98 protein-coding genes and 1 tRNA gene (2 of these 99 running past the window's edge) are annotated in these 115343 nt (G+C 71.3%); 32 read left to right on the top strand and 67 right to left on the bottom strand.

The features are described from left to right. From ABZ857_RS25155 to ABZ857_RS25140, 4 genes are all read right to left on the bottom strand, one after another. A protein-coding gene (locus tag ABZ857_RS25155) for an ABC transporter permease (RefSeq protein ID WP_139575104.1) crosses the window boundary here: on the bottom strand, positions 1 to 91 show its 5' end (the start). It extends 860 nt beyond the left edge of the window; only the first 91 of its 951 coding nucleotides appear in the window; it begins with the start codon at positions 89 to 91; its stop codon lies off the left edge, out of view. Next, complete coding sequence (locus tag ABZ857_RS25150; RefSeq protein WP_357046770.1) at positions 84 to 1613, bottom strand: sugar ABC transporter ATP-binding protein; 1530 nt, start codon at positions 1611 to 1613, stop codon at positions 84 to 86. Before ABZ857_RS25150 ends, ABZ857_RS25155 begins: the two co-directional genes overlap by 8 nt. A 119-nt stretch (positions 1614 to 1732) precedes the next feature. Then, positions 1733 to 2806 (bottom strand): ABC transporter substrate-binding protein, encoded by a 1074-nt coding sequence (locus tag ABZ857_RS25145; RefSeq protein ID WP_357046768.1) that lies wholly within the window; start codon positions 2804 to 2806, stop codon positions 1733 to 1735. A 117-nt stretch (positions 2807 to 2923) separates the two neighbouring features. Then, positions 2924 to 5473, bottom strand: a complete 2550-nt coding sequence (locus tag ABZ857_RS25140; protein ID WP_357046766.1) for a PA14 domain-containing protein — start codon at positions 5471 to 5473, stop codon at positions 2924 to 2926. Between the two features lie 352 nt (positions 5474 to 5825). On the opposite strand from ABZ857_RS25140, the gene ABZ857_RS25135 reads away from it, so the two are divergent. Beyond that, complete coding sequence (locus tag ABZ857_RS25135; RefSeq protein WP_357046764.1) at positions 5826 to 6626, top strand: DeoR/GlpR family DNA-binding transcription regulator; 801 nt, start codon at positions 5826 to 5828, stop codon at positions 6624 to 6626. A gap of 66 nt (positions 6627 to 6692) precedes the next feature. Next, complete coding sequence (locus ABZ857_RS25130; protein WP_357046762.1) at positions 6693 to 8186, top strand: sugar ABC transporter ATP-binding protein; 1494 nt, start codon at positions 6693 to 6695, stop codon at positions 8184 to 8186. A gap of 86 nt (positions 8187 to 8272) precedes the next feature. Here the strand turns inward: ABZ857_RS25130 and ABZ857_RS25125 are convergent, their stop codons facing one another. The 12 genes from ABZ857_RS25125 to ABZ857_RS25070 form a co-directional block, all read right to left on the bottom strand. Next, entirely contained in the window at positions 8273 to 9427 is a 1155-nt protein-coding gene (locus ABZ857_RS25125) for a sulfotransferase (RefSeq protein WP_357046760.1), read from the bottom strand. A gap of 19 nt (positions 9428 to 9446) precedes the next feature. Further along, positions 9447 to 10223, bottom strand: coding sequence for an SDR family oxidoreductase (locus tag ABZ857_RS25120; RefSeq protein ID WP_357046758.1), 777 nt, complete (start codon positions 10221 to 10223; stop codon positions 9447 to 9449). Beyond that, positions 10223 to 11461: a hypothetical protein gene (locus ABZ857_RS25115; RefSeq protein WP_357046756.1), complete on the bottom strand. Its 1239-nt coding sequence runs from the start codon at positions 11459 to 11461 to the stop codon at positions 10223 to 10225. The genes ABZ857_RS25120 and ABZ857_RS25115 overlap by 1 nt, the downstream gene beginning before the upstream one ends. Positions 11462 to 11605: 144 nt before the next feature. Beyond that, on the bottom strand, positions 11606 to 12079 hold the full coding sequence (locus tag ABZ857_RS25110; protein WP_357046754.1) for a nuclear transport factor 2 family protein: 474 nt from the start codon (positions 12077 to 12079) through the stop codon (positions 11606 to 11608). A 133-nt stretch (positions 12080 to 12212) separates the two neighbouring features. Continuing rightward, positions 12213 to 13088 (bottom strand): TIGR03619 family F420-dependent LLM class oxidoreductase, encoded by an 876-nt coding sequence (locus tag ABZ857_RS25105; RefSeq protein WP_357046752.1) that lies wholly within the window; start codon positions 13086 to 13088, stop codon positions 12213 to 12215. A 56-nt stretch (positions 13089 to 13144) separates the two neighbouring features. Next, positions 13145 to 13420, bottom strand: a complete 276-nt coding sequence (locus ABZ857_RS25100) for a DUF6343 family protein (protein ID WP_357046750.1) — start codon at positions 13418 to 13420, stop codon at positions 13145 to 13147. A 78-nt stretch (positions 13421 to 13498) separates the two neighbouring features. Next, on the bottom strand, positions 13499 to 14344 hold the full coding sequence (locus tag ABZ857_RS25095) for an SAM-dependent methyltransferase (protein WP_357046748.1): 846 nt from the start codon (positions 14342 to 14344) through the stop codon (positions 13499 to 13501). 396 nt (positions 14345 to 14740) lie between these two features. Next, complete coding sequence (locus ABZ857_RS25090) at positions 14741 to 15988, bottom strand: ROK family transcriptional regulator (protein ID WP_357046746.1); 1248 nt, start codon at positions 15986 to 15988, stop codon at positions 14741 to 14743. Positions 15989 to 16112: 124 nt separating this feature from the next. Next, positions 16113 to 17195: a hypothetical protein gene (locus ABZ857_RS25085; RefSeq protein ID WP_357046744.1), complete on the bottom strand. Its 1083-nt coding sequence runs from the start codon at positions 17193 to 17195 to the stop codon at positions 16113 to 16115. Between the two features lie 150 nt (positions 17196 to 17345). Further along, a complete protein-coding gene (locus ABZ857_RS25080) occupies positions 17346 to 17933 on the bottom strand; it encodes a hypothetical protein (RefSeq protein WP_357046742.1) in 588 nt (195 codons plus the stop codon). Positions 17934 to 18117: 184 nt separating this feature from the next. Beyond that, entirely contained in the window at positions 18118 to 18453 is a 336-nt protein-coding gene (locus ABZ857_RS25075; protein WP_357046740.1) for a hypothetical protein, read from the bottom strand. A 351-nt stretch (positions 18454 to 18804) separates the two neighbouring features. Next, a complete protein-coding gene (locus ABZ857_RS25070; RefSeq protein WP_357046738.1) occupies positions 18805 to 19218 on the bottom strand; it encodes a YchJ family metal-binding protein in 414 nt (137 codons plus the stop codon). Between the two features lie 419 nt (positions 19219 to 19637). On the opposite strand from ABZ857_RS25070, the gene ABZ857_RS25065 reads away from it, so the two are divergent. Together ABZ857_RS25065 and ABZ857_RS25060 are read left to right on the top strand one after the other, a co-directional pair. Continuing rightward, a complete protein-coding gene (locus tag ABZ857_RS25065; protein WP_357046736.1) occupies positions 19638 to 20201 on the top strand; it encodes a carbohydrate-binding module family 20 domain-containing protein in 564 nt (187 codons plus the stop codon). Positions 20202 to 20289: 88 nt separating this feature from the next. Next, positions 20290 to 22356, top strand: coding sequence for a S8 family serine peptidase (locus ABZ857_RS25060; protein ID WP_357046734.1), 2067 nt, complete (start codon positions 20290 to 20292; stop codon positions 22354 to 22356). Between the two features lie 187 nt (positions 22357 to 22543). Here the strand turns inward: ABZ857_RS25060 and ABZ857_RS25055 are convergent, their stop codons facing one another. The 5 genes from ABZ857_RS25055 to ABZ857_RS25035 are packed head-to-tail and all read right to left on the bottom strand — an operon-like array spanning position 22544 to position 28428. Then, a complete protein-coding gene (locus ABZ857_RS25055; protein WP_357046732.1) occupies positions 22544 to 23587 on the bottom strand; it encodes a LacI family DNA-binding transcriptional regulator in 1044 nt (347 codons plus the stop codon). Continuing rightward, positions 23587 to 25188: a glycoside hydrolase family 13 protein gene (locus ABZ857_RS25050; RefSeq protein WP_357046730.1), complete on the bottom strand. Its 1602-nt coding sequence runs from the start codon at positions 25186 to 25188 to the stop codon at positions 23587 to 23589. The genes ABZ857_RS25055 and ABZ857_RS25050 overlap by 1 nt, the downstream gene beginning before the upstream one ends. 50 nt (positions 25189 to 25238) lie before the next feature. Beyond that, complete coding sequence (locus ABZ857_RS25045) at positions 25239 to 26120, bottom strand: carbohydrate ABC transporter permease (RefSeq protein ID WP_357046728.1); 882 nt, start codon at positions 26118 to 26120, stop codon at positions 25239 to 25241. Beyond that, a complete protein-coding gene (locus tag ABZ857_RS25040) occupies positions 26117 to 27127 on the bottom strand; it encodes a sugar ABC transporter permease (RefSeq protein WP_357046726.1) in 1011 nt (336 codons plus the stop codon). The genes ABZ857_RS25045 and ABZ857_RS25040 overlap by 4 nt, the downstream gene beginning before the upstream one ends. Before the next feature lie 2 nt (positions 27128 to 27129). Next, a complete protein-coding gene (locus tag ABZ857_RS25035) occupies positions 27130 to 28428 on the bottom strand; it encodes an extracellular solute-binding protein (protein WP_357046724.1) in 1299 nt (432 codons plus the stop codon). A 620-nt stretch (positions 28429 to 29048) separates the two neighbouring features. Here ABZ857_RS25035 and ABZ857_RS25030 point away from each other — a divergent pair. Together ABZ857_RS25030 and ABZ857_RS25025 are read left to right on the top strand one after the other, a co-directional pair. Next, positions 29049 to 31079, top strand: a complete 2031-nt coding sequence (locus ABZ857_RS25030) for a carbohydrate binding domain-containing protein (RefSeq protein ID WP_357046722.1) — start codon at positions 29049 to 29051, stop codon at positions 31077 to 31079. Positions 31080 to 31144: 65 nt separating this feature from the next. After that, positions 31145 to 34183, top strand: a complete 3039-nt coding sequence (locus ABZ857_RS25025; RefSeq protein ID WP_357046721.1) for a carbohydrate binding domain-containing protein — start codon at positions 31145 to 31147, stop codon at positions 34181 to 34183. A gap of 85 nt (positions 34184 to 34268) precedes the next feature. On the opposite strand, the gene ABZ857_RS25020 is transcribed toward ABZ857_RS25025, so the two are convergent. Both ABZ857_RS25020 and ABZ857_RS25015 read right to left on the bottom strand, forming a co-directional pair. Beyond that, on the bottom strand, positions 34269 to 35297 hold the full coding sequence (locus ABZ857_RS25020; RefSeq protein ID WP_357046719.1) for a LacI family DNA-binding transcriptional regulator: 1029 nt from the start codon (positions 35295 to 35297) through the stop codon (positions 34269 to 34271). A gap of 201 nt (positions 35298 to 35498) precedes the next feature. Next, on the bottom strand, positions 35499 to 36515 hold the full coding sequence (locus ABZ857_RS25015) for a LacI family DNA-binding transcriptional regulator (RefSeq protein ID WP_357046717.1): 1017 nt from the start codon (positions 36513 to 36515) through the stop codon (positions 35499 to 35501). A gap of 168 nt (positions 36516 to 36683) precedes the next feature. Here ABZ857_RS25015 and ABZ857_RS25010 point away from each other — a divergent pair, with 168 nt between their 5' ends. Genes ABZ857_RS25010 through ABZ857_RS24995 form a run of 4 tightly spaced genes read left to right on the top strand, consistent with a single transcriptional unit; the run spans position 36684 to position 42222 of the window. Continuing rightward, the gene (locus ABZ857_RS25010) at positions 36684 to 37961 is read left to right on the top strand and encodes a maltose ABC transporter substrate-binding protein (RefSeq protein ID WP_357046715.1); all 1278 of its coding nucleotides are present in this window, start codon (positions 36684 to 36686) and stop codon (positions 37959 to 37961) included. Then, positions 37958 to 39589: an ABC transporter permease subunit gene (locus ABZ857_RS25005; protein WP_357046713.1), complete on the top strand. Its 1632-nt coding sequence runs from the start codon at positions 37958 to 37960 to the stop codon at positions 39587 to 39589. Before ABZ857_RS25010 ends, ABZ857_RS25005 begins: the two co-directional genes overlap by 4 nt. Continuing rightward, positions 39589 to 40422, top strand: coding sequence for a sugar ABC transporter permease (locus tag ABZ857_RS25000; protein WP_357046711.1), 834 nt, complete (start codon positions 39589 to 39591; stop codon positions 40420 to 40422). The genes ABZ857_RS25005 and ABZ857_RS25000 overlap by 1 nt, the downstream gene beginning before the upstream one ends. 3 nt (positions 40423 to 40425) lie before the next feature. Next, entirely contained in the window at positions 40426 to 42222 is a 1797-nt protein-coding gene (locus ABZ857_RS24995; RefSeq protein ID WP_357046709.1) for an alpha-amylase family glycosyl hydrolase, read from the top strand. 89 nt (positions 42223 to 42311) lie between these two features. Here the strand turns inward: ABZ857_RS24995 and ABZ857_RS24990 are convergent, their stop codons facing one another. The 11 genes from ABZ857_RS24990 to ABZ857_RS24940 form a co-directional block, all read right to left on the bottom strand. Continuing rightward, positions 42312 to 42794 (bottom strand): hypothetical protein, encoded by a 483-nt coding sequence (locus ABZ857_RS24990; RefSeq protein WP_357046707.1) that lies wholly within the window; start codon positions 42792 to 42794, stop codon positions 42312 to 42314. 315 nt (positions 42795 to 43109) lie between these two features. Further along, on the bottom strand, positions 43110 to 43580 hold the full coding sequence (locus tag ABZ857_RS24985; RefSeq protein ID WP_357046705.1) for a lamin tail domain-containing protein: 471 nt from the start codon (positions 43578 to 43580) through the stop codon (positions 43110 to 43112). Between the two features lie 124 nt (positions 43581 to 43704). After that, positions 43705 to 44898, bottom strand: a complete 1194-nt coding sequence (locus ABZ857_RS24980) for a hypothetical protein (protein ID WP_357046703.1) — start codon at positions 44896 to 44898, stop codon at positions 43705 to 43707. Positions 44899 to 45084: 186 nt separating this feature from the next. Beyond that, positions 45085 to 45291 carry a hypothetical protein gene (locus ABZ857_RS24975; RefSeq protein WP_357046701.1) on the bottom strand — a complete coding sequence of 69 codons (207 nt, stop codon included), beginning with the start codon at positions 45289 to 45291 and terminating at the stop codon, positions 45085 to 45087. Between the two features lie 70 nt (positions 45292 to 45361). Further along, the gene (locus ABZ857_RS24970; protein ID WP_357046699.1) at positions 45362 to 46303 is read right to left on the bottom strand and encodes a ribokinase; all 942 of its coding nucleotides are present in this window, start codon (positions 46301 to 46303) and stop codon (positions 45362 to 45364) included. 142 nt (positions 46304 to 46445) lie between these two features. Beyond that, on the bottom strand, positions 46446 to 47387 hold the full coding sequence (locus ABZ857_RS24965) for a nucleoside hydrolase (protein ID WP_357046697.1): 942 nt from the start codon (positions 47385 to 47387) through the stop codon (positions 46446 to 46448). 1 nt (position 47388) lies between these two features. Next, a complete protein-coding gene (locus tag ABZ857_RS24960) occupies positions 47389 to 48138 on the bottom strand; it encodes a glutamine amidotransferase (protein WP_357046695.1) in 750 nt (249 codons plus the stop codon). A gap of 32 nt (positions 48139 to 48170) precedes the next feature. Continuing rightward, entirely contained in the window at positions 48171 to 49232 is a 1062-nt protein-coding gene (locus ABZ857_RS24955) for a phosphotriesterase-related protein (protein ID WP_357046694.1), read from the bottom strand. A gap of 23 nt (positions 49233 to 49255) precedes the next feature. After that, entirely contained in the window at positions 49256 to 50281 is a 1026-nt protein-coding gene (locus tag ABZ857_RS24950) for an ABC transporter permease (protein ID WP_357046692.1), read from the bottom strand. After that, the gene (locus ABZ857_RS24945) at positions 50278 to 51057 is read right to left on the bottom strand and encodes an ATP-binding cassette domain-containing protein (protein WP_357046690.1); all 780 of its coding nucleotides are present in this window, start codon (positions 51055 to 51057) and stop codon (positions 50278 to 50280) included. The genes ABZ857_RS24950 and ABZ857_RS24945 overlap by 4 nt, the downstream gene beginning before the upstream one ends. A gap of 17 nt (positions 51058 to 51074) precedes the next feature. Beyond that, positions 51075 to 52055, bottom strand: coding sequence for a substrate-binding domain-containing protein (locus ABZ857_RS24940; protein ID WP_357046688.1), 981 nt, complete (start codon positions 52053 to 52055; stop codon positions 51075 to 51077). Positions 52056 to 52261: 206 nt separating this feature from the next. On the opposite strand from ABZ857_RS24940, the gene ABZ857_RS24935 reads away from it, so the two are divergent. From ABZ857_RS24935 to ABZ857_RS24920, 4 genes are all read left to right on the top strand, one after another. Then, on the top strand, positions 52262 to 53302 hold the full coding sequence (locus ABZ857_RS24935) for a LacI family DNA-binding transcriptional regulator (protein WP_357046686.1): 1041 nt from the start codon (positions 52262 to 52264) through the stop codon (positions 53300 to 53302). After that, entirely contained in the window at positions 53299 to 54399 is a 1101-nt protein-coding gene (locus tag ABZ857_RS24930) for a M20 family metallopeptidase (RefSeq protein WP_357046684.1), read from the top strand. The genes ABZ857_RS24935 and ABZ857_RS24930 overlap by 4 nt, the downstream gene beginning before the upstream one ends. Before the next feature lie 170 nt (positions 54400 to 54569). Next, a complete protein-coding gene (locus ABZ857_RS24925; RefSeq protein WP_357046682.1) occupies positions 54570 to 55751 on the top strand; it encodes a cytochrome P450 in 1182 nt (393 codons plus the stop codon). Positions 55752 to 55958: 207 nt separating this feature from the next. Next, complete coding sequence (locus ABZ857_RS24920; RefSeq protein WP_357046680.1) at positions 55959 to 57803, top strand: PQQ-binding-like beta-propeller repeat protein; 1845 nt, start codon at positions 55959 to 55961, stop codon at positions 57801 to 57803. An 8-nt stretch (positions 57804 to 57811) separates the two neighbouring features. Here the strand turns inward: ABZ857_RS24920 and ABZ857_RS24915 are convergent, their stop codons facing one another. Beyond that, entirely contained in the window at positions 57812 to 60076 is a 2265-nt protein-coding gene (locus ABZ857_RS24915) for a hypothetical protein (protein WP_357046678.1), read from the bottom strand. Positions 60077 to 60235: 159 nt separating this feature from the next. Between ABZ857_RS24915 and ABZ857_RS24910 the strand changes: the two genes are divergently transcribed. From ABZ857_RS24910 to ABZ857_RS24900, 3 genes are read left to right on the top strand one after another with little or no spacing between them, the layout of a single operon-like run. Beyond that, positions 60236 to 62125: a right-handed parallel beta-helix repeat-containing protein gene (locus tag ABZ857_RS24910; protein WP_357046676.1), complete on the top strand. Its 1890-nt coding sequence runs from the start codon at positions 60236 to 60238 to the stop codon at positions 62123 to 62125. A gap of 39 nt (positions 62126 to 62164) precedes the next feature. After that, the gene (locus ABZ857_RS24905) at positions 62165 to 62917 is read left to right on the top strand and encodes an amidohydrolase family protein (protein WP_357046675.1); all 753 of its coding nucleotides are present in this window, start codon (positions 62165 to 62167) and stop codon (positions 62915 to 62917) included. Then, positions 62914 to 63702, top strand: coding sequence for an amidohydrolase family protein (locus tag ABZ857_RS24900; RefSeq protein WP_357046673.1), 789 nt, complete (start codon positions 62914 to 62916; stop codon positions 63700 to 63702). The genes ABZ857_RS24905 and ABZ857_RS24900 overlap by 4 nt, the downstream gene beginning before the upstream one ends. Positions 63703 to 63851: 149 nt before the next feature. Here ABZ857_RS24900 and ABZ857_RS24895 read toward each other — a convergent pair whose 3' ends face one another. From ABZ857_RS24895 to ABZ857_RS24860, 8 genes are all read right to left on the bottom strand, one after another. Next, positions 63852 to 65696, bottom strand: coding sequence for a hypothetical protein (locus tag ABZ857_RS24895; protein ID WP_357046671.1), 1845 nt, complete (start codon positions 65694 to 65696; stop codon positions 63852 to 63854). An 81-nt stretch (positions 65697 to 65777) separates the two neighbouring features. Continuing rightward, positions 65778 to 66533 (bottom strand): transglutaminase family protein, encoded by a 756-nt coding sequence (locus tag ABZ857_RS24890; protein WP_357046669.1) that lies wholly within the window; start codon positions 66531 to 66533, stop codon positions 65778 to 65780. Then, complete coding sequence (locus tag ABZ857_RS24885; RefSeq protein WP_357046667.1) at positions 66524 to 67477, bottom strand: Gfo/Idh/MocA family oxidoreductase; 954 nt, start codon at positions 67475 to 67477, stop codon at positions 66524 to 66526. Before ABZ857_RS24885 ends, ABZ857_RS24890 begins: the two co-directional genes overlap by 10 nt. A gap of 62 nt (positions 67478 to 67539) precedes the next feature. Further along, positions 67540 to 68406 (bottom strand): carbohydrate ABC transporter permease, encoded by an 867-nt coding sequence (locus tag ABZ857_RS24880; protein WP_357046665.1) that lies wholly within the window; start codon positions 68404 to 68406, stop codon positions 67540 to 67542. Positions 68407 to 68421: 15 nt separating this feature from the next. Beyond that, entirely contained in the window at positions 68422 to 69375 is a 954-nt protein-coding gene (locus ABZ857_RS24875; RefSeq protein WP_357046663.1) for a sugar ABC transporter permease, read from the bottom strand. 76 nt (positions 69376 to 69451) lie between these two features. Further along, positions 69452 to 70789, bottom strand: coding sequence for an ABC transporter substrate-binding protein (locus ABZ857_RS24870; protein WP_357046661.1), 1338 nt, complete (start codon positions 70787 to 70789; stop codon positions 69452 to 69454). A 415-nt stretch (positions 70790 to 71204) separates the two neighbouring features. After that, positions 71205 to 72395 carry a DegT/DnrJ/EryC1/StrS family aminotransferase gene (locus ABZ857_RS24865; protein WP_357046659.1) on the bottom strand — a complete coding sequence of 397 codons (1191 nt, stop codon included), beginning with the start codon at positions 72393 to 72395 and terminating at the stop codon, positions 71205 to 71207. Between the two features lie 523 nt (positions 72396 to 72918). Then, complete coding sequence (locus tag ABZ857_RS24860; RefSeq protein WP_357046657.1) at positions 72919 to 73890, bottom strand: dihydrodipicolinate synthase family protein; 972 nt, start codon at positions 73888 to 73890, stop codon at positions 72919 to 72921. Positions 73891 to 74082: 192 nt separating this feature from the next. On the opposite strand from ABZ857_RS24860, the gene ABZ857_RS24855 reads away from it, so the two are divergent. After that, positions 74083 to 75288 carry a hypothetical protein gene (locus ABZ857_RS24855; RefSeq protein ID WP_357046655.1) on the top strand — a complete coding sequence of 402 codons (1206 nt, stop codon included), beginning with the start codon at positions 74083 to 74085 and terminating at the stop codon, positions 75286 to 75288. A 285-nt stretch (positions 75289 to 75573) separates the two neighbouring features. Here the strand turns inward: ABZ857_RS24855 and ABZ857_RS24850 are convergent, their stop codons facing one another. From ABZ857_RS24850 to ABZ857_RS24840, 3 genes are all read right to left on the bottom strand, one after another. Then, a complete protein-coding gene (locus ABZ857_RS24850) occupies positions 75574 to 76629 on the bottom strand; it encodes a dihydrodipicolinate synthase family protein (RefSeq protein WP_357046653.1) in 1056 nt (351 codons plus the stop codon). A 42-nt stretch (positions 76630 to 76671) separates the two neighbouring features. Continuing rightward, complete coding sequence (locus ABZ857_RS24845; RefSeq protein WP_357046651.1) at positions 76672 to 77688, bottom strand: NAD-dependent epimerase/dehydratase family protein; 1017 nt, start codon at positions 77686 to 77688, stop codon at positions 76672 to 76674. Positions 77689 to 77797: 109 nt separating this feature from the next. Further along, positions 77798 to 78694, bottom strand: coding sequence for a Gfo/Idh/MocA family oxidoreductase (locus ABZ857_RS24840; protein WP_357046649.1), 897 nt, complete (start codon positions 78692 to 78694; stop codon positions 77798 to 77800). Positions 78695 to 79409: 715 nt separating this feature from the next. On the opposite strand from ABZ857_RS24840, the gene ABZ857_RS24835 reads away from it, so the two are divergent. Then, a complete protein-coding gene (locus ABZ857_RS24835; protein ID WP_357046647.1) occupies positions 79410 to 80540 on the top strand; it encodes a cellulose-binding domain-containing protein in 1131 nt (376 codons plus the stop codon). A 230-nt stretch (positions 80541 to 80770) separates the two neighbouring features. Beyond that, entirely contained in the window at positions 80771 to 82060 is a 1290-nt protein-coding gene (locus ABZ857_RS24830) for a cellulose-binding domain-containing protein (protein ID WP_357046645.1), read from the top strand. 296 nt (positions 82061 to 82356) lie between these two features. On the opposite strand, the gene ABZ857_RS24825 is transcribed toward ABZ857_RS24830, so the two are convergent. Next, positions 82357 to 82836 carry a MarR family transcriptional regulator gene (locus ABZ857_RS24825; RefSeq protein WP_357046643.1) on the bottom strand — a complete coding sequence of 160 codons (480 nt, stop codon included), beginning with the start codon at positions 82834 to 82836 and terminating at the stop codon, positions 82357 to 82359. 84 nt (positions 82837 to 82920) lie between these two features. Here ABZ857_RS24825 and ABZ857_RS24820 point away from each other — a divergent pair, with 84 nt between their 5' ends. Both ABZ857_RS24820 and ABZ857_RS24815 read left to right on the top strand, forming a co-directional pair. Next, positions 82921 to 83808, top strand: coding sequence for an alpha/beta hydrolase (locus ABZ857_RS24820; RefSeq protein ID WP_357046641.1), 888 nt, complete (start codon positions 82921 to 82923; stop codon positions 83806 to 83808). A 219-nt stretch (positions 83809 to 84027) separates the two neighbouring features. Next, the gene (locus tag ABZ857_RS24815) at positions 84028 to 84300 is read left to right on the top strand and encodes a GlsB/YeaQ/YmgE family stress response membrane protein (protein ID WP_357046639.1); all 273 of its coding nucleotides are present in this window, start codon (positions 84028 to 84030) and stop codon (positions 84298 to 84300) included. Between the two features lie 276 nt (positions 84301 to 84576). Here ABZ857_RS24815 and ABZ857_RS24810 read toward each other — a convergent pair whose 3' ends face one another. The 5 genes from ABZ857_RS24810 to ABZ857_RS24790 are packed head-to-tail and all read right to left on the bottom strand — an operon-like array spanning position 84577 to position 89596. Continuing rightward, complete coding sequence (locus tag ABZ857_RS24810) at positions 84577 to 85485, bottom strand: BadF/BadG/BcrA/BcrD ATPase family protein (RefSeq protein ID WP_357046637.1); 909 nt, start codon at positions 85483 to 85485, stop codon at positions 84577 to 84579. Then, positions 85482 to 86483 carry a hypothetical protein gene (locus tag ABZ857_RS24805; RefSeq protein ID WP_357046636.1) on the bottom strand — a complete coding sequence of 334 codons (1002 nt, stop codon included), beginning with the start codon at positions 86481 to 86483 and terminating at the stop codon, positions 85482 to 85484. Before ABZ857_RS24805 ends, ABZ857_RS24810 begins: the two co-directional genes overlap by 4 nt. A 24-nt stretch (positions 86484 to 86507) precedes the next feature. Continuing rightward, positions 86508 to 87353 carry a carbohydrate ABC transporter permease gene (locus ABZ857_RS24800; RefSeq protein WP_357046634.1) on the bottom strand — a complete coding sequence of 282 codons (846 nt, stop codon included), beginning with the start codon at positions 87351 to 87353 and terminating at the stop codon, positions 86508 to 86510. After that, on the bottom strand, positions 87350 to 88297 hold the full coding sequence (locus tag ABZ857_RS24795) for a sugar ABC transporter permease (protein ID WP_357046632.1): 948 nt from the start codon (positions 88295 to 88297) through the stop codon (positions 87350 to 87352). The genes ABZ857_RS24800 and ABZ857_RS24795 overlap by 4 nt, the downstream gene beginning before the upstream one ends. A 3-nt stretch (positions 88298 to 88300) precedes the next feature. Further along, positions 88301 to 89596, bottom strand: coding sequence for a sugar ABC transporter substrate-binding protein (locus tag ABZ857_RS24790; RefSeq protein ID WP_357046630.1), 1296 nt, complete (start codon positions 89594 to 89596; stop codon positions 88301 to 88303). 105 nt (positions 89597 to 89701) lie between these two features. On the opposite strand from ABZ857_RS24790, the gene ABZ857_RS24785 reads away from it, so the two are divergent. Next, the gene (locus ABZ857_RS24785; protein ID WP_357046628.1) at positions 89702 to 90862 is read left to right on the top strand and encodes an ROK family transcriptional regulator; all 1161 of its coding nucleotides are present in this window, start codon (positions 89702 to 89704) and stop codon (positions 90860 to 90862) included. Between the two features lie 23 nt (positions 90863 to 90885). On the opposite strand, the gene ABZ857_RS24780 is transcribed toward ABZ857_RS24785, so the two are convergent. After that, a complete protein-coding gene (locus tag ABZ857_RS24780) occupies positions 90886 to 92235 on the bottom strand; it encodes an ammonium transporter (RefSeq protein WP_357046626.1) in 1350 nt (449 codons plus the stop codon). 288 nt (positions 92236 to 92523) lie between these two features. Beyond that, on the bottom strand, positions 92524 to 94785 hold the full coding sequence (locus ABZ857_RS24775) for a catalase (RefSeq protein ID WP_357046624.1): 2262 nt from the start codon (positions 94783 to 94785) through the stop codon (positions 92524 to 92526). Between the two features lie 226 nt (positions 94786 to 95011). On the opposite strand from ABZ857_RS24775, the gene ABZ857_RS24770 reads away from it, so the two are divergent. After that, on the top strand, positions 95012 to 95653 hold the full coding sequence (locus tag ABZ857_RS24770; RefSeq protein ID WP_357046622.1) for a hypothetical protein: 642 nt from the start codon (positions 95012 to 95014) through the stop codon (positions 95651 to 95653). Positions 95654 to 95715: 62 nt separating this feature from the next. Next, the gene (locus ABZ857_RS24765) at positions 95716 to 95853 is read left to right on the top strand and encodes a hypothetical protein (RefSeq protein ID WP_357046620.1); all 138 of its coding nucleotides are present in this window, start codon (positions 95716 to 95718) and stop codon (positions 95851 to 95853) included. A 12-nt stretch (positions 95854 to 95865) separates the two neighbouring features. Here ABZ857_RS24765 and atzF read toward each other — a convergent pair whose 3' ends face one another. The 4 genes from atzF to ABZ857_RS24745 are packed head-to-tail and all read right to left on the bottom strand — an operon-like array spanning position 95866 to position 102647. Continuing rightward, the gene (atzF, locus tag ABZ857_RS24760) at positions 95866 to 97554 is read right to left on the bottom strand and encodes an allophanate hydrolase (RefSeq protein WP_357046618.1); all 1689 of its coding nucleotides are present in this window, start codon (positions 97552 to 97554) and stop codon (positions 95866 to 95868) included. Then, positions 97547 to 101182 carry a 5-oxoprolinase/urea amidolyase family protein gene (locus ABZ857_RS24755; RefSeq protein ID WP_357046616.1) on the bottom strand — a complete coding sequence of 1212 codons (3636 nt, stop codon included), beginning with the start codon at positions 101180 to 101182 and terminating at the stop codon, positions 97547 to 97549. Before ABZ857_RS24755 ends, atzF begins: the two co-directional genes overlap by 8 nt. Next, complete coding sequence (locus ABZ857_RS24750; protein WP_357046614.1) at positions 101179 to 101835, bottom strand: urea amidolyase associated protein UAAP2; 657 nt, start codon at positions 101833 to 101835, stop codon at positions 101179 to 101181. The genes ABZ857_RS24755 and ABZ857_RS24750 overlap by 4 nt, the downstream gene beginning before the upstream one ends. Beyond that, a complete protein-coding gene (locus ABZ857_RS24745) occupies positions 101832 to 102647 on the bottom strand; it encodes an urea amidolyase associated protein UAAP1 (protein ID WP_357046612.1) in 816 nt (271 codons plus the stop codon). Before ABZ857_RS24745 ends, ABZ857_RS24750 begins: the two co-directional genes overlap by 4 nt. Positions 102648 to 102793: 146 nt before the next feature. Between ABZ857_RS24745 and ABZ857_RS24740 the strand changes: the two genes are divergently transcribed. Beyond that, positions 102794 to 103543, top strand: a complete 750-nt coding sequence (locus ABZ857_RS24740; RefSeq protein WP_357046610.1) for a helix-turn-helix domain-containing protein — start codon at positions 102794 to 102796, stop codon at positions 103541 to 103543. Here ABZ857_RS24740 and ABZ857_RS24735 read toward each other — a convergent pair. Next, a complete protein-coding gene (locus ABZ857_RS24735) occupies positions 103475 to 105022 on the bottom strand; it encodes an amino acid permease (protein WP_357046608.1) in 1548 nt (515 codons plus the stop codon). The two genes, ABZ857_RS24740 and ABZ857_RS24735, sit on opposite strands and share 69 nt — an antisense overlap. A 670-nt stretch (positions 105023 to 105692) precedes the next feature. On the opposite strand from ABZ857_RS24735, the gene ABZ857_RS24730 reads away from it, so the two are divergent. Further along, positions 105693 to 106304: a hypothetical protein gene (locus ABZ857_RS24730; protein ID WP_357046606.1), complete on the top strand. Its 612-nt coding sequence runs from the start codon at positions 105693 to 105695 to the stop codon at positions 106302 to 106304. A 282-nt stretch (positions 106305 to 106586) separates the two neighbouring features. Beyond that, complete coding sequence (locus ABZ857_RS24725; RefSeq protein ID WP_357046604.1) at positions 106587 to 106814, top strand: PASTA domain-containing protein; 228 nt, start codon at positions 106587 to 106589, stop codon at positions 106812 to 106814. Between the two features lie 158 nt (positions 106815 to 106972). Here the strand turns inward: ABZ857_RS24725 and ABZ857_RS24720 are convergent, their stop codons facing one another. The 3 genes from ABZ857_RS24720 to ABZ857_RS24710 form a co-directional block, all read right to left on the bottom strand. Next, positions 106973 to 107203, bottom strand: a complete 231-nt coding sequence (locus ABZ857_RS24720; RefSeq protein WP_357046602.1) for a hypothetical protein — start codon at positions 107201 to 107203, stop codon at positions 106973 to 106975. A 164-nt stretch (positions 107204 to 107367) separates the two neighbouring features. Then, the gene (locus ABZ857_RS24715) at positions 107368 to 107601 is read right to left on the bottom strand and encodes a hypothetical protein (RefSeq protein ID WP_357046600.1); all 234 of its coding nucleotides are present in this window, start codon (positions 107599 to 107601) and stop codon (positions 107368 to 107370) included. An 8-nt stretch (positions 107602 to 107609) separates the two neighbouring features. Next, on the bottom strand, positions 107610 to 107900 hold the full coding sequence (locus ABZ857_RS24710) for a DUF6247 family protein (protein WP_357046599.1): 291 nt from the start codon (positions 107898 to 107900) through the stop codon (positions 107610 to 107612). Between the two features lie 84 nt (positions 107901 to 107984). On the opposite strand from ABZ857_RS24710, the gene ABZ857_RS24705 reads away from it, so the two are divergent. Continuing rightward, positions 107985 to 108593 (top strand): hypothetical protein, encoded by a 609-nt coding sequence (locus ABZ857_RS24705; protein ID WP_357046597.1) that lies wholly within the window; start codon positions 107985 to 107987, stop codon positions 108591 to 108593. A 108-nt stretch (positions 108594 to 108701) separates the two neighbouring features. Here the strand turns inward: ABZ857_RS24705 and ABZ857_RS24700 are convergent. Then, positions 108702 to 108776, bottom strand: a tRNA-Val gene (locus ABZ857_RS24700). Between the two features lie 465 nt (positions 108777 to 109241). On the opposite strand from ABZ857_RS24700, the gene ABZ857_RS24695 reads away from it, so the two are divergent. Then, entirely contained in the window at positions 109242 to 109658 is a 417-nt protein-coding gene (locus ABZ857_RS24695; protein ID WP_036329836.1) for an SsgA family sporulation/cell division regulator, read from the top strand. A 3-nt stretch (positions 109659 to 109661) separates the two neighbouring features. On the opposite strand, the gene ABZ857_RS24690 is transcribed toward ABZ857_RS24695, so the two are convergent. Beyond that, positions 109662 to 110342: a DUF305 domain-containing protein gene (locus tag ABZ857_RS24690; RefSeq protein ID WP_357046596.1), complete on the bottom strand. Its 681-nt coding sequence runs from the start codon at positions 110340 to 110342 to the stop codon at positions 109662 to 109664. A gap of 83 nt (positions 110343 to 110425) precedes the next feature. On the opposite strand from ABZ857_RS24690, the gene ABZ857_RS24685 reads away from it, so the two are divergent. Then, the gene (locus tag ABZ857_RS24685) at positions 110426 to 111817 is read left to right on the top strand and encodes a hypothetical protein (protein WP_357046594.1); all 1392 of its coding nucleotides are present in this window, start codon (positions 110426 to 110428) and stop codon (positions 111815 to 111817) included. 3 nt (positions 111818 to 111820) lie between these two features. Here the strand turns inward: ABZ857_RS24685 and ABZ857_RS24680 are convergent, their stop codons facing one another. Genes ABZ857_RS24680 through ABZ857_RS24670 form a run of 3 tightly spaced genes read right to left on the bottom strand, consistent with a single transcriptional unit; the run spans position 111821 to position 114634 of the window. After that, positions 111821 to 112651 carry an aminotransferase class IV gene (locus ABZ857_RS24680; RefSeq protein WP_357046592.1) on the bottom strand — a complete coding sequence of 277 codons (831 nt, stop codon included), beginning with the start codon at positions 112649 to 112651 and terminating at the stop codon, positions 111821 to 111823. Positions 112652 to 112666: 15 nt separating this feature from the next. Next, a complete protein-coding gene (locus ABZ857_RS24675; RefSeq protein WP_357046590.1) occupies positions 112667 to 113692 on the bottom strand; it encodes a chorismate-binding protein in 1026 nt (341 codons plus the stop codon). Between the two features lie 36 nt (positions 113693 to 113728). After that, positions 113729 to 114634 (bottom strand): LysR family transcriptional regulator, encoded by a 906-nt coding sequence (locus tag ABZ857_RS24670; RefSeq protein ID WP_357046588.1) that lies wholly within the window; start codon positions 114632 to 114634, stop codon positions 113729 to 113731. A gap of 100 nt (positions 114635 to 114734) precedes the next feature. Here ABZ857_RS24670 and ABZ857_RS24665 point away from each other — a divergent pair, with 100 nt between their 5' ends. Further along, positions 114735 to 115343, top strand: the 5' end (the start) of a protein-coding gene (locus ABZ857_RS24665) for an NAD(P)-binding domain-containing protein (RefSeq protein ID WP_357046586.1). It continues 612 nt past the right edge of the window; only the first 609 of its 1221 coding nucleotides appear in the window; it begins with the start codon at positions 114735 to 114737; its stop codon lies off the right edge, out of view.

Genomic DNA, 115343 nt, shown 5'->3' with positions numbered 1-115343 from the left:
ACAGCAGCAGGACGCCGACCGCGGCGTAGACGCCGTACTCCTGGGCCCAGGCGAGCACCCGCCGCCCGGGCGGTGCGACCGCTTCAGCCATCGGACTCCGCTCCTCGTTCGGCGATGGACGCCATGATCTTGTCCTCCGTGACGTCGTCGCCGGACAGCTCGCCGACGACGGCGCCCTCGCGCAGCACCAGGATCCGGTCGGCGCCCTCCACCAGCTCCTCCAGGTCAGACGAGATCAGTAACACGCCCAGGCCCTCCTCGGCCAGCTCGTCCACGAGGGCCTGCACCTCGGCCTTGGCGCCCACGTCGATGCCGCGGGTGGGCTCGTCCAGCAGCAGGATCTTCGGCCGGATGGCGAGCCACCGGGCGAGCAGGACCTTCTGCTGGTTGCCGCCGGACAGCTCCTGCACCGGCTGGTGCGGCGAGGCCGCCTTGATCCTGAGCCGGCGCATGAAGACCTCGACGACCTTGTCGATCCTGGCGTCGGAGACGACTCCGGCCCGCGACAGCGACGGCAGGGCGGCGAGCGCGATGTTCTCCCTGACCGACAGCGCCGGGATGATGCCCTCGGCCTTGCGGTCCTCCGGCAGCAGGCTGACCCCGGCCCTGATCGCCGCCGTGGTCGAGCCGGTGCGCAGGGGCAGGCCGGCGACGAGCACCCGGCCCGCGTCCAGCCGGAGCGCGCCGACGATGCCCTTGGCCGTCTCGCTGCGGCCCGCTCCCAGCAGCCCGCCGAGGCCGACGACCTCCCCGGGCCACACCGAGACGTCCACCCCGCGCAGCACCTGCCGCCGGGTCAGTCCCTCGGCCCGTACGGCGGGCTCGGCACCGTCCCGCCCCCGGGCCCCACGGCGGTCGCGGGAGAACCTGGTCAGCCCGCCGGTCCTGACCTCGTCGAGGTCGCGGCCCAGCATCAGGGCGATGAGCTTCAGCCGTTCGAGCTCGGCCAGCGGGCCCGTGTGCGCGACCCGGCCGTCACGCAGCACGGTCACCCGGTCGCACACCTCGTACAGCTCGTCGAGGCGATGGCTCACGTAGACGACGGCGATGCCGTCGTCCCTGAGCTTCCTGATCACCGAGAACAGCGTCTCGACCTCGCGCGGCTCCAGGGACGAGGTGGGCTCGTCCATGATGACCACGCGGGCGTCGATCGCCACGGCCCTGGCCAGGGCGACCATCTGCTGGACGCCCATTCCGAGGGTGCGCAGCGGGCGGCGCACGTCGGTGACGACGCCGTATCCGGCGAGGATCCGCTCCGCCTCGCCGTACATCCTGGCGGTGTCGATGACGCCCAGGCGGCCGCGCGGCTCGCGCCCCAGCATCAGGTTGCGGGCCACGCTCATCATCGGGACGAGGTTGACCTCCTGGTAGATGGTCGAGATCCCGGCGCGCTGCGCGTCGAGCGGCGTCCCGAAGGCCACCGGCGAACCGTTGTAGATCAGCTCACCGCCGTCCGGGCGGTGGACCCCGGTGAAGACCTTGATCAGCGTGGACTTGCCCGCGCCGTTCTCGCCCACGAGGGCGTGCACCTCGCCGGGGAGGAGGGCGAGGGACACGCCGTCGAGGGCCACCACGCCGGGAAAGCGCTTGCTGATCTGCCTGGCCTCGAGCACCGGTGCAGCGGACTGGCTCAATGAGTTCCCTTCCTCGCGCGGGCCTCCGCGCGCGCGTCCGCGCGGAGGCCCGGGACGCACGCGTGCTTCCGCGGGCGTCCGTGACGGGCTTCGGCGGGTCAGTAGGCCTCGCCGAGGGACGCCTCGGCGTTGGAGCCGTCGTATTCGCGGTCGGAGATGATGACCTTGTCCGGGATCGACTGGCCGTCCAGGAACTTCTGCGCCGTCTCGAAGGCGAGCGGCCCGAACCTGGGGTTGGACTCGACGACCGCGTGCAGCCAGCCGTCGGCGATGGCCTGGACGGCGCTGCGGGTGCCGTCGACCGAGACGATCTTTATGGCGCCCGGATCCTTGCCCGCGCCCTTCAGGGCGGTCACCGCGCCCAGCGCCATCTCGTCGTTCTCGGCGTAGATGCCGTTGATGTCGGGGTTGGACTGGATGAGCTGCTCGGTGACCTGCTGGCCCTTCTCCCGGGCGAACTCGCCGGTCTGCTCGAAGGAGATCTGGATGTCGGGCGCCTTCTCCTTGATCCGGTCCTTGAACCCGTTGGTGCGCTCGGTGGTGACGTTGTTGCCCGGCGCGCCGAGCAGGATCGCCACCTTGCCCTTGCCGCCGAGCGCCGTGATCATCTGGTCCGCGGCTCGCTTGCCCTGCTCGTAGAAGTCCGAGCCGATGAACGTCAGGTAGTCGCTGCACGGCTTGGCGTTGATCTTGCGGTCGACCGTGATGATCGGGATCTTCTTGGCGGCGGCCTGCTGGAGCACCGGCTCCCAGCCGTCGGAGTTCAGCGGCGCGATGACGAGCAGCTTCACGCCCTGGGCGATGAGCTGCTGCACGTCGGTGATCTGCTTGGAGAACTGCGACTGCGCGTTGGTGACCTTGAGGTCGGCGATGCCGAGCTTGGCCGCCTCGTCCTTGATGGACTTGGTCTCCGCGATGCGGAACGGGTTGGCCTCCTTCTCCGACTGGGAGAAGCCGACCGTGGCGGTCTTCAGGTCGAACTTCGTGCCGCCGAACTGGTCCAGCGTGCAGGTCGGGCCGGCCGAGCCCGCCGGGGTCTGCACCACCTGCTGCTGGGCCGACGCCGCGGCGCTGGGGCCCGCCGCGGCCGGGGTCTCCTCCGTCTTGGCGCAGCCGGCCGCGCCGATCAGCACGGCGAGGGCGAGCACCGCCGTACGGGGGTATGGCTTCATGATGATCCTTCCGATGGGGGGGTGACACGGCGCGTCCGGCAGGCCGGAGGACGACACGCCGTGGGCGGTTCCGGGGCGGCCCGGACGTGTCGTCCGGGCCGCCGAAGGCCGTGCGGGTCAGGCGCAGGCGGGGAGGATCTCCGCGGTGAGGGCCGTGTTGGCGTCGTGGACGCGCTTGACGTCCGGCTTGGTCACGGCCCTGTCGTAGGTCATCAGGCCGTTGATCTCGGTCTCCACGTCGGTCGTCTGGGTGTAGACGGCCGCGCTCAGGCCGTTGCAGGCGTGCAGCTTGCGCAGGGCGTCGTCCATCTCCAGGAAGCGCTTGGTCAGCGCCTCGGAGTCGGGCTCGACCGCGTAGCCCCAGCCGCCGCCGGTCCAGGTGTGGCCGACCACCGGCAGGGCGAGCCCGCCGTACTCGCCGAGCACCGACGCCCGGAAGAAGCCGGGCTTACCGGGGCTGCCGGGTCCGGGGTAGATGTGGTAGTCCATCACGTCGCCGTTGCCGCCGTCCTGGGCGCCGCAGCAGTTGATGCCGCTCATGTTGTCCACGAGCCGGGAGGGGTCCAGGCTCTCCACGTAGTCGGCGATCCTGGAGATGTCGTACTGGCCCCAGCTCTCGTTGAACGGCACCCACATCACGATCGACGGGCTGCTGCGGTGCTCGTCCACGATCTCCTTCAGCTCGCTTTCGAACTGCGCCTTGTCGGCCGCGCTCGCCGCGCCGAACATCGACGGCATGTCCTGCCAGACGAGCAGGCCGAGCTTGTCGGCGTACGCGTACCAGCGGTCGGACTCGACCTTCATGTGCTTGCGCACCATGTTGAAGCCGAGCGCCTTGGTCTGCTCCAGGTCGTACCGCAGCGCCTCGTCGGTCGGCGCGGTGTAGATGCCGTCCGGCCAGTAGCCCTGGTCGAGCGGGCCGAACTGGAAGACCGGCTTGCCGTTGAGCAGGACCCGGGTCGTGCCGTTCACCCGGCCGACGGAGATGGAGCGCATGCCGAAGTAGCTCTCCACCTTGTCGCCGCCCTTGAGCTCGACCGTGAGGTCGTACAGGTACGGGTCGTCGGGCGTCCAGAGGTGGGGGTTGGGGATCGGCACGGCCAGCTCGGTGCCGGCCGGGCCGGAGACCTTGCCGATGACGCGCTTGCCGGCGCGGGCGGTGACGACGGCGGTGGCGTCGCCGCTCGCCCGGACGTTCACGCGCAGGGACTGGCCGAGCACCTCGGGGATCGTGTCCACGGCCTCGATGTACGTCTTGTCGACGGGCTCCATCCAGACCGTCTGCCAGATGCCGGAGGCCGGGGTGTACCAGATGCCGCCCGGGTTGAGCCGCTGCTTGCCGATGGGCTGGCGACCCTTGTCGGTCGGGTCGGTCACGCCGACGACCAGCTCCTGCGGGCCCTTGCGGGTGAGCGCGTCGGTCACGTCCACGGTGATCCTGTCGTAGCCGCCCTTGTGGGTGCCGACCTGCTTGCCGTTGACGTAGACGACCGACTCGTGGTCCACGGCGTCGAGGTGGAGCAGGACGCGGTCCTTCCTCCACGGGGCCGGCACCTCGAACGTGCGCCGATACCACATGCGGTCCTCGTGGCGGCCGATGCCGGACAGGCTCGACTCCACCGGGTACGGCACGACGATCCGCTCACCGAGGTCGCGGCCGAAGGGCGGCGCCTCGCCCTCCTTCGCGGCGGCGAACTGCCAGGTGCCGTTGAGGTTCTGCCAGCGGTCGCGGACGAGCTGCGGGCGGGGATACTCGGGCAGCGGGTTGTTCGCGTCCACGTCGCCGGACCAGCGGGTCTTCAGCACGTACGTGGAGCCGTTGGACACCGGGACCCAGGTGAACGCCTCGATCGCGGTGCCGTCCGCCCTGGCGAGGCCGCCCTTGCCGTCGTAGGAGGCCCGGATGTCGGCGGCGAGACGGGGGATGGGGAAGCCGAGCTTCAGCTTGACCTTCGTGGTCCCGTCGAGGGCGGCCGACGCGACCTGCCACTTCGTGCCGGCCACCGTCAGGCCGAAGTGCTCGGCGGCGGTCGCGGGAAGCGCCGCGAGCGCGGTGTCGCCGAAGTCGAGGGTGGCGGTGTCGCCCGCCGCGTCGACGGCGGCGCTGTCCGGCCCCGGCGGGTCGAAGCCCTCGGGCAGGTAGAACGCATCCGCCGGCACGGCCTGCTTGGGCTGGCTGGCGCTCTGCCAGCGCAGGTGGAGGTTGGCGCCGCCGAAGTGCTCGAAATACTCGACCTTGATGTCATACTTCTGGCCGGCCTGCAGGGTGATCGGGGTGCCGATCTGCTCCTTGTCCCAGTCGTCCACCCAGTGGTCGATGACGAGCGTGTTGTTCACCCAGAGCCGGAAGCCGTTGTCCCCGATGATCGAGAAGGTGTACGCCTCGGAGTACGCGGGCTGGATGCGGCCCGTCCACCGCACGGTGACGTCGTCCTCCCGCCCGGTCAGCGAGGTGAAGACCGGGTTGAGGTCGGGCAGTTCGAGATCCGGGTCGATCACGGTGGCCTTGAGCTGGGCGAAGTCGAACTTCCCTGCTGCCGAGGACAGGTAGTAATCGCCGCGCAGGCCGTGCCGCTCGGCGCCGGCGGCGGTCGCGGGGACCTGCCCCGCGACCTGCCAGACGGCGCCGAGAACGACGGCCAGGAGTAAGAGGATGGGCTTTCTCACAGGGATCCTTTCCTGCGGGCAGGGTCGGGCGGACGCGCCGTACGGCGTGGCCGCGTCCGGCCGGCGCGACGGGGGGTGCTCCGCACGAAGGCGGCTCGGCACGCCGATGACCTGCCATGACGTGGGGGGAGGGTCGAGATCGGGAGCCGCGGACGCCGGGCACGCGGGGAACGCACCCTTCGAACGGGACCGATCAGATTCGGACAGGATCGAGTCGGTTATGGCCCTCAAATAAGCACCGGGAGCGGCATCCGGTCAAGAGATTGGATCAGATTCGTTCATTTCCGGTCAGTCGTGCGGCGCTTTCACTGGTCGACTATGATCGGAACCGGTCACAGCGGAGGGTGGGGGCGTGGTCGACACGGACAGCGACGGGCGCCGGCCCGTGTTCGCGGCCGAGCGCCGCCAGCGCATTCTGGAGTTGGTGCGGGCCAACGGCGCCGTCTCGCTGCGCGAGCTCGCCCAGGCGGTGCAGTCGTCGGAGGTCACCGTACGCCGCGACCTGCGCGCGCTGGAGTCGGAGGGCCTGCTCAACCGGCACCACGGCGGCGCCACCCTCCCCGGCGACCTGAACAGGGAGGCCAGCTACGTCCAGAAGGTGACCCTCTCCTCCACGGAGAAGTCCGCCATCGCTGATCTGGCCGCGTCGCTGGTCGAGGACGGGGACGCGATCGTCATCGGCCCCGGGACCACCACCCAGGAGTTCGCCCGCAGGCTGAGCAGGCACACCGAACTCGCCGTGGTCACCAACTCGCTGCTCGTCGCCCAGGCGCTCGCCAACTCCCCGCGCATCGAGGTGATGCTGACGGGCGGCACGCTGCGCGGGCCCATCCTCGCCCTCGTCGGCAGCGCGGCCGAGCGGTCCCTCGCCGGGCTGCGCGTGCGCCGGGCCTTCATCTCCGGCAACGGGCTCACCGCCGACCGCGGCCTGTCGACCCCGAACATGCAGGTCGCCTGCGTCGACCAGGCCCTGGCCGCCGCCGCGGAGGAGGTCGTCGTGCTGGCCGACCACACCAAGATCGGTATGGACGCGATGGTGCAGACCGTGTCCGCCGAGCAGATCGACCACCTGGTCACCGACGACGCCGCCCCGCGCGACGTGCTCGACGAGCTGGGCGGCAAGGGCGTCCGCCTGCACGTTGCCCAGATTTGATCGAATGTGACGGCCTCGTTACGGGTTTGTTTCCTGCCGGGATCACCATTCGAGGCGGAGGCAACCGTGCTGCAGGCCGCAGGTATTTGCAAGAGCTTTCAAGGCGCGCCCGCGCTCGACCACGTCACCCTGGCCCTGCGGGCCGGGGAGGTCCACGCGCTCGTCGGCGGCAACGGCGCCGGCAAGTCGACCCTGGTCAAGGTGCTCTCGGGGGTGTGCAGGCCGGACGCCGGCCGGTTGCGCTACCTCGGGGAGGAGGTCGCCCTCTCCTCCCCCGCCGAGGCGGCCCGGCTCGGGATCGCCACGATCCACCAGGACGCCGGCCTCGTCCCCACGATGAGCATCGCCGCCAACCTGTTCCTCGGCCGGGAGCCGCGCGGGCGCTTCGGCCTGATCGACTTCGCGGCCATGCACGCGCGGGCCGCCGAGCTGCTGTCCTCCTACGGCCTGCGCGCCGACCCGCGCCGGCCGCTCGGCTCGCTCGGCGACGGCGCGCGTCAGCTCGTCGCCCTGGCCAGGGCCGCGTCCGCGGACGCGCGGCTGGTCGTCATGGACGAGCCCGCCTCCGCGCTGGAGCGCGACGAGCTGGACGTCCTGTTCGGCGCGATCTCCCGGCTCCGCGACGAGGGCCGGGCGGTGCTGTACGTCACCCACCGGCTCGACGAGCTCTACGAGATCTGCGATCGGGTGACCGTGCTGCGCGAGGGCCGGGTGGTGCACACGGGACCGCTCGCCGGCCTCGACCGCCGCAGGCTGGTCTCGCTCCTGCTCGGACGGCCCTTCCACGCCGGCGGGATGGACGCCGCCACCGGCGAGCCCGCCGGCCCGCCCGCCGACGAACCTCTGCTCGAAGCCCGGGGGCTGACCCGCCGCCACGTGCTCCGCGACGTCTCCCTCGCCCTGCGTACGGGAGAGGTGGTCGGCCTCGGCGGGCTGCGGGGCGCGGGGCGCAGCGAGACCGCGAAGGCGATCGCGGGCGCGCTGCGCGTGGACGCCGGCCAGGTGACGATCGCGGGCGCGCCCGCGGGCAAGTGGTCGATCAGGAACGCGATCCGCGCCGGCGTCGGGCTCGTGCCGGAGAACCGCCGCGTGGAGGGCATCGTGCCCACCCTGTCGGTCCGCGACAACATCGCGCTGGCCGCGCTGCCCCGCCTGTCCCGCGCGGGGATCGTCTCCGACGCGCACCTGGACCGGATCGTCGCCACGTTCATGCGGCGGCTGGGCATCCAGGCCGTCTCACCCCGGCAGGCGGCCGGGGAGCTGTCCGGCGGCAACCAGCAGAAGGTGCTGCTGGCCCGCTGGCTGGCGATGCACCCGAAGGTGCTGCTGCTCGACGAGCCCAGCCGGGGCGTCGACATCGCGACCAAGCTGGCCATGCGGGCGCTCCTCGACGACCTGGCGGTGGACGGGCTGGCGATCCTGCTGATCTCCTCCGACGTGTCGGAGCTGGTGGAGAACTGCGACAGCGTGGTGGTGCTGCGTGACGGCGCGGTCGTCGGCGAGCTGGCCGGGCCCGAGGTCAGCGAGGACCGCATCATGGGAGCCCTCGCCGCGAGCTGACCCGACGCCGGGGGATCAACGCTCCGGGACGCCGAGGCTGGAGTATCGCCTGAACGTCACGGAGAAGGCGCCGCGGCCGGGCAAGGTCACCTGGACGACCTGACGCCGGCGAAGCGCGCCTCGACCTCCTCGGGGGTCAGCCCGAAGCCGGACAGCTCGTAGCGATGCGCCGGCCGGGCCTCCCCGGAGCGGCTCTCCTCGTGCAGGCGCGCCATGGCCGTACGGGCGGCGTCGCCGAGGGGCAGCCCGAAGTGGGCGTAGACGGCCTCGACCGTGCCCAGCGGGTCGCGGACGAACTCGTCGTAGCGCACGTCGAAGAACCGCGCGGGGTCGTGCCGGGCGCGAGCGGCGCGGAAGCGGTCGAGGCCCCGGCTCCACAGGTCGAGCTGGTCCCGCCCGATCACCGCGCCGGTGAACGCCTCCGACCACCCGGCGGTCGCCTGCGCGGCGAGGCTGCACATCGACGCCATGGCGGTGACCGGGTCGCGGTGGGTCTGGACGACCAGCGCGCCGGGGTGGACCTCCATGATCGCGTCCAGCGCGAACAGGTGGCTGGGGTTCTTCAGCACCCACCGCCGGCCGGGGTCGCCCAGCCCGACGAGCTGGAGGATCCGCCGGTGCCGCCGGTAGGCGGGCGTCCAGTCCCGCGCCGCCAGCCACGCCGAGTACGCCGGCAGGTGGGCCAGGCACTCGAAGGAGACCGACCGCATCGACTGCTGGAGCAGCCGCCAGCACTCCTCGACCATGTCCGCCGACATGTAGTGCACGCCCATGAACTCGGGATGGCGCACGTGGTGCCGCGCGTACGCGGCCTGGGCGGCCCGATACTCCGGGTCGTCCGCCCAGGTCTCGCGCGGCGGCCTCGGCCGGGGCGACTCGGTCAGCCACAGCTCCAGCCCCTGGTGGGCGGGGTCGGCGGTCAGCAGCCGGTGCAGGGCGGTGGTGCCGGTGCGCGGCAGGCCGGTGACGAAGATCGGCCGTTCGACGGGCACGGCCGCGTGCTCGGGGTGCCGCCGCCACGCCGCCTCGCACCGCAGCCGGGCGGTCAGCGCGCCGCGCAGCATCGCGCGGGCCGCCCGCGCGCCCTGCGGGGTGAGCGCCGCGTCCCGGGCGTACGACTCGAGCAGCACGCCGAGGCCGTCGAGGTAGGGGTCGTCCCCGAAGTCGGTCAGGCCGGTGGCGTCGCTCGCCCAGGCGTGCAGGTCCTCGATCGTGCCGACGCCGTCGCGTCCCGTGCTCATCCGGTCGCCTCCGCGCTCGTCAGTGGTGCCATTCGCCGCAGTTGACGTCGAGACACTGGCCGGTGACCGCCCGCGCGAGCGGGGACAGCAGGAACACCGCGGCGTCGGCGATCTCCTCGGGCTCGGGCAGCCTGCGCAGGTCGAGCCCGGCGGCGGTCTCGTCGTACACCTGCCGGGCGGGGACGCCGCGCCGCCGGGCCAGGGTCTCGAAGTACCACTTCAGGTTGTCCGCCCAGATGTAGCCGGGGGCGACGCTGTTGACCCGCACGCCGCGCGGCCCGAGCTCGGTCGCCAGGCTCTGGGCGAGGGCGAGCAGGCTCGCCTTGGCCATCTTGTACACGCCGAAGGTGCGCCGCGAGTGCCGCAGCACCGCCGAGTTGACCATCACGACCGCGCCCGCGTGCTCGGCGAGCGCCGGCGCGAAGAGCTGGGTCAGCCGCAACGCGGCGAGCACGTTGGTCTCGAAGGCGGCGCGCACCGCGCCGAGGTCCACGTCGACGAGGTCCGTCATCGGCGGCATCGCGAAGGCGTTGTTGACCAGCCCGTCGACCCGGCCGCAGCTCTCCAGTGCCGTGGCGGCCAGCCGCCGCCGCGACGCCTCGTCGGTGACGTCGGCCGGCACCGGCACCGCGCGGCGGCCGAGCCGCGCGACCTCCTCCGCCACCGCGGCCAGCCGCTCCTCGCTCCGGGCGGCCAGCACCACGTCCGCCCCGGCCACCGCGCACCGCAGCGCCAGGGCGCGTCCCAGCCCCGGCCCGACCCCGGAGACCACGACGACCCGGTCCTTCAGCGGCATCAGCCCAGCATCCTTCGGGCGACGGCGGTCTGCCGGGCGGCGATCCTGGCCGCCCACTCCCCCGGGCTCATCCGCTGCCGGTCGTGGTAGGGCAGCCTTGCCGGCAGGTCCTCGAACCGCATCACCTCCACCTCCGGACCGTCCTCGGGCCCGAGGGGGCGGGTCAGCCGCTGCCAGCGGATCTGCAGGTAGCCGCGGCGGTGCCCGGTGCGCTCGATCCAGTTGGCCAGCCCGGGATCGCGCTCGCCGATCACGTAGCGGATCTTCCCGTCGGGGTCGGGGCGCGCCTGGTCGGCGGTGAGGCTGGTCTGGTGGTTGATGTAGTCCAGCGAGACGTACCACATGCTGCCGAGCTGGAACCCCTGGTACGGCGCGACGTCGCGGCCCGCCGCGGGCACGGTGACGACCATGACCTGGTCGTCGTCGAGGTCGTAGTGGCCGACGGACGAATACTGCGTCGCGAGGCCGCCCGGCGTGGGCCGCGGCTCGGTCATCGTGTTGACCGGCAGCGTGAGGTAGTGCCGCTCCGGGAACGCCAGGAACGTCCGCAGCCGCCCCAGCAGCATCCTCGCGGCCACCTCGTAGCGCCTGGAGATCCTGTCCACGTCCGGCGGCGGGGGCGCCGACCCCAGCGTGGCGGCGCGGTGGATGCGGATCTCGCCGGGCCGCTCGGCGTCCCAGTCGGAGAAGACCTCCCGCACGATCAGCATCGCCGCGCCCGGCCCCAGCGTGAAGCGGTTCGGGCCCGCCTTTCCCCCGGCCGCGCTCTCGTCCGGGCTCTCGGCCAGGCTCTCGGCCGTGCTCTCGGCCGTGCTCTCGGCCGGGCCGAAGCGCAGCTCGTACGACCCGTCCGGGGCGATCTCGATGTCGCGGTCGTCGAACGCGGTGAGGCTGTCGGGCGACCGCGCGGGCGAGTAGTCGCCGTTGAGCACCTGGAAGCTCAGGTCGGCCGTGGTGCCGCGGCGGCCCGTGACCACGTATTCGGCGTCGTCCCGGATATAGGCGTGGAAGTAGAGCGTGTCGGGGTTGTCCAGGCCGAGCTTGGCGTACGGGCCGGTGGAGGCGGCGAAGAAGGGGAAGTCGCGGTCGTAGGCCCACGTCATGTGCAACGCCGCCTTGATGCCGCCCGCCAGGTAGTCGAGGCCCTCGGCCAGGTCCCGCTCGGACCGCACGTGCGGCGCGGAGCGGATGATCTCCTCGGCCTCGGCGATCGCCCGGGCGAACGGTTCCGTGGCCATCGGACTCCCTTGGATCAGCGGTGCGAATACGGACCGAACCGGTGGTCTTCTCCACCGCGAGATTAGAACTCGTTCTAGATGTGGTCAATGGCGGTGGCGCGGCACGGTTTCCCGGCCGGCGACGCGGCCCGGCTCCGGGAAAGGTCAGGACGCGGCCCAGAGGTTCGCGGTGAACCGCAGACTGGGCAGTTCGTCGAGGGACAGCGTGTACTCGTACGTCCGGCGGTAGCCGGTGCCGCTGATCCGCCAGCGCCCGTCGGAGCAGCGCCGGTAGGTGTCCTCGTAGTAGGCGGATCCGCGGATCATCAGGCGGTGGCGTGGGATGAGCACGGTGTCGTCGAGGCACCAGGTGCCCCTCGCGTCGTCGCCGTCGATCTCGATCTCAGGGTGACCGGCGAGGTGCGTCGTGATCACCTCCGGCCCGAGGCTGGCGCGCATGTAGCCGACGATGGCCTCGCGGCCGTCGAACCGCAGCGGGTCGCCCGCGACCGGATTGTCGTAGGCCGCCACGGCGTCGCCGGTGAGCGTGTCGGCGAAGTCGTCCCAGCGCTTGAGGTCCAGGCAGCGCAGGTAGCGGTACTTGGTCTGGCCGATCTCCTCCAGCGCGATCAGATTCATGCGCCCCAGCATGCGCGAGCCCGGAACGGCTTGCAAGAACGCGTTCTACCTCAGTGTGGCCGGACACCCGCTCATGATGACGGCAGCGGGGTGATCCGGCCTCGCGCCGGAGGTCCGCTCGGTCGCGGAACCGCTAGCCGGCCTTGGCGATCACCACCTCGGCGAAGCGCTCCAGGTGCTCGATCTTCCGGCTCAGCGGCTCGGTGTCGGGCCCCTTCGCGTACGGCCTGCGGAAGCCGACGATCACGTCGGTGACGCCCTTGTCGGCCAGCCGCTTCACCCCGTCCGCGCTGTAGGCGTCAGGGGAGATCACGTGGATCTCGAAGGGCCGGTCGGCGGTGCCCTCCTCGGCGCGCAGCGCGGCGAGTCTGGCGAGCAGCGCGTCCAGTTCTGCGGGGTCTCCCCCGCCGTGCATCCAGCCGTCCCCGAGCCTGGCGGCGCGGCGCAGCGCCCCCTCGCTGTGCCCGCCGACCAGGATCGGGACCGGCTCTGCCGGGACCGGGGACATCTTGACCGGCGGCAGGTCGTAGAACTCTCCGTGGTACTCGAAGTAGCCGCCGCGTGTCAGGCCGCGGACGATCTCGATGGCCTCGTCCATGCGCCTGCCCCGCCGTGCCCACGGCACGCCCGTCACGGCGTAGTCCTCCGGCCAGGGGCTCAGCCCGACGCCGAGGCCGAGGCGGCCGCCGGTGAGCCAGGCGACGGAGGCGGCCTGCTTGGCCACCAGCACCGGCGGACGCACCGTGAGCTTGAGGACGAACGGCGTGAACCGGATCGCCGAGGTCACCGCCCCCATCGCCGCGATGAGGACGAACGTCTCGATGAAGCTCTTGTCCTCCAGGAACTCCCGATCTCCGTCCGCCGTGTACGGATACCTCGCGTCCGACTCCCTGGGGTAGACCAGCGAGTCGGCCACGCTCATGCTCGCGTACCCCGCGGCCTCCGCGGCCCGGGCGAGCGGCAGATAGTACGACGGGTCGGTCATGGCCTCGGCGTAGGTGAAACGCATACCCCGGAGCGTACGAGAACGCGTTCTATTTTTGAATGCCCCCGTATGGCCTTTCCTCACCGCCCGGCGCGGCGGCGGACCACCACGACGAAGTCGGCCGCGGCGACGATCGCGAGCACGGTCGCGACGACCGCCGGCACGAACAGCCCCGCCGCGTACGCCGTGATCGCGATGAAGCCGCAGACGACCAGCCCGAAGGCGGCCAGCGCCATCCGCAGCCCGAGGGCGCTGCGCGGCGGTTCCGTCGTCGGGGAGAACACCGACCAGAACCGGTCACGCAGCGACGGAGCGCCCGGCGGGGAGCCGGTCCGCCCGGAGTGCCGCTTCTCCATCCGATTCCCACCCCCGTCGGTCCCCCTACCCGCCGGGACGGGCGTGCCACCCCGGCGGCGTCGGGCGAGTGGAGTGTCCTAGGGCTTGCGAGCCATTCCAGCCCAGTAGTAGGCGGGACCCTGGCCGAACAACGGCTCGTCATCGGGGCGCCAGTCCATGACCGGGACCACGCCCGGCTCGACCAGGTCCCATCCCTGGAAGAACCGTTCGACGTCGGCGCGGACACGCGGGATCACGGTCATGTTGCCCTGCCTGGCGGCCTCCTTGATCGCCTCCATCGCCTCGGGGTCGAAATCGAGGCCGGGATGGGTGATCGTGACGTAGCTGCCGGAGGGAAGGGCGTCCATGAGGGTGCGCGCCTTGCCCCACGGATCTTCGTCGTCGTCCAGCAGCATCAGGATGGCGACGAGCATCAGCGCTACGGGACGGGTCAGATCCAGGGTGCCGGTCAGGGCGGGGTCGGCGAGGATCGTCTCGGGCTCGCGCAGGTCGGCGTGAATGTAGTCGGTCACGCCGGGGCCGCCGCTGACCAGTAGCGCCCGTGCGTGCGCCAGGACGATCGGGTCGTTGTCGACGTAGACGACGCAGGCCTCGGGTGTGATCGAGTGGGCGACCTCATGGACGTTGCCCTCGGTGGGGATGCCGGTGCCGATGTCGAGGAACTGGTCGATCCCCTCGCTCGCGAGGTAGCGGACCGCGCGGCCGAGGAACTTGCGGTTCTCCCTGGCCATGGTGCGGATGCTCGGTATCGCCTGCATGAAGGCCTCGCCCAGGGCCCGGTCCGGTGCGAAGTTGTCCTTGCCTCCGAGCCACCAGTCATACATCCGGGCCGAATGGGGGATGGTGGGATCGATACCCAGGCTCGTCCACCGGTTGAGGTTTTCGTCATCACTCGAAAGCTTGAACGGTGAGTTGTCCGTCATCAGGTCCACCAACGATAGAAAGCGGTAGATAATGCTCGTAGCCTAGCAACGTCGGCGCTCGATTCCGGACTCCGGACGGATCACGCTTACGGCGTGACCTGGGAGGATGTTTTCGGTCATCTTTCCCGATAATCCGAAACAGACAGATGGTCCAGCAGACCATCAGCAGGGCACTTTGTGCGACTTTTATTCGTTTGTCCGAATGTCTGCGGATAATCGCGAGGGTCGCGTTTGGTTGTGCGGAGCGCCATCCCCGTGCTGCTCGCACCTGCTCTGGATACGAGCGGCCGGAAGGCCTCACTCCTCACTCATGACCAGGATCAGGCCCCTAGGCCGATGCCGAGTGAGGGCAGGTCACCGCCGGGGGCCGATGGTCCTTCGGGAGGGCGCGGCGCTTCAGAGCGCCAGCGCACGCCTCCGGGGCGCCGCCCGGTGCGCCGTACGACGCCGCATCTCCGCGAGCACCTCCAGAGGGCTGGCCAGAAGCCGGGAGAAGGCCAGCTCCGCGGCGCCGACCAGCGTGACGTCGTCTCCGAGCGCCGACACCCGCAGCCGCACCTGCTCGCGTGAGATCACCATGGCGTTCGCCTCCACCCTGCGGCGGACCTGCGCCGCCGAGCCCGGGTACACGTCCCGGAGCATTCCCCCGAAGATCACCATGCCCGGGTTGAAGAGGTTGATCAGGTTCGCCACGCCGATGCCCAGCCAGTCGCCGATCCGGCGCAGCGCCTCCACGGCCGCCGCGTCCCCGCCTTCGGCGGCCTCCACCACGGCGCGTACACCCTCGCGGCCGCTCAGCTCGCCCGAACGGCCCGCGGCGTCGATCAGGGCGTGCTCGCCGACCTCGGCCTCCAGACAGCCGCGCGAGCCGCACATGCAGGGCCGCCCGTCGTACGGGTTCACCATCATGTGCCCCAGCTCGCACCCGTAGCCGCCGTCACCGTCCAGCAGCTTGCCGCCGACGATGATCCCGCCGCCCACCCCGACGTCGCCGTGCAGATAGATCAGGTTGTCCAGGCCGCGGCCCACGCCGCGGTCGCGCTCGGCCAGCGCGCCCAGGTGGGCCTCGTTGCCGACGAGCACCGGCAGCCCGAGCCGGGCGCCGAGCTCGACGCCGAACGCCTGGTCCACCCACCCCATGTAGGGCCCGTACCGCACCGTGCCGTCGGCGGGCCGGATCATCCCGCAGTAGGCCGCGCCGACCCCGACGCACACCGAGCCCGCCCGGGCGCCGCGCCGCAGCTCGCGGCCGAAGCCCGCGAGCACGCCGACGACGTCCTCCAGGTCCGCGCCCGCGCGGGGCCTGACCGCCTCCCGGCGGTCGAGGATCTCACCACCCAGTCCCACGCGAGCCGCGACCAGGCGGTCGACGCGGACGTCGAAGGCCAGCACGTGCGCCCGGTCGCGCTCCGGGCGGACCACCAGCGACGGCCGGCCCGCCCTGCCGGTGTCTCCGGGCAACTCCTCGCTGACCAGGCCCGCCGCGGACAGCTCGGCGGTCAGCGCCATGATGGTGCTGCGGTTCAGGCCCATGCGATCGGCCAGCTCCGAACGGGAGAGCGCGCCGGCCAGGTGCACGTGCCGCAGCAGATCGCCGAGGTTGCGCCGGCGCATCTCCTCTTGGGACCGACCGGCTTTCGACATGGTGCGCAAATCCTGACGACTCGAAGGAATTCCTCGTTGGCGGGCCGTGGACGGGAGGACAGGCCGTGAAGCCCATCCTTGTCTTGAGATTACCAACTGAGGCGTCCACGGCGGAGTTCCGCGTTCACGGGTGGGCCCGCTCGCCGTGATCCCCCGACACCGGCAGGCGAAGCAACGAGCGCTTGAGTTCGGCCCAGCGCCGCACCTCCTCCGCCAGGGCGGCGGACGCGAGGTGTGGCACGACGGGCTGGACGAGGTGGATCTGGTTGCGCAGGCGGCGGGACAACCGCACGTCATCGGGGGTCAGGGGCCGCTCCGCGCACAGCCGCACGGCGTCGGCGAAGGTGGTCGTCGCCGCCAGCCACCGCTCCACGGCGTCGTCCATCGCCGGCAGCCCGTCGGTGATGCCCAGGTCGCGGGCCCTCGCGAGCGCCGTGATCAGGGTGACCGCCGCCTCGTCCGGGGCGTCGATCCCCCGCTCCGCCGCGTGCCGGTCGAGATCCATCCCGAGCCGCCGCCACCGTACGTTCTGCGCGAGGGTTCCCCCGGTGCGGCGTGCGACCGTGTCGCGGAGACAGGCCCACCAGTCGGCGCGCTCGCGTTCCCCGCCGGGTTCGCGCCTGTCCAGCCAGGCGGCCAGTTCCCGCTCCGGCAACGTCACCAGGTGATCGACGTAGCTCCTGAACGCCTGCTCACGTCCCTCGAAGGACCGCCACGAATACCGGCGTCCCGGCCCGAGCATCTTGAGCACGGTGCCCGATGGTTCATCCCACTCCTCCGGGTCGGTCACCGCGGTGATCCCCATCCCCGATGTGGGCTGCCAGTAATCGACGCAGCCCTCGTTGTACGTGGGGCGCTCTTCCAGCGTGAACCCGCGTGCCTCCACGGCAGCGCGCAGCTCATCGAAGTGGAGCCGGGAGCGGAAACCGCCGTAGCGGCCCAGCAGGGCGGCCGGGATGTCGTCGTCGGTGAGGTCCGGGAGCCAGTGTGCCTGCGCGCCGAAGTAGACGACCCTCCAGTCGTCCTCGGGCCGATCCCGCAACCAGCCGAACTCGACCAGGCCGAAGTCGGAGATCATCCCCGACGGGGCCTCGAACGTGCGGTCGCGCCCGAGCACCTCCTCGACCTCGTCCCTGCGACTGGTGTGGTCGAGGCCGAGCACGGTGCCCGTGATCACTAGATCGGCGAAGAAGTCGAGATCGCTCACCGGTGCATTGTCCGGCAGACCGGCGCACGGTATGCCGCCCATGATCACATGGCAGCGTCCGGGGCCATCGTCGCGGACTGAGGAGGGAGCCGGCCCGGTGCTCCGGCCTGCCGGACCGAGCCGTATGGCCGTCGCCTGGTGGATGGGCCGCTACCGGTGGTGCGGCCCGCGGGCCGGCGGCACCGGGCGGGGCGCGGGCACCGGCCGCGGAACCGCACGCCCGCGGTTCGGCACCGGCTGGGGGCCGGTCCCCCGCCGGCCAGGAAGGACCGCCGGGTGCCGGGGCGCCGCCCCCGCACGGGTCGTGGCCCCCGCTTTCGTCGCCGCCCCCGCTCGGGGTGCCACCCGCGCTCGTGGCGACGCCTGCGGGGCCGGGGCCGGCACGGGCGAGGCGCCCGCGTAGGGCGTGCCGAGCGCCTGCGCGATGTCGCACGCCCGGTTGCCCCTGCACATCGCGTTCTGGATGCCGGTCCCCCCGTTCGCGACGTTGATCGTGATCTGCTGCGTACCGCGGTTTGTCGTGGGACTCGAGGCGGTGAGCCCCGGCTGGGCGGCGTCCCCGCCGGGCCGCGCGGGCCGCAGCCCGGGCTCCTGGTGGCGAGGCGTCTCCCGCCCGTGCGTGCGGGTGGCCCCCGCGGCAGGGCCCGCGACGGCGAGCGCCGCCACGACCGACGCGCAGGCGAGGAGACCAAGACCGATCTTCCTCGTGACCGTCCCGCCGTGCCGCTGACACTTCATCACGCGCTCCCGCCAGTAGCCGCCGCAATGCTCCGGGCGGCCCCTTTTCGCCCAGGCGTTTTCAGGCTAGTGACCCCCTGGTTTCCCGCGCCCGGCGCGCGCGGCGCCTTACGGCATCATTGCCATATCAGTCAGCGCGACCCCGAATTCACGGAATTCACGGCCCGCGCGTATCCGGGCGCGGTCACCAGCCGTTGACGTTGATGGGCATGTTCTGCCAGATCTTGCAGAGCCTCGGGCCGGGACCGCAGAAGGCGCCCTGAGTGCTGATGCGCCCGCCGTTCGTGATGCCGGTCTGCTGCTGGCCGATCATGAAGGTCGGGGCGAACACGCCGTTGAGATTCTGGTTGAACTTGCCGTTGCCCGACTTGAGCTGACGGGCCGTGGCCGTCCCACCCGCTGCCACCTGGCCCCCGCCGCCGTGGCCGTGGCCGGTGACCGCCCTCATCGCACCACGACGCAGGGAATGCGCGCTCGCGCCCGCCTCCTGTACCGCGGTGCTCCAGGCGAGCGCGGCCACGAGAGCGGCCAGCGTCAGCCGGCGAACCGCCAGAGCCCGAAACGGTCGGGAGCGGGACGTGCAGCGGCGAGACATCGTGGAACGCACCTACCTACCAAGGCCATCCGGCAATGGGCATTCGTCGCGGACATAAGCAACGTTGGCCTCATACCCCGCGTCATGGCCTCGGCCCCGCTCATGCCAAGCACGGCATGGATGATGACCCATTTTTTGTCGCTATGCCTGCTGACCGGACACCAGGCGTACATACCATCAAATGCCGCTATCGGCATAAATTAAATGAGAGCAACTTATCGGAGAAAAGCCGCTGCGGAGTCCGTGGTCGGCGACCGCGCCGGGCCTCCGCGGTGCTCACTCGCCGACGGCGTCCAGATAGACCCAGGCGCCTTCGTGGCGGACGAAGCGGCTCTGCTCGCGCATCTCGCCGGGCTGTCCCCGGTAGGCGTACCGGGCGAGGAAGGTGACGGTGCCGTCGGTGTGGATCGGGCTTCCGCCGGTGACCGCCTCGATCCGCAGCCCGGTCCACCGCATGCCCTGCTCGAACTCGACCCGGGCCGGACGGGTGGAGGGATGCCAGGTCCGCAGCAGGTACGCCTCGTCCTCGACGGCGAACGCGGAGAAGCGCGAGCGCATCAGCGCCTCCGCCGTCGGCGCGGCCTGTCCCGCGTGGAACCGGCCGCAGCACTCGCCGTAGGCGCCCGGCAGACCGCAGGGACAGGGCTCGCCGGCGCGCGGCGTACGGCGGGTACGAGAGGTACGGCTCACCCCGCGAGGCTATCGCTCCCTGCCACCGGCCATACGGCGGCCATGGGCTACCTACCCGGAAGCAACTCTTTGCAGACCTTTCAATGAGTTTGCGACCTGTGGAATCGGACCGTGAGGACAGGCGTCCGAGCCGGGACGGACGGCGACGATGAGATGACAGTCCCAGCTCAGCGCCCCTTCAGCGCTCCTGAGCCCACCTCCGGCGGCACCTTGTGACGAAACGCACAGCCATGTCGGCCGACTGTCGATCTCGCATCCGCATGGGCCGATCGGTCACGAATTCAGACCTCAACGTCGAGAGTGGGTGACGAATCCATGATCTGACCCCCTGGTCGACGAAACGGATTTCGCAATCTTTCAGGGCTTTGCGCAAGACTTAGCCTTGCCTTGCAGTGATCAACCCGACGTGGGAGGAACACGTGACAAGGCGCATCACCCGCACGATGGCGGCCCTCGGCACGGGCCTGGCGACCCTGCTGGGAGCCGCCCTGGCCACCGCGAGCCCCGCGAGCGCGGACGACGGCGCGGCGCCGAGCTGCGTCAGCTACTACCAGAGCTACCGCTACCTGCAGGCCGAGAACACCTGCGACTACGACGTGCACGTCTACGCGCGCTACGTCAACGGAGCGGAGACCACGCCCATCTACCTCAAGGCGCACACGTCGCCGACGACGATCGGCTCCGGGTACGGCTTCAGCGACGTGCAGTCCCTGCGGCTGGCCGCGAAGGTCACCGTCTGGGTGCACTACAACGTCGGCTACGGCAACAACGTGGCCATCCGCGGCGACGCCTCGCCCCTCAGCTGGAGCACCGGGCAGGCGTGCGTGAACCGGGCCGCCGACCTGTGGGAGTGCACGGTCAGCGGCATCCCCGGCGGCACCACGTTCCAGTACAAGGTGCTGATCAACGACACCACCTGGTCCACCGGTTCGAACTACACGGGCGTCAGCGGCCACGGCCACGACATCACGCCCAGCTTCTAGCCCTACGCGCCGCGCTCCCGGACGTGGTCCGGGGGCGCGTCGCGCGTGACCTCGCACCCCACCTCATCCCCAGCATCAGGGAGAACCCTTGCGAAGTTCATCTGTGGCCGCCGCCCTCACGGCGGCCGCTCTGGTCGGCCTGCCCGCCGTGTCCGCCGCGGCGCAGACCGATCCCTCCACCGCCCCAGGAGAGGCGGGCAGCGACCACACCGTCACCCTCGTCACCGGTGACACGGTGAAGGCACGCCTGGAGGGCAAAGACCTGCGCGTGCTGTCGGTCGAGCCGGGTGAGGGACGCACCGGCGTCACCTTCGCCGTCACCGACCGCGGCGACCAGGTGTCGGTGGTCCCCTCCGACGCCGCCCCGCTCATCCGGGCCGACCGGCTCGACCCCCGGCTGTTCGAGGTCGGCACGCTGATCGCCGACGGCTACGACGACGCCCACAGCCCGTCCATCCCGGTCATGACGACCTACGGCAAGAGCACGACGAGCACCAACGCCGCCCGGGCCCGCGACGCCCTCGGCAGCGCGGCCAAGCCCCGCCACGACTTCCCCCGCCTCGGGGTCAGCGCCTTCGCCATCGGCAAGAAGGCCGCCCCTGCGGGCTGGCGCGGGCTGACCGGCGGCTCCGCCGAACCCACCGGCCTGCAGGGCGGCGTCACCAAGCTGTGGCTCGACGGCAAGGTCACCGCCGGCCTCGACCAGAGCGTCCCGCACATCGGCGCCCCCACCGCCTGGTCCTCCGGCTACGACGGCACCGGGGTCAAGGTGGCCGTGCTGGACACCGGATACGACACCGACCACCCCGACCTGGCGGGCAAGGTGGTCGCCTCCGCCGACTTCATGGGAAGCACGAGCGGCGTCGAGGACATCAACTCCCACGGCACCCACGTCGCCTCGACCGTCGCCGGTTCCGGCGCAGCGTCCGGCGGCCTGTACAAGGGGGTCGCTCCGGGCGCGAGCCTGGTCGTCGGCAAGGTCCTCGGCGACGACGGCTACGGCTACGACTCCTCCGTCATCGCGGGCATGAACTGGGCCGTCGGCACCCAGGGCGCCAAGATCGTCAGCATGAGCATCCAGAGCGGCGGCGGCAACCCCGACGCTCCCATTCCCACCGCGATCAACACGCTGACCTCCCAGTACGACGCGCTGTTCGTGGTCTGCTCGGGCAACTACGGCCCCGGCACCTCCACCATCAGCTCCATCGGCGCGGCCGGGTCGGCGCTGACCGTGGGTGCGGTCGACCTCACCGACACCGTCGCGGGCTTCTCCAGCCGCGGCCCCGTCGGCGACCAGGGGATCAAGCCCGACATGACCGGCCCCGGCGTGAACATCACCGCCGCCGTGCCCGGCGGCGGCTACGGCGGCAAGAGCGGCTGCTCGATGGCGACCCCGCACGTCGCGGGCACCGCCGCGCTCGTCAAGCAGCGCCACCCCGCCTGGGGCGCGCAGCGGCTCAAGGACGCCCTGATGGGCACCGCCGCGGCCGCCGCCGGGACCACCCCCTACACGTACGGCACCGGCCGGGTCGACGCGGCCCGCGCGGTCGGCCAGCAGGTCACCGCGAACCCGCCGAGCGCCGCCCTCGCGGTCACCACCGCCCAGCCCACGGCCACCCGCACCGTGACCTACACCAACGACGCCGCCACCCCGGTCACGCTGAACCTGGCCGTCTCCGCCACCGACTCCGGCGGCACGGCGCCAGCCCCGGCGGGCCTGTTCACCCTGAGCGCCAGTCAGGTGACGGTCCCCGCGAACGGCACCGCCCAGGTCACCGTCACCCTGCACCAGGTCAACGGCACCTACAGCCTGTACGGAGGCGTGCTGACCGCCACCTCCACCGGCGGGGCGTCGGTGCGCACCGCGCTCGGCGCCAAGGTCGAGCCGACGTCCACCACGACGACGGTGCGCGTCCACTACAACGTGGGCTGGGGCAACCGGATCACCATCCGCGGCGACACCTCGCCGCTGACCTGGAGCGGCGGGCAGGACTGCGTCAACAAGGCGGCCGACCTGTGGGAGTGCTCGATCACGGGCATCCCCGCCGGGCAGCAGTTCCAGTACAAGCCGCTGATCAACGACAGCACCTGGTCGACCGGCTCCAACTACTACGGCGTCGGCGGCCAGGTCGCCGACGTCTATCCCGCGTTCTGACCGATTCCGATCGACGAGAGAACCTCCGGCCGCGGTGCCTCACACCGCGGCCGCAGGCCGTCCCGGCCGTCCACGACGACCGCGGTCCTGTCGGGTTCGATCTCCGCGCGTTCCGCCGGCAGGCGCGGAACGGTCAGCGGAACCGCGTGGTGCACGCTCGGCTTCTCCTGGTACGTCGTGACAACGGCTAGCGGCGGACTTTGGGACCCGAGCCGGTCGAACCGCGCACGATCAGCTCCGGCCGGAAGACCAGCTCCTGGTGTCGTGAGGGGGCGCCCCCGATCACCTCGAGCAGGGTGTCGACGGCGGCGGCGGCCATCGCCTGGACGGGCTGGCGCACCGTGGTGAGCGGCGGGTCCGTGAACGCGATCAGCGGGGAGTCGTCGTATCCGACGACCGAGACGTCCCCGGGCACGCCCAGCCCGCGTTCCCGGCAGGCCCGGATGGCGCCGATCGCCATCAGGTCGCTGGCGCAGACGATCCCGGTGCAACCCCCGTCCAGCAGGTAGGCCGCGGCCGCCTGCCCGCCCTCGACCGAGAACAGGGAGTGGGAGATCAGGGCGTCGGTGTCCGTCACGCCGAGCAGTTCGGCCAGCGCCTGCCGGTATCCCTCGATCTTCCGGATCACCGGGACGAACCGCGCCTGGCCGACCGCCAGCCCGATCCGCTCATGGCCGAGATCGACCAGATGCTGCACGGCCAGCCTCGCCGCCAGCCGGTCGTCGGGGGAGACGAAGGGCGCCTCCACGTCGGCCGCGTGCCCGTTCAGCAGCACGATCGGCACTTCCTTGGAGATGAGCTGGGAGTATCTGTCCGAGCGCGCCGTCGTGTCCGCGTGCAGCCCGGAGACGAAGACCATCCCGATCACGCCGCGGTCGAGCAGTAGCTCGGTGAACTCGTCCTCCGGTGCCCCGCCCGGCATCTGGGTGCACAGGACGGGCGTGTAGCCGTACTGGGTGAGCGCCTTCTCGATTGCCTGCGCGAAGGCCGGGAAGATGGGGTTGTCCAGCTCCGGGGTGATCAGCCCGACCAGCCCGTTGCTCCGCTGCCGCAGCCGCTGCGGCCGCTCGTACCCCATGAGGTCGAGGGCCGCGAGCACGGCCTGCCGGGTGACCTTCGAGACGCCCGGCTTGCCGTTCAGCACCCGGCTGACGGTCGCCTCGCTGACGCCGGCCTGCGTGGCGATGTCCGTCAGCCGGGGAATCCCGATCGCAAGGGGACTCGACGACATCAGCGTCCCCGCCACCACGCGGCGGAGTCCGGAGCCAGGACGACCCTTCCGCCGCTCACCCGGGCGGGAGCGCTCGCCAGCAGGAGTTCGCCCGCCACCGTCAGCTCCACCGGCCGGTCGCGGAGGTTGACCGCGCAGACGAAGCCCTCGCCCCGGGAGAAGGCGAGGCTCCCCTCCGGCGAGTCGAGCCACACGAGAGGGCCGTCACCGAGGCCGGGAAGCTCGCGGCGCAGGCGCAGCGCCCGGCGGTAGAGGGTGAGCATGGACTCCGGGTCGTCGCGCTGCGCCTCCACGCTGAGCCGCCCCCACGACTCCGGTATCGGCAGCCAGGCGCTCTCGGCACCCGGCGGCGCGAAGCCGAACGGCTTGTCCTGCGTCCAGGGCAGCGGCACCCGGCAGCCGTCCCGCCCGCTGTCGGGGTCGCGCAGCCGCTGCGGGTCCTGCAGGTACTGCTCGGGCAGGTCCAGCACCTCGGGCAGCCCCAGCTCCTCGCCCTGGTAGACGTACGCCGAGCCGGGCAGCGCCAGGGTGAGCAGCGCGGCGGCGCGGGCCCGGCGGAGGCCGAGGTCGCCGCCGCCGTAGCGGGTGACGTGCCGTTTCACGTCGTGGTTGGACAGCACCCAGGTCGGGGGCGCGTCCACCAGCGCCGACGTGCGCACCGACTCGTCGATCACCTCCCGGAACGCCTCGGCGTCCCAGGGGGCGGTCAGGAAGTGGAAGTTGAACGCCTGGTGCAGCTCGTCGGGCCGGACGTAGTTGGCCAGCCGCTCGGGCGAGGGCGCCCACGCCTCGGCCACCCCGATCCGCTCCCCCTCGTAGGAGTCGAGGATGCGGCGCCAGGCCCGGTGGATCTCGTGCACGCCGTCCTGGTCGAAGAACGGGACCACCTCCATCCCGATCATCCGCGCCTGGCCGGACCGGCCGACGTCCGGAAGACCGGGGGCCTTGACCATGCCGTGCGCCACGTCGATCCGGAAGCCGTCCACGCCGAGGTCGAGCCAGAACCGCAGCACGTCGGCGAACTCCTCGTGCACCTGCGGGTGCTCCCAGTTGAGGTCCGGCTGCTCGGGCGCGAACAGGTGCAGGTACCACTGGCCGTCCTCGACGCGGGTCCAGGCCGGCCCGCCGAAGATCGACTCCCAGTCGTTGGGCGGCAGCTCGCCCGCCGCGCCCTTGCCCTCGCGGAAGATGTAGCGCTCCCGCTCCGGGCTGCCCGGCCCGGCCCTCAGCGCCGCCTCGAACCAGGGGTGGCGGTCGGAGGTGTGGTTGGGCACCACGTCCACGATGATCCTCAGCCCGTGCCGGTGGACGTCGTCGATCAGCGCCTTCGCGTCGTCCAGGGAACCGAAGATCGGGTCGACGTTCCGGTAGTCGGCCACGTCGTAGCCGAAGTCGGCCATCGGCGAGGGGTAGAACGGCGTCAGCCAGATCGCGTCCACGCCCAGGTCGGCCAGGTAGGGCAGCCGGCCGCGCACGCCGGGCAGGTCGCCGATCCCGTCGCCGTTGCCGTCCGCGAAGCTGCGGACGTACACCTGATAGATCACCGCGTCACGCCACCACCGGGTCGCGACCGCCGACGGGCGGACGGCGAGTTCGGTCACTGTGCTTCCCCGATCCTTGTAGGAAATGGTCATGTCACTGATGGCGGGCGTCACATCTTCGTGGCGCCGCTGGTGAGCCCGGCCACCAGATGACGCTGGACGAGCAGGAAGACGACCGCGGCGGGAATCGCGATGAGCACGGCCGAGGCGGTGAGCAGCCCCCAGTCGGACCAGTGCTGGCCGACGAACTGCTGGAGCCCGACGCCGAGCGTGCGCTTCTCCTCCTGCGACATGAAGACCGTGGCGTACGCCACCTCGCCCCAGGCGGTCATGAAGCAGTAGAAGGCGGTCACCGCGAGGCTGGGCCTGGCCAGCGGCAGCACCACCCGCCAGAACGTGCCGAACGGGGTCAGGCCGTCGACCAGGCCCGCCTGGTCGATCTCCCTGGGGATGGTGTCGAAGTAGCTCTTCATCATCCAGGCGCAGAACGGCACGGCCACGGTCAGGTAGGCCGCGACGAGCCCGGGAATCCGGTTCAGCAACCCGAGACCGGCCATGAGGTTGTACAGCGGCACGATCAGGATCGCCACGGGGAACATCTGGGTGACCAGCAGCAGCCACATGACGCCCCGGTGGCCCGGGAAGCGGAACCTGCTGATCGCGTAACCGGTGGTCGCGGCGACGAACACGCCCAAGGCCATGGTCAGCCCCGCCGCGAGGACGGAGTTGAGCAGCCAGACGAGGAACTGTGTGTCGCCGAGCACCCGCGCGTAGTTCGTCAGCGACGGCTGGTTGAAGATCTCCAGCTCGGACGACAGCCACCCGTCCCGCGGCTTGAGCGAGGTGAGCACCAGCCAGACCACGGGGAACAGCGAGACGGCGGTGGCCAGCAGGAGCCCCCCGTGCAGGAGGACCGACCCGGCCAGGCTCCGCTGCTGCCGGCCGTACGACCTCGTGTGAGTGGTGGCGGCGCTCGGCATGTCGGTGCTCACCAGACCTCCCCCTGCTTGCGCAGTGCTCTGCGATAGACGACGGCCATGGCGACGAGCAGGAGCAGGATGATCACGCCCCAGGCCGCCGAGCCGGAGTAGTTGCGCACGCCGGTGAACGCCTCACGGAAGGCGTAGGTGACCAGGATCTCCGTAGAGGTGCCGGGTCCGCCCCGGGTGATCAGGAAGATCACCGGGAACATGTTGAACGTCCAGATCGTGCCGAGCAGCACGACCGTGCTCGACACCGAGCGCAGGCCCGGCAGGGTGATGTGGCGGAACCGCTGCCAGGGGCTGGCCCCGTCCACCTCGGCCGCCTCGTACAGCTCGGCCGGGATCGACTGGAGACCGCCGAGCAGGGCCACCATCATGAACGGCACGCCGACCCAGACGTTCACCGCGATGACCGCGAGCTTGGCCGTGGTCGGGTCGTCCAGCCAGCCGACCGCGCCGAGCCCGGCGGCCTTCAGCATCGCGTTGATCACGCCGTAGTCGCTGTTGAACAGGTAGCGCCAGATGAAGGCGGCCACGAACCCGGGAATGGCCCAGGGCAGGATCAGCAGCACCCGGTAGGCCGAGCGGAACCGCAGCCGGCGGTGCAGCATCATCGCCAGGCCGAGGCCGATCCCGTAGTGGAGGCCGACGCAGACGACGGTCCACAGCGCGGTCCACGCCAGCCTCCCCCAGAACAGGCTGCTCGTGAGGATGTCGACGTAGTTCTCGAGTCCGACGAACTTGTATCTCGCGGGGATGACGTTGACACCGATGGTGCGGCCCACGGTGGCCTCGGTGGCGTCGGTCAGGGACAGGTAGACGCCGCGGACCAGCGGCCAGCCGACCAGCACTCCGACGACGATCACCACCGGAGCGGTCATCGCCCACGCGTACCAGTGCTGGGACAGGAGACGCCGCACCGGTCCGGGCCGGCTTCCGCGGTGGCCGCGGGAGTCCTCGGCTCCCGCGGCCCCGTCCCTGGCCGTGCGGGAGGCACGTCCAGTCGTGGTCGCCACGATCAGCTCCAGTCCTTCATGATGCCGTGGTACTTCTCGTCGACCTGCTTGAGCGCGTCCTCGGGCTTGGTGCCGTCCAGCAGCGCCTGGTAGCCCTCGAGCAGCGGCTGGAAGAGCTGGCCGCCTTCGGGGATCCACGGACGGGGGACCGCCGTGTCCAGGATCGGCTTGAAGACCGCCACGTCCTGGTTCTCCTTGACCTTCGGGTCGTCGAAGCTGGACGCGCGGGCCGGGAGGAGGCCCAGCTCGCCGGAGACGGTGGCCAGGGAGCTCGCCGAGCTCATGAAGCGCAGGAACTCGTAGGAGGCGTCGAGGTTCTTGGATCCCGCGTAAACGGCGTAGTTCCATCCGCCGGTGGGCGCCCCGGCCTTGACCGAGCCCGCGGGGACGGGCGCGATGCCGAGGTTGCTCCTGTCCTGGAACTCCTTGCCCTGGTAGACCTCCGACAGCGCCCAGGGACCGTTGTAGATCATCGCGGTCTTGCCGTCCTTCAGGGCGGTCATGGCGTTGGCGTAGCTGTCCTGGAGGGCGGGCTTGGGCGCGGCCCCCGAGCTGATCAGGTCGGCCACCTCGCCCAGCGCCTTCACGTTCGCCGGCGTGTTGACCACGATCTTCTTGCTCTGCAGGTCGAGGAGGTCGCCGCCCTCGCCGTACATGAACGGAAGCAGGAAGTAGGAGTCCACGTTCAGGGTGAGGCCGTTCACCCCGGTCTTCGCCTTCACGTCGAGGGCGACCTTCTTGAGCTCGTCGAAGGTCTTGGGCGCCTCCTCGTAGCCCGCCTTCTTCAGCAGCTTCTTGTTGTAGAGCAGCGCGAGGGTGTCGGTCACCTGGGGCACCGCGTACGTCTTGCCCTCGTACTTGGTGCTGCTCAGCGGCCCGGGCAGGTAGTCGCTCTCGTTGTCGACGGCGCGGGTGCCGTCGAGCGGCTGGAGGTAGCCGAGCGCGGCGAACTGCGGGGTCCAGGCGACCTCCGAGCGGATGATGTCCGGGGCGCCGGTGCCCGCCTGCGCGGCCGTCTGGAACTGGCCCTGCGCCTGGTCGGACGGCACGTTGACGTACTTGACCTGGATCTTGGGGTACTTGGCCTCGAACTCCTTGATGAGCTTCTGGAAGGTCGGCCCCTCGCTGTCCGGCCGCGTGGTGTCCCACCAGGTGATCTCGCCGCTGATCTGGGTCGGGTCCGCGGGGGCGGCGGACTTCTCGTTCGCCGCCGACGTGCCGCCGTCGTCGCCGCTGCCGCAGGCGGAGGCCGCCAGTGCGAGGGCCGCGACGACTGTCACGGCCGAAATGGCTCGCCGCATGTCTATCTCCTCATGGGGACGCTCAGGGGATTGGAACGCGCCGGCGAGACCCGCTCACCGGCGTCGTTTGGGGGGTGAGCGTGACGTTACGCGGCTGCAAGAAGCTTTGAAAGACCTTGCAATGATCGACTGTCGTTTCGTTACAAATAGACGCTGGGTCATTTGTTGCTTACTGATCGCGACATATCCCAGGATAGATTCCGACAAATCGGACAGAGATGAGCGCAGCTCACACCAACACCGAGAGATGTTCTGGAATTTTCTGCAAGGTATTGCAATCCGAATGGCCGCTGAGTAACTTCCAGGCAACACCTGGGAAACCTGGACATGGAGGCCCTACGGTGTGCCCATCCCCCACCGGCCCGAGGGCGCCGCCCCCGCCTCACCCGCGTCCCGCGATGTCCGGGGCCGGGCCGTCAGCTCGTCCTCGCGTGTGCCGTTCTCATGGAATCCGCAGCGGCGCGGGATGAGGACGCCGCCGCATCGTCACGGCAGCTCATGCCGTCATCCTCGAAACCCGTACGCCGTCTCGCAGGCGTCACGCATGGAAGCGGGCCGGGTGTTGACCCCACCCAGCCCGCATCAACGGGATCCCGTCCTGAGTTCTGGAGACCCCCTCTATGAGACTGTACAAAGCAATCGTCGCGGGCGCGTTAACCGCGACCGCGGCGGCCGGCACCGCCGTGGCGCTGCCCGCGCTGACCGAGACCGCCGCCGGCGCGGCGTCCGGCCCCGGAGTGACCGTCAACCTGTGGAACTGGAACTGGAAGTCGGTGGCCAGGGAGTGCACCGACGTCCTGGGCCCGGCCGGGTACGGCTCGGTGCAGGTGTCCCCGCCCAACGACTCCATGTCCAAGGGCGGCTCGGTCTGGTGGGACGTCTACCAGCCCGCCCGCTACACGCTGACCAGCAAGTTCGGGGACGAGGCCGCGTTCAGGAACATGGTCGACACCTGCCACGCCGCGGGCGTGAAGGTGCAGGTGGACACCGTCATCAACCACATGACCGGGCAGGGCGCCACCAGCTACGGCGGCTACGGCTTCAGCAAGTACAACTACCCCGGGCTCTACTCCTCCTGGGACTTCCACTCCCCCACCTGCGGCATCACCGACCCCGACTACGGCAACAACGCCTGGCGGGTGCAGAACTGCGAGCTCGTCAGCCTGTCCGACCTCAACACCGGCTCCGACTACGTGCGGGGCCAGATCGCCGCGTTCATGAACAAGCTGACCGACCTGGGCGTCGACGGCTTCCGGATCGACGCCGCCAAGCACATCAGCCCCGACGACCTCGCGGCGATCAAGTCCAGGCTCAAGGGCTCGCCGTACATCCACCAGGAGGTCATCTACGGCAAGGACGAGGCGGTCCAGCCGAACCAGTACACCGGCATCGGCGACGTGGACGAGTTCGTCTACGGCCGCAAGCTCAAGGAGCAGTTCACCGGCCAGATCAAGTATCTGCAGAGCTTCGGACAGAGCTGGGGCCTGTCGGTGGGCAGCGACAAGGCCATGGTGTTCGTCGACAACCACGACACCGAGCGCAAGGACCCCTCCGCCGGCGACGCCACGCTCAACTACAAGTACGGCGCGACCTACAAGCTGGCCAACGTCTTCATGCTGGCCTGGCCGTACGGCAAGCCCAACGTCTACTCCTCCTTCACCTGGAACGACAAGGAGGGCGGCCCGCCGTCGGCCAACGGCGGGTTCGTCACCGACACGGACTGCTCCAACGGCCGGTGGACCTGCTTCGACCGTGAGATGACCGGCATGGTCGGCTTCCACAACACCGTCGCCGGCACCTCCGTCGGCAACTGGACCGACAACGGCGGAAACCTGATCGCCTTCAGCCGCGGCGACAAGGGCTGGGTCGCGATCAACAACGAGAACGGCAGCGTCACCCGCACCTTCACCACCGGCCTGCCCGCGGGGACGTACCCGAACGTGGCGGGGGGCGGCTCGGTGACGGTGAACTCGGGCGGCACGGCGACGGTCACCGTCCCGGCCAAGAGCGCCGTCGCCATCCGCGTCGGCACGTCGGCCTCGCCGTCGCCCACCGTGACCCCGACCGGTGACAAGACCGCGACCGTCTACTACAAGACCGGCTGGAGCAACGCCAACATCCACTACGGAGTCAACGGCACCTGGACCTCGGTTCCCGGTGTCGCCATGGACACCGCCTGCACCGGCTGGAAGAAGAAGACCGTCGACCTCGGCGCCGCCACCACCTTCCAGGTCGTCTTCAACAACGGCTCCGGCACCTGGGACAACAACGGCGGCAACAACTACACCGTCGGCACCGGCACCACCATCGTCAAGGACGGTGTGGCCAGCGGCAACGCCGCCAACCCCTGTGAGGGCACCAGCACCGGCAACGCGACCGTGTACTACTACACGGGCTGGAACCCGGCCAACATCCACTACGGGATCAACGGCACCTGGACCTCGGTTCCCGGCGTCGCCATGGACACCGCCTGCACCGGCTGGAAGAAGAAGACCATCGACCTCGGCACCGCCACCACCTTCCAGGTCGTCTTCAACAACGGCTCCGGCAGCTGGGACAACAACCAGGGCAGGAACTACACCGTCGGCACCGGCACCAGCACCGTGAAGGACGGCGTGGTCACCGGCAACGCCGCCAACCCCTGCGGCTGACCGCCGGCGCGTCCCGGCCCCGCCCGGGCCGGGACCCGATCTCACCCCCCACCAGAAGGACCGCAATGAACCGCAGACGCGTTCACCTCGCCGTGGCCACGGTGATCGTCGCGTTGTCGAGCCTGATGACGGTGACCACCGCCCATGCGGCCGGCAGCGCCACGGTGTTCTACAAGACGGGCTGGAACCCGGCCAACATCCACTACGGGATCAACGGCACCTGGACCTCGGTTCCCGGCGTCGCCATGGACACCGCCTGCACCGGCTGGAAGAAGAAGACCATCGACCTCGGCACCGCCACCACCTTCCAGGTCACCTTCAACAACGGCTCCGGCACCTGGGACAACAACCAGGGCAGGAACTACACCATCGGCACCGGCACCACCGTCGTCCAGAACGGGGTGGTCACCGGCAACGCCCCGGACCCCTGCGTGACGGCCACGCCGTCCCCCTCGCCGTCCCCCTCACCGTCCCCCTCGCCGTCCGCCTCGCCGTCCGCCTCGCCGTCCGCCCAAGGCAGGGCGACCGTCTTCTACTACAAGAAGACCAGGGGCTGGAGCTCCGCGAAGATCCATTACCAGCCCACCGGCGGCTCGTGGACGACGGTCCCGGGCATCGACATGGACGAGGAGACCTGCGCCGACTGGGCGAAGAAGACGGTCGACCTCGGCGGCGCGACGGGGCTCAAGGCCGCCTTCAACAACGGCTCCGGCACCTGGGACAACAACAACGGCGCCGACTACTCCATCGGCACCGGCACCACCACGGTCAAGGACGGCGTCGTACGCGGGAACGCGCCGGAGCCGTGCACGCCCGAGCCGCCGGATACGACCGCGCCCAGCGTGCCCACGGGCCTGGCCGCGACCGCGTCGGGCACGACCGTCACGCTCACCTGGACGGCGTCGGCCGACAACGTCGGTGTCACCGGGTACGAGATCAGCCGGGCCAAGGGCGAGGAGACCCCCGTCGTCCGCTCCTCCTCCGGCACGTCGTACAAGGAGTCCGGGCTGGACGCCAGGACGGCCTACACCTACAAGGTGCGGGCGCTGGACGCCGCGGGCAACAAATCCGCCTACACCGATGCCGTCTCGGTCAAGACGGGTGACGGACCGCCACCGGTCACCCAGGGCACCCCGCTCGGCGGCGATCCGCGCAAGGACTCCATCTACTTCGTCATGACGGCGCGGTTCTACGACGGTGACACCTCCAACGACAGGGGCGGAAGCCAGAACATCCGCTCCGGCAACGCGGCGAACAACGACCCGATGTTCCGCGGCGACTTCAAGGGCCTCATCGAGAAGCTCGACTACATCAAGGCCCTCGGCTTCTCCGCGATCTGGATCACCCCGGTCGTGCTCAACCGGTCCGACTACGACTACCACGGCTACCACGGCTGGGACTTCTACCGTGTGGACACCCGGCTGGAGACGCCCGGACACACCTACCAGGACCTGATCAACAAGGCCCACGCCAAGGGCCTGAAGATCTACCAGGACGTCGTCTACAACCACAGCTCGCGCTGGGGCGCCAGGGGCCTGTTCGTGCCCCCGGTGTACGGCGTGCGCGACGAGCAGTGGAAGTGGATGTACAGCCGGAAGGAATCGGGCCGCGAGTACGACCCGATGGAGGAGCACCAGGGCGACGACCCCGGCATGACGGCGGCGCAGAACCAGATGGCCAAGGGACGGCCGTACAACGGCGACCTGTGGTCCACCGAGGAGCCGGCGGGCAACACCTGCCGCAACTGGGGGACGCCGACCCAGTACTCAAGCCCCGAGGGATACCGCATCTACAACTGCCAGTGGCCGAGCCCGACCTCGGGGATGTTCCCGGCGAAGTACTACCACCAGTGCTGGATCGGCAACTGGGAGGGTGAGGACTCGCGCAGCTGCTGGCTGCACGATGACCTGGCCGACTTCAACACCGAGAACGCCGAGGTGCAGAAGTACCTCATCGACGCCTACAACCGGTTCATCGACATGGGCGTCGACGGCTTCCGGATCGACACCGCCATCCACATCCCCCGGGTCACCTGGAACCGCCGCTTCCTGCCGGCGATCTACGACCGGGTCAAGGAGAAGTTCGGCGAGGACAAGGCGAAGGACTTCTACGTCTTCGGCGAGGTCGCCGCGTTCGTGAACGACAAGTGGAACCGCGGCTCGGTCAACCACTCCGCGCAGTTCTACACCTGGAAGGAGCGCAAGGACTACAGCGCCGACGACGAGAAGGCCGCGATCGAGCAGTACACCTACGAGGAGCAGCTCGGCACGGGCAACCAGCCCACCAGCACCAACGCCTTCCTGAGCGGGAACGCCTACCACGCGCCCGACCACTCGAAGTTCTCCGGCATGAACATCATCGACATGCGCATGCACATGAACTTCTCGGACGCGCAGAACGCCTTCAACAACGGCAAGGACTCCGACGACAGCGTCAACGACGCCACCTACAACGCCGTCTACGTCGACTCGCACGACTACGGACCGAACAAGTCGTCCAACCGCTACGCCGGCGGCACCGACGCCTGGGCCGAGAACATGAGCCTGATGTGGACCTTCCGCGGCATCCCCACCCTCTACTACGGATCGGAGATCGAGTTCCAGAAGGGCAAGCAGATCGACTGCGGGCCCACCTGCCCGCTCGCCACCACCGGCCGCGCCTACTACGGCGACAAGATCGAGGGCACCGTCACCGCGAGTGGCTACGGCGAGGTCTCCGGCGCGTCGGGACCCGTCGCGACGACACTGGGACAGCCGCTGGTCAAGCACCTGCAGCGGCTCAACCAGATCCGCCGGGCCATCCCGGCGCTCCAGATGGGGCAGTACTCGACCGAAGGCGTGTCCGGCTCGATGGCCTACAAGCGCCGCTACACCAGCGGGTCCACCGACAGCTTCGTCCTGGTGACCGTCTCCTCCGGCGCGACCTTCACCGGCATCCCCAACGGGACGTACGTCGACGCGGTCACCGGAGACAGGAAGACCGTCACCGACCAGACCCTGTCGATCGGCCTGAACGGCAAGGGCAACATGCGCGCCTACGTGCTCGACCAAGCCGGCAACCCGGCTCCGGGCAAGATCGGCGCCGACGGGCCGTACCTCAAGTAGTCCCTTGAGAGGTCGGGGCGGGAGTGCGCTCCCCGCCCCGACCGGCGTCGCGGGGCCGGCGGGCTTTCACCGCCGGCCTTCTGGGCTATCCGGCGGCGGGCAGGTTCGCGGGCACCGGCGCGGTGGAGCGGCGGACGACGAGTTCCGGCCGGTGGAGCAGCTCGGTGCGCGGCGCGGGCAGGCCGCGGATCTCGTCCAGCAGGCTCGCCACGGCGGCCAGCCCCATGTCGCGGACCGGCTGGCGGATCGTGGTCAGCGGCGGGTCGAGGTAGGCCGTCATCGGGGAGTCGTCGAACCCGACGACGGACACGTCCTCGGGCACCCGGAGGCCGGCCTGGCGCGCCCCCCGGATCGCGCCGATGGCCATGATGTCGCTGCCGCAGCAGATCGCCGTGCAGCCCCGGTCGAGGAGCTGCTGCGCGGCCGACTGGCCGCCCTCCACCGTGTAGAGAGTGTTGACGACCAGCTCGGCCGTGTCGGCGACGCCCGCGTACTCGGCCATCGCGCGGCGGAAGCCGTTCGTCTTGCGGATGGTGGGCACGAACCGCTCCTGCCCGACGGCGAGACCGATGCGCCGGTGCCCGAGGGACACCAGGTGGCTGACGGCCATGTCGAGCGCGGCGGCGTCGTCGTTGGAGATGAAGTGGGCGTCGATGTCGGGCCGGTAGCCGTTGATCAGCACCATGGGGAGGCCGAGCTCGATCAGCCGCAGGTAGCGGGAGCGGTCGGAGCGTGAGTCGGCGTGCAGGCCGCTGACGAAGATGATGCCCGAGACCCCGCGTTCGAGCAGCAGATCGGTGTAGTCGTCCTCGGCGATGCCTCCGGGCGTCTGCGTGCACAGCACGGCGGTGTAGCCGGACAGGACCAGCGCGTTCTCGATCACCTGGGCGAACGCCGGGAAGATCGGATTGGTCAGCTCGGGAAGGATCAGGCCGATGAGCCCGGTGTGCTGCTGCCGCAGCTTGGGCGGACGCTCGTAGCCCAGGACGTCGAGGGCGGTGAGCACGGCCTGCCGCGTGCCCGGCGCCACTCCCGGCTTGCCGTTCAGCACCCGGCTCACGGTCGCCTCACTCACGCCCGCTTGGGCGGCTATGTCGGCGAGGCGCATGGTCATGATGGTCAACTTACCTTTCCTCGCCCCTGCACCCGGTCTCATGCCGGCACACCGGGCACGCGGGGCGGCCGGGGCACGCCGTGGGTCGTCCCTAGCGTAGCGAAGCGCTTACAGCTCTTTCAGCACGTTGCAAACGGCGACGGGCCGGAACCGGGCGATCCGCGCGGACGTCGCGCCGTCCTTGCAAGGGCCCCGTCCTCCCTACCGCGGGCCCGCAGGGCAGGGGCCGGTGGAGTCGCGTATGACCAGCTCGGGGTCGAAGAGCTGCTCGCCGCAGCCGCTCCCCCGCCCCTTCACCTGGTCGGCCAGCGCCCGCGCGGCGGCGGCCCCGATGGCGAGCACCGGCTGGCGCACCGTCGTGAGGGCGGGGTCGGTGAACGACATCAGCAGCGAGTCGTCGGCCCCCACGACCGAGACGTCCTCGGGGACGCGCAGGCCCCGGCGGCGGGCCGCCCGGATCGCGCCGAGGGCCATCAGATCGCTGCCGCACACCAGCGCCGTCGCGCCCCGATCCAGCAGACGGGCCGCGGCGGACTGGCCGCCCGCGACGTCGAAGGAGGACAGCTCGACCAGGTCGCCGGCCCCGGGCCCGGCGAGCCGCCGCATGGCGAGGCGGAAGCCCGCCAGCCGCCGCTGCACCGTGGAGTAACGCTCCGGGCCGCTCAGGAACCCGATGCGGTGGTGCCCCAGCCCTGCCAGGTGCTGCACGGCGAGCCGCGCGGCCAGGGCGTCGTCGGACGACAGGGACGACGCGCCGAGACCGGGCACCTGCCCGTTGACCAGCACGAACGGCACCCTCTGCCGGGCCAGGTCCTCGTAGCGGGACCGGTCGATACGGGTGTCGGCGTGCAGACCGGAGACGAAGACGATGCCGGAGACCTTGCGGTCGAGCAGCATGCCGACGTACTCGTCCTCTCCCGAGCCCTCCGGTGTCATCGTGCCGAGCATGGCGGTGAACCCGTGCCTGGCGAGGTTGGTCTCGATGACCTCGGCGTACAGCGGGAAGATCGGGTTCTGCAGCTCGGGGACGATGAGCCCGACGAGCCCGAAGCTGCGCGGGCGCATGGTGCTCGGCCGCTCGTAGCCGAGCGCCTCGATCGCGGCCATGACGGCCGTGCGGGCTCGCACGCTGACCCCCGGGCGCTCGTTGAGCACCCGCGAGACCGTCGCCTTGCTCACACCCGCCTGCCTGGCGATCTCGTCGAGCCGTGCTGCCATCGTCGCTGTTTCCGATCAGTCGCTGGAACGCCGCAAGGCATCTTGAAACAAAGCAGCAATTTTCTGCAACGTCTTCCAGCTGCGGAAACCCGCTGTTAACTTCGGGCCACGCCGCGCGGTTACCCCCCTTTTTCCGGGCCTACGGCCCCTCTCACCTGGAGCGATCCTGTGCGCAGATCACTTGTCGCGCTCGCCGCCTGTCTCACGCTGACGGCCTGCGGTGGCGGAACCGCAACCGAAAAGACACCTGGCAATGCGGACGCGACGCCGGCCGGGCAGGCCGCGTCGTCGGCCACGCTGACCATCTGGGCCGACCAGAAGCGGTCGGACACCCTCAAGCCCTTCGCCGAGGCGTTCGCCAAGGAGAACGGGATCAAGGCCGAGGTCGTCGTGGTCGCGCAGAACCAGCAGCAGACCTTCGTCACCGCCTCCCAGGCGGGCAAGGGCCCCGACGTCCTCGTCGGAGCTCACGACTGGATCGGCAACCTGGTCCAGAACGGACTCATCGAGCCGATCCAGATGACCGAGGACCGGCTGTCCGGCTACGTGGACGTGGCCCGCAGGGCCGTGACCTACGACGGCCAGGTCTACGGCGTGCCGTACGCCGTGGAGAACCTGGCGCTCTACCGCAACACCGACCTCGCCCCCGAGGCTCCCAAGACGTTCGACGAGCTCGTCGCCACCGGGCGCAAGCTGAAGGAGGCGGGCAGGGTCAAGGAGATCGTGGGCTACCCGGTCAGCCAGCAGAACGGGCAGTCGGGCGACACCTACCACATCTACCCGCTCTACACCTCCGGCGGCGGCCACCTGTTCGGGACCAAGTCCAACGGCGACCCGGACCCCGCCGACCTCGGCGTCGGCACCCCGGCCTCGGTCGCCGCGTTCGAGAAGATCGCCGCGCTCGGCGAGAAGGGCGCGGGCGCGCTGAAGCGCTCGTTCACCTCCGACAACTCGGCCGCCATGTTCGCCGAGGGCAAGACCGCGTTCATGGTGTCCGGGCCCTGGCGGCTCGCCGAGGTCCGTACGGCCGGGGTGAAGTACGACGTCACGCCCGTGCCCCCGTTCAAGGGCGGCGAGCCGGCCCGCAGCTTCGTGGGCGTCCAGTCCTTCTTCGTGGCCAGCAAGGGCAAGAACAAGGCCCTGGCGCAGGAGTTCGTGACCAACACGCTCGCCTCCGACGACGTCGCCAAGGCGCTGTTCGACGCCGAGCCACGCATGCCCGCGCTCAGGACCGCGCTGGAGTACGCCTCCGCGAAGGACCCCGACGTCGCCAAGTTCGAGGCCGCCGCCAAGGACGGCGTCCCGCTGCCCGCGATTCCGCAGATGGTCGCGGTGTGGCAGCCGTTCAACGCGCTGATCCACTCCGTCGTCAAGGGCGACCCGGTCGAGCCGGCGGTCAAGGCGGCGGGCAAGGCCATCGCCGAGCAGCTCGGGCAGGCGGGATGACCGTGACGCACGGCTCGGGGCTCCGGCCCGGCCGGCGCGGCTCCGGCGGCGCCGCCTCCGGGGGCGGAGGCGCCAGGCCCGGGGCCCGCCGGCACCAGACCAGCACACGCGCCGCCGGGCCCGGCTCCACGGCCGCGACGCTGGGCCGGGTGCTGGCCCTCGGCCTGATCATCGGCGTGGCGCTGTGGGCCGCCGCGCCGCTGGTCTCCGCCGGGAACTGGGTCGGCGTCGGGATCGTCGCGGTGGTGACCGCGGCGGCCCTGTACGTCTACCTGTCGCCTCGTCGGCTCCCCGCCAAGTATCTGCTGCCCACGACGCTGCTGCTGCTCGCGTTCCAGGTGTTCCCGGTCCTGTACACGATGTCCTTGGCGCTGACCAACGTCGGCGACGGGCACCTCGGCACCAAGCAGGAGGCGATCGCCGCCATCGAGGCGTCGTCCGTGCGCCGGGAGGCCGGGTCGGCCGAATACCGGCTGACGGTGGCGGAGAAGGGCGGCGCGCTCGTCTTCCTGCTGGCCGACCCGGCCAGGCGCAGGGCGTACGCCGGGACCGAGGACGGGCTGCGCGAGATCGGCGGCGCGACCCTCGGCTCCGGAGGGCGCGTCACGGCGGCGGAGGGCTACACGGTGCTGACGCCGGCCCAGGCCGCCGCCCGCGGCGACGAGGTCGGCTCCCTCGCCGTGCCCGTGGACGGCGGGGCGATCCGCGCCCAGGGCCTGACCCGGGCGTACGAGGGCAGGGCGACGCTCGCCTACGACGCGGGCTGCGACTGTGTGAAGGGCGACGGACGGGCCTGGCGCGCGGACGACGAGCAGGGCAGGTTCACCGCCCCGGACGGCAGCGCGCTGCCGCAGGGCTGGAAGGTCGGCGTCGGCTGGTCCAACCTCACCGCCGCGGTCACCAACCCGAAGATCAACACGCACTTCCTCGGCGTGTTCGCGTGGAACCTCTTCTACGCGGTCGCGGTCGTCGGGCTGACCGCCGCGCTCGGGGTGGCCGCGGCCCTCGTGCTGCACCATCCGCGCATGCGCGGGGTCCGGATCTACCGCACGCTGATCGTGCTGCCCTACGCGATGCCGGCCTTCGCGATGCTGCTGGTCTGGCGGGACATGTTCAACACCGACTTCGGTCTCATCAACCGGATGCTCGGCCTCGACGTGGACTGGCTCGGCACACCGCTCACCGCGCGGGCGTCGGTGCTGCTCGTGCAGCTGTGGCTGGGCTTCCCGTACATGTTCCTGGTGGCCACCGGCGCGCTGCAGACGATCCCGGCCGAATACCTGGAGGCGGCGCAGGTGGACGGGGCGAGCGCCTGGCAGCGGTTCCGCAAGGTCACCCTGCCGCTGCTGCTCCTCGCGCTCGCGCCGCTGCTGGTGTCGTCCTTCGCGTTCAACTTCAACAACTTCAACGGCGTGTTCCTGGTGACCGCCGGCGGCCCGTTCCCGTCGGACAACCCCATGGTCGGGGCGACCGACCTGCTCATCACGTACACGTTCCGGCTCGCCTTCGGCCAGCAGGGCGCGCAGTACGGCCTGGCCTCCGCGATCTCCATCTACGTCTACCTGATCGTCGCCGTGATCTCGGTCATCGGGTTCCGGCGCACCCGGGCCTTCAAGGAGGTGAGCTGATGCGCGGCATCGCCGCGCGGCACGGCGCCGCGATCGTCGTCACGGCGTTCGCCGTGCTGCCCATCGTGTTCGTGGTCTCCGCCGCGTTCGATCCGATCGGGACGCTGAGCTCGGCCACCCTCGTCCCGCGCGGGGCGGGGTTCGGCAACGCCGAGAGGCTGTTCACCACCACGCCCTTCTGGACGTGGTACCGCAACTCGGTGGTCGTCTCCGGGCTGACCGCCGCCCTGTCCGTCGCGGTCTCGTCGCTGGCGGCGTACGCCTTCAGCAGGTTCCGCTTCGCCGGCCGGCGGGCGGGGCTGGTGAGCCTCCTCGTCATCCAGGCGTTCCCGCAGTTCCTGGCCATCGTGCCGCTGTACGTGATCTTCAGCGCGATCGGCGACAACTGGCCGGAGTTCGGGCTCAACAGCGTCTGGGGTGTGGTCCTGCTCTACATCGGCGGACAGGTCGGCGTGAACACCTGGCTCATCAAGGGCTTTTTCGACTCGATCCCGAAGGAGCTGGACGACGCCATGCTCATCGACGGGTGCAGCCACACCCAGGCGTTCCGCCGGGTGGTGCTGCCCCTGGCGGCCCCGGTGCTGGCGATCAGCGGCCTGCTGGTCTTCATCGCCACCATCAACGAGTTCCTCATCGCGAGCGTCTTCCTGACCGGGGACGACGCGCGCACCCTGGCCGTCGGCCTGTTCGGCCTGCTGGGCGACCAGCGCAACGCCAACTTCGGCATGTTCGCCGTCGGCACGCTGCTCACCGCGATACCGACGGTCGCCGTCTTCCAGTTCCTCCAGCGTTACATCGTCCACGGGCTCACCGCGGGCGCAGTGAAGGGATGACAGTTGCTCGATCGGGGATTCCACCACGACGGCTCCGCCGACCACGTCAGCACGCTCGCGCCCGAGCCCGGCGAGACCGTGACCGTGTTCCTCCGCACCCCGAAGGACCACCGGACGGGGGTCCACGTGCGGTCGACGCCGGACGGTGAGCCGCACTTCACCGAGGCGGTGGTCGACCGGGAGACACCGGACGAGATCTGGTGGCGGGCCGACGTGACCGTCCGCAATCCGGTGACCCGCTACCGCTTCCTGCTGACCGGCGACGGCGGTTACCGCTGGCTCAACGCCGCCGGTCTGCACGACCGCGACGTCCCCGACTCCGCCGACTTCCGCCTGCTCTCGTACGCGCCCCCGCCGGTCTGGGCGGCCGACTCGATGGTGTACGAGATCTTCCCCGACCGCTTCGCCCGTTCCGGGGCGGACCGGACGTACCCGGGGTGGGCGGTGCCGGCGGGGTGGGACGACCCGGTCACCGGCGCGGGCCCGGACACGAGCGTCCAGGTCTTCGGCGGCGACCTGGACGGCGTGACGGCGCGGCTCGACCACGTCACCGGCCTCGGGATGAACACCCTTTATCTGACGCCCGTCTTCCCGGCGCCGTCCAACCACCGCTACAACGCGTCCTCGTTCACCGAGGTCGATCCGCTGCTGGGCGGCGACGCCGCCTACCGGACCCTGGTCGACGAGGCGCACCGGCGCGGCATCCGGATCCTCGGCGACCTCACGACGAACCACTGCGGCTCCACCCACCCGTGGTTCCTCGCGGCGGCGCGGGACAAGGACGCCGCGGAGCGGGAGATGTTCCACTTCGGCGACGACGCCCTCGGCTACGAGGCGTGGGTGGGCGTGGCCTCCCTGCCGAAGCTGAACTGGGCCGGCGAGCGCCTGCGCCGCCTGATGACCGGCGACGCGGACTCCGTCGTGCGCAGGTGGCTGCGCTTCGGGCTGGACGGGTGGCGGATCGACGTCGCCAACATGACCGGGCGCCTGCGGGAGACCGACCTCACCCGGGAGGTCGCGGCCCTGATCAGGCGGGCCGCGGCGGAGGAGAACCCGGAGGCGCTGCTCGTCGCCGAGCACGCCCACGACGCGTCGGGCGACCTGGACGGCGACGGCTGGCACGGCACGATGAACTACGCCGGTTTCACCCGGCCGGTGTGGTCCTGGCTGCGCGGGCCGGACGTCCGACTGCCGTTCCTCGGCGTGCCCGCGCCCATCCCGCGGCTCGGCGCGGACCGGATCGTGCGGACGATGCGCGCCTTCGCCGCCCAGGCGTCCTGGCGCTCCCTCGTCCACTCGTGGTCGATCCTCAGCTCGCACGACACGGCCCGCATCCGCACGGTGTGCGGAGGGGACGAGGCGCTCGTCGAGATCGCCGCCGGTCTGATGTTCACCCTGCCGGGCGCCCCGATGGTCCTCGCCGGGGACGAGCTCGGACTGGAGGGCGCCTGGGGCGAGGACGGCCGCCGTCCCATGCCCTGGGACCGGCCGGAACGGTGGCGGACCGCGACCCTGGACGCCTACCGCCGGCTCGCGGCGCTGCGCCGGGACGAGCCCGCCCTGCGGCACGGAGGGCTGCGCTGGCTGCACGCCTCCGCCGACGCGCTGGCCTTCGTCCGGGAACGGGCGGGGGAACGGCTGCTCGTGCTCGCCGCCCGCGCGGCCCACGAGCCCGTACGGCTGCCGCTCGGGGCGGCCGGGACGCCGTTGTACGGAGGGGCCGGGATCGTCCCCGGCCCGGACGGGACGGTCGTCCTGCCCGCCGACGGCCCTGCCTTCCACGTGTGGCGGCTCGGCTAACGCCTGCCCCGTCGCCGGACGGCGGCGAGGTCTCCGGCATCGGCGGTCCTTCCTGGAACCGCCTGCCGGAGACCCGCCGTTCAACCGGCTCAGTTGTAGGGGTTGTCGTACGTGCCGGTGCTCTTGGTGCGCGTCATGTACTGGCCGTTGGTGCCGAACCACCCGCCGGTCACGTCGAAGCGGACGTTGCGGACGGTGCTGCCGAAGTTCACCTCGGCGCTGTACAGGTATGTCTGCTGGCACCCGGAAACGGACGTCGTGCCGGTCCAGGTCGGCGAGGCCGTGCTCGTACCGTTGACGTTGATCAGGAAGGAGGGTGCGGGGTAGGCGTGCTGCCAGCACAGGCGCAGCGAGTAGCGGTACTTCGTGTTGCCGTCGTCGAACGCCACCGTGCCGTCCAGGAGGGCCAGCTGCGTCGCGTTGCCGTCGTTGCTCACCAACTGCAGGTAGACCGGCTGGTCCGCGCCGTACGCCGCGTGCGCGGGGCTGAGCGGAAGGAGCGCGGCGGCCGTCGCCGCGATGGCGGCGGCGATCGACGTCGACAGGCGACGTCCTCGCGAGCGTGCGGTCAATTCACACCTCATCCGTTGCAGGAGTGCCGAGTGCCCGGAGGTTATTGCCACACTCGCGAACCGATCCAGTGCGGCGATCGAGGGCCTCGATCCGGTCGGGCGTTAAACGACGCGCCCCGGGGACCTTCGGAACGGCGGTTCGCCACAACCAGGACAGAGAGGACGGCGAAGCCGGTCTAAATCCCGGCGTGACCGCTGAATGTTTCATCCCTCGCGAGCCCCTGCGGCGTTGACCTGTCCGCTTCCTCGCCTGGATGACGGAACCGGCCCCCGGCGGCTACCTCGCCGGGGGCCGGGGCACAGGTCGGGTCGCGGTCAGCAGATCTTGTAGTCCTGCCGCGACGAGTTGTACGCGCAGGAGTCGACCAGCGCGCCGGAGGCGTTCCGCAGGTACGCCTTGTCCTTGGTCTGGTTCCAGATGTAGGCGAGCGTCCCCCCGCTCCTGCCCCAGTAGAGGGTGGTGGAGGTGTCCTTGCCCCGGCCGGTCCGCAGGGTGACCGTCTTCCCGGATCCGAGGGTGAACGTGCCGAACGTGTAGACGTGGTCCGCTCGCCTCGTGTCGTCGCGGACGGTCCAGCCCTTGAGGCTGACGGCCTTCTTCGTCGTGTTCTTGATCTGCACGTACTCGCCGTTCAGGCTGCTGTTCGCGCCGAAGTCCGGCGAGCCGGGCGAGTCGTAGTAGATCTTGGTGATCCGTACGGCCGGGCCCGCCGCGTCGGCGGGCTGGGAGACGGCGACCACGCCGGCGGCCACCGCCGCGGCTGCCAGCAGAGATCGGATACGCACAGGGATGCTCCTGGGACGGGGGGACATGGCCGGATTCGATCATATTGATGACCTTTGATACCGATTGGCCATTCCCGTATCGGTTCGGCATCCGATAGAGCGTCCTGCGAAGGAGATCAGTGGGTCACCGGAAGATGCCCGTATGGCCGAGGGAGTAGCGGCCCGGCTGCGGATACACGCACAATCCGTGCGGCCCGGCGCCGACGGGGATGGTGCGGACGAGTCGCCCGTCCTTGGTGTCGAAGACGTAGACGACGCCGTGGTAGCGGCCGCTGAGCCACAGCTTCGTGCCGTCCGCCGACACGCCGCCCATGTCGGGCGAGCCGCCGCCGGGGATTCGCCAGACGTCCACCACCTTCTGCCTCCGGAACGACACGACCGACACCGATCCCTCGCCCCGGTTGGACACGTACAGACGGCGCGAGTCGCGGCTCACGTAGAGGCCGTGCGCGCCCCGGCCGGTCGGCATGAACCGCATGACCTTGTACGTCGCCGCGTCCACCAGCCACACCCCGTGCCGCTCCATGTCGGCGACGTAGAAGACGGTGCCGTCGGGCGACAGCTTCACGTCCTGCGGCATGCTCATGTGGCCCAGGTGGATGTGCCGGATCACGCTCGGCGTACGCCAGTCGAGCACGACCAGGTCGCCGCTGAACTCGCAGCTCGCGAGGAACACCGAGCCGTCGGCGGTGAAGTCGCCGTGGTTGATGCCCCGGCAGGGCAGCGACAGCGAGCGCAGCAGCTTCATGCTGTGCGGGTCGCGCAGATCGAGCTGGTTGTTCCGCTCCGCCATGACCAGCGCGTACTTGCCGTCCGGGGAGAAGTACAGGTTGTACGGATCCTCCACCGGCACGGGACGGCCGGGCTTGCCCGTGCGGGGGTCGATGGGGGTGAGGGAGTTGCCCTGGTTGTTGTTCACCCACAGCGTCTTGAGATCCCAGGACGGCACCACATGCTGGGGCAGCGCCCCGACCGTGAAGTGCCGCACGATCCGGTACGTCTCCGGGTCGATGACGTCGACGGTGCCGCTCTCGCTGTTGGGCACGTACACGAGGGAGCGGAAACCCCTGACGACGGGGCTGAGCATCCCCGGCCGGTCGGCCGCGTAGATGTCGACCTTACCCCTGCCCCTCGCCTCGAGCGACGCGGACGGCGCCGGCGAGACGGACGCCGGTGGGGCGCTCGCGACCCGCGACCGCAGGGCCCCCGGTGACTCGGCACGCGGTGCGGGCGGCTCCGCCGCACAGCCGGCGAGGGCGAATCCTCCGAGGATCGTCAGCACCACGGTCACGGCACCGGTTCCACGCGCTCGTCTCACGCCTGCCCCTTCGTCGCGGCGGGCTGTGCCCGGCCGGCCCCTCTACGGTCACGACGACCGGCCGCGGACGCGGCGGGAGCGGCGCGGCACGGCGGGTCGGCGAGACGCTAACGCCCGCCGGGTGCGGTCCGAAGGCGGCTTTACCTGCTCTTGCACGACTGCTTCAAGCGCTCTTGCACGACTGCTTCACGCGCTCCCGCACGACTGCTTCACGCGCTCCCGCACGACTGCTTTGCGCGCTCCCGCACGACTGCTTTGCGCGCCCTTCAGCTCCGCCGGCGGCCGCCGGTACGTCTCCACGGTGAGATGGACGTACGCGGCCCCGGCCAGCGCCGCCGTCAGGGCGGCGGCCCACCACCAACGCGATCCCCGCAGACGCGGTTTCCGCGACACGGGGCGAAACGGTAGCGGCCCCCACCGACAGCGGACACCTGCCGCCGCCGGCCCTCGAGACCGGGGCGCCTCAGCGAGCGGCTCCCTCGGCCATTGCGCCGAGCAGTTCGTCCACCGCCTTCCGGTCGGGCAGCGAGGGGCTCGCTCCGGGCAGCGTGGTCGCCAGGGCTCCGGCGGCCATGCCCCGGCGGACGGCCGTGGCGGTGTCGAGGCCCGCCGCGAGGGCCGCGCCCAGGGAGCCGGTGAAGGCGTCGCCCGCGGCGGTGGTGTCCACGGGGGTGACGGGATAGGCGGGGAAGTGCCGTGTGCGCTCGGGGGTGACCGACAGGGCGCCGGCCGATCCGAGCGTGATGAGCGCGTGCCGCACGCCGCGGTCGAGGAACCAGGCCCCGGCCCGCTCGGCGGACTCGACGTCGACGACCTCCACCCCGGTCAGCGCGCCGGCCTCGCTCTCGTTGGGGGTGACGACGGCGACGTGCGGCCAGACACGGTCGGGCAGCGGCTGCGCGGGCGCGGGATCGAGCACCACGGTCAGGCCGGCCCGCGCACCCGCCTCGGCCGCGTGACAGGCGACCTCGGCGGGGATCTCGAGCTGGAGGAGAAGTACGCTCGCCCTGCCGCGCACGGCCCTGACGCTCTCGTCCACCATCTCGGCGGTGAGGTCGGCGTTGGCGAGAGGGGTCATGACGATGTCGTTCTCGCCCGAGGCGTCCACCCGGATGTGCGCGACGCCCGTACGGTTGCCGACGGTCCGGACCTCCGTCAGCGCCACACCGTGGGAGCGCAGCGCCGACGAGACGATCTCGCCGAACGGATCCGTGCCGACGCAGCCGACCAGCCAGGTGGGCGCTCCCGCACGGGCGGCGGCGACCGCCTGGTTCGCGCCCTTCCCGCCGAGGACCAAGGTGACGTCGTCGCCGAGGACGGTCTCTCCCCGGCGCGGGAGGCGGCGGGTGAAGGCGGTGACATCCGCGGAGATGCTCCCGACGACGACGACACCGTGCGGTTTCATGACGTTTCTCCTGTTTCGAGCTGTCAGTGCTGAGGTCGCGGCGTTCGGCCGCCGCGGGGGCGGCTGCGAGCGGTGAGCGGCCGGCACGCGCCGCCGCCCCCGTCCGGCCGCGCGCCCCCGCGGGTGACCGGCTCTCCGGTGCTCAGGAGGCCCGGCCGAGCGCCTCGATCGCACCGATCATCAGATCCCAGAACCGGTCCCGGTCCAGCCCGATCCCGACGTTCGCGTTGGGCTCCCAGTCCATGCGACGGTGCAGGTCGGCCACGGTCGCTCCCCGGGTGTGCCGGCCGTCCACCTCGATCCGCAGGCCCACCCGCTCGTACGTCAGGACCGTGGGATCGATCAGGTACGCCACCGTGATGGGGTCGTGCAGCGGCGGAGCCGGGAACCCCCACGTCTCGTGGTAGGTGGAGCCGAAGAACGTGAGCAGCTCCACGCAGACGCGGGCGAGCGGGGTGCCGAGCGCCTCGATCCTGGCGAGCACGTCGGCGGTCACCAGCGCCTGGTGGCTGACGTTGAGCCCGACCCACGTCGTCGGCACGCCGCTGCCGAGCACCTCGGCCGCCGCCTCCGGGTCGGCGTACACGTTGAACTCCGCGTACGGCGTGTGGTTGCCGCGATCCGTGGAGCCACCCATGATCACGACTTCCCTGATCCGCTCGCGGTCCTCCGGGTGACGGCGGAGCAGCGTGGCGATGTTCGTCAGCGGGCCGATGGCCACCACGGTCACCGGCTCTGCGGCGGCCGCCAGCGTGTCGTGGATGAGGTCCACGCCGTGGCGGGGGTCGAGCGGGACGCTCGGCTCCCCGAACGCCGGGCCGTCCAGGCCGCTCTCCCCGTGTACGTAGTCGCCGATCTCCAGCGGCGCCGCGAGCGGGCGGTCGCAGCCGGCGGCGACCGGCACATCGGTGACGCCGGCCAGGCTCAGCATCCGCCGCGCGTTGAGCGCGGTCTTCTCCACCGTCTGGTTCCCCGCGACCGTCGCGACCGCGCGCAGGTCGATCGCCGGGTGGGCCACCGCGAGCAGGATGGCCATGGCGTCGTCGTGCCCGGGGTCGCAGTCGAGGATCACCGGGATCGGCATGTCAGATCTCCTTCGCGAGCCAGCGGACCGCCCGGGTGAACAGGGTGCGGTAGCCGTCCCAGGAGACGAACTCGTCCGGGCACCAGTGCGGCGCGATGTCGGAGGCCCAGGCGAGCGTACGGCCGGCCCCGGCCTGCCGTACGGCGAGCAGGGGGTCGCCGCCGACGGTCGCGAGCAGCGTCGCGTCCTCGGGCAGCGCGAAACGGTTGTAACCGAGCAGGTCGGGCCACTGGGCGGGAAGCCCGGCCACGATGGGGTGCGCGTCGTCGGCGAGCACGCCGGGCACGCCCTGCGGCGTCTCGACGCGGTCGTCGTAGCGGGAGATCCGGGCGGGGAGCACCCGTTCGACCGCCGTGCCGGCGAAGGCGGCCTTCGCCTCGAAGCCCTGGAAGCTCAGGTAGCCGCCGGCCATGGCGAGGCCGCCGCCCCGCTCCACCCAGTCGGCCAGCAGGTCGATCCGGTTGACGGTCTTCTCGCTGGCCAGCCAGGTGGCGGGGTGCAGCAGGATGCTGTTGGCCCCGATGTCGGAGAGCACGATCACGTCGTAGGCGGCCAGCGCCTCGGGCGTGCCGGGGAACAACGCGGGCACGTCGTGCGCGGGCAGGTGGTCGACCTCGATGCCGTCGGCCACCAGGACGTCCCGCAGCGGATCGATTCCGGTGTGGTAGGTGGTCGTGGTGAACGCGTCGAAGCCCTTGTAGTGGGTCGACTGGCTCACCCACGATTCGCCGGCGACCAGCACGCGGGTCATGGAAATCGTCTCCTTCTGTCTGTGTGGTGTGATCAGTGGCCGCGCGCGGCGGCGAGGAAGAGCTCGCGCGGGTTGTCCGCGAGCAGCCGGGTGGTGTCGTCGGCGGTCACCCCGTGCCGGTGCAGGCGCGGGACGAAATGGGTGAGGATGTGGGCGTAGCCGGTGCCGCCATAGCGGACGAGCATGGTCTTCAGGAACACGTCCTGGGAGAGCAGCACCCGGGGCCCGAGCCCGGCACGCACCAGCCAGGCCACCGCGGCGGCGTTGTCCTCGTCGGACGGGGACTGGCCCTCGCCCGGATAGAGGTAGTCCATGCCGCACATGTCGTAGCCGAGGTAGGCGCCGCGCAGGGCGAGGGACACCTGGTAGTCGCGGTCCGCCCCGCTGGGGTTGAGGTGCGAGAGCACGGTGGCGGCGAGCAGGCCGCCCTCCTCGGCGATGACGTCGAGCACGCGGTGGCCGTGCCGCACCCAGCCGGGAAGGTGCACCGAGAGCGGCACGCCGGTGCGGGCCTGCGCCCGGGCCGCGCCGCGCAGCACCTTCTCCTCCTCCGGGGTGAAGTCCGGCGAGACGCCGATCTCGCCGATCACTCCGGCGCGGACGCCGTCCACGCCGTCGGTGAGGTCGCGCTCGATCTCGTCGGCGACGTCCGCCGCGGTCATCGAGCGCACCCGGGCCGGATGGGTCTTCTCCAGGTAGAAGCCGCAGCCCATGACGACGTTCAGCCCGGTGGCGCGGGCGATCGCGACCAGCTCGGCGGGCGCCCGCCCGATCCCCTCGGGGGTCACCTCGAGCAGCGTGCGCCCGCCGCGCTCGGCGAACCTGCGCACCTCCTCGATCGCGGTCCCCGTGTCGTCCAGCGACACGTTGTCGCGGGAGAGGTACGGGTCGTTGCGGAGCCTGCCGAGGAACTCGATCCGCACGGGGTCGTGGGCGATCAGCTCGCCCTCGGCGTCGCCGTCGGGCGCGGGGTGCCAGGCGCGGGCGCCGTCGTTGCGCAGGTGCTCGTGGCAGAGCGTGATCCCGAGGTCGTCGGGGGACACCGGGCCGAGCACGGTGTTCACAAGCACGGTGTTCACAAGCACGGTCGTCACGGACGGAGGCCGGGCTGCGGACGTCATTTCCGTATCGCCCCGAACTTCGCCCACACCTTGCTGTTGGCGAAGATGGCCAGCAGCAGGATGCCGCCCTGGACGATCTGCACGTAGAACGGCGAGACGTGCAGCAGCACCAGGCCGTTGGCGATCACGCCGAGCGTGAGCGCGCCGAGGATCGTGCCGAGCATGCTCGCCCGGCCGCCGAAGAGGCTGGTGCCGCCGAGCACGACGGCCGTGATGACCTCCAGCTCGAAGCCACTGCCGGCGTTGGACGAGCCGGAGCTGAGGCGGGTGGCGATCAGCACGCCCGCGACCGCCGCCGCCAGGCCGGTGAGCACGTAGACGGTCAGCCCGACCTTCCGCGTGTTCACACCGGTGCGGCGCAGCGACTCGCCGTTGGAGCCGAGGCCGATGACGTAGCGGCCGAACGGCGTCCGGGTGAGGACGAGCCAGCCGACGAGCGCGACGATCACGGCGAGGATGGCCGGGACGGGCACCCCGGCGATGCGGCCCTGGCCGATCTGGACGATCCAGAGGTCGCCGTCGATGGGGGTCGAGTAGCCCTCGGTGGCGCGCAGCGCCGTACCCCGCATGATCGACAGCATCGCGAGCGTGACGATGAACGGCGGGATGTTCTGGTAGGAGGAGAACCACCCGTTCACGAACCCGATCAGCGCGCCGAGCGCGAGGATCGCGACCAGGGCGAGGGTGGGGTTCCAGCCGTGCTGCAGCACGATCGCGAGCAGCGACCCGGACAGCGCGACCGTGGAGCCGACCGAAAGGTCGATGCCCGAGGTGCTGATCACGAAGGTCATCGCGGTCGCGACGACCAGCGTGGGGGCGATCTGCCGCAACAGGTTGAGTATGTTGCCCGTCGTGGCGAACCGGTCGGCGGAGAACGCGAAGAAGATCAGTAGGACCACCAGCACGACCGCGATCGCGATCGTCTGCGCGTGCCGGCCGATGTGGGCGTTGGCCCGGGCCGACCTGGTGGTGACGACCCGCTGGCTGGTCCCGTGACTGGTTCCGGTCCTGGTGGCGGTCACCGTCGCCTCCCCTCCTTCTCTCCCTCGTCGTGGGCGACGATCTCGGACACGAGCCGTTCGAGGCTCGTGTTCCGGGCGTCCAGGTCGGCCCTGAGCGTGCCCTCGTACATGACGCACAGCCGGTCGCAGACCCGGAAGAGGTCCTGCAGACGGTGCGTGATGAGGATGACCGAGACGCCCTGGGCCGAGACCGTCTTGATCAGTTCGAGAACGGTCTCGACCTCGGCGACGGCGAGCGCCGCCGTCGGCTCGTCGAGGATGAGCAGCTTGGGCCCGAAGGTCACCGCCCGGGCGATGGCGACCGCCTGCCGCTGGCCGCCGGACAGCCCTCCGACGGGGATGTCCGTCAGCGGGATCCGGATGTTCAGCGCGTCCAGATGCCGCCGGGCGTCCGCGTGCATCTTGCGCACGTCGAGCATCATCCCGCCGGCCTTGCGCGGCTCCCTGCCGAGGAACAGGTTCCCGGCCACGTCGATGTCGTCGCAGAGCGCGAGGTCCTGGTAGACCATCTCGATGCCCAGCTCGCGGGCGTCCCTGGGGTTGGCGAAGGCGACCGGCCTGCCGTCGAAGACGATCTCTCCGGAGTCCGGCACGACGGCGCCGGCCAGCACCTTCATCAGGGTGGACTTGCCGGCCGCGTTGTCGCCGACGAGCCCCACCACCTCTCCCGGGCCGACGCGCAGCGTCACGCCGCGCAGCGCGTCGACCATTCCGTAGCGCTTGCGGATGTCGCGCATGACCACTCGATCAACGCGACCCGCCTCTTGGTCCGTCATACGAGTCCCTTCGCCGCTCACTTGAACGTGGCGCGGTACGGGTCGACGTTGTCCTTGGTCACGATCGTCACGGGCACGTCGATCTTCTTCTTGGCCTGGGCGCCGCCGACCAGGGCCTTGGCCTCCTTGACGGCCTCGTAGCCCTCGGTCTTCGGGTCCTGCTGGACCACCCCGGCGACGAACCCCTCGTCGATGCCGTTGATGGCCTCCTTGGTCAGGTCCCAGCCGAAGACCTTGACCCGGTCGGCCGCGTTCTGCGACTTCACCGCGGCGACCGTGCCGAGCAGGGCCGGCTCGCCGGTGGCGTACACGATGTTCATGTCGGAACGGGAGGTGAGCAGGTTCTCCGCGGCCGTCATGGCGGCCTCCTGCTTGTTCTGCCCGTCGACGGTCTGCACGATCTTGGCGCCCGCGGCCTCGACGGTCTTGTTGAAGTCGTCCTTGCGGATGTTCTGGATGAAGGAGTTCAGCGCGCCCACCACGCCGATCTTCGGCGCGGTCACGCCCTGCGCCTGGGCCCACTTGTTGACGAAGTCGCCCGCCTGCTTGGCCGCCGCCGCGTTGTCCACACCCACCTGGGTGTCCACGGCGGGCGAGTCGACGATGGCGTCGACGGCGACGACCTTCAGCCCGGCGTCCTTGGCGATCTTCACGGCGGGCTTGATGCCCTCGACGTCGATGGCGACCACGATGACGGCGTCGAACTGCTGCTGGACGAAGTTGTCGATGGCCTCGTTCTGCTTGGCCGGGTCGTCGTTGGCGTTGAAGATCGTGAGGTCGACGTTCGCCTCCTTCGCCGCCTGCTGGGCGCCGGCGTTCATCTCGTTGAAGAAGATCGCCTGCTGGTTGATCTGGACGAGCCCGACCCGCGGCTGGTCGCCGCCGGAGCCCCCGGAAGAGCCGGAGTCGTCCGAGCCGCCACAGGCCGCCGCCAGCAGGCCGGTGGCCAGGATCGTCGTCGCCGCTGTCAGGCGGATGAGCCTCGTGGATCGCGCCATGAGAGATGAGCCTTTCGGGGGGGCCGGGAAGGAGTGAGATCGATTGGGTAATCGATTACCCGAGTTTCGGGCATGCTAGTGGGCCTAAAAAAGCACCGTCAAGGGTGCGTTTTCCTCACAGAACCTCTATCGTTCCGTGTGATCCTGGCGTCGCAACGGTCGGAAAGGTCGATCGTTGGCAAAGATCAAGGGAAATCGATTACACAATGGGCGTGACGATTCACGACGTGGCACGAGCGGCCGGCGTCTCCGTGGCCTCGGCCTCCCGTGCCCTATCGGGGCGGCGCAAGGTCACGCCCGAGATCGCCGAGCGGGTGGCGCGCGCCGCCGCCGAGCTCGGTTACCAGCCGAACGCGGTCGCCAAGGCGCTGCGCGACCAGACCACCGGCACCATCGGCATGGTCGTCCCGGGCATCGGCAACCCGTTCTTCACCACGATCGTCGAGGCCGTGGAGCGCGAGCTGCAGAACTCGGGCACCGACCTGCTGCTGTGCGCGTCCCAGTACAGTCCGCAGGTCGAGGCACGGAGGCTGGAGACCCTGCTGGCCCGGCGCGTGGACGGCCTGATCATCAGCCCGTGTGACATCGAGGCCAGCGTCCCCGCGGTGCTGGACGCGGCCCGCCGGGTGCCCCTGGTGCAGGTCGACCGCTACATCGAGGGCGGCGGGGCCGACTGGGTGGGCGTGGACGACGAGGCCGGGCTGGCCCTCGCGGTCGAGCACGTGATCGCGGGCGGGGCCCGCTCGGTGGTCTTCGCGGGCAGCCGCCTGGAGAGTTCCTCCGCCCGGTTGCGGCTCAGCGGGTATGAACGCACCGCCGCGCGGGCCGGCGTGGAGGTCCTGCCGCCGCTGCTGGGCGCGTTCACCCTCGAATGGGGCGTCGAGGCCGGGCGCAGGCTGCTCGACGCCGGCCGGCTGCCGGACGCGGTCGTCTGCGCGAACGACGAGATCGCGGTGGGCCTGGTGCGGTCGCTGCGGTTCGGCGGCGCGCGCGTCCCCGAGGACGTGGCCGTGGTCGGGTTCGACGACGTGGGACACGCGACGATGTGCGACCCTCCGCTCAGCACCGTCCGCCAGCCGGTGGAGGAGATGGCGTCGGAGGCCGTGCGCCTGCTCGGCCAGGTCAAGGCCGGCGACCCCCGGCCCGCGCAGCGCATCGCCATCGCTCCCCGGCTCGTCGTACGGCAGACCAGCCGGCCGGTGGCGGCCGGAACCGCGGAGGAGGAACAGAGAGGGGAGGCCGGGTGAACGAGGCGGTCGAGCTGGCACGCGAGCTGATCAGGATCGACTCGGTGGGCGGGGGCGAGGCCGCGGTGGCCGGACCACTCGCGAGACGGCTGTCGGACGCCGGTTTCGCCGTGCGCGAGCACGAGCACGCGCCCGAGCAGACCCCCGGCCGCACTGGGCTGGTCGCCCGCTGGGGGACGGGCGAACCCGTGACGCTGACCGGACACCTCGACACGGTGCCGCTGGGCGGGCAGGCGTGGCGGCACGCGCCGCACGGCGCGGAGATCGACGGCGACCGCCTGTACGGGCGCGGTTCGAGCGACATGAAGGCCGGCGTCGCCGCGCTGGTGGTCGCCGCCGAGCGGCACGTGCGCCGCGCCGGGCCGAAGGTCGCCCTGGAGCTGGTCTTCACCGTGGGCGAGGAGACCGGTTGCGAAGGCGCGGCCGCCATGGTGGCCGAGGGTCTGGTGGGCAGGTCGCGCGGCCTGCTCGTGGCCGAGCCGACCGCCAACCGGGTGCTGCTCGGGCACAAGGGCGCGCTCTGGCTGGAGGCCACGACGCGAGGCACGACGGCGCACGGCTCGATGCCGCATCTGGGCGACAACGCGATCTACAAGCTCGCCCGCGTGATCGGCGCCGTCGAGACGTTCGATCCCGGGGTGCCGGAACACCCCTGGCTCGGCCCGTCCACCGTGAACGTGGGAACCGTACGCGGCGGGATCAACGTGAACTCCGTGCCCGACCTGGCCGCCGCGACCGTCGACCTGCGCACCGTCGCCGGTCAGGACCACGGACGACTTCGCGAGCGGTTGCGGGCCGCGCTCGGCGGCGAGGCGACCCTCGACGTGCTCGTGGACCTGCCCGCGATCTGGACGGACCCGGACGACCCCTTCGTACGGGCCCTGGTCGAGGCGGGGGCGGGCGCGCCGGGCGACCGCCCGGCGGCCAGCTACTTCACCGACGCCTCGATCCTCGCCGCCGCCTGTGGCGGGGCGCCCACGGTCATCTGCGGCCCGGGTGAGCCCGAGCAGGCGCACGTCACCGACGAGTACTGCCTGGTCCACCGGATCGAGGAGGCCGTCGAGATCTACGTCGCCGCCCTCGCGCGGTTCGCCTGACCGGGTAACCGGCCCCCGCGACCGGCCTGCACGCCGGCCGCCTGCACGCCGGCCGCCTGCACGCGGGCCACAGTCGCGTCACGACCGTCCACGGCGGGCACCGGACAGTTATCGTCGAATCGTGACAAGACGATCATCAGACTGCCGGTGACCCAAGGAGCGTGCGCGACATGTCCCTGCCTCTGCACATGCGACGGGACGGATTCCATCCCGTCCCGGAGCTCTCCGCACTGCGGAACGACGAGGGGGTCGCCCGGATCAGCACCGTGTTCGGCACCGACGCCTGGCTGGTCACCAGGTTCGAGGACGTCCGTACGGTGCTGAGCCATCCCGAGCTGTACAGCAACGCCCTCGTGCCTCCGCTCCGGCCGCCCGGCGCACCGCCGCCCAGCGCGGAGGAGGCCGCCGAGATGCGCGCCGGCAACCTGCTCGGCTCCGACCCGCCCGAGCACACCCGGCTGCGCCGGATGCTCACGCCCCAGTTCACCGTCCGCCGGATGCGCCGGCTGGAGCCCAGAGTCCAGCAGATCGTCGACGACCATCTGGACGCCATGGAGCGCGGCGGACCGCCCGCCGATCTGGTGACGGACTTCGCCCTCCCCGTTCCCTCCCTGGTGATCTGCGAACTGCTGGGCGTACCGTACGCCGACCGGGCCGGCTTCCAGGACACGTCCAAGCGGATCCTGGACGTGTCCCTGTCTCCGGACGCACGCGCGGCCGCGGCGTCGGAGGCCCGGGCGTACATCGCGGGCCTGATCAAGACGATGCGGAACGATCCCGGTGACGACCTGCTCGGGATGCTCGTACGCGAGCACGGCGACGAGTTGAGCGACGCCGAGCTCGCCGGCATCGGCAGCCTGCTGCTGCTCGCCGGGCACGAGACCACGGCCAACATGCTGTCGTTGGGCACACTCGCCCTGCTGCGGCACCCTGGCCAGCTCACGCTGCTGCGCGACGAGCCGGACCGCGTGGACGCCGCCGTCGAGGAACTGCTGCGGTGGCTGAGCATCGTGCATTCCGGAACAGTAAAGATCACTACGACCGAGGTCCGGCTGGGCGATCGGACCATCGGCCCCGGCGAGACCGTCATCTGCTCCCTTCCCGCCGCCAACCGCGACCCTGGGCTTCTCCCTAACCCGGACGACCTGGACATCCGCCGGGATGCCGTCGGCCACGTCGCGTTCGGGCACGGCGTCCATCACTGTCTCGGCGCTCCCCTGGCCCGTATGGAGATGCGGATCGCGTTCCCCGCCCTGCTGCGCCGGTTCCCCGGCCTGCGACCGGCGGGCGAGCCCCTGTTCCGCTCCTTCACCGTCGTACACGGCCTGAGCACGATGCCGGTCGCCTGGTAGGCGTCCCGCTCACCGCCACGCACCCGGCCCTCTGGCGCTCGACGCCGAGGGCCGGCTCTCGTTGATAACGGCCCCGACCGTAAATGACAAACTCGTGGCCGTCAAGAGTTGAAACCCGCCGCCGGATATTGCCAGCGGCGTCGCCGACGGGCGATACTCGCCGGCACCAGACCAGAAAACCGGTGCCCAGAAAGGCGAGCACTCACGATGACCCCGCTGCGGGTACCCGTGCCGAAGACCAGGGTCCCTTTCGTCAACACCCCGCTGCTACGTATCGGCCCCGACCGATTCTGGACATCTTCGTGGAACGCCACCTCGGGCAGCACCGGTGTGCTGGTCCGGGCCGACGGCTCCGCCCGGATCTACCGGTTCCCGCCGCCGCACGCGGGTTTCTACAGCGCGGTCGCCACGGACCCGGACACGCTGTGGCTGTGCGGCGACCTGTCGCGCATCGTCCGGCTCACGCTGTCCAGCGGCCGGTGGGAGGCGTTCCCCACCGGCGCCGACCCCGGCCTGGTGTTCCAGGGCATGGCCCTGGATCCCGGGACCGGGAAGCTGCTCGTGGTCGCGTTCACCGGAAGCACCACCGACGCGGTCAGCTTCGACACCCGTGCCTGCCGTACCGTCCGCGTGCACCGCGGCGTCACCCCGCAGCACTACCTGCGGGCGAGCTTCCCGGACGGCGGCGGAGTGCGGCTGGCGGTGGAGACCCCGGAGACCGAGCTGCTGCGCTGGGACCCGGCCGGCGAGCGGCTGCACCCGGGCGAGCCCGCGCCGGAGGGGGCGGCCGACCGCTGGCGGCTGCTGAGCGAGCGCGGCCGGGCGGCTCTGGAGGTCGGATCGCCCCCCGGCACGGAGGGGGTGCGCTGGTTCACCGGGCACGGCCGGCTGGTCTACGGCGCCCGCACCGGCGCGGACCACGCCGAGGTGGTGTGCTGGGACCAGGGCACCGGCGCCACGCGCACGCTGTGCCGGGTGCCGGACGCCGACCACTTCACGCTCGCCCTGACCGCCGACGGCAGGCACCTCGTGGCGGTCACCCGGTACGGCGAGTTCCACCGGTTCGACGCCGCCACCGGCAGACCCGAGCTGCGCACCACGCCGGACACCGACGCCGTGTGCACGGTGGACTGCCTGGTCCGGCTCGACGAGAGGACCGTGCTCGGCACGCCGTTCATCAGCCAGCGGTTCTGGACGGTCGACCTGCTCAGCGGGCGCGGCGAGGACCGGGGACGGGCGGCGCCGGGCGGCGGCCAGGTGACCAGGACCTGGCACGTCGGCGGGAAGGTCTACCTCGCGGCGTACGCGGGGGGCGAGCTGACGGAGTACGCCCCCGACCGGCCGGGCCGGTTCCCGGACAACCCCCGGGTGGTGGCCGCCCCGCCGGGCGCCATGCGCCCGGTCGCGAGCACGCGGTACGGCTCCACGCTGATCTACTCCTCCACCCATCAGTACGGCCGGCTGGGCTGCGTCCTGGCCTGGTACGACCCGGCCACCGGGCGGGCGGGCCACCTCGACGACCCGCTGCCGGAACAGTCCGTGCAGAGCATGCACCACGTGCCGGGCACCGCGACGATCCTGGCGGGCACCGCCCGGCACGCGGACATGTCCTCGCGCGACCCGGCGGCGGCCACCTGCCGGCTGGCCCTGCTGGACGCGGCGAGCCTGGAGGTCCGGGAATCGGTCCCGATGCCGCCCGGCGCCGACCACGTGACCGTGCACGGCAGGCTGGACGACACCGGATGGCTGTGCGGGATCGGCGGGCTGCCGGGCGGGTACCGGTGGTTCCGCGCGGACCCGGACGCACTGGCGACCCCGGAGCGCTTCCTGACGATGCCGGGCGGGATCACGCCGGAGGGCCTGCTGCCCACGGACCGCCCCGGCCGATACGTGGTGCGTACGGAGGACCGGGTGGAGCTGTGGGACCTGGCCGGGCCGCGCCGGCTCCGGGTGCTGCACACGGAGCCGGGCGTCTACCGGGTGGTGGTCCAGGACGACAGCGTCTACCTGGTCACCCCCGGTGAGCTGATCGTCCTGGACCACGTGCTCTAGACGCCGCTTCAGGGAGAGAGCGGACGCACACCGTACGGCGTGGACACCGTGGTGGCGGCCAGCGTCCCGGCGCCGCCCGCCACCGGCGCCGGGACCGTCCCGGCGCCGTCCCAGCGCACGTTCCACAGCCTGTCGTACAGCCACGGCACGAACTGCAGCGTCGCGGCCACCACGTGGTCGGTGGTGTAGGTCGGCCAGTCGCCGGCCTCCGCCGCGTCCCAGAACCCGGTGTGGCTGCGCAGCCACGACTCCACGTACTCGGGGTTCCCGGTGGTCATCGTGCAGTAGCCGAGCAGCCGGGCCAGCGTGTCGTGGTGCCACAGCGGCAGCCCGGTCGGCAGGCGCACGGTCCGCCCGGTCACCACGTCCCTGTGCTCCCGCTCGCCGTCGTAGTCGTGCTGGTAGGCCCAGCCCTCCCGGTCGCCGTGCCGCTGCCGTTCGGCCAGCAGCCAGTCGCCGAACCGCAGCACCGCCGCGTGCAGCGGCTCCGTTCCCGGGCACAGCTCCAGGTAGTCGAGGACCCCGCCGAGCGCGAGCAGGCCCATCCACGGTTTGGTGATGTAGGCGTTCCAGCCGTGCAGCCCGACGCCGCCGCCCTGGTCGCCGAAGCTGCCGTTGGGCCGCTGGCTCGCCACCACGGTGTGCGCGCCCTCCAGGCACAGCGCGCGGTAGTGGTCGTCGCCGAGGTAGCGGTAGAGCATGGCGGCGCCGCGCAGGTAGCAGGCGTCCCTGCCGACCGTGAGCCGGGGCCAGGCGGACAGGTGGACGGCGTGTGCGGCGTCCACCGCGGCCCGGGCGGTGCGCAGCAGGAACGGGTCCCCCGTCTCCAGGTAGCTCGCGACGGTGCCGAGCACCCTGGTCATCGGCAGCGACAGCGCGTTGGGCGGATGCCCGTGCATGCGCGTCAGGTGGGCGGCGTGGTCGACGGCGATGTCGGTGACCGCGTACCCGATCCGCAGGGCCCGCGCGTGCGCCGCGCTGTCGCCGGTGCGCCAGGCCGCCAGGAAGGCGGCGTACGGCACCTCGCCCTCCCAGCCGGGCTCGTACCGGCGCCGCCCGTCGCTGTCGTCGAAGCCCTGCTTGTCGTTGCGGGGCACCGTGCCGTCCTCGAATCCGCCGGACACGACGTGCCCGGCCAGCCAGTCCGCGGCCATCCGGGCGGCCCGGCCGGGCGCGACCGGCAGCACCGGCGCCCCGGACAACTCCTCGCACAGGCCATACCACCAGTCCGGGGCCAGGTAGCGCACCACGGTGGCCGGCCGGTCGGAGAGGCTGAGCGAGAACCTCAGGCTGCGCGCCATGCCGCGCGGGAAGGCCCGCTCCCGCGCCCGGAACAGGTACGGCTGCCCGGTGACCTCCTGCGGGTGGAGCCCGCCCAGGATCTCCACACCGGCGTAGGGCGCCAGCACGAGCCAGCCGTCCGCCTCCGACAGCTCGCCCGGCCTGTCCGGGGTGGACAGCCGGGCCACCTCCGTCATGTCGAACTCGACCCCGCCCAGCCTGACCAGGTCCGTCCCGCCGTCCCACGGCCCGGCCGGCGCCGTCGTGTCTCCCTCGGCCCGGACGCCCAGCACCGGCACCACGTCCGCGAGTTCCCGCCCGTCGTCGACGAACCGGCCGTTGACGTGCCGCGCCACCACCTCGCACACCCCGTTGCGGTGCGCCCGCACGAACAGGCTCGCGGTCAGCCAGTTGTGCCGATGCAGGTAGGGGTTGCCGTACGTGCCCAGGCCGGCGTGCGCGGCCGCGGACACCACGTGGTGCGGCACCGCCCCGCCCATCTCGACGACCAGCTCTTCCGCGGACTCGGCGTGGACCACCAGGCGGCAGCCCTCCCACCAGTGCACCTCTCCCCCGGTGCGCAGGCCCATGGCCAGCGCCACCGACCGGTTCCCGAGCCGCAGGCGCAGCAGGCTGCGCTCCCACAGGTAACCGGGCTCGTCGCTGCGCGCGAAGACCTCCGCGACGGCCTGCGGCCGGGGCGGATCCCCGTACCCGACGGCTGCGCGCGTCAGGTGCAGCCGGTCCGGCGCGCCGTCCGGCCCGGCGTCGGCGGCCAGCAGCAGCCGGCGCGGGAAGCCGGTGCCGGGCCAGCGGCCGAGCGGCTGCGCCCCGGTCGGCCTGCCGCCCAGGGCGAGGGGCGCCACCGCGGCCCGCGGCCACGGCAGCGAGGCGGTCAGCAGGCCGGCCGCCGGGGTGGCCGTGCCGGTGAGGGTCACCCGGTCGAGTAACGGGAGCAGGTCGGGCATCGCGTCTTCCCTCTCGTCAGTCATCGGCTCTTCCTAATTTAGGTCTGGGCCGTTATCGTGATCGCCAGAACTTCACAATCGTTGCAACACCGCGACCCACATCCACGGGGGCATTCGGGCCGGCCCGTGCCGGCCGACGGGGGCACACCACCGCTGTCCGCCATGAGGAAGGGAGTCCTCAGGATGTCCAGCTCGAACCCCGGCACCCCGCCGTCGCGGCTGAAGCGACGCGGCTTCCTGTACCTGTCCACGGCCGCCGCGGCGGTCACGGCCACCGCCGGCCTTGGCGCGCGCCCCGCCGCCGCCGACCCGCCGCCGCCCGGTCCTGGCGGCTTCCCGCCCTACACCCCGCCGACCGGCGCGATCATCGCCTCCAGCTTCGGGTTCGACCCCGCCGACTCGACCGCCTATCTGAAGGCCGCGTTACAGGCGGCGCTGGCCGCCACCAACAGCCAGAGCACGCGCGTCACCCTCGTGATCGACCGGCAGGACGGCGACTGGGTCACCGGGCCGCTCAGCATCGGCGCCGCCGCGCCGTACCTGAAGGGCGCCGCCCCGCTGACCATCGTCTTCGCTCCGGGCGTGACGGTGCGCGGCAAGGCCGGGGCCTTCGACGGCTCGGGCAACGACGCCTGCCTGCTGAGCATGATGGGCCCGAACAGCGGGCCCGACAACGGCAAGGGCGTCTCCGACGTCACGCTGCTCGGCTACGGCGCCACCCTCACGATGAACCGCGAGGAGTTCAACGCGGGCGAGTGGCGGCACCTCATCAACCTCCTCAGCTGCAAGAACATCGTCATCGAAGGGCTGACCCTGCGCGGCGCCGGCGGGGACGGCATCTATCTGGGCCAGCAGCTCAACGCCGTGGGGTACGCAAAGCCGTACTGCTCCGACATCCACGTCGTCAACGTGCACTGCGACGACAACCGCCGCAACGGCATGAGCGTGGCGACGGTGGACGGGCTGACGGTGACCGGCTGCGCCTTCTCCGGCTCGACCGGCGCACCGCCCATGGCCGGCATCGACTTCGAGCCCGACCCGCCCAAGTCGTTCCGGCCCTACGGACGGCTGAAGAACATCACGGTCACCGACTGCAGCTTCCTGGACAACGCCGGGTACGGCGTCAACGTCAACGCCACCTGCCTGGCCGGCGCCCCCGCCGACTGCGCCCCGCTGGGCGTCACCCTGAAGAACTGCCGGCTCGGGCCGACCACCTCGCAGATCGCCACGCTCGTGGTGGCGAGCTCGGGCGACAACGGCGGCGGCAACGCCGCCGGTCCTCCCATCACCGGCACCGTGACCGTCGAGGACTCGCTGCTCGACGCCCGGGTGTTCTGCACCGGCCTGCTCACCGAGGGCATGACCGCCGCGAGCGGCATCCACCTCGGCTTCACCCGCACCGTGCTGTGGAACCTCAAGGCTGCGCGGGCCAACACCGTGGTGCTGGGCAACGCCGTCAGCAAGTGGGCCCCGATCACCCTGCTGGCCAACAATCCCTCGGCCGGCACCGCCACGCAGTTCGGCAACATCGACTGGACGGCCTGCGTGATCCACAGCAACCAGGCCAACCCGCTCCTCGTCGCGCCGCCGGTGTCCGGGACCACCTGCACCAACCTGACCGGGGACATCACCGCGTACGTCACCGCGCCCAACAACGCCACCGCCAAGTCGCTGGGCGCGGGCGCGAACGTCACCCTGACGGTCAACGAGCTGACCGATCCCAACGCGGACCAGAGCCCGACGCCGAAGACCACGGTCTCGGTCGCGCCCGCGAGTGCCACGGTGGCGCACGGCGGCAGCGTCGACCTGACCTTCACCCGCTCCAGCACGGACATCAGCAGAACCATGGCGGTGGTCTACTCGATGACCGGCACCGCCACCCAGCGCTACGACTACGACGGCCTGTCCGGCGTCGTGGTCTTCGAGCCCGGAAAGACCACCGCCAAGGTCACCCTGAACACCCGCCGGCCCGACAGCGGCACCGGCGCCAGGGTGGCTACCCTGCTGATCGGCCTGAGCGACGCGTACGTCGTCGACGCGGGCGCGCGCTCCGCGTCGGTTTCCATCACCTAGTTCCATCACCGAGTTCCATCACCTGGTAAGGAGTCTCCTGTGCCGCCACCCCTGCTCGTCGACGCGGACGCCATGCTCGGCCGGCAGCCACGGATCGACGTCGGCGACGGCACGGTGGCCGCCCTGCTGGAACGGATGGACCGGGTCGGCGTCGCCGCCGCGATCGTCGGCCACTCCTGGTCGCGGCTGCACGACCCGGCCACCGGCAACGCGCTGGTCAGCCGGCTGGTGGCCGATCAGCCCCGGCTGGCCGCCTGCTGGGTGCTGCTGCCGGACGGCACCGGCGAGACCGGCAGCCCCGCGGGGTTCGTCCGCGCCGCCCGCGAGCACGGCGTGCGGGCGGTGCGGGCCTACCCGGCGGACCACGGGTACGAGCTGGCCGGGCCGGACGCCGCGCCGATGTTCGCCGCGCTGGCCGACGCCGGGCTGCCCGTCCTCCTGGACGCGGCTCAGGCCGGCTGGACGGAGGTGGAGACGCTGGCCCGGCGCCATCCCTCGCTTCCGGTGGTCGTGGGGCGAGCCGGATACCGGGTGCTCCGCAGGATCGCCGGGGTGCTCGACCGGACCGGAAACGTCTATCTGGGCACCGCCGACCTGTCCTCGCACCGTGGGCTGGAGTGGCTGGCCGAGCGGTTCGGGCCGGGCCGGCTGGTGTTCGGCACCGGCATGCCGGAGCGGGACCCGGCCGAGTCGGTGACCCGGCTGCTGTGGTCCGAGCTGAGCGACGAGGCGGTGGCCGCGATCGGCGCGGGCACCCTGGCGACCCTGACCGACCTGGACGGGCTGGCATGAACCCCGAGAACGTACTGAACCGGCGGACACCTCCGGCCGAGGCGGTGGACGCGCACGCGCACCTCGGCCCGTACAGCCTGTTCTTCATCCCCGACCACGGCGCGGCGAAGCTGGTCGAGGTGATGGACCGGTGCGGCGTGGCCCTCACCCTGCTGTCCAGCCATCTGGCCATCCAGTGCGACGCCGCGGCCGGCAACGACGCCACCGCGGCGGCCGTGGCCGCGCATCCCGGCCGGCTGGCCGGATACATGGTGGTCAACCCCTGGCAGGACCCGGTGGCCGAGCTGTCGCGGTGGGCGGGCGACCCGCGGTTCGCCGGGATCAAGCTCCATCCGAGCCTGCACGAGTACCGGCTGACCGGCCCCCGCTACCGCCCGGTCTGGGAGTACGCCACGCAGACCCGGTGCCCGGTGCTCACCCACACCACCTCCGGCCTGCCGTACGACGATCCGGCGATGGTGGGCGAGGTGGCCGAGCGATACCCCGAGGTGACCATCCTGGCCGGGCACTCCGGCCTGTTCCGGTCCGGCTTCGACGACGCGATCGAGGTGGCCCGCCGCCACCCGAACGTGATCCTGGAGCTGTGCGGCTCGTTCATGCACGGCGACGAGATCAGCCGGATGGTCGGCGAGGTCGGCTCCGGCCAGGTCGTGTTCGGGTCCGACATGCCCTTCATCGACCTGCGGATGTCGCTCGGGCGGGTGCTGTTCGCCCGGCTCGCCGAGGCCGACCGCCGCGCGGTGCTGGGCGGCACGATGCGCCGCGTCCTCGCCGCCGCGCGCTGAGCGGCGCGGTGACCGGGGACCCCATCGGCCCCAGTGACCCCAGCGCCCCAATGGCCCCAGCGCCCCAGGGGCCGGCGCCCCAGTGATCCCGGAGCCCAGTGATCCCGGAGCCCCAGGGGCCGAAGCCCCTGGGGCCGGGGCGGGCACGGTCAGCGCACCGCCACGGTGGCGGTCCGGGTCCCGGCGTCGAACTTGTACGCGTCGCTGTGCAGGATCTCCAGGATCACCGTGCGCGTGTCGTTGGCGAGGTCCGGCCTGCGGGTCTTCATCGTGACCGTGGCGGTGGACTCCCCGGGCTTGAAGATCGCCACGCCGGACAGGCCGTCGTAGTCGTAGCGCTCCTCGGCCGTTCCCGTCGTCGAGTACGCGACCGCCATGGTCCTGCTCGTGTCGCCGCCGCTGCGGGTGAAGGTGAACGTCACCGCGTCGCCGTGCCGTACGGTGTCCGCCGACGCGCTCACCGACACCTGCGGCATCGGGGTGGGAGAGTCCTTCACGTTCGGCGCCTGGAACTGCTCGATCGTCAGGGTGTTGCCGGCCTGCGGGACGTTCAGCGTCGGCGACCCCGTCGGGGCGGGCAGGTAGGCGGTGATGTTCCCGGCCAGCCCGGTGCACGCCGACTGGCTGTCGCCCGCGTACGGGTAGCCGGCGATCAGCGGGTTGCGCTGGTTGGTGTTGATCACGCAGTCGGTCCAGGTCACGCCGCCGTACTTCTTCGCCACGTCCGGCCCGGCGACCGCCACCAGCGCGATCGGCTGGTACTTGCCGGCGCGGGAGTAGGCGTCGTTCCAGATGGCGGTGCGGGTGAAGGTCAGGTGGAAGTCGGTTCCCGCGGGCATCGCCTGGGTGCGGATCGCGGCCGCGAACAGCCGGGAGTCGATCAGCGAGTCCGTCACCGAGACCTCGCCCGGCATCATCGGACCCGTGCCGATGCCGCCGTTCTCCCGCGGGGTCGGGTCGCCGTTGTCGCCCCACACCGAGCAGATGAAGGTGCCCAGGTCGGGGGCGGTGGTCGCGCCGAACAGCACGTTGTCGAAGCTGATGCCGATGGGCCCGCACTCGGGCGGGGCGCCCGCCAGGCACAGCGCGTTGATGGTCACCGCCTGGCCCACGTTGTCGCGGATCGCCGTGTCCTTGATGACGATGTTCTTCAGCCTGCTGTGCGGAAGCAGCTCGAACGGCTTGGAAGTGGTCCGCGCCGGGTCCGGCTCGAAACAGATGCCGGCCATCGGCGGCGTGCCGAACGTGTTGGTGAACGCGCACGACTCGACCCGCAGCCCGTCCACCGAGATGACGGTCATGCCGTTGCGCCGGTGGTTGTCGCAGCGCACGTTGCGCAGCGTGATGTCGCTGCAGTACGTCTGGCCGATGGAAGCGCGCCGCGGCCGGTCGTACCGCACGCCCAGGTAGATGCCGTCGCCCCCGGAGTCGCGCAAGGTCAGACCCTGAACAGTGATCTTGTCGCAGCTCAGGATGCTCAGCGCGTGGCGCCACTCCCCCGCGTTGTACTCGGTCTTGTTCATCGCGAGCGTCGCGCCGTCGCCGACGATGGTGATGTCGGAGACCAGCTCCCCGGTCGCCGGTCCGGCGATGGTGATGAGGCAGACGTCCACGGTGTCGAAGATGAGCGGGGTGCCGTCGAACGCGCCGGGCTTGGCCCGGACCACGGTGCCCGGCTCGAACACGATCGTCAGCGGATGGGGGCCCTTGGGGTGGGCCGGGTCGAAGCCGATCACGAGCGGACCGGTCACCCAGTCGCCGTCCTGCCGGTCGACGAACAACGTGGTGCTCTTCCGGTGCGTCTGGTCCAGGGCCTTGTTGATCGCGCTCTGCAGGGTGGTCGTGGTGTCGGTGGGGTTCCAGCCGCCGCAGCGGGACGCGACGATCGCGTCCTTCGGCCGCTGGTACGGCCGGCGGCCCGTCGTGGTGGCCGCCGCAGCGGCCTGCGGGACGGTGACGCCGAGGGCGGTGGCACCCGCCGTGGCCGCTGACAAGCTCAGGAAGCTCCGCCGGCGCATGCTGCCGTCTTCTGCCATTCGTCACTCCAGTCGGAAAGGTGGATGGGGGGTGCCTGATCAGGCGGCGCGTACGCCGTCGATCAGGTAGTCGGTGAACCCGAGGTGGGTGTAGAGCCGGCTGCCGGCGTCCACGGCGGGACGATCCGCGGTGCGCCAGCCCGGCTGGTCCTCGACGTGTGGCCTGCAGCGGGCGTAGTAGCGGGCCAGCGGCTCCCGGTAGGCCAGGTCGGCGGACTCGCGGGCGGCTCCGGCGAGCTCGCGGGCCTCGGCGAGCCGGCCGTCCGGCGACTCGGCGAACACGCCGAAGGTGGGGTCGAAGAACGCCCACCCGCCGTCCAGGAACAGCTCCACGGCGGTGTGCCCGCAGCGCAGGTTGGCGTGCACGGCGAAGCAGAGCCGCCCCGGGACGCCGCGCAGCCCGGCCAGCGCGACCAGCACCCGGGCCTGCTCGTTGCACCAGCCGGAGCCCGACGCGATGATCTGCTCCTCCGCGAGCGCCCGGTCGGGCGGGATGCGCTCGGGCAGGTGGTGCGGGTGTGTGACGTGCGCGTTGACCCAGCGGTTGGCGGCCACCGCGAACTCGCGCGGGCTGCCCGCCGGGAGCGCCGCCACGACGGGCTCCAGCCGCGGCCTCGCGCCGGGCACGTACGTGATCGCCGGCGGCGGTGCGCCGTACAGCAGCGGCTCGGTCTCCGGGGCCAGCCGCAGCTGGCCGCGGGCCTGGTCGAGGTCGATCCCGGCCACGGGGGTCGTCGCGATCGCATGGTCGATGTCGCCCGGGAAGCCCCGGCCCCGGTACGGGCTCAGGTCCATGGATCCTCCTCGGGCACGGGCACCGTCCGTCCGGTGCGGGCCGACTCGTACAGCGCCAGCACGGTGGCCAGCACCCGGCGGCCCGCGGCCGTGCCCACCAGCGGCGGGCGGCCGTCCGTCACCGCGGCGGTGAAGTCGCGGTATTGCGCGCGGACCGCGGCCCGCTCGTCCGGATCGACCGGGATCTCCACGCTGCCGCGGTCGCCGTAGACGGCGACCCTGGTCGGCAGGCCCGGGCAGGCCGCGGTCGTCGCGGTCACCCCGGCGATCGCACCGGAGGCGAACCTGACGCTGCCGACCAGCGTGTCCTCCACCTCGATCCGCTCGTGCGCCAGGCAGCCGGATTGCGCCTGCGCCTCGACCGGCCGGCCGAGCAGCCAGATCAGCAGGTCCAGCGCGTGCACGCCGAGCGTGATCAGCGCGCCGCCGCCCTCGACCTTGGCGCTGCCGCGCCACGGTGTGGCGTCGTAGTAGTCCTGGCCGCGCCAGGCCACCGTGTGCGCGGCGCCGCCGGTCAGCCGGCCGAGCTCGCCGCCGGACACCCTGGCCCGGGCGGCCAGGGCGGCCGGCTCGAAACGGCGCTGGCTCATCACGCCGACCACCCGCCCGGTCCGTCGCTCGGCCGCGATGATCCGGTCGGCGGCCGCCAGGTCGATCTCCAGCGGCTTCTCCACCAGGACGTGCTTGCCGGCCTCCAGCGCGGCGACCACGGTCTCGGCGTGCAGGCCGTGCGGCACGCTCACGGTCACGGCGTCGACGTCCGGCCGGTCGCACAGCGCCGCCGCGTCCGGGCTCGCCGCGCAGCCGAGCCTGGCGGCGAGCGCGGCGGCCCGCTCGGGCACCGCGTCGGCCACCGCGACCAGCCGCGCCCTCGGGCCGAGGGACGCGATCAGTTCGGCGTGCACGCTGCCGTAGGAGCCGCAGCCGATCACACCGAACCGCACCGCACTCTCTGGGGATTGCGAACCGTCTGGGGATTCCGGGCCGCTCACCTGCTGTGCCCCGCTCATTTGCTGTATCCGGCGGCGATGCCCTCGATGATCCGCCTGCCCAGGATGATGTAAAGGATCAGCAGCGGCAGGATGAGGATGATCAGGCCGGCGAACAGCACGTTGTAGCGGTTGCCGCTGTACTGCATGTTGATCGCGAAGTTGTACAGCGACAGCGACAGCGTGGTCCGGTGCCGCAGCATGACCAGGGCGAAGAATGTCTCACCCCAGTGCCCGATGGCCTGCAGGACGAAGATGGTGATCAGGCCGGACCTGGCCAGCGGGAACATGATCCGCCAGAAGGTGTACCAGGGCCCGGCGCCGTCGATCGCGGCCGCCTCCTCCAGCTCGCCGGGCAGGGACCGGAAGAACGCGGTGAGCAGGAACAGCGCGTACGGCACCCCGGTGCCGATGTAGATGAGCATCAGCCCGCCGATCGAGTCGACCAGCCCGGCCCGGTCGAACACCACGTACAGCGGGATGAAGATGGTCTGGGCGGGGATGCCCAGCCCGATCACGAAGAAGATGGTGTGCGCCCCGGCCAGCCGGGACCGGAACCGGGACAGCGCGTAGGCCGCCGGCGCGGTGAGCAGGATGCAGCCCACGCCCGAACCGACGATGAGGATGAGGGAGTTGAGCACGCCGGCGCCGAACTCGCCGGCCACCCAGGCGTCCTGGTAGTTGCTCCAGAGGAACTCGCTGGGCCAGGACCACGGTGTGAGCACCATGTCCCTGGTGGACTTCAGCGACGAGAGGATCATCCAGAGGATGACCAGGATGTCGGCCGCCACCAGGAGCCAGGCGAACGGCACCAGCGACCAGTGCAGCCAGCCCCGGCTGGTGAGGCGGCGGCCTGCGGAGGGGGATGTCACGGTGTGGGTCACGGATAACCTCGCCGGCTAGTAGGTGACGGAGTCCTTGCGCAGGATGCGCCGCGACAGCACGGCGAGCCCGCCGGTGAGGACGAGGACGATGACCCCGCAGGCCGAGCTGATGCCGTAGTCGGGCACGCCGTCGGGGTTGAAGGCCTCGCCGTAGGAGTACATCGCGAAGTTCCACAGCTTCGGCGAGGGCAGCGCGCCGTCCTGCGCGGAGAAGGTGAGCAGGAACTCGAAGGTCTTCAGCGCGCCGACGCACCACAGCACCGAGCAGACGCTGACGATGTCGCGCATCAGCGGGAACGTGACGTGCCTGAACCGGGCGAACGGCCCCGCCCCCTCCAGCTCGGCCGCCTCGTACAGCTCGCGGGGGATCCGGTCCACCGCCGCCATGAAGATCACGGTGTAGGTGCCGGTGGTCAGCCACATCATGCCGACGAGGATCGTCTTGAACGCGTTGTCCTGGGCCAGCCAGGCCGGCGGATGATCGACGCCCAGCTTCACCAGCAGGGTGTCGACCAGCCCGTCGGGATAGTTGAACAGGAAGCCCCACAGGATCGAGATGGCGATGCCCGGCACCAGCGACGGGAAGAACACCACCGCCCGGGCCAGCTTCCTGCCGACCATGTCGTGCAGGAGCATGGTGAGCAGGAACGCGATCGCGAACACGCCGACGCCGACGCCGAACACGATCCAGAAGGTGTTCACGAACGAGGTGCGGAAGACCGGGTCCTTGAACATCCGGGTGTAGTTGGACAGCCCCGCCCACTGCATCGGGCCCGCACCGGCCCAGTGGTTCAGGCTGATCCACAGCGTGAACACCGTCGGCGCCACCATGACGGCGGCGTAGACGAGGAGTGCCGGGTACACGAACGGGACGAACAGCCGGCGGCGTGACCGCTCCAGCGGCGACATGCGCAGGCGCTGTCTGCGGCGGGACGCGGTTTCCGGCACGGGGGAAGCCACTGCGGGCATGGTGGTCACGCTGACGCCTTTCTTCATGGGGAGCCCGGGCCGGCCGTCACGGGGCCGGCCCGCACTACGAGGGCGGTCAGTTCTTCGACTGCCAGTACGCCGCGGTCTGGCTGACCATCTTGTCGACGAACTCCTTGGCGCTGATCTTGCCGAAGACGAGCTGGTCGTCGAGCTCGTAGAACACCTTGGTCAGGTAGTCGGCCAGCCCGGTCGGGAAGCGGAAGGTGTTGATGTCGCCGCGGTCGAAGACGTCCTTCACCGCCTGGATCGGCGCCGGCGCGGGCACGCCCTTGATCACCGGGATGTCCTGCAGCTGCGAGCTGACCTGCTCCTGGTACTTGCGCTGGAGCAGGAACGCCGCGAACTGCTTGGCGGCGTCGGGGTTCTTCGCCCTCTTCAGGATGCCGAGGCCGTTGACCGCCACCGACAGCGGCGGGGCCTTCTTGCCCTTCACCGCGGGGAACGGGAAGGCCCGGAAGTCGAAGCCGGGGGCGGCCACGCTGCCCACCTCACCCGGCAGCCAGGTGCCGTTGACGTTGAAATCGGCCTCGTCGTTGGCCCACTTGTTCTCCATGGCCGGGAACTTCGAGGCGCTGTAGCCCTCGATGAAGTACCCGCCCCTGGCCAGCTTCTCCACCATCTGCGCGGCCTGCAGATATCCGGGATCGGCGCCCCAGGTGCGCCCGGACTTGTCCAGGCTCGCCTTGGCCAGCGCGTCCACACCCATGATCGAGGACAGGAAGCTGGTGTAGTACAGCGCGCTGTAGCTCTGGATGCTGCCGTCCAGAGCCAGCGGCTTGCGCCCCTTGGCCTTCTGCGCGTCGAGCACCGCCATGAACTGGTCCCAGTCCTGAGGCGGGGCGGCCACCAGGTCGGGGAAACGCTTGCCGTTGTAGAAGACCACGTTGGACGAGGACGCCCAGTAGGGGATCTGCACCGGGCCGCCGGCCTTGGCGCCGGTGCCGTCGACGGGGGTGGACAGCGACATCGCCTGGTCTCCGACGGCCTGCTGGACCGTCTGGTCCGTGCCGGGGACCTTCATCTGGTAGACGTCGCCGATGTCGAGCAGCCCGCCGGTCGGGGCGAGCGCGTTGGTGATCGCGCCGCCGGTGCTCTCGATGATGTCGGTCGGCACCTCGGTGCCGTTCAGCGCGGGCAGCAGCGCCTTGGCGGCCGCGTTGCCCTTCCACTCGATGGTGACCTTGATACCGGTCTTGGCCTCGAAGTCGTCGGCCACGCCCTGCAGGAACTTCTGCCCCGGCTGGCCCTTGAGCCACGAACTCCAGATCGTCAGCTGCTTGGCGCCGCCGGAAGGACCCGCGTCGCCGCCGCCACCGCATGCCGCGGTCAGCGTCACCGCGAGCGCCCCCACGCTGACAGCGGCCAGAAGTCTGCGGGCGGCCAGCCTCGTCATGCTCTCACCTAAAGCCATCTCGCACCCTCTCTGTGGGGCTTCGTTGCGAGGTAGGGTAACTTACGGTCCGGGCCGATACTAGGTCCAACCGGGTCACAACCCGGCAATGTACCGATAACGGCCCCCTCCTTAAGAGGGTCAGCGGGCTCAGGTCTCCGGCTCGGCGTCACGACCACCGGCGGCCCGGCCGCGGGTCGCCGGGTGTCCGGGAGTGCGGAAACGCCCGCAGGCCCTGGGGCGGCGTCTCCCGCCGGCCACCGACGGGCGCGCCCGCACCTCACCGGGCCGAGGCCGGTTGCGGATGCGACGCGGGCGGAGCCGCCAGGCCCGGCGGCGCGGCGGCGCCGATTCCCGCACGATTGCGGTGCTGGCCGAAATGCGCCGACAGCTGGACGCGGGTCGAACGCCATGTCCGTTACGGTTCGCGCCTTCGGGCGGCCAGGACCTTGGCCAGCGCCTCGGCGATGTCCGCGGCTCGGGCCGGGTCGTCCATGAGCATCGCCTGGCGCACCCACACGACGCTCTCGGCGGCCGCCGTCGCGGCCGGGCACGGCTCGGCGCGCGCCCCGGCCCTGCTCAGGGCGTCCATCGTGCCCAGCGGCGGATATCCGGCGTCGAGCGGCACCCCCTCCGCCGCCATGGCGGCGAGCAGGAAGTCACGGTCGACGGAGCCGTGGACGCGCAGCATGAGCAGGTGGCGGGAGTCGCGGGTGGTGCCGGGCGGCCGCGGCGGCACGGTCACCGGCCTGGCCGAGTCCGCCGCCGGGAGCCGGTCCAGCTCGCGTTCGAGAGCCGCGCAGAAGGCGTCGCGGCGGGCGATCTCGTCGTCGAGCCGGTCCAGCCAGGGCAGCAGCAAGGCGGCCTGCAGGTCGGTGAGCCGCAGGTTCCAGCCGACGGACGGGTGGCCGTACCACTGGCCGCCGAGCCTGCGGCCGACGTTGCAGACCGACCAGATCGCCTCGTACGCCGCCTCCTCCCGGCAGACGATCAGGCCGCCTTCGCCCGCGGTCATCGCCTTGCTCGACTGGAAGCTGTAGACGGCCGCGTCACCGAGGCCGCCGACGGGCCGCCCGCGATACTCGGCGCCGTGGGCCTGGGCGGCGTCTTCGACGACGGCCAGCCCGTGCCGGTCCGCCAGGGCGGTCAACGGGTCCATGTCGGCGGGACTGCCCGCCAGGTGGACCGGCATGACGGCCGCGGTCCTGCCGGTCAGCGCGGCCCGCACGGCGTCGGGCGACAGGTGCAGGTCGGCCGGGTCCACGTCGGCGATCACGGGAGTCGCTCCGGCGAGCAGCACGGCGGTGGCCGAGGCGACGAAGGTGTAGGCGGGCACGATCACCTCGTCGCCCGGCCCCACGCCCAGGCCGCGGAGCGCGGCGAACAGGCCGAGCGTGGCGTTGCCCACGGCCACCCCGTACGGCACCGCGGACCTGCGGGCGAAGGCGGCGGCCAGGTCGTCGGTCACGCCGCCGCCCTGGGTGGCTCCCCACCGGCCGCTCTCCAGAACCTTGGCGACCAGTTCACGCTGGGCGTCGTCGAGGGGAGGAGGCCAGGACGGCCACGGGGCGGTTCGGACGGGCGTGCCGCCATGCAGGGCGAGGGTCACGGGAGATCCCTTCAGGTACGGAGACCGGCGAGGCGGAAGCCGAGAAGCGGGTTCGCCGTCCTGGAGCAGCGCCGGGCCGGCGTCGGCGAGGGGGTGGGGCGACGGGACACACCCGGCTCTCACGCCGGGGAGGCAGGGGTCGGAGCCGGACGCCGCATGATCGGCGCCGGTCGCGGCCGATCAAGCGGCCGGTCATCTCGGAGTCGCACGCCTCGAGGCACGATCTTCAATTTTGGCCCAGACCGTAACTTTAGGCAGGCGGTATGTCAAGGGGCCGTCAGACAATTAAGGACTGTCCGCTACGACGTCCGGCGCGTGGCGTCCGGCCCGCGACCTGGATAGAGGACTCTCGCGCCGTCGCGCCGGTGACCGCCCATCCGGAGCGCGACGGCCGCACGCGACGGCAGCAGGGGCGCCCTGCGGGGTCCTGATCCGCTCTCCGGCCCGGCACCGGATCCGAGGCCAGGGCAGCGCGCACGGGCACCCCGGAGACCCGCCGGCCGGCCGTCGGGCGGCAGCCCGTTTACTCGGCCTGCTCGGCCGCCACCCCACCACGTGCGCGGCCGCGGTGCCGCACCACCTCCGCGCGCTCCTCCGCCGGCAACGGCGGGCCGTACGGGTCGTGGGCGTGCGAGGCGGGGATGCGGCCCTCGGCCGCCGCCAGCCACAGCATGCGCTGCACGTAGCCCTCCATGGGCTCGGTGAACGTGGCCTGCGCCAGCCGATCCAGACGCCCGGACGCCTCCTCGAAGGCCCGCAGGTCGTCGCCGCGGAAGGCGTCGAGCACGGCCGCGCCGACCTCGACGGCGGCGGCGGCGATGCCCACCAGCGCGGCCTCGGCGCCCCACAGCAGGGAGGGCCCGAACATGCGGTCCTCGCCCGTGATGGCCAGCCGTCCCGCCTCCCGGGTGAGTGCGATGGCCCGCTGGCAGCCCATGGCGTCCGAGAGCAGGGCCGTCTTGAGTCCGGCCACGCCCGGGTGGGCCAGGATCTCGGCCAGCACAGCGGGCGGGCACGGCCGGGTGTAGAGGTCGAAGGCGATCATCGGCAGGCGGGACGCCCGCCACACGGCGTCGTGCAGCGCCGGCCTGTCCCCCGCGGAAGGGAACACCAGGACGCCCGCCGCGCCCAGGTCGGCCGCCACCCGCGCCTCGGCGGACGTACGGGCGACGCCGTCTCCAGCGGGGGAACCTCCCTCCGCGTCGGAGCCGCCCGGACCGCCGGCGTCGGGGTGGCCGCCGACGCCCACCAGTACGGGAACGCCGAGCGCCACCGCCCGCTCGATCACGCCCGCGCGCACCTCCGGCGGCAGGAACGGGCCCCGGCCGGTGTGAGCCAGCACCGCCAGGGCGCCGGCCCCGTCGGCGACCAGCCCGGCCAGGTAGCGTGAGACCAGGTCGAGATCCACTTCCCGATCGGCGGTCATGGGGGTGGCGGCCGCGGCGATGAGCGAGCCGCGCAGGCGGTCCCGAAGGGTCTGTGCCGAGACGTGCATCCCAAGCAGCTTACGGGAGACTCCCTCGACGGTTTCAACCCTTTCGCACGCGCCGGCGGCGAGGAGGCGCTGGAGCGGCCGCGGCGAACTGTCATGGGCGAGGGTTCGGCCGCGGAGGGGAATCGCGACCGGGAAACACCGCACACGGGTATGATTGCGGTCTCGACCGAAATCAGTCAAAGGGAGATGCGGGTGGGAATCGTCATCGGGGTCGTCGGCCCGCATGATCTGGTCGACGACGTCGCCGCCACGTGCGAGGACCAGCCCGGCGTCACCGCGTTGCGTCTGGACTACGACCACGAGTCCCAGGCATCCGCGATCGTCGAGGCGCACAGCCCGTCCGTCGAGGGCTGGCTGTTCACCGGCATCGTCCCCTACATGCTGGCCCGCGACGCCGAGGCGCTGACGCGTCCCGCCGCGTTCGTCGACTACTCGGGCGCGACGCTGCTCAGCGCCCTCGTACGGCTCCAGCACGCGGGCGAGGACGTGACCCGCCTGTCCATCGACACGCTGTCGGCGGCCGACGTGACGGCGACGTTCGCCGAGGCCGGGCTGCCCAGCGACGCGCTGCGGACGCTCCCCTACCGGTCCGACATGACCTCCAGGAGCGCCGTCGCCTTCCACCGCCGCGACCCCGGCCGCCCCGTGATCACGTGCCTCAGCAGCGTCTACGAGGCGCTGCGGGAGGAGATGCACGTGCTGCGGCTGGTGCCCTCGATGCACTCGGTCCGTGTGGCGCTGCGCCAGCTGCTGCTGACGGCAGAGGGCCAGGCGCAGGAGGACGCGCAGATCGCGCTCGGGCTGATCGAGGTGGTCAACGAGGAGGGCCTGCTGCGCGAGGCCGCCGCGCTCGGCGGCACCATCGCGGCCTATCGCGGCGGGACCCACCTGCTGGTGACCACCCGGGGTCCGCTGCACGACGCCACCGGCGGCTTCACCTGCCTGCCGATGCTGGCGCGGCTGACCGGTCAGAACGAGGTGGTCCGCATCGGCTTCGGGCTGGGGCGCAGCGCGGCCGAGGCCGAGAACCTGGCCCGTCGGGCGCTGGCCCGGGCGCGACGCATCGGTGAGGTGGCGGCCGTGCTGTCGTTGCGGGCCGACACCGACATCGTGCTCGAGTCGGCGCCGGCCGCCCCGGCGGCCGAGCACAACCTGCCGGTCATCGCCCGGCGGGTGGGGCTGTCGGTCTCCACTCTGGAGAAGCTCCTGGAGGCACGGGCCGCCGCCGGGGACGAGCCGCTCACCACCCGGGAGATCGCCGACCGCCTGGCGGTGCAGCAGCGCACCGCGCGCCGCATGCTGCACCGGCTGGAGCTGGCCGGGCTGGCCGAGCGCACCGGCAACCTGACCAGCGGCTCCAGCGGCCGCCCGCTCACGCTCTACCGTCTCACCCTCTGACCTCCCGGAACCCTCTGACCTCCCTAAACCCTCTGGACCTCGCGAAACGCCTCTCGGAACCCTCTGGACCTCGCGAAACGCCTTCCGGAACCCTCTGACCTCCCACGAAACCCTCTGGCCTCCCGGGATCGCCTGCCCCCGCCCGGTGGGGCCCGCGATCGTGTCCGAGGTGCCCGGCACGAAGGCGTGGCGCGGATGGGCGACGCCTGGCGGGCAGGCGTCACCCCTCGAGCGGGCCAACTGACGAGCGGGTCCGGCTGACGGCGGCCCGGCTGACGGGCGGGGTCAGGACAGCCAGCGGTCCAGGCCGCCGGCGACGAAGTCGTCGTCGCGCAGCCACGGATACGCCGCCCAGATCCGGTCGATCTCCGCGAGCTGCCCCGGCGAGAGATCCTCCGCCGGGTCCAGGCACCATCGACCGGCCAGCAACCCCTGCCGGCGCAGCACCTCGTGGATGCCCGGGATGCACCCGTGGAAGCCGTTGGCGGTGTCGAAGATGGCGGCGTTCGCATCGGTCAGGTGGCCGTCCAGAGTGAGCAGGCGCCGCACCGCCGCGTCGTCGCCCGCGCGGGCGAGCTTCGCCTCCTCCAGCAGCTCCACGGCTCGGCGCGCCCACACCGCCCACTGGCCGAGCAGGCCGCCGACGAACTCGACGTCCACCTCGCGCCCGTCCACCACCACGCGGTGCGAGGTGATGAGGTCGGCCAGGATGTGGTCGTCGTTGCCGGTGTAGAGGGCGAGGTCGCCCGCCCGGCCTGCGCGGACCACGCCGTGCAGGACGTCGAGCGTGCGATAGCGGTCGAACGGGGCGACCTTGATGCCCACCACCGACTCGATCGCGGCCAGGCGCGTCCAGAAGTCGCGCGACAGGGTGCGTCCGCCCACCGCGGGCTGGAGATAGAACCCGATCACGGGCAGCACCTCGCCGACCGCCCTGGCCCGCTCGATGAGCGCGTCCTCGCCGAGCCCGCGGTGGGGGGTGAGCAGGATCATGTGGTAGCCGAACGACCTGGCCAGCTCGGCCTCCGCGACCGCCTGCGCTGTCGGGCCGGTGGCCCCGGCCACGAGCACCACCTCGCGGTCGGCTTCGCCCGCCGTACGGGCGGCGAGTTCGAGCACGGGCGCGAGCAGGTCCGTACCGTGGATCGCGAACTGCGTGGTGTGCACGCCCACCGCCAGTCCCCCGGCGCCCGCGTCGAGGTAGTAGCGGGTCAGCGCCCGCTGACGGCGCTCGTCCAGCTTGCGGTCCTCGGACAGGGCGAGCGGGTGCGCCGGGATGACGAGGCCGCGCCGGAAGAGGTGGCGCACCGACGTCTGCGCCTCCGGAGCGCTGAGCACCATTGAACCCCCTTGGTCATGGTTGTGGCTGTGGCGTGCAGCGGGTCAGAAGCGGCCGTCACGGCGCTCGAACTTGGTGGGCTTGCCGAGCAGCGGCTCGCCCTCGGCGACCCAGCGGGCGGTGTGCTCGATCAGCTCGGCGGGTGTGATCTGCGGGTAGCCGAAGAGCCGGTGGCAGCGTGAGGCGTTCGACAGCAACGCCGTGGGCGCCTCCTCACCGGTGAACACCGGCTCCTTGCCCAGAGCCTCGCCCAGTGCCAGCGCCGTCTGCCGTACGGAGATCAGCTCCGGGCCGGTGACGTTGAGCACGTACGGCGGCGACTCGGCCAGCAGCAGAGAGCGCAGGGTGACCTCGTTGGCGTAGCCCTGCCAGACGACGTTCACCTGGCCGGTGGTCAGATCGACGGGCTCTCCGGCGAGCACCTTCTGGGCCAGGTCCACCAGCACGCCGTACCTGAGCTCGACCGCGTAGTTGAGGCGGATCAGCGCCATGCGGGTGCCGTGCGTCTCGGCGAAGTGCGTCAGGACCCGCTCCCTGCCAAGGCAGCTCATCGCGTAGTCGCCGACGGGGCCGGTGGCGGAGTCCTCGGTGCTGCCGCCGCCGGCGACGGGGACGAGGGGGTAGACGTTGCCGGTGGACAGGGCGGCGATGCGGCTGCCGCGGAACCGGTCGGCGACCCGGCCGGGCAGGTAGGCGTTGGTGAACCAGGCGGCGTGCTCCCGCCCCGAGGTGCCGAACTTGGCGCCCACCAGGAAGACCACGTTCGCCGCGTCGGGCAGCCGCTGCAGTGCCCGCTCGTCGGCGACGTCGGCGGACACCACGTCGGCGCCCTCCGCGCGCAGCGCCTCGGCGAGCCCGGGTGTGGAGAAGCGGGAGACGGCGATGATCCGCCGGTCGCGGCCGCTCTCGGCTGTGGCGTTGAGCGCCAGCCGCACCAGGCTCGGGCCCAGCTTCCCGCCCGCGCCGAGGATCAGGATGTCGCCGTCGAGTCTGCCGAGATCGTCGACGAGCCCGGCACTCGGCCGCGCCAGCCGCTCTTCGAGTTCCGCTGTCGTCCGCACACGGGTCTCCCTCTTGTCTGCCCTATTTACGGTCCAGACCGTAACTTTCAAGAAGTCCACCTGTCAACGGCGCGCCCACGGCACCGGGTTTCGACGGCTCGGGTCGGGATCAGGCGGCGGGCGGGGCGCTCTCGCGCGCCGAGACGAGGACGTCGAGGATGGCCCGGGTCTGCGCCCACGGCACCGGGCTGGGCGCCCCCGCCACCATCTCGAGGAACACCTCGATAGTTCCCTGGTAGCCGAGCCCCTTGACCGGGTCGTCACCGCCTTCGATCACGACGGTCTCCGAGGAGCCGCGCCGGTGCACGGTGACGGTGTAGGACTCCTCCTCCGTCACACCGAGAACCTCGACCGTGCCGGTGACGCCGTCCGCCCACCGCAGCGCCATGACGCCGGTGTCCTCGGAGCGCAGCGTCGCGTACCGCCGCCGCGCGCCGGCCGCGCCGGCCAGCCGTACGTCCGGCCCGAGCAGCGCGACCAGCAACTCGACGCCGTGGACGCCCATGGTCACCATCGTGCCGCCGCCTTCGCCCGGAGTGTCCTGCCAGGGGTTGTAGCCGGTGGCCCACAGCCCCACGTCGTGCCGCACGGTGGCTCGCACGGCCAGCACGTCGGACGGGTCCACCGTCAGCCTCGCGAACGCCGGGGCGAAGCGCAGCACCGACGTCGACATCACCCGGTCGTGGATCGGCAACCGGTCGAGCCGCTCCAACTGGTCACGGCTGGCGGCGGCGGGCTTGTTGAGGAAGCAGGCGGCTCCGGTCTCCAGCACCGCGGCCAGTGCCTCGGGCACCCGGGGGTTGGGCACGGTCAGCACCACCCCGTCGGGGCCGGTCGCCAGCGCTTCGGCGAGGGTCGGGGCGACCACCGCCGAGGGGTACTCGCCGGTGAAACGCCGCAGCCGCTCGGGGTCCGGCTCCCACACCACCAGCTCGGCGTGCCTGGCGAGGCTGCGGGCGTCGGTGAACGGATGACTGGTGGCGAGACCGGCGAGAACGATGCGCACAAGGTCCTCCGGGGGCGGGGGGACTGAGGGGAGACCATCATGACAGCCACCCCGCCGCCGGACGGCTCCAAGAAGAGCGGCGCTTCGCGCACGACCTGGCCGCGGTGAAGCGCGTCCAGCACTCCTCCCGCCGGACGGCGGACGGCTCCTCACCCCGCCATTCACGATGCCCTTCACCGCGCCTCCCACCGCGCCCTTCACCGCGCCATTCACGATGCCCTTCACCGCGCCTCCCGCCGCGCCCTTCACCGCGCCATTCACGATGCCCTTCACCGCGCCTCCCGCCGCGCCCTTCACAGCGCCCTTCACCGCGACCTTCACCGCGTCTTGCGCCGTGCCTTTCGCCGTGCCTTGAGACCGCGGCCACGCGCCCGCCTCGCGAGTGAACGCGGCCCGGCCGCTCGGGCAATCGATTCTCGACGCCTCGCGCTGAAACTTTCTCCCGCGGAAAGCGTTTCCGCACGTTCGCGACGGCTTACCGCACAGCCCTATTGACAGGACGGAATCGCTTTCGTCACCGTACGCGGTTGTTAGCGTTCACAACCTCGGAGGTCCGGCTCCCGCGAACGCATTTCATGGTGATCTCCTCGCCATAACGCGATGCGTGTCGCCTGGACACCCATCCGGCCGGCGACGACCTGCGACGCCGCCGACGGCGGGCGGACGCGCCGGACCGCGAAGTCGTGAACCACGGCATCCGCGATGGAGGCATCAGATGCATCAACGGCGATTACGCGAAGTCCTGACCCGCCTGGCCCTGGCCGCCTGTCTGGCCGCCTGCCTGGCCGGCGCCGCCGCGGGGACCACGGTCGCGGCACACGCCGCCTCGGCCGCCTGCCGGGTCACCTACACCGTCGGTTCGCAGTGGAACGGCGGCTTCAGCGCCAACGTCGCGATCACGAACCTCGGTGATCCGATCTCGGGCTGGACCCTGCGCTGGACCTTCGGGGCGGGGCAGACCGTCGGGCAGGCGTGGAACGCGAACGTGACGCAGAGCGGCGGTGCCGTGACCGCCGCCAACGTGAGCTGGAACGGCTCCCTGGCCACAGGCGCGAGCACCTCGTTCGGGTTCAACGGCAGCTGGAACAACACCGCCAACCCGGCGCCGGCCGAATTCACGCTCAATGGCGTCGCCTGCACGGGCGGCACGACCGTCTCCCCCGGCGTGAGCCCGTCCGCGTCGCCATCCAGGTCGCCATCCAGGTCGCCGTCCGCGTCACCGTCGGCGTCACCGTCCGCGTCGCCCTCGGCGACCACTCCGCCGGCGCGGACGGTGCGGGTCTTCTGGCTCAAGCCCTCCGACGTGGCATACGACCAGCGATACCCGGACGGCATGGCCAAGGTCGTGCGGGAGGCGCAGCGCTTCTTCAAGCAGGAGCTGGGCAAGACGTTCGCGTTGAACACCCCGGTCGTCGAGGTCGTCAACGGCGACCAGCCGCGCAGCTGGTACGAGAACACGCCGAAGTGCGGTGACAAGTACTGGTGGGCGGTGTGCAACATGCAGGAGGAGCTGCGCCGCAAGTTCGGCCTCGGCGCGCCCGACAGCCGATGGATCAACGTCGGCGAGGTCAGCGCCGAAGGCGACGGCGCGGGTGGCGGCGGCGGCAACGGCTGGGTGATCCTCAGCGGCCACGACGCCGACGGCGCCGCGGGCCTCAACGGCCCGATGAACCGGTGGTACGGCGGCATGGTGCACGAACTGGGCCACGCGTTCGGCCTGCCCGACGCCACGTCCACCGACGGCACGTGCATGTCGGCGTCCCTCTACGACTACCCGAACTGTCACTTCAGCCAGGCACAGAAGAACAGCATTCTCAACGGCCCGTACGGAAGCTTCCTTTCCTGACGGACCGGCGCGGGCGGCGCGGCCGGCGGTCGCGCCGCCCGGCGTTCGGTTATCGGCACCCGTCCCATTTCCTTTCGGGGAGCCGAAACAAAATCCGGTCTCTGTGGAAAATGAAACTTACATCCCCGGTTCGGCGTTTTCCCGGCTGCTGTGGTCGCGTCCTTTCCAGAAAACCCGCGCGATGCCTATTGTTGCGTGCCCCTTTCTCCTCGACCAAAAAGGACACGGTGATGCGACCGACTCGGTTCTTCCTGGGAATGGTGTCCGTCCTCGTCCTGGGCACCACGCTGGCCTTCGGAACGGCGACCCCCGCCGGGGCCGCCGTCGCCTGCACGGTGACGTACAGCACCAACGACTGGACGGCCGGCTCCGGCGGGGGCGGCTTCACCGCCGCCGTCACCGTCCAGAACCTGGGCGACCCGGTCAACGGCTGGACGCTCGGCTTCACCTTCCCGAGCGCCGGGCAGAAGGTGACCGAGGGATGGTCGGCGACCTGGTCACAGAGCGGGCAGAACGTCACCGCCAGGAACCTGGACTGGAACGCCGCCCTGGCCAGGGGCTCGTCCGTCAGCCTCGGCTTCAACGGCACGTGGTCGGGGACGAACCCGAAGCCGTCGGCGTTCACCCTCAACGGCACCGCCTGCACCGGCGCCACGCAGTCCCCCACCCCCAGCAGCACGCCCAGCCCGACGCCCTCTCCGACGCGCACACCCTCGCCGTCCCCGTCCCCCACGCCGACCCGCTCGCCCAGCCCGTCGCCCTCGCCGAGTCCGGGAGGGAACGCCTGGAACCCGCCGGCCAACCTCGTCACCCCGCTCAACGAGGTGTGGCGGCACGAGGAGACGACGTACCCCGACCTGTACGGGTTCAAGAACTACATCTGGGACCAGATCATGGCGGGCCGCGGGAGCATCAACTACTGCGTCCGGTGGGACTCCTCCGCCACCGTGTCCGCCTCCCTGCGCGACCGCATCCACGCGAGCCTCGCCCGCTCGTTCAACAAGTGGATCGACCAGCTCGAAGGCTGGAGCGGCTGGCCGTACCCGGACGTGAACGTGAAGGTCGTCGGCTGGGCCGTACGGGACCGGAACCAGCTGCAGTGGACCGACAACTCGGTGGACGTCTACGTGGGCGACATCAACGAGGGCGCGCCGCAGTGCAGCCCGCCCTGCGGCCGGTTCTTCCACCAGAACGGCGACTACTCCGGCTGCCCGGGCGGCGCGGCGCACCACTACGACATGTCCCTGTGGCTCACGGCGGGCATGAACGGCGGCGCGGGCGGCGACTGGGGCCAGCGGATCGGCAGCGAGTATTACGTGGGCGCGCTCGACAGCGAGAACATCCACATCCTCCTGCACGAAATAGGCCACGGGTTCGGGCTCGACGACTTCTACGACTGGACGCCGACCGGCGTGTGCTGCTTCATCATGAACGCCGGCTCCGCGACGCAGATCACCGAGTTCGACAAGTGGATGCTGCGCGACTGGTGGCGCCACCTGAAGAGCCGCTACGGCTACTGACGCCGCCGGTGGGCCGAGGCCCCGGGCGGTCCGGCCGGGTCAGCCGTCCTGCCACGCCGGATCGGCGGCGGGTCGGCGGCGGGCCGGAACATGCCCGTGCCGCTCTGGCGGAGAAGGCCGTCTTCCCCGCCAGAGCGTGCCGGATGGCGCTGAGGGCCGGAGAGGTCCCGGGACGAGAATCGGGTTCTGGCCGGCCCCGGCCGTATTTGTCATGATCGCCGGGCTCACCGTTGGCTTGCTCCTCCGTAGCCGCCGGCCGGCCGCCGAGCCGCGCGAGGACGAACGCCGGTGAAGCGTCACGCCGGCCCGCCGAGGTCGCGGGCGATCCAGCCGGGGGTGTCGAAGCGTACGGGCAGCGTGCCCACCAGCGCCGACAGGTGGGCCTCCAAGGTTTCGAGTTCGGCGGCGCCGATCTGCTTGCCCCACTGCTCACGCAACTCGTCGAAGATGGCCTCACCTTGGCGCATCACCTCGTAGCCGAGCGCGGTGACCTGGAGGCGTTTGCGACGGGCGTCGTCCGGGTCGGTGTCGCGTGCGACGTATCCGCGCTCCTGCAACACCGCGATGGTCCGCGCCGCCGACTGCTTGGAGATCGACAGGCGGCGGCCCAGTTCCGAGGCGCTGTCAGCGCCTGCGGCGATGGCCCGCATCGCGAAGTCGTGGACGGGACGCACGTCCTCGTAGCCGCGCCGGTCCAGCTCGGCGATCGCGGCGTCCACGAGCGTGCGGAAGCCCCCGAGCAGCAGCAGCGCAAGATCGGCACCAGAGCGAGACATGGGAGAAGACTAGGGCACCGCCTGGACAGAAGACAGCCAGGGTGTCTATATTTCGACACCCTGACTGTCGAATTGAGGAGAGACATGACCGTCACGCCGGCCGGTCCCACGCTGCCGGAGATCACCCATCACCGCGCCGAGGTCAACGGGACGACCCTGCACTACGTCGCCGCGGGAACCGCCGGATCCCCGATCCTGCTGGTCCACGGGTTCCCCGAGACCTGGTGGACGTTCCACAAGCTCATCCCGCTGCTCGCCGTCAACCACCGGGTCTTCGCCGTCGACCTGCGCGGCTTCGGCGACTCCGGCAACGGGCCGGGCGAGTATGACAGCTCGGCCTCGGCCGAAGACCTCCACCAGTTGATCGCCCACCTCGGCGTCGGCCCCGTCCATCTCACCGGGCAGGACATCAGTGGCGCGACCGTCTTCCGCCTGGCCACGACGCATCCCGAGGATGTGCTCAGCCTCACCGCCATCGAGATGGGCCTGCCCGGGTTCGGCCTGGAAACACTGGCCGACGTCACCCGCGGCGGCGCCTGGCACATCGGGGTCCTCGCCGCGCCCGGCATCCCGGAGATGTTGCTCGCCGGCCGCGAGCGCGAGTTCCTCGGGCAGTACGCGTTCCCGTCCATGACCGCGACCCCGGGCGCGATCACCGACGCCGACATCGAGGAGTTCGCCCGCGCCTACTCACGTCCTGACGGCTGGCGCGGCGCGATCGGCCTCTACGGGTCGATGCTGCGGGAAGGCTCCGAGATCCAGGCCCTCGCGCAGGATCCTGGGCTGAAGGTGCCCGTGCTCGCGGTCGGTGCCGGCGGCGGCCCCTTCACGGCCGGCACCATGGCGCATGCCACGGCGGCGGAGATCCGGTCCGTGCAACTCGACGGCGTGGGCCACTACGCCGCGATGGAGGCCCCCGAGGAACTGGCGAAGGCCGTCCTCGGCTTCATCGAGAGCCTTGGCACCGCCTGACAGCGGCAGGTGGCCCGTGATGCGGTAGCCGCCCCCGCACCCAGCGGGGCCGGTTCGGGCGGCCCCCGGTCGACCTCCACCACACGGAGGTCGCGCATGCTCTGACGGCCTGTGTGAGCTGGACGAACACGGCGATGAGCACCATGCTATCGATTCGTTATGTGTCGAACCGGGCCGTAAGGGCACAAGCTGGACAGTCAACCGTGGGAGCGTGAAGTAATGGCCGTAACAGGCATCATTTCCGCCATAATCATCGGGCTTATCATCGGCGCGCTTGGCCGGCTCGTCGTACCTGGACGTCAGAGCATCCCGATCTGGCTGACCATCGTGATCGGCATCGTTGCCGCCCTCATCGGCACGGCGATCGCCGGAGCCCTGGGAGTCGCCGACACCCGCGGCATCGACTGGATCGAACTGATCATCCAGGTGGTTCTCGCCGCGGTCGGAGTCATCCTGACCGCCAGCCTGTACGGCAGGCGCCGCCTCGACTAGACGACGCATGCTTCTGCCCTGGTGGCCCCGGTCCGAGGTATCCGGACCGGGGCCGCTTGCGTGTGAGCGGAACAGGCATCGCCCCGAACGCGTCATGGAGGCCGTCTGCTCACCGGCTGACGCGGCAGCCGGAGATGCGCCGAATGACTGGTAGTGATCCAGAACAGGACGAGGTGCCGCCGGTGCCGCCGCCCCCGGGGCGGTGACCGCCGGTGACCGCGGCGGCAGGAGGTGTCGAGCCGGCTTCACCGCCGCAGGGGTCGGGGCGGGGCCCGGTCAGGCCCGCGAAGTGGTGAGGAGTTCCTGAGCCAGCCGCACCGCTCCGTCGACCGGGTCGGCGTCGAGAAGCGTGACGGGGAGATCCGGGTGGCTCTTCCCCAGCGCGTCGGCCAGGGCGGTGAACAGCCGGGGCTGCGTCGTGAGCACCCCGCCCGCCGCGACCACCGCCGTGGCCGACGCCCCACGGGAGATCAGCGTCTCGACCAGCTTCGCCAGTGCCTGTCCCCCCTCCTCGATGACTTTCAGCGCGACGACCGATCCCCGCTGCGCCGCCCGGAAGACGACGGGAGCGTGACGGCCCCACTCCTCCGCGCTGGGCGAGCGGGTCAGCGCGTGCGACAGCCCCGGCACCTCGTCGGTGTGGAAGGCCGCGAGCAGGCCCCGCGCCAGCTCGTCCGGTGGAAGGCCGGCGTCGTGCCGCAGGCAGGTGGCGCGCACGGCCTCGCGTACGAGCCCGGCGGCCGATCCCTCGTCGCCGAGTGCCCATCCCCAGCCCCCGGCGAGGAGCGGCTCGCCGCCGGGACCCGTGCCCGCGGCGACCGACCCCGTACCGGCGATCACGCCGATCGCCCCCGGGACACCGGCCGCGTACGGCAGGAGGTGGGCGTCGTTGACCACCCGCACCGGGACCGCGAGGGCGGCACTCAGCAGGTCCCGCAACCTCAGGCACAGGGACGCGCTGTCGCATCCGTGCGCGCCCACGCCCAGGGCGTCGTACGGCACCCCCCACTCGCGCAGGTCCGACACCAGCCACTCGGCCAGGTCGTCCATGTCCGCCCCCAGGTCGCTGGGCACGACGCGGTCCGCGACGAGGCCCTCCTCCCCGGCCGCACGCCAGTGGGTCTTCGTCCCGCCCACGTCGACGCCGACGGCCACGCCACTGTGCTTGCCGGTTCGCTCGCTCATGCGGTCTCCGCGGTGAGGGTGTCCACCTTCGTGTCGTCCATCGAGAACAGGAACTCGCCCACCGGAACGTTCCGCGCGGCGGCCACCTTCACGACGAGCCGCTGCAGCACGGCGTTCTCGACGATCGCGCGGGCCACCGGAGCGAGCCGCGGGACCTCCACGCGCGGGACCGGCGACGCGCACGGGCCCACGTAGAGAACCCTGTGACCGGCCTCGGCCAGTTGCAGGGCCAGCGCCGCCTCGCGCTCGTCCCCGATGACGATGTGCGCGGTGCGGCCGGCCGACTCCATCGGCCCGTGCAGATACTGCCGGGTCTCGTACGCGGCGGCGGGAAGCCGGCAGGCCTCGCGCAGCATCAGCGCGCCCTCCTCGGCGGCGGTCAGCGACGCCCCGGCTCCGACGACGTCGGCGGCGACGCTCTCCGCGACGCCTTGCACGAGGACGTCCACGCTGTCCTCGGCCCGCCTGGCGGTCTCGTCCAGGCGGTCCGCCAGCGACTGCCAGACGTCGGCGGGCCCGCCGAGCGCCCACGTGTCGGCCAGCATCCCGAGGGCGGCGAGCGTGACGGTGAAACCGGAGGTGGACACCTTGGAATCGGGGACCGTCCCGCAATTCAGCACCGTGCCCGCAAGCTCGGCCAGCGGTGACTCCGCGATGTTGACCACGGCCAGCCGCCGCGACGCTTCCACCTCCCGCAGGGCGTCGATCGTCTCCGCGCTGCGTCCCGACTGGGACACCCCCGCCACCAGGTCGACGTCGGCGGCCGGGATGGACGCCGGGATCTCCCCGTATCCGGCCCTGCTCGCCCAGATGCCGTACGCGCGCAGCTGGTGCACGCAGGCCGCGAGCGCGGCGTGACTGGCGCCCATGGCCACGAACAGCGGGCGGCGCGGCGCGGGCCAGGAGCCCGTGAGCTGCTCGCGCAGGGTGCGCACCGCGGAGGCCAGCGCCTCGGGCTGCCGGTCGAGCGCGTCGGACATGGAGATGTCGTGGGACATCGAACCTTCTCTCAAAACCGAGGGTTACTTGACAGCACCCGCGGCCAGCCCGCGGGTGATGTGCTTCTGGAAGATCAGCGCGATGAGCACCGGCGGCACGGCGGCGAGCAGGCCGCCCGCGGCCATCAGGCCGAAGTCGAGGCTGTAGCGGCCGGTGAACTCGGCCAGCGCCACGGGCACCGTCTTCGACGCCGGGGACGAGGTGAAGATGAGCGAGTAGAAGAACTCGTCCCACGCCATGAGGAACGCCAGGAGTCCGGCCGAGATGAGGCCCGGACGCGCCACCGGCAGCACCACCCGGACCAGCGCGCCGACCCGGCCGCACCCGTCGATGCGGGCGGCCTCCTCGAGTTCGGCCGGCAGGGCGCGGAAGTAGCCGGACAGCAGCCACAGGACGAAGGGCGTGGTGAAGGAGCAGTAGACCACGACGAGCGAGGTCCGCGTGTCGAGCAGGCCGAGCGCGGCGCCGGTCATGTACATGGGCACGACGAGCGCCAGCGGCGGCATCATGTACGTCAGCATGAAGACGAACAGCACCAGCCTGCGCCCGGGGAACCGCAGCCGCGCGAACGCGTAGGCGCCGAGCACGCCGGTCACCAGGCTCACCGCGACGCTGCACCCGGCGACGACCAGCGAGTTGACCAGGGCCACGCGGAAGTCGCCCGCCACGCCGCCCGCCGCCTGCGTGAAGATCGCCGCGTAGCGGTCCAGCGTGGGCGAGTCCGGCCACAGGTCGGGCGGCTTGCCGAGCAGACCGGCCTGCGGGGACACGCTGGCGAGCAGCAGCAGGGCGAACGGCCCGAGGACGACGACGGCAAGCAGCGCGCCGCACAGGTACATCGCGGGGCGATAGAAGCGAGAGGGTCTCACGCCGTTCCCCCCGAATCGGTACGGAGCATGCGCAGATACACCAGCGACAGCACGAAGATGAACAGCACGGTGAGGTAGGCGGCCGCGGAGCCGAGGCTGAACTCCTGGTTGGAGAAGGCCTGCAGGTAGGTGTAGAAGGCGATCGTGGTGGTCCCGGAGTCGGGGCCGCCCCTGGTCATGATGTAGATGATGTCGAAGACCTTGAACGCCTCGATGGTGCGCAGCACCAGGACGACCGCGATGGCCGGTTTGAGCATCGGGATCGTGATGGACAGGAACCGGCGCACGGCCCCGGCGCCGTCCATGGCCGCCGCCTCGTAGACGTCGTCGCCGATGGTCTGCATCGAGGCGAGCAGCAGGATCGCCACCAAAGGCGTGGTCTTCCAGGCGTCGACCAGCGCGACCACGAACAGCGCCTGCGTCGGGCCGCCGATCCAGTCCTTGTAGGAGTCGAGCAGGCCGAGGTGCATGAGGAGGCCGTTGAGCGCGCCGTACTCGGGGTGGAGGATCCACCGCCACATGTTGGCGCTGACGATGGTCGGCAGCGCCCAGGCCAGGACCACCAGGCTGCGGAAGAACCACTGGCCGCGGATGCGCTGGTTGAGGAACTGAGCGAGCAGCAGGCCGACCACGAGCTCCACCGCCGTGGAGAAGACGGTGAACACCGCCGTGCGCCACACCGTGGCCCAGAACTCGGAGTTCGACAGCAGCGCCGTGTAGTTCGACAGCCCGGAGAACGTGAACTCGGTCTGCAGCGCCGAGGTGGCGTCGACGAGACTGAGGACCAGCGTGCGGCCCATGGGATACAGGACGACGCCGAACACGACGACCATCGCCGGGGCCAGCAGCGCCAGGGCGAGCGGCCACTGGCGTTCGACCTTCCCCCGCCTGGCCCCTGCCGTCCGCGGCGCCGTGCTCGTGGGGCGTCGCAGTGTCAGGGACACCGGTCAGCCCCCGATGACGCGGTTGACCTTGGCCGCGGCGTCGGCGAGCGCCTGGGCCGCGGGTGTCCCGCCGACCAGGCAGGACTGCAGCCCGGCCTGGATCTCCTGGCTCACCGCGTTGTACTGCACGACCTGGGGGCGCTCGATCAGCGAGCCGTACTGGGCCTTGTCGGCCGCCACCAGTGGCGCCTGCGCCCCGCTCGTGAGCTTGGGGTCCTCGTAGGCGCTGTCCCACACCGGCAGCGACCTTTCGACGTACTGGAGCTGGTTCTCCTTCCCGCACAGGAAGGCGACGAGCTGCCACGCGGCGTCGGGGTGCTTGGAGGTCGCGGTGACCGACAGGCCCATGGAGCCGTCCACCGCCGGGCCCTGACCGCCCGGCCCCTTGGGGCTGACCGCGGGCTTCAGCTCTCCGACGATCTTCGACTGCTTCGGGTCGTTGGACTCGCTGTACATGTAGTCCCAGTTGAGCGCGATCGCCGCGTCGCCCTGGACGACGACCTTCTTGACGTCGTCCTCCAGGAGCTTGGTGGACGAGGGCGCGCTGAGACCTTCGTCGAGCGTGCGCTTCATCCACTCCAGCGCCTGCAGCCCGCCTCCCTGGTGGAAGGCCGCCTTGCCCGCGTCGTCGAGGAAACGGCCGCCGAACGCACCGAGGAGCTGCGCGTAGTCGCAGACCATCGCCTCGGCGTGCGCCCAGCTCCACACCATCGGATGCTCGACGATCTTCTTGGCCTTCAGCGTCCTGGCGGCGTCGAGCACGCCGTCCCAGGTCGACATGGCTGTCTCGTCGACCCCGGCGTCCTTCAGCATCCGGGTGTTGTAGAAGAAGATCTTTCCGCCGGGGATCCACGGCATCCCGTACCTGCGGTCCTTGTACGTGATCGCGCCGAGCGTGCCGGGCAGGATGTCGTCCAGCCAGGTCCGCTGGTAGCGGTCGGTGACGTCGAGCAGCATGTTCTTGCTGGCCAGCTCCGCCGGCCAGATGCAGTCGATGAGCACGACGTCGTACGTGCCGGCCGGCGCCGAAATGACGATCTTGTCGTGCAGGGCCTCGTACGCGACGAAGGTCGGCTGGACCGTGATGTCCGGGTGGGCCTTCCGGAACGCCGCGAGCATGCCGCGGATGTCGTCTTCGCTGTAGCTGGCCTGCTTCATGAACAGGGCGTTCAGCGTGACGGGGCCCGAGGAGCCGCCGCTGCCGCGGGAAGGTCCGGACACGGCGCAACCGGGCAGGACCGCGGCCGCGCCGAGGACCAGCGGCAGGCTCAGGAGCCTCCGGCGTGAGATCGAGTGCATAACCAGCCTCCATTTAGTTAGGTCATTTACCTAACGAAGTGGGCTAGGATATGTCAAGGGCAGGCATGAAAGGATCAAGTGGAATCGGGAGCTGCGGGGATCGGGATGACATCACTGAGCGCGAGTGCACGAGCGGTGCTGGCGGAGCTCACCCGGCGCGGCCGGGCCACCCGTCCCCAGATCAGCCAGGCACTGGGCCTGTCCAAACCCACGGTCTCCACGGCGATGTCCGAACTCGAGGAGCTCGGCCTCGTGCGGGAGGACGGCTCCGTCCAGGGGCACACCGGCCGGTCGGCGCTGCTGTGGCGCATCGGCGAGGGGGCCGGGCACGTGCTGGGCGTCGACGTCGGCGTCACCCGCACGCGCATCCACGCGCACGCGCTGAGCGGCGAGCGGCTGCTGGGCGTCAGCCGTGACGTCGCGTCCCCGGCGGGCGCGTCCGGGTTTGTGACGCCGTCCGGCACGGCGGACCTGACGGCCAGCGCCGACGCCGCGGGCGCCCTCCTGCGCGAGACGCTGCCGCGGCTCGGCGACAGCGGTCCGCTGCGGCAGATCGTGATCGCGCTTCCGACCGTCGTGACCGACCGGGACCCCGCCGCCGCCTCGCAGTCGCCCGACGTGCACGACATGGTCAAGGCGCTGTCCCTCCCCCCGGCCCCGCTGCTGCTGGAGAACAACGTCAACTGCGCGGCCGTCGCCGAGGGGAACCTCGGCGTGGCGCAGGACGCCGCGCAGTTCGCGTACGTGCAGGCGGGTGTCCGGATAGGCGCGGCCCTGATGATGGGCGGGCGGCTGCTGCGCGGGGCGTCCGGCTGGGCCGGAGAGGTCGCCCATCTGCCCTTCCCGTGGGACGCCGGGCAGGAGCCCGTCCCCGAGGGCCTGGAGCGCTTCCTCGGAGCCGAGCATCTGCTGCTGCGTACGGCGGCCGCGTGGCCGGCGTCGGAGGGAGCCCCGCCCACGAGCGCCGAGGAGCTCTTCCGGCGCGCCGGCGAGGGCTGCCCGCCCGCGCAGCGCGCCGTGACCGAGCACGCCACGCAGGTCGGCCGGCTGGTCGTGGCGGTCGTCGCCCTGCTGGATCCCGGCCTGGTGGTCCTCGGCGGCGGGGTCGGCTCCAACCCGCTCCTCGTTCAGGGCGTCCAGGAGACCCTGAGCACCCTGTCCATCCCCGTCGAGATCCGCCAGAGCGGCCTGGGAGCGACGGCCACCGTCGAGGGCGCCGCCGTGCTCGCCCGCGAGCAGGCCCTGCACCGCCTGATCCACGCCTGACCGGCCGGTGAAGTCCTCGACGATCAGGTCATGGGACGCGGATCAGGCTGCGCCGGCGCGGGGCGGTGGGTGCGCAGCCGGACGGCGTGGTCGAGCACACCGTGGTCGTAGGCGGTCTCGGCGTGCAGCGCCAGGTCGACGCCGGACACCTCGTCCTCCTCGCTCACGCGGAAACCCATCAGCCGGTGGATCAGCTTGCCGATCCCGTAGGTGACCGCGAAGGCGTACAAGGCGACCACCGGGACCGCGATCGCCTGCTTGCCGAGCTGGGCCAGGCCGCCGCCGTACAGCAGGCCCCGCGGACCGTCTGCGCCGGTGAGTGTGCGGGTGGCCAGCAGCCCGATGAGCAGGGTGCCGACGATGCCCCCGACCAGATGCACGCCGACCACGTCGAGGGAGTCGTCGTAGCCGTGCCGGAACTTCCAGCCGACCGCCTGCGAGCAGATCATGCCCGCGGCCAGGCCGATGACCAGGGCGCCCAGCACGTCGACCGAGCCGCACGACGGTGTGATCGCGACCAGCCCGGCCACGACGCCCGAGGCGACCCCGAACGTGGTGGGATGGCCGTCGCGGCGCTGCTCCACCAGCAGCCAGCCCAGCAGGCCGGTGCATCCCGCGGCCAGGGTGTTGAGGAAGACGGCGGCGGCGGTGCCGTCCGCGGCCAGCGCGGAACCGGCGTTGAATCCGAACCAGCCGAACCACAGCAGTCCGGCGCCGAGCAGCACCAGGGGCAGGTTGTGCGGTCGCATGGCCTCGGCCTTGAACCCGATCCGCGGCCCGAGCACCAGCGCCAGGGCGAGCCCGGAGGCCCCCGAGGTGATCTCCACGACCAGGCCGCCCGCGTAGTCGAGAGTGCCCATGGCGTGGATCCAGCCGCCGGGGCCCCACACCCAGTGGGCGATGGGCGCGTAGACCACGAGCGCCCACACCGGGACGAAGACCATCCAGGCCGAGAAACGGGCCCGGTCGGCGATCGCGCCGCTGATCAGTGCCGCGGTGATGATGGCGAAGGTGAGCTGGAACGTCGCGAACAGCAGCGTCGGCACCTGCCCGGTGACCGACCCTGTGGTGATGTCGTGCAGCCCCACGTGGGCCAGGCCGCCGATCAGTCCCCCGATGTCGGGGCCGAACGCCAGGCTGTATCCGGCGGCCAGCCAGACGAGGGTGACCAGGGCGATCGAGACGAAGCTCATCATGATCATGTTGAGCACGCTCTTGGCCCTGACCATCCCGCCGTAGAAGAAGGCCAGGCCCGGCGTCATCAGCAGGACGAGCGCGGTACAGGCCAGGAGCCAGGCGGTGGCGCCGCCATCTACCTTCACCGGCATGATCGCCTCACACTCCTCACGGTGGTCGTCCGCAGGTTCCGCCACGGGCGCACCCTGAGACTCACCGTTGGCCGTTTCATGGCGTATTCGGGAGTGTTACTGCGATGTTTCTTATTGCGAGGGCGTTACCGGCTCCTCACCGAACCATGCTCGACCAGTTCCCCGGCCAGGAGCTCCGTACGCGCCGCCAGGCGTCATAGGCCGCACGTGGCGTCGAACGTGTCGCGGTCGCAGAGGAACCCGTGGCCGACGCCGGGATGTCCGACGACAGCCTCCCTCCTCCCCTGGTCCCGAACCGTGGAAGGAGGCCCTGCGGATGCCCGATGTGGAGCGTCAGGCGACCGAGGCGGGGAACCGTTCCCAGACGCGATGGGTGGCCATGAACCGCTGCACAGCGGTGAAGACCCCCGCGGCGGAGTCACCGGAGACCACGCCCGGTGTGCCGGAGACTCCGGCCTGTGCGAGCAGCTTCGCGCCCGCGCCCCAGGCGCCGATCGCCTTGGCGTGCCGCCAGCACTCCTCGATCATGAGCGTCACTCGCGGGTCGACCGCGACGGAGTCGCCGGCGCCCGCCTTGGCGTCGCGTGCGGGCAGGGCGTCGGGGGCCGGCGCCGGCGCGGCCGCCAGCGGCAGGGCGTCGAACTCGATCGACCGGGCGGTGGCGAAGGTCCGCTGCACGGGCATATCGCCCAGCATGCCGCCGTGCGGGGCGACCAGCAGCGGCACCATGCCGGCGGCGAACACGGCCCTGCGCAGGTCGCGTACGCCGTCGAGGTCGGCGCCGTCGTCCAGGACGACGCCGACCATGCGGCCGTCGGCCGGCCACTCCTTGCCCACCTGCGAGAGCGCGGGGCTCGGTGCGGGGTCGGCGAGCGGCAGGGCCGGCTCCGGCGCGGGCAGGCCCAGCCCGATGGCGACCTCCCGGCAGAGGACCGGGTCGATGTTCGCCAGGCACCGGAGCTGGCGCTCCTTGATCGCCTGCTCGTAGCACTTGCCCAGCTCGAAGGTGTAGGCGCGGACGATGTGCTCCTTCTCCACGGGCGACATGCTCAGCCAGAACAGGCGGGCCTGGCTGAAGTGGTCGCCGAAGGACACGGGGTTGGCGCGGACCTTCCTCGCCTGCGCGACCTCGACCGGTGTGTCGACGAACGCGTTCTCGGCGTCGCCGGCGACGGACGGGTTGCCGCCGTCCAGGGAGTTCGGCCGGTACGGCGCGACCCCGGCGTGGACGGCGTGCTGGTGGAAGCCGTCCCGGAACATGTCGTTGACCGGGCAGTGCGGCCGGTTGACCGGGATCTGCGCGAAGTTCGGGCCGCCCAGCCGCGTGATCTGCGTGTCGAGGTAGGAGAACAGCCGCGCCTGCAGCAGCGGGTCGTTCGTGACGTCGATGCCCGGCGGCAGGTGGCCGGGGTGGAAGGCGACCTGCTCGACCTCGGCGAAGAAGTTCGTGGGCGTCCGGTTGAGGGTCATCCTCCCGATGGGCTGCACCGGCGCGAGCTCCTCGGGCACGATCTTGGTCGGGTCGAGCAGGTCGATGCCCTCGAAGGTCTGGTCGGGGGTGTCGGGGAACACCTGGATGCCGAGTTCCCACTCGGGGTGGGCGCCGGCCTCGATCGCGTCGTAGAGGTCGCGGCGGTGGAAGTCGGGGTCCATCCCGCCGAGTATCTGCGCTTCCTCCCAGGTCAGGGAGTGCACCCCGAGCTTGGGCTTCCAGTGGAACTTGACCAGCACCGTCTCCCCGGCCTCGTTGACCAGCCGGAAGGTGTGGACGCCGAAGCCCTCCATCATCCGGAAGGAGCGCGGGATCCCGCGGTCGGACATGTTCCACATGGTGTGGTGCTGCGCCTCGGTGTGCAGGGAGACGAAGTCCCAGAACGTGTCGTGGGCGCTCTGCGCCTGGGGGATCTCCCGGTCGGGATGCGGCTTGCCCGCATGGATGACGTCGGGGAACTTGATGCCGTCCTGGATGAAGAAGACCGGGATGTTGTTGGCGACGAGGTCGAAGGTGCCCTCGTCGGTGTAGAACTTCGTCGCGAAGCCGCGGGTGTCGCGGACCGTGTCGGCCGATCCGCGCGAGCCGAGGACGGTGGAGAACCGCACGAAGACGTCGGTCCTCTTCCCCTTCTTGAGGAAGCCGGCCCTGGTCACCGCCGAGGCCGTGCCGTACGCCTCGAACACGCCGTGCGCGCCCGCGCCTCGGGCGTGGACGACGCGCTCGGGAATGCGCTCGTGGTCGAAGTGCGTGATCTTCTCGCGCAGGTGGTGGTCCTGCAGCAGGGTCGGGCCGCGCTCACCCGCCTTCAGCGAGTGGTCGGTGTCGCGCAGCCGCGCCCCCTGCGCGGTCGTGAGGTAGGCGCCCTGCTGGCCCTTGGACGTGGCGGGCGCGCCGGTCTCCGCTCCGGTCGGCGTGACGGTCGCGGGAGCGCCCTGTTCCTTCTTCGGCGGCAGCGGGTCGTGCGGCGCCGTCGGTTCCTCGACGGTCGCCGGGGCACTGCCCGGCGAGCCGGGAACGTCCGGCGTCAGGTAGCCGGCCACCTTCTCTGCGGCGTTCTCCACGACGTCCTTGACGGCCTTGGCAGGCTTGCTGGCATCCATTCGGCGGGTCCCTCCACGGAGCGTACGGGCAGGTCCGCGCCGCATTACCCGCAGGTAGGAGGACCAAACATCCGCCCGCGCCACCGGACGCCCCCCAGGGGCCCGGCGGTGGCCGTGCTTCGCCTGCTGGACGAGCCGCGGACATGCGGCAGAAGGTGATCGTGCGGGTGCACCATTTGATCTTCTAGTGTTCGGCGAGTCGGGACGAAAGCGGTGGAGGGGCGAGATGCGCGCAGACGACCGGATCGAGCAGGCGAGGCTGCTGTACGAACGAGCGGTCTTCGAGGGTGACACCGACGCGGTGACGGCGGCCGAGCGGGAGCTGGACGCGGTGGAGGCCGACCTCGCCCTTGCTCGGGGACGCATCGCGCACGCGCGGTTCCTGGACGGCAGACGCGAGGACCCTCACGAGCTGGGCCTGTTCGAGCGCGCGGCCGAGCTCTACCGGAACCTCGGAGACGTACGCGGCGAGGCGGAGGCCCTGTTCTGGATCGGGTGTTTCCGTCAGGTCGTACGGGATGACGACGCCGCCGCGGTTCCCGTGCTGGAGCGGTCCCACCGGAAAGCGGTGCACGCCGGCGACGCCCTGACCGCGTCCTACGCCCTCCGGCATCTGGGCATCGCGGACCAAAGGGCCGGCCGCCTGGAGTCGGCGCGGGAACGCCTGGAGGAGTCGACACGGCTCCGCTGTGAGGTCGGGTTCCTTCCCGGCGTCGCCGCCAACATGGTCGGACTGGCCTACATCACCGCCGGGGAGGGCCGCCGCGAGGAGGCGCTGGAACTGCTTGACGAGGCCGGCTCGATCGCCGAAGCCGCACGCGCCTACGGCATTCTGCGCCACGTCAAGGAGGCACAGGCCCGGCTGTGAACGACGTGCTCACGCAGCTCACCACCGAGGCGAACCGATGACCGCCGGCGGCGCTTCGCCTGGTGACCCGCTACGTGCAGACGCCCGCGTCGGCCGGTTACGGGTTCGGCGCCGGCGTCTTCGTCGCGGGCCTGGTGCTGGTGCCGTTCTCGGCGTCCGCAGCGTCGGCTTCTCGATCGGCGGCGCCCTGGGCGGCCTGACCCTGGCCGCGCTCACGTTCCGGCGAGCGTCTCACCCGACGACGGCCGAGATCGGAGATACGCGCGCCACCCCCCGTGCGCGGTGATGTCGGCCGCGCCCCGCAGCCCTTCCGGAGCGCAGAGGAAGCCGGGCGCCTTCGTGCCGTCGGCCAGCTCGACCTGGCCCAGCGTCATCGGGCGGGGAAGGGCGGCGAGCAGGTCGCCCAGCCCTTCCGCGGGAAGTTCCCACACCTCGCACTCGATGGCCGCACCGTTCTCGGGACCACCGTCCTCAACCGCGCGGACGAGCCCGGGTTTGGGCGGGTCGGTGGTCAGGGCGTGCAGCCGGTAGCGCTCGGCGGTCCTGGTGGTGGCCAGCAGGCGGGCGCCGCGCGTGGTGAGCTCGTGGTTGAGCGGTTGTCCTGACAGGTGCGCGCCCACCACCGCCAGGCGGACGGCCGGCTGGAGCAGCCGGGCGATGGCGGCCAGGTCGTCGTCGGCATGGGCCCGGCCGACGAGCATGACCCCGTACGGCAGTCCGTCCACCTGCCCGGCGGGTACGGCCAGTGCGCACATGTCGAAGAGGTTGACGAAGTTGGTGAAGCGGCCGAGTTCGCTGTTGACGCCGACGGGGTCGGCCGCGACCTGCGCCAGGGTGGGATGGCGGGGAGTGACCGGCAGGAGCAGGGCGTCGCGCTCGCCGAGCAGCGACAGGGCCCGCTCGCGCAGTGCGGTGAGCCGCTCCCGGTCGGCGAACAGGCGGTGGGCGGGCAGGTCACGGGCCGCGGTGATGACGGAGGCGACGGTGGGATCGAGGTCCGGCCCGCCTTTCTCGACGAACGCGCCGACGGCGGTGTACCGCTCGGCGACGAACGCCCCCTGGTAGAGCAGCGCGGCGGCCTCCAGGAAGGGGGCGGGGTCGATCGGGTGGGTCTCCACGCCCGCCGAGGCCAGCCGGCGGGCCGTGGTCTCGAACGCCTCGGCCCAGCCCGGGGCCAGTGTGCCGAGGCCGGCGGTGGCGGGCACGGCCACCCGCCACGGCCCGGGGCGGCGGGCCGGACGGGACGCGGGCCGTGCGGAAGGGCGGGTCATGAGGGCCAGGGCCCGGTGGGCCTCGGGGAGCGTGCGGGCGAAGACGCTGACGCAGTCCAGGCTCCGGCAGGCCGGGACCACGCCTTCCGTGGGGATCAGGCCGCGGGTGGGCTTGAGCCCGACGACGCCGTTGAAGGCGGCGGGGACCCGGCCCGAGCCCGCGGTGTCGGTGCCGAGCGCGAGGTCGGCCAGGCCGAGCGCGACGGCGACCGCCGAGCCCGAGCTGGACCCTCCGGAGATCCGGGCCGGGTCGGTGGCGGCGCGCACCGCGCCGTAGGGGCTGCGGGTGCCGACCAGCCCCGTGGCGAACTGGTCCATGTTGGTGGTGCCGAGCACGATCGCGCCGGCCCCGCGGAGCCGGGCCACGGCGGGGGCGTCGGCGTCCGGATGGTAGGCGTAGGAGGGGCAGCCCGCGGTGGTGGGCAGTCCGGCCACGTCGATGTTGCCTTTGACCGCCAGCAGGCGGCCCGCGAGGGGGAGGTGTTCACCGCCCGTCACCCGGACGTCCATGGCGGCGGCCTCGTCCTCCACGTCGGCCCGGGGCCGCAGGTCGATCCAGATCTCCGGACGGTCCGTCTCGGCGATCCGGGCGTAGGCCCTGCGGACCCGTTCCAGTGCCGTCTCAGCCACGATCACTCCTCAGCACCGCCAGCGGGGCGCCCGCCTCCACCTGGTCACCAGCCCTGACCAGGACTCGTTCGACCACGCCGTCCGCGGGGGCCAGGACGGCGGACTCCATCTTCATCGCCTCCAGCACGATCAGCGGCTGCCCGGCGGCGATCCGCCGGCCGGGCGTGACGCTGACCTGCCAGACGCTCGCGGTGAACTCCGCTTCCACCACGTGGCAGCCTGGTGGGAGTTCCAGCTCGGTTTCGGCCGGGCCCTGCGACTGCTCCGCCCGGTCGAACTCGCCCGACGCCTGCCAGGCCGCGCGTTCGGCGGCGAAGGCGGCGGCCTGCCGTTCGCGGAAGGCCGCGATGGAGTCGGCGTGCTCGGTCAGGAAGCGGCGGTAGTCGGCGAGCCGGAACATGCCTTCTTCGATCTTGGGTTCGAGGCGCCCCGCCGCCAGGTCGGCGCGTAGTTCGAGCAGCTCTTCCGCCGTCACCGGATACCAGCGGATCCGGTCGAAGAAACGCAACAGCCAGGGGGAGCCCGGCTGGAACGCGCCGCGTTGCTGCCAGCTCGACCACACCTGCGTGGTCCGGCCCACGAACTGGTAGCCGCCCGGTCCCTCCATTCCGTAGACGCACAGGTAGGCGCCGCCGATGCCGACGGAGTTCTCGGCGGTCCAGGTGCGGGCGGGGTTGTACTTGGTGGTGACCAGACGGTGCCGGGGATCGAGCGGGGTGGCCACGGGAGCGCCGAGATAGACGTCGCCGAGCCCGAGCACGAGGTATTCGGCGTCGAAGACGATGCGGTGGACCTCGGCGACGTCCTCCAGGCCGTTCACCCGCCGGATGAACTCGATGTTCGACGGGCACCAGGGCGCGTCGTCGCGCACCCCCGCCATGTAGCGGGCGATGGCCTCCCGGGTGGCGGGGTCGTCCCAGGACAGGGGGAGGTGGACGACGCGGCTGGGCACCTCCAGCTCTCCGGTGGGCGGCAGAGCGGCCTCGATGCGGAGCAGTTCGGCCAGCAGGTCTCGCTGCGAGAGCGCGGCCGGGTCGAGATGGATCTGGAGCGAGCGGATGCCGGGGGTGAGGTCGACGACGCCGGGCAGGTCCCGGGCGGCGAGCGCCCCCGACAGCGCCTCTGACAGGGCGTGCACACGCATGCGCAGGCCCAGGTCGAGCTCCATCGGCCCGTACTCGACGAGGATGTTGTCGTCACCGCTGCGCCGGTAGGTGACGCGGGGCCGCTCGCCGGTCTCGGGGAGCCGGTGGAGCACGCCGCCGTCGCCGGGGACGCCGATCGCGGGGGGCACGGGGACGAAGGTGACGGTGTCTCCGGGCCGCAGCTGACCGAGTTTCCAGCGTTCGGAGGTGATGACGGTGGCCGGGCAGACGAACCCGCCGAGTGAGGGGCCGTCGGGGCCGAGCACGACCGGCATGTCACCGGTGTAGTCCACGGCGCCCACCGAGTAGGGGGTGTCGTGGATGTTGGAGGGGTGCAGTCCCGCCTCGCCGCCGTCGAGGCGTGCCCAGCGCGGTTTGGGGCCGATCAGGCGGACGCCGGTGCGGGCGGAGTTGTGGTGGACCTTCCACTGGGCGGCGTAGAAGTCGTGGATGTCGTCGTCGGTGAAGAACTCGGGGTTGGCGTGCGGGCCCTCGACCACGCCGATCCGCCAGGCGTGCCCGAACTCGGGCCGCGCCCCCGTTCCGGTGCCGCTGTTTTCCGGGCTGCCGTACGCGAGGCGTTCCGCGTGCTTGAGGCGTTCCCCGTGCCTGAGGTGTCCCTCGTGCCTGAGGAGTCCCCCGTGCTTGAGGTGTCCCCCGTGCCTGAGGTATCCACCGTGCAGGACGTCCCCGGCGCGCAGGGCCCGGCCGCCGTGACCGCCGAACCCGCCGAGCGTGAACGTCGCGGCGCTGCCCAGGTAGGCGGGAACGTCGAACCCGCCCGCCATGAGCAGGTAGACGCGCAGTCCCGGCCCTTCGGCGGCGCCGATGTCGAGCACGCCGCCCGCGGGCACCGTGACCGGCTCCCACTGGGGGACGGTCGTGCCGTCCACGGTGACGGGCGCGGGCGCGCCGGTGACGCAGACGGTGGTGGCGTGGCTGAAGCGCAGCGCAGGGCCGCGCAACGTGCACTCCAGGCCCGGGGCGCCGGGGTCGTTGCCCAGGACGGTGTTGCCGTACCTGAAGGAGCGGTCGTCCATCGGCCCCGACGGCGGCACGCCCACCTGCCAGTAGCCGGTCCGTCCCGGCCAGTCCTGCACGGTGGTGAGGGTGCCGGGCCGCACCACCTCGACGCGGCGGGAGCCGTCGGTGAGCCCGGCCAGGGTGGCGGTGCCATGCGTGGCCGCCCGGACGGAAGGATCGCCTGCGGCGGCGCGCAGCAGCCCGAGGTTGGTCTCGACGCCGTCGATCCTGGTCTCGGCCAGCGCCGCGGCCAGCCGGTCCAGGGCCTGGTCCCGGTCGGCGCCGTGCGCGACGACCTTGGCGAGCAGCGGGTCGTAGGCGCTGCTCACCTGGGTGCCCGTCTCCACCCAGCCGTCCACCCGTACGCCCGCCGGGAACGCGACGCGGGTGAGCAGGCCCGCGCTGGGCCGGTGGTCGCGGCTCGGGTCCTCGGCGTAGATCCGGGCCTCCACGGCGTGGCCGGCGGCCGCGGGCGGGTTCCGCAGGGCGGCGTGCACGTGGCTCACGTCGCCCTGGGCCAGGCGCAGCATCCACTCGACCAGGTCGACACCGTAGATCGCCTCGGTGACGGGGTGCTCCACCTGCAGGCGGGTGTTGACCTCCAGGAAGTACGGCTCGGCACGCGCCGGGTCGTAGATGAACTCGACGGTGCCCGCCGACCGGTAGCGCACCGAGGCGCACAGGCCGGCGGCGCTGTCGGCGAGCCTGGCCCGCACCAGCGGCGGCAGGCCGGGGGCGGGGGCCTCCTCCAGCACCTTCTGGTGACGCCGCTGCAGGGAGCAGTCGCGGTCGCCGAGCGTGACGACGTTGCCCGTGCCGTCGCCGAAGACCTGGACCTCGACGTGCCGGCCGCCCTCGACCAGGCGTTCCAGGAACAGCCCGGCCGAGGCGAAGCTCGCGGCGGCCGTGCGCTGCACGCTCTGCCACGCCTGGGCCAGCTCACCGGCGTCGCGGCAGGCGCGCATGCCGATGCCGCCGCCTCCGCCGGTGGCCTTGAGCATGACCGGGTATCCGATGTCCTGCGCGGCGCTCAGGGCCGCGTCCAGGTCGGGGAGCAGGCCGGTGCCGGGGAGCAGGGGCACGCCGGCCCGCTCGGCGGCGGCGCGGGCGGTGTGCTTGGCGCCGAACAGGTCGAGCTGCTCGGGAGTGGGACCGACGAAGGCCAGCCCGGCGGCCTCGACCCGGCGCGCGAAGGCGGCGTCTTCTGACAGGAAACCGTAGCCGGGGTGGACGGCGTCAGCGCCGCTGTCCAGGGCGGCGTGGAGCACGCGGCCGGCGTCCAGGTAGCTCTCCCGGGCGGGGGCGGGACCGAGCCGTACGGCGTGGTCGGCCAGGCGGACGTGGGCGGCGCCCCGGTCGGCGTCGGAGTAGACGGCGACCGTGCGCAGCCCCAGGCGGCGGGCGGTGGCGATGACGCGGACGGCGATCTCGCCCCGGTTGGCGACGAGGAGCGTGTTCATCGGACCGTCATCCGCACAGGGGTGGGGTCGAAGCCGTTGCACGGGTTGTTGATCTGCGGGCAGTTGGAGATCAGAACCAGCACGTCGGTCTCGGCCCGCAGGGTGACGGCGAGGCCGGGAGCGGAGATGCCGTCCACGATGCCGAGCGTGCCGTCGGGTTCGACCGGGACGTTCATGAACCAGTTGATGTTGCCGACCAGGTCGCGTTTGCCGAGCCCGTGGCGGCTGCCCTCGATGAGGAAGTTCTCGACGCAGGCGTGCTGGGAGTACGTGTGGTGTCCGTAGCGCAGCGTGTTGGACTCCTTGGAGCAGGCGCCGCCGACGGTGTCGTGGCGGCCGCAGGTGTCCCCGACGACGGTCATCAGCGGGCTGTGCTCGTTGGACAGCAGCACGCTGCCGGTGGTGAGGAAGATGTTGCCCTGGGCGTGGACGGTGTCGGGTGCGCTGTAGCGCACGGCGGTGTCGTGCGCGTCGTACAGCAGGCAGTCGACGGCCTGGTTGCCGCCGAGGTCGGTGATGGTCAGCTCCTGCCCGGCGCGGATGATCGCCGACCAGGGGGCGCGGGCGGGCACGGTGACGTCCAGCACGGGCACGTCAAGCACGGGCACGTCAAGCACGGGCACATCGAGCGCGGGTACGTCGGGCACGGTCATCGGGTCACCTCGGCGGTGTTGAGGAAGGCGCGGCGGCCTTCGGGGCTCGCCTGCCACAGGGGGTCGCCGGGGCCGGTGGGCCGGGCGCGCCAGGCCAGGACTTCCAGCGGGGTGCAGGTGTAGGCGGGGCGGGGGTCGATGGGGTGAGCGGTGTTGGCGATGAGCACGGTCAGCGGCATTTCGGCGCGCAGGGTGACGGAGGCGCCGGGCCCGGCGGAGCCGGTGAAGGTCAGGCCGCCGTCGGGGCCGACCCTGACCCCCTGGAAGAAGGAGATCGAGGGGGGCAGGTCCCGGGGCTGGAGTCCGTGCTTGGCGGCGGCCAGCGTGAACAGCTCACGCCCGGCGGGGGCGGGACCGTGCAGGGAGCCGTCGCCGTAACGTTCGGTGTTGCGCCGCAGGGTGGAGGCCCCGCACATGGTGTCGTGACGGCCGGAGGTGTCGGCGACCACGGAGGCCAGCACGCGGCCCTGGTCCGACAGCAGCAGGTGGCCTTCGCCGAGGTAGGCGTTCCACAACACCTTGACGGTGTCGGCGACGTTGAGCCGTTCCCAGGGGCGGCCCTCGACGAAGAGGAGCAGGTGCGCGCAGGCGTCGCCGGCCAGGTCGGTGAGGCGCAGTTCGGTGCCCCGGGCCAGCACCCTGTGGGTGTAGCCGCCGCCGGCGACGGTTTCGGCCCACACGAGGTCGGCGGGGTCGACGCCGTCGGGAGGGGCGGGCCAGTCCGAGGCCGGGAGCACCGGCATGGTGTCGCTTCTGGTGCCCTCTTGCGCTCGGGCGTGCTCTCGCGCGGCGTAGGTCGTGCTGGTCGCCATGACGCGTTCTCCTCTGCGGGGGGAGTTTCTGTCGCACGACAGAAATTAGGCAGCGCATGTTTCCTCTCCCACGTCGCGACGTTTCCCGCCTGTTACCGGAAGCGCACAGCCGCAGCGCCCGGTTGGAGGTGTGCGACGATCGTGCGGTGAGCGCCCGTTCCGCCGTGCCCAGTTCCAGCGGGCCCAGTTCCAGCGGGCCCAGTTCCAGCGGGCCCAGTTCGCCCGGTTCCAGCGCGCGAAGAGTCGGCAGGCCGCGAGCCGTCGCGCGGCCGCGAAGTGAGCTGAGCCCGCGCGAGGAGATCCTGACGGCGGCGGCGGAGTTGTTCACCGCACACGGCTACGCGGCGACCTCGACGAGGGCGATGGCCGAGCGGGCCGGGATCAGGCAGGCGTCGATCTACCACTATTTCGACGGCAAGGAGGACATCCTCGCCGAACTGCTGGAGAGTACGGTGCGGCCCTCACTGGAGACCGCCCGCGCCCTGACCGGCGGCACACCGGAAGAGCGGCTGTGGGAGCTGTGCCACTGCGACGCGAAGCTGTTGTGCTCGGGCCCGCACAACCTGGGCGCGCTCTACCTCCTGCCGGAGGTGCGCACCGAGCGCTTCGCCGCCTTCCGGCGCATGCGCGGCGAGCTCAAGGACACCTACGCGCGGCTGCTGGCGGCCACCTCCGCCGGTGCGGCGCTGACGCCCGCCGACCTGGCGCTGCGCACCGATCTGCTGTTCGCGCTGATCGAGGGCGTCATCCTGATCCGCAGGGACGCCCCGGGCGAGATGGCCGCCGACGTCCTGGAGACGCTGGCGGCCGCCACCGCCGACGCGGCGCTACGCCTGACCGGCGTTGCCGAGCGGGATCTGCCCAACCTGCGCAAGACCGGCCGCGGGCCGGCGTAGCCGCCGGTAGAGCGCGCCCAAGCCCACGACCGCCGCCAGGAAGAGCAGGGTGAACCACTGGAAGAACCAGTGGCCGGTGATCGGGGCGTACACCTCGGCCCTCGGCCAGGCCAGGTTGACCGTCATCGCCAGGCCGTAACAGAAGGCCAGCGCGTTGACCGGCAGGCCCCAGCGGCCCATGCTGAACAGCGGGCTGCCGTCCTCGGCGAACCCCTCCGGCGCCCCGCCCCGCCAGCCGCCGCGCAGGCGCTGGAACAGCAGGGGGCCCGTCACCATCGCGTACGCCAGGTAGAGCAGCACGATGCACGTGGTGCCGATGGCCAGGAACGCCTCGGGGGAGGCGAAGTTGAGCAGCAGGACGGCCGCCGCGGCCACCCCCGTGACCAGCGCGGGCCCGGTCGGCATCCCGGTACGGCGCGAGACCCTGGACAGCGCGCCCGACAACGGCATCACCCCGTCGCGTGCCATGGAGAAGAGCATCCTGGTGGCGGCGGTCTGGATCGCCAGGGTCGCCACGGCGATCGCCAGCACCACGTCGGTGAGCAGCAGCTTGCCCACCCAGTCGCCCAGGCTGCTGGTGAGCACGTAGGACAGGCCCTCGGCGGCCAGCCTCCCGTCGGTCAGGCTGGGAGCGGCGAGCAGACCGGCGAACAGGATGAGCCCCCCGAGCACCCCGGCCGCCGTGAGCGCGGTCAGGATGGTGCGCGGGGCGACCCGCCGGGGGTTGCGGGTCTCCTCGCTCAGCTCGCCCGCGCTGTCGAACCCGATGAGGACGTAGGCGGCGGTGAACGAGCCGACCAGCAGCGCGCCGATGGCTCCGCCCTGCCCGCCGGTGCTGAACGTGACGCCGGGGCCGTGCTCCGCGTGGGTGAGCAGCAGCACGACGATGAGCACCGCGCCGGCGATCTCCGCGGTGACCCCGATGCTGTTGATCCGGGCGAGAACGCGGTTGTCGACGACGTTCACGGTCGTGGTGAGCGCGAGCAGGACCAGGCCGAGGATCGCGGCGTTGGCCGCTCCCGTGGCGGTGGTGGGCGCGGGGTCGCCGCCGACGAGCTGGAATCCCGGCCAGATCGCGGGCAGCACAACCTGCAGGGCGAGCGCCGCGGCGGCGATCACGACGATCTGCCCGAGAATCATGATCCACCCGGCGAACCAGCCGAACGTCACCGTGCTGAGCCGGGTGGACCACTGGTAGATGGAGCCGGAGATCGGGTAGCGGGCGGCCAGTTCGGCGAAGCAGAGGGCGACCAGGATCTGTCCGGCCAGCACGACAGGCCAGGTCCAGAAGAAGGCCGGGCCGCCGAAGGCGTACCCGAAGGCGAAGAACTGGAAGACCGTGGTCAGCACGGAGATGAAGGAGAATCCGGCGGCGAAGGAGGCGTACCTGCCCATGCTGCGGTGCAGTTCCTGGCGGTAGCCGAACGTCTGCAGGGCGCTCTCGTCGGTGGGGGGAGAGGAAGGGACGGTGACGGCCATCGGGGCTCCGGGCGCTGGGGGGAATTTCTGTCGGTTGACAGTTATGTACGGGGCCGTCGTTTCCACGCCGTCACGCGCACGTTCATCCGCCGTAACGCATCCCTCACCGCTCATGCTGGAGCCGACGCCGGCCACCTGAGAGGCGAGCGACCCGGCGCCCATGGTCGTTGTCACGCATTTTCGTCACCCAGGCGGAGGACCGGCGGCAGAGTGACCAACGTTGCCGCTGTACCTCGCCATGAACCCGATCTGACGTCAGGCCGTCCCGTCGGCTCCGGTTGGCCTCACTCGGCCGGCTGCCGCATGCGTCGGCGAACGCGTTGAATGCGGGTCGTGCCGCTCTCTTGACCATCGGGCCCGAGATCCATGCGCCGCCTGAGTGAGTACTGCACAAACTCACCGAGCGGCGCGTCGCTCCACTTCTTCCACGGACTTCGGCCGTCGCGTCAGAAGGCGCTCCTCCGCAGCCGCCTCGGCGACTTCGTCGACGAATCCCTTGGCCGCCTCAAGCACCAGGCTCGCTTGCCGGCGGTTGGCCCGGTGGAAGCGGAGGGTAACCCGCTAACACTTGGGCATCAGCTGCCAACCCTCCGCTACAGGACAGCGTCTACGCCTCGTCCATCCCTCAAGCCCCAGGAGATGCCCCATGCTTTTCAGTCGCATGGCTCGTGTGAGCACCGCCTTGCTCATCGCCTGCATGGCGTGGATCGTTCCCGCCTCCGCTGAGGCGGCTTCGCCCCCTCCTCCGATCAAGCTGCGCGCCTTCCAGGGCGAGGGAGATGACGTCGTACGGGTCAGCGCGACGAAGCTGCGCGGTATCGCCACGATCAAGCACACCGGGGAGGCGAACTTCGCCGTCTGGAGTATCGAGCCGTCCGGGAAGAACAGCGACCTTCTCGTCAACCATATCGGCGACTACTCCGGCACCGTCGTCGTCAACATCTATCCGTGGATGAAGTCCGGGGGTTTCAAAATCGAGGCCGACGGCGCCTGGACGTTGAAGTTCGCGCCGATCTCCTACGCGCCGCTGTGGAAGCCCCTCACGGTGAAGAACGTCGGCGACAAGGTTTTGAAGCTGGCCCAGCCCACCAAGGGGTTCCACACGCTGCGTTACGCGCACTCAGGCGAGTCGAACTTCGCCGTGTTCGCGATCCCGGTCTCGGGGTCCGCTGAACTGCTAGTCAATAAGATCGGCCGCGTGTCGGGCAAGGTCACCATTCCCTCCGGCACCAAGTACGTGTGGGTGCAGGCTGACGGGAAGTGGACGCTCACCCGTAAGTAGCCCGCCTGGGGGACCTCTCGGCCGCCCCTCCTCGTGGGCGGCCGGTACCTGCTAACGATCACGTCTCACCCCGTGGACCTGGTGTGACCCCTCCGGGCGCGCCATCCGTTCACGGAGACGTCCCAGACGGTGAGGGACGGCCACAGTGGAGACCACACCGGCCGTGCCGGGTGAGGAGCCCACCAAGCAGCAGACGGAGCAGCCGGTCGCCGACGTGACCACCGAGGCGGCTACGCAGGCACCGTCCGACCTTCCGACAGAGCAGCCCGCAAAGCCCCTGCCGTGGGGAAGGCGGTTCTCCCCGACGTGGTCGGCATGAACCTCCAGGCCGCGCAGGACACCATGCAGGCCGTCGGCTTCTACGTTTTGGACGACCAGGACGACACCGGGCAGCACCGCCTGCAGGTGTTCGACCGGAACTGGGTGGTGACGAGACAGGAACCCCCAGCGGGCAAGAAGGTGCCGACCGACACCCTGGTCGTACTGTGGGCGAAGAAGCACGGCGAATGAGACCGGCGCGCGTCGGCTGCCTCAAGCCACCGCTCCGGCAGCACACGCAAGATTCCCGCCGGGTCGTCCTCGGCGCGATGCAGCGGCTCAGCCTTCCAGGCTCTCAGGCTTCTCCGTGTTCTCATCTGTCTCCTGCGATCCCCACAGAGCGCGAAGACTCATAGGGCGCGCGCGCCCACGCGAAGCAGCACCAAACCGTCGTCGTCCCATTCGGAACGCTTCTGTGGCGGCGGCAGCTCCACGCCCGCCAACCCGGCCGGAGAGGAGAACTCCGCGCGAAGCTGGTCGACGAGTTCCTCGGCGCGTTGAACCGTCAGCGCGAGATCGTCCGGAGGCTCGACGCCGAGGCCGAGGACGGCCGCGCCCTCATCAGTGATCGTGATGATCACCCCACGATGGCGCCACATCGCCGACGTGCCATTGAAGCGGCGTTGACCTGGCTGGACCGTCCACGAACGTCCGTACGGTTCTACGGGCGTCCGTGGCCGTTGTCACCCAGTTCGTCGCCCAGGCGGACCACCGGACGCAACGCGGCTTGCCGCTACGTCTCGCGTTACCCCGCCCATGTCACATTGAAGATCGTGATGAGCTCCTCGGCCTCGTCCACCTTGAAGTACATGACGCCGAAATCCCCGAAGGTGCTCATGCGGAATTCAGGCTCGTCCTTGTAGAGGGCGCGCGCATCCCAAGGCTCTTCCACGAGATCCGTCGTGCGCGAGATCAGAGCATCGAGCGCTTCTCCTGGGAGGCCCTTCATCTGAGACGACGCCGCCACGTGAAGCTTCACGCGGTAGCTCATCGACGGTCGGCCCAACCAGGAAAAGCATCCTCCATCGAAACGAACTCACCGCGCCGATTCTCACGAACCGCTTGCTCGGCGCGGGCGAAGTCCGGATTGGACACCGCAGCTGCGTGTAGCCGCCACACACGCAACAACTCACGAAGTTGCTGGAACCGCCATACCTCGTGGGCCGCATCCAACGCGCTGTGGTACTCGCTGAGAAACTGCTCGTGCCACCGCTCCGGCAGCACACGCAAGATCTCCGCAGGGTCGTCCTCGGCGTGATGCACCGGCTCAGCAGTCATGCCATCAGGCTACCGCCGCAGCCTGGGGCACCCCGAATGTTCCGCCACATCGATCAACTCACGTCGTCCCGGCAGACTGTCGGCATGCGCAAGGATGATCAACCTGCAGACGTCGAGGCCCTCCTCCTCGAGCCCAACTCGCAGATCCGCGCCTCCCAGGACGAGTCGGCATGCGGTGCGGGCCCCTGGGCGGGTGGAGCCGAGGCCGTGGAGGGCTACCTGCGCCGGGTGGTCGCCGATCTCAATCGAGTCCCCGGACTAGTGGTTGAGCACGCGGAGTTCGGACACTACGGCTCCGGCTACGCGTCATTTGTGGACGTCTTCCTGACCCGGCGAGACGGATCCGCGCGTCGCGTCGCTCCAGACGGCTATACGACGGTTGAAGGATTGTCAGTGGCGTTGTGCCGCCTCGCCCCGATCGCCTGCATCCTGTCGCCCGGCGAGCGCTCCCATCACCCCGACGGTCACGAATGCCACTCCATGCCATGGCTCGATGCCGTCACCGACATGCCGATCCCCGGATGGGAGGAAGGCTGCGGACAGATCTCCCAGGTCCTGGATCGGCACCGCATCACTCTCGTCGGCCCTCACCTCCTCAGCCGGCCGGCCTTGCCCCACTTGAAGATCGACACGAACCTCGGCGACGGGCCGCACTATTCGATCTTCGACGTCTGGTTCCACTGGATGGGCTGACGCCGCGACCGATCCATGGAATGCCGGGTCACCAGAACGGTAGTCACTCAGGCAAGACGAAAGGCCGACCCGCTGGACAGCGGCCCGGCCTTCTTAGCTGCACGAACTTGGTGGGCGATACTGGGATCGAACCAGTGACCTCTTCGGTGTGAACGAAGCGCTCTCCCGCTGAGCTAATCGCCCGGGATCGTCTGCGCCTCGCGGCGCCGACGGGGAAAACCATACCGCACTCGAGGGGGTGATGGCGAAAGCACGGCCCGGTCGGCTCGATCGTCCCGCCTTCGTCAACACCTTCGAAAGGTTCGCCAGACCGTCCCCGGCGTGGGGGTGTGGTGTCATAGCATCGTGATGCTCCATGCTCGACCTATACGCACGACCTGAGATCATTCGCCCGCAATGGCATCGCCGGCGCGGCCCCGCCGACACGCAAAGCAGAGGTAAGGACAAGCCTGTTGGTGATGTTTGAGCTGGTAGATGACCGAATGTCAAGCTGTGATGTGCGTTACAGAAGGGCCTGGAGGCGGAATCTTTCCTACGGGTCTCTTCGTTCGCCTCGTAGCACGAGCGCCCGGCGAGGCCCGACCGCACAGTGAAGACGCAGTGAAAGCCCCTGACAGGGGACCCGACGACGAAAAGGTTTGGCTGACGATGAACAGCACCACCGTCTCTGCCGAGCTAGGCCTTCGGCTTGTGGTCCCCGACCGTACGACCGTCCCCCTGCTCGCCGGCCTGAGCTACACGGCTGAAGATCCGTACGCCATCCGGATGGCCTTCCATGTGGGGAATGACGAGCCGGTCGAGTGGATCTTCGCCCGCGAGCTGCTGACCGTGGGCATCGTGCGGCGCGTCGGAGACGGGGACGTCCAGGTGTGGCCGGCCCGGTCGGACGGCGAGCGAACGCTCAACATCAGTCTCACCTCGCCCTTCGGGCAGGCCCTCTTCGAGGTGCCCCTGGCCCCCCTCACCGAGTTCCTGCACCGGACCTACGAGCTCGTCCCCGCTGGACGTGAAACCGACTTCATGGACCTCGACGAGGAGCTGACCAACATGCTGTGGAGCTCCTGAGGACTAGCCCAGCCTCCGCTGGATCCCCCGCATCCGCGCGATCTCGATCTGCTGGCCGGAGACGACATCCTGGGCCATCGTCCGCATGGCCCGGTCCCGTCCCCGGCGCAGCTCCTGCGCCGCCATGCTCACCGCGCCCTCGTGGTGCCGGATCATCAGCGTGAGGAACAGCCTGTCGAAGGCGCGTCCCCGTGCCGTCCGCAAGCGGTTCAGCTCCTCCTCACCGGCCATGCCGGAGCCACCGGCCATGCCGGAACCACTGGTCATGCCGGAGCCGGTCGCCGTGCCGGAGCCGCCCATCCCGTGTCCGCTCGTTCCGTGGTCGTGCGCGGGCGGCGGCGTGCGGCCCAGCCCCCGCAGCCACGACTCCATCACCGCGATCTCCGGGCCCTGCCCGCTCACCACGCGGTTCGCCACCGCCGTCACCAGCGGGTCGCCGGTACGCGCCGCGGCCAGCCCGGCCATCTCCAGCGCCTGCCGGTGATGCGGGATCATCGCCTCGGCGAACCTGACGTCCGCCGCCACCGGTCCTGCCTCCGCCGACGGCCAGGTCTCCAAGGCCGAACGGGCCGGCGGGGAACCGGTCTGCCCGGGAGCGCCGGGGACGATCACCGGGGCGTCGGCGCGTGCCGGTGGAGCCACCCCGGACGAGCAGGCGGCCAGCGCCGGCGCAACTGCCAGCACAACCGTTACCAATCCGGTCCACACCGGCCGCGGGCTCGACATAACTTCCATAGTGGGCGATGATCCGCGGACATGGGGGCGATGTGAGCAGACCGAGGCTGAAGGCCGTGCTGGTGGCGTCCGTTCTTCTCCTGGCCCCGGCCTGCGCCGAGCCCGCGCCGTCCCCCACGGCCGCCCCGACCGCCCCGACCGCCCCGACCGGCATCCCGGGCCAGGACGAGATCAGGCACAGCCCCAACATGAAAGTGGTCGCCAACGTCCCCCTGGCGGCGCCGTTCGACGGCCCGGACGACTGGGGGACCGACATGGCCTTCCAGGGCCGCTACGCGTTCGTGGGCAACTATGCGGGCTTCACGGTGCACGACATCGGCGACCCCGAGCACCCGAGGGCCGTCGCCCGCGTCGAGTGCCCCGGCGGCCAGAACGACGTCTCGGTCTCCGGCGACCTGCTGTTCCTGTCGGTGGACGAACCCCGTACGGACGACACCTGCGCGAGCGACATCGGAGATCCGGCGGCCGCCGGGGCGTGGGAGGGCATCCGCGTCTTCGACATCTCCGACAAGGCCCACCCGCGTTACCTGAAGTCCGTACGCACGGAGTGCGGCTCCCACACCCACGCCGTCGTGCCGGGCAGGGACGCCGGCACGGTCTACCTGTACGTCTCCTCCCCCGGCCCGGAGCCGGGCACCCCGAACTGCCCGCCGCCCCACCAGAACATCTCGATCGTGGAGGTCCCCGTCGGGGACCCCGGCAAGGCCCGGGTCGTCGCCAAGCCCGAGCTGTTCGCGGGCAGGCCGGCGGGCGAGCAGGCGAGGGGCGGCTGCCACGACATCACCGTCTACCCGGAGAAGGACCTGGCCGCGGGCGCCTGCTTCGGCGACGGCGTCCTGCTGGACATCTCCGACCCGGTACGCCCCAAGCTGCTGCAGACCGTGCGCGACGAGGAGAACTTCTCCATCTGGCACTCGGCGACATTCAACAACGAGGGCACCAAGGTCGTCTTCAGCGACGAGATGGGCGGCGGGATGGCCGCCACCTGCCTGCCCTCGGTCAGCGCGACCAAGGGGGCGGACGCGATCTACGCGCTGACGCCGGAGCGCAGGCTCGTCCGGCAGGGCTACTTCAAGATCCCCCGGGCCCAGAGCGCCGAGGAGAACTGCGTGGCCCACAACGGCTCGCTGGTGCCCGTCCCGGGCCGCGACGTGATGGTCCAGGGGTGGTACATGGGCGGAGTCTCGGTCTGGGACTTCACCGACTCCGCCCACCCGCAGGAGATCGCCTACTTCGAGCGCGGGCCGCTGGCGCCGGGTCTCCACCTCGGCGGCTCCTGGTCGGCCTACTACTACAACGGCTACATCTACTCCAGCGACATCACCAAGGGCCTCGACGTGCTGCGCATCGACGACCCCCGCACCGACCCCGCCAAGGCCGTGCGCCTGGAGGAGCTCAACGCCCAGAGCCAGCGCTCGTACTGAGGATCACGGGTCGAGGTCGGCCGCCGAACGCTCGGCGAAGACCTTCATGGCCTCCAGCGTGACCGGCCCGGGCGCCTGCGGCAGCACCTTCCCGTCCACGGCCCTGATCGGCTGGATGTCGCGGGTCGTGGAGGTGAGGAACGCCTCCTCGGCCTCGTACAGCGCCGAGATCGGCACGTCGGCCTCCTCGCCGCCGCACCATTCGAGGGTGAGCGCGCGGGTGACGCCGGCCAGGCAGCCGGAGGAGAGCGTCGGGGTGACCAGGCGCCCGCCGGTGACGATGAAGATGTTGCTCCCGGTGCCCTCGCACAGGTTCCCTGCGAGGTTCTCGAAGATCGCCTCGGCGCCGCCGCGCTCCTTGGCGTACGCCAGGGCCTTGGCGTTGTCGCCGTACGAGGTGCTCTTGACGCCGGCCAGCGCGCCGCGCTCGTTGCGGGGCCAGGGCACCACGACGACGTCGGCCGTGGCGGGGAACGGCGCCTGCTCGCCCACGATGACGATCGCGTTCGTGCCGGTCGCCCCCCGGTCGGAGCCGAGCGGCCCCGGGCCGCTGGTGTAGGTGATCCTGATGCGCGCCAGCGGCCACTTCGGCGCGGCCGCCAGGCAGCGGCGGACACCGTCGGCGATCGCGGCGAGGTCGGGCTCGGGCAGGTCCATCCGCTTGGCCGACAGCGCCAGCCGGTCGAGGTGGCGGGTCAGCGCGAAGGACTCCCCGTTCACCGCCTTGACCGTCTCGAACACGCCGTCGCCGACCATCAGCCCGTGGTCGTACACCGAGACCACGGCCTTGTCGGGCTCGTACAGCTCCCCGTTCACCCAGATGGGTACAGACATCTCCTGCTCCGTTCGTTACCGATATCGCGGCCCGTCCCCGCCCCGTCCTCCGGAGGCGAGGCCGATGAGCCGGGCGGCCTTGAGCTCGGTCTCGTGCCATTCCCGCCGGGGGTCGGACCCCCAGGTGATGCCCGCTCCCGTACCGAACCGGATCGTGTCGTGCTCGATCCAGAAGGTGCGGATGCCGACCGCCAGCGCCCCCTCGCGCCGGTCGGCGTCGACCCAGCCCACGGCCCCACAGTACGGCCCCCGCGGCTCCGGTTCGAGCTCGTTGATGATCCGCAGCGCCGACGACTTCGGCGCCCCGGTCACCGAACCCGGAGGGAAGGTGGCGGCGAACAGCTCCGGCCAGCCGACGCCGCCGGCGAGCCGCGCCCGCACCGTGGACACCAGGTGCACGAGCCCGGGGTGCTCCTCGACCGCGAACAGCGAGGGCACGGTCACAGAGCCTACCTCCGCCACGCGGCCGAGGTCGTTGCGAACGAGGTCGACGATCATCAGGTTCTCGGCGTAGTCCTTGTCGAGGAGATCGTCGGCCGTCACTCCGGTGCCCTTGATCGGCCGGGACTCGACCACCTCGCCGCTCCTGGACAGGTACAGCTCCGGCGAGGCCGACACGACCGTCAGCCCCGGCACGCCGACCACCGCCGCGTACGGCGCGGGGTTGCCCTCGGCGAGCCGTACGGCGAGGGCGAGGGGGTCCACGTCCGGCGAGGGCAGCGGCGCGGACAGGACACGGCAGAGGTTGGCCTGGTAAACCTCTCCCCGCTCGATGTAGTCCCTGATCCGCTGGACGCCCCGCTCATACCCCTCACGGTCGAGGGAGGTGGCCCAGACGTCGCGGGCGGGTCCCCGCCACGGGCCGCGCGCCCGGGGCAGCGGAGCGGGCCGCACGGTGTCGAACCGCGCGCAGACGACCTTCCCCTCGTACGACACGGCCACCGCCCACCAGCCGGAGCCGTCGAGGGCGGTCAGGTCGGTGGTCAGATCGCGCAGGCCGGTGGCCAGATGCCCCCCAACGTGGGCGAAGGCGTCGTACACGTGTCCATTGTCGCTCCCCCGGCGGGCGGAGCGCGATCAGGCGGGCGAGCCCTGGGGACGGGAGGCGGAGCCCAGCAGCGCCAGCAGCGCGCGGGCGGCCGGGAGCGGGGCCGTGCGCGGCAGGGCCGCGTACACGGTGCGGCGCGGCGCGAACTCGCCGAGCGACCGCAGCGCCACGTCCCGGCGTACGGCGGGCGCGGCCATGGCGGGCACCAGCGTCACCCCGAGCCCCGCGGCCACGTAGCCGAGCTTGCCGGTCCACTCCCCGATCCGCAGATCGACCCTGGGCGCGAAGCCGGCCCGGGCGCAGGCGGCGCCGAGCATGGTCACCGTGCCGGGCGGGGCGCCCTCGATCCAGCTCTCGTCGCGCAGGTCGCGCAGGTCCACCTTCTCGCGCCGGGCCAGCGGGTGATCGGCGGGGAGGGCGACGAGCAGTTCGTCCTCCATCAGGCGGGTGACCTCCACCTCGGGACCCGCCCCCAGACCGGAGGGGTAGTCGCTCACCACCGCGATGTCGATCTCCGCGCGACCCAGGCCGTCCATGAGCGCGGTGCTGAGGCCCTCCACCATGCTGACCGCCACCTCCGGGCGGGACGCCCGCAGCTCGCGCAGGGCGGCGGGGACCAGCACGGCGTTGGCCGTGGCGAACGCGCCGACCCGCAGGCGCCCGCCGCTGCCCTGGTGGATGGCGGCGAGCTCCTCCCCCGCCCGGCCGAGCCGCTCCAGCACCTCCCGGGCGTAGCGGTGCAGCGTACGGCCCGCCGGCGTCAGCCGTACGCCCCGCGGCAGCCGCGCGAACAGCGGGCCGCCCGCCTGGGCCTCCAGGGACGCGATGCGCCGGGACACGGCTGACTGGGTGTAGTTGAGCTGCACCGCGGCAGCCGTGAACGACCCGGTACGGGCCACGACGTCGAGCAGCACAAGCGCGTCGGTGTCGAACATGCTCCATCCGTGAGGGCGAGGAATCCATGAGCGAAGGGAATGGGTGCCATGCAATCTAGTCGCTGGTGGAATGACTTTTTCCTCCCATAACGTCCAGGACATGATTGCTTTTCTTGGTTTGGGGCGCATGGGCGTCCCGATGGCGGGCCGTCTCATCGCCGCCGGCCACACGGTGGCCGTGTGGAACCGTACGCCACGGGAGGTGCCGGGCGCGGAGGCGGCCCCCTCCCCCGCCGCGGCCGTCGCCGGAGCGGACGTGGTGGTGACCATGCTGAGTGATCCGGAGGCGGTGTCCGAGGTGGTGCGGGCGGCACTGCCGGGGCTGCGGCCGGGGTCGGTGCTGGTGGAGATGTCCACGATCGGTCCCGACGCGGTGCGGCGGCTGCGCGGCCTGCTCCCCGAGAGTGTGGGCCTGGTCGACGCGCCCGTGCTCGGCAGCGTGGGCCCGGCCGCCGAGGGCACGCTGGTCGTGCTCGCCGGGGGCCGGCGAGTGGACCTCGACCGGGTGTCGGACGTGCTGCGGGTCTTCGGGACGGTCCACGAGGCGGGCGGGCCGGGATCGGGCGCCGCGACCAAGCTCGCCGTGATGAGCGCGCTGGTGACCGCCCAGGTGGGGCTGGCGGAGACGCTGGCTTACACGGACGCGCTCGGGGTCGGCCGCGCCGCCCTCCTGGACGTCCTCGGGGCGACGCCCCTGGCCGGGCTGGCG

This window comes from Microbispora sp. NPDC046933 (assembly GCF_040644635.1).
Classification (GTDB): domain Bacteria; phylum Actinomycetota; class Actinomycetes; order Streptosporangiales; family Streptosporangiaceae; genus Microbispora.
The sequence above is the reverse complement of the archived record's forward strand: the minus strand, read 5'-3'. Positions and strand labels throughout refer to the sequence as shown.

Coding starts and splice junctions, on each gene's coding strand:
- ABZ857_RS25145 (WP_357046768.1), bottom strand. CDS start 2,806: ATGAAGCCATACCCCCGTACGGCGGTGCTCGCCCTCGCCGTGCTGATC.
- ABZ857_RS25125 (WP_357046760.1), bottom strand. CDS start 9,427: ATGAGCACGGGACGCGACGGCGTCGGCACGATCGAGGACCTGCACGCC.
- ABZ857_RS25120 (WP_357046758.1), bottom strand. CDS start 10,223: ATGCCGCTGAAGGACCGGGTCGTCGTGGTCTCCGGGGTCGGGCCGGGG.
- ABZ857_RS25115 (WP_357046756.1), bottom strand. CDS start 11,461: ATGGCCACGGAACCGTTCGCCCGGGCGATCGCCGAGGCCGAGGAGATC.
- ABZ857_RS25110 (WP_357046754.1), bottom strand. CDS start 12,079: ATGAATCTGATCGCGCTGGAGGAGATCGGCCAGACCAAGTACCGCTAC.
- ABZ857_RS25105 (WP_357046752.1), bottom strand. CDS start 13,088: ATGCGTTTCACCTACGCCGAGGCCATGACCGACCCGTCGTACTATCTG.
- ABZ857_RS25100 (WP_357046750.1), bottom strand. CDS start 13,420: ATGGAGAAGCGGCACTCCGGGCGGACCGGCTCCCCGCCGGGCGCTCCG.
- ABZ857_RS25095 (WP_357046748.1), bottom strand. CDS start 14,344: ATGACGGACAACTCACCGTTCAAGCTTTCGAGTGATGACGAAAACCTC.
- ABZ857_RS25090 (WP_357046746.1), bottom strand. CDS start 15,988: ATGTCGAAAGCCGGTCGGTCCCAAGAGGAGATGCGCCGGCGCAACCTC.
- ABZ857_RS25080 (WP_357046742.1), bottom strand. CDS start 17,933: ATGAAGTGTCAGCGGCACGGCGGGACGGTCACGAGGAAGATCGGTCTT.
- ABZ857_RS25055 (WP_357046732.1), bottom strand. CDS start 23,587: ATGTCGTCGAGTCCCCTTGCGATCGGGATTCCCCGGCTGACGGACATC.
- ABZ857_RS25035 (WP_357046724.1), bottom strand. CDS start 28,428: ATGCGGCGAGCCATTTCGGCCGTGACAGTCGTCGCGGCCCTCGCACTG.
- ABZ857_RS25030 (WP_357046722.1), top strand. CDS start 29,049: ATGAGACTGTACAAAGCAATCGTCGCGGGCGCGTTAACCGCGACCGCG.
- ABZ857_RS25025 (WP_357046721.1), top strand. CDS start 31,145: ATGAACCGCAGACGCGTTCACCTCGCCGTGGCCACGGTGATCGTCGCG.
- ABZ857_RS25020 (WP_357046719.1), bottom strand. CDS start 35,297: ATGACCATGCGCCTCGCCGACATAGCCGCCCAAGCGGGCGTGAGTGAG.
- ABZ857_RS25015 (WP_357046717.1), bottom strand. CDS start 36,515: ATGGCAGCACGGCTCGACGAGATCGCCAGGCAGGCGGGTGTGAGCAAG.
- ABZ857_RS25005 (WP_357046713.1), top strand. CDS start 37,958: ATGACCGTGACGCACGGCTCGGGGCTCCGGCCCGGCCGGCGCGGCTCC.
- ABZ857_RS25000 (WP_357046711.1), top strand. CDS start 39,589: ATGCGCGGCATCGCCGCGCGGCACGGCGCCGCGATCGTCGTCACGGCG.
- ABZ857_RS24970 (WP_357046699.1), bottom strand. CDS start 46,303: ATGAAACCGCACGGTGTCGTCGTCGTCGGGAGCATCTCCGCGGATGTC.
- ABZ857_RS24965 (WP_357046697.1), bottom strand. CDS start 47,387: ATGCCGATCCCGGTGATCCTCGACTGCGACCCCGGGCACGACGACGCC.
- ABZ857_RS24960 (WP_357046695.1), bottom strand. CDS start 48,138: ATGACCCGCGTGCTGGTCGCCGGCGAATCGTGGGTGAGCCAGTCGACC.
- ABZ857_RS24945 (WP_357046690.1), bottom strand. CDS start 51,057: ATGACGGACCAAGAGGCGGGTCGCGTTGATCGAGTGGTCATGCGCGAC.
- ABZ857_RS24940 (WP_357046688.1), bottom strand. CDS start 52,055: ATGGCGCGATCCACGAGGCTCATCCGCCTGACAGCGGCGACGACGATC.
- ABZ857_RS24935 (WP_357046686.1), top strand. CDS start 52,262: ATGGGCGTGACGATTCACGACGTGGCACGAGCGGCCGGCGTCTCCGTG.
- ABZ857_RS24925 (WP_357046682.1), top strand. CDS start 54,570: ATGTCCCTGCCTCTGCACATGCGACGGGACGGATTCCATCCCGTCCCG.
- ABZ857_RS24920 (WP_357046680.1), top strand. CDS start 55,959: ATGACCCCGCTGCGGGTACCCGTGCCGAAGACCAGGGTCCCTTTCGTC.
- ABZ857_RS24915 (WP_357046678.1), bottom strand. CDS start 60,076: ATGACTGACGAGAGGGAAGACGCGATGCCCGACCTGCTCCCGTTACTC.
- ABZ857_RS24910 (WP_357046676.1), top strand. CDS start 60,236: ATGTCCAGCTCGAACCCCGGCACCCCGCCGTCGCGGCTGAAGCGACGC.
- ABZ857_RS24900 (WP_357046673.1), top strand. CDS start 62,914: ATGAACCCCGAGAACGTACTGAACCGGCGGACACCTCCGGCCGAGGCG.
- ABZ857_RS24890 (WP_357046669.1), bottom strand. CDS start 66,533: ATGGACCTGAGCCCGTACCGGGGCCGGGGCTTCCCGGGCGACATCGAC.
- ABZ857_RS24875 (WP_357046663.1), bottom strand. CDS start 69,375: ATGCCCGCAGTGGCTTCCCCCGTGCCGGAAACCGCGTCCCGCCGCAGA.
- ABZ857_RS24870 (WP_357046661.1), bottom strand. CDS start 70,789: ATGACGAGGCTGGCCGCCCGCAGACTTCTGGCCGCTGTCAGCGTGGGG.
- ABZ857_RS24860 (WP_357046657.1), bottom strand. CDS start 73,890: ATGCACGTCTCGGCACAGACCCTTCGGGACCGCCTGCGCGGCTCGCTC.
- ABZ857_RS24850 (WP_357046653.1), bottom strand. CDS start 76,629: ATGGTGCTCAGCGCTCCGGAGGCGCAGACGTCGGTGCGCCACCTCTTC.
- ABZ857_RS24835 (WP_357046647.1), top strand. CDS start 79,410: ATGCATCAACGGCGATTACGCGAAGTCCTGACCCGCCTGGCCCTGGCC.
- ABZ857_RS24830 (WP_357046645.1), top strand. CDS start 80,771: ATGCGACCGACTCGGTTCTTCCTGGGAATGGTGTCCGTCCTCGTCCTG.
- ABZ857_RS24825 (WP_357046643.1), bottom strand. CDS start 82,836: ATGTCTCGCTCTGGTGCCGATCTTGCGCTGCTGCTGCTCGGGGGCTTC.
- ABZ857_RS24820 (WP_357046641.1), top strand. CDS start 82,921: ATGACCGTCACGCCGGCCGGTCCCACGCTGCCGGAGATCACCCATCAC.
- ABZ857_RS24815 (WP_357046639.1), top strand. CDS start 84,028: ATGGCCGTAACAGGCATCATTTCCGCCATAATCATCGGGCTTATCATC.
- ABZ857_RS24810 (WP_357046637.1), bottom strand. CDS start 85,485: ATGAGCGAGCGAACCGGCAAGCACAGTGGCGTGGCCGTCGGCGTCGAC.
- ABZ857_RS24805 (WP_357046636.1), bottom strand. CDS start 86,483: ATGTCCCACGACATCTCCATGTCCGACGCGCTCGACCGGCAGCCCGAG.
- ABZ857_RS24790 (WP_357046630.1), bottom strand. CDS start 89,596: ATGCACTCGATCTCACGCCGGAGGCTCCTGAGCCTGCCGCTGGTCCTC.
- ABZ857_RS24785 (WP_357046628.1), top strand. CDS start 89,702: ATGACATCACTGAGCGCGAGTGCACGAGCGGTGCTGGCGGAGCTCACC.
- ABZ857_RS24775 (WP_357046624.1), bottom strand. CDS start 94,785: ATGGATGCCAGCAAGCCTGCCAAGGCCGTCAAGGACGTCGTGGAGAAC.
- ABZ857_RS24770 (WP_357046622.1), top strand. CDS start 95,012: ATGCGCGCAGACGACCGGATCGAGCAGGCGAGGCTGCTGTACGAACGA.
- ABZ857_RS24755 (WP_357046616.1), bottom strand. CDS start 101,182: ATGAACACGCTCCTCGTCGCCAACCGGGGCGAGATCGCCGTCCGCGTC.
- ABZ857_RS24750 (WP_357046614.1), bottom strand. CDS start 101,835: ATGACCGTGCCCGACGTACCCGCGCTCGATGTGCCCGTGCTTGACGTG.
- ABZ857_RS24745 (WP_357046612.1), bottom strand. CDS start 102,647: ATGGCGACCAGCACGACCTACGCCGCGCGAGAGCACGCCCGAGCGCAA.
- ABZ857_RS24735 (WP_357046608.1), bottom strand. CDS start 105,022: ATGGCCGTCACCGTCCCTTCCTCTCCCCCCACCGACGAGAGCGCCCTG.
- ABZ857_RS24710 (WP_357046599.1), bottom strand. CDS start 107,900: ATGACTGCTGAGCCGGTGCATCACGCCGAGGACGACCCTGCGGAGATC.
- ABZ857_RS24705 (WP_357046597.1), top strand. CDS start 107,985: ATGCGCAAGGATGATCAACCTGCAGACGTCGAGGCCCTCCTCCTCGAG.
- ABZ857_RS24695 (WP_036329836.1), top strand. CDS start 109,242: ATGAACAGCACCACCGTCTCTGCCGAGCTAGGCCTTCGGCTTGTGGTC.
- ABZ857_RS24680 (WP_357046592.1), bottom strand. CDS start 112,651: ATGTCTGTACCCATCTGGGTGAACGGGGAGCTGTACGAGCCCGACAAG.
- ABZ857_RS24670 (WP_357046588.1), bottom strand. CDS start 114,634: ATGTTCGACACCGACGCGCTTGTGCTGCTCGACGTCGTGGCCCGTACC.